The following is a 115,343-nucleotide window of genomic DNA, read 5'->3' as shown; positions in this document are numbered from 1 at the left end:
TTCTTCAAGCAGGTCGGGTTGGCGTTGCGACAAGGTTAAGTCGACATTCACCTGAGGGTATAGCTCGGCATACTTGGCGACTAAGGGGGCCAACAACTGGATCCCAATACCTGTGGTGGATTGCACCCGCAAATGGCCACGTGGAATCAGGTGAGCACCTCCAGCTTCAGCATTGGCGTCCTCGACTTCTCCGAGAATCAGGCGGCAGCGCTCTAGATAGCGCATGCCGACTTCGGTTAAGGCCAGTCTGCGAGTACTGCGTTGCAACAAACGGGCTTGTAAAGAAGACTCCAGCTCTGACAACAAGCGCGAGGTTTGTGCGGTGGAATAGCCCAGCGCCTGAGCTGCCGCAGTAAAACTGCCAGTCTCGACCACGCGCACGAAAACCCGCATCGCCTGCAAAATGTCCATGCTGATGACTTCCTCACACGTAAGCGTGTTTTTTGGGGTGGCAATCATTACATAGACTGCTGAAAGATACCCTGCTGACGTGCGTACATGCTTTTAGTGTAGGATTATTCCTTTTTTGCCGTAATAAATACCTGCAAAATAAGCGGCTATGGGTTGCACGGCACAAGTGCGCGCCACGTGGGTTTGCATTTCTTGGTTTTTTTATCGTATGTGCCTGATTCTTAAAAATTGGGATCTTTTCATACAAGGGTCTGTCAGACATTTACTTTATGTTGGTCGGCATTTGAAGCCTCTGCTTGACGGGGCAGGCTGATCAAGATGTACCACTCACAAGGCGGCTATTTTTGAAAAACACCGAACATCCTCAGGCTAAAGCCTCCAGTACAGATATTGATCTGGTCGACCTGTTCAGCTTTTTTTGGCAGCAAAAGAAGTTTATCGCCGGGACCTCGGTGGTTGTTGGAGCCCTTGCCTTGGGCTATGTATTGGTTGTGACGCCGATTTATCAGGCAAGCACCGTACTGCGCCCCGCAGAGATCAACGAACTCGACGCCTTGAACCGTTCCGAGGTCTACAAACTTCCTCCGCAAGAGGCGCTTCAAAAGGTGGGGGCTGCGCTTGACTCTTATGAGACGCGCCTGAACTTTTTCCGCAGCCATCAGGAGTTGTTCAAGCCGCTTGAAAAGGAAGGGATGTCGCTCGAACAAAGCTTTGAGCTGTTTAATCGTAACTCGATCAACATGACCCAAGTCGGTGTTACAGATCCTACTGCAATGAGTCCATCCATCCGGCTGGAGCTGACGTATCCGAAGTACGTTAATGGTGTCGATATCATCAACGAGTTTGTTAAGTACGCGGTCAACAACCAGCGATCGCAGATCAGTGCAGATCTCAAGACCATCATCAGTAACCGCCAAAAAGAGTTAAGAGAAAAGATCAGTGCCGCGCGCTTGGGTTATCAGTCAGATAAAGAGGCTAAGGTTGCGACACTGGAAGAAAGCGATGAGTTAAAACGCGCAAACCTGAAAGATGAACTGCAAGCTCTGCGCCTGCAGCTCAAAGCTGTGCGTGAAGCACGCATTGATCAACTCAATGAAGCCATTAGCATTGCCAGTTCATTAGGAATCACGCGTCCGACCACTCCTTATGCAATGGGTGAAAGTTCGGGAGGGGGCGCTCGGGTGATTCGTACCGATATCACTTCTCAAGAAACGCCACTTTACTTTTTGGGTACGCAAGCTTTGCAAGCAGAGCGTGCTGTGCTGTTAAAGCGGACGTCTGACGACTTTACGGACAAAAGGGTCTTGGAGATTGATAAGAACCTGAAGTTACTTGAAGTCAACCGCGAGGTCGAACTGCTTGGCAAGCGTGCTAACGAAGATGTTTACCTGAAAAATATCGAGCCTTTGCGCGCAGAAATAGTTCGTCTTGGCAACTTGAACACCGACATGAGCGCGCTCGGTCTGGTCAATATCGACCGCAAAGCGCAGACCCCTGTTAGTGCGCTCAAACCCAAAAAAGCCCTGACTGTTGTGTTGGGCTTGTTTCTAGGTGGTTTGTTGGGGCTGGGTATTTCGACTGTGCGTTACTTCAACGGCCGTCGTCGCGTATAAGCCCAGCGGTCAAGCCAAGACAGCGACTGATTTGATCTGCAGCCACACGATTTGACCAGGCTGCAGTTCAAGTTGGTCACGTGAATAGCGAGTAATACGGGCCAATAAAGCGCTGCCCGCAATATCCAGACGAATCAGCACATGGGCTTGATTGTCGGCGCCAGCCTCGCTAATGACGATGGCTTGTAAGCTGTTAAGGATGCTACTGTTTTCGCTGCGACTCAGGCTCAGGCTAATGTCGCGGGCTTGCACTTTAATACGCAGGGTTTGCCCCATTTCCAGAGGGGCGTGAGCCACCCGCAATCGCTGAGCACTGTTTGGCAATTGCAGTGTCACCAATTGGTACTGCGCATCGTAGCCACAGACATCCCCTTCGATCACCACGCCCGCGTCATCGCCCTGTGATAGCGGCAAATCCAGTCTGGCCAAGGTTTCACCGATAGGGCCGCTGGCCAATACTTTACCTTCGCTGAGCAACACAATGTGATCTGCCAAGCGCGCAACTTCATCTTGCGAATGGCTGACATACAGCACGGGAATGTCCAATTCGCCGTGCAGGCGCTCAAGGTAGGGCAAGATCTCGGCCTTACGTTGGCTATCTAAGGCGGCTAAGGGTTCGTCCATCAGCAATAGCTTCGGGCTGGTTAGCAACGCTCGGGCAATTCCGACGCGTTGACGCTCGCCGCCCGATAAATGATTAGGGGCCCGCTCCAGCAGGTGGGTAATACCCAGTAAATCGGCAGCATGGGCCAACTCCACTCGGCGTTCTTGACGCGGGATGCGCCGCAGTCCGAACTCAAGATTGGCGCGCACCGACAGATGAGGAAACAGGCTCGCTTCTTGGAAGATATAGCCCAATGAGCGCTTGTGAACTGGGACAAAGAGAGTGTTCTGGCTGTCTTGCCAGATCTCATCATTGATCTGCACGAAGGCGTGCTCAGCTCGCTCCAACCCTGCGATGCAGCGCAAGCAGGTGGTCTTGCCGGAGCCAGAATGACCGAAGAGTGCGGTCACCCCTTTGCCGGGCAGGTGTAAGTCCACGTCGAGTGAAAATCCAGAATACTTCAGTTGCAGTCGAACACTGATGTGCGAGCTCATGTTCAACTCCAAGTACTTTGAGATTTACGGCTTGAGTACAGTGCCAACAGCACCAGAAACGAAAACACCACCATTGCGCCTGCTAACCAATGCGCTTGCGCGTATTCGAGCGCCTCAACGTGGTCATAGATTTGAACCGACACCACGCGGGTCTTCTCTGGAATATTGCCGCCGATCATCAGGACCACGCCAAACTCGCCGACTGTATGGGCAAAGCCCAAAATCGCAGCGGTGATAAAACCTGGGCGCGCTAGGGGTAAAACCACCGTAAAAAAGCAATCCCATGGGTTGGCGCGTAAAGTCGCGGCGACTTCGAGCGGCCTTGGTCCGATGGCGGTGAATGCGTTCTGCAACGGTTGTACGACAAAGGGCATGGAATAAATCACCGACCCAATCACCAGCCCAGCAAAGCTGAAGGTTAGCGTCCCAAAGCCCATGGCTTGAGTGAGCTGACCGACATAGCCATGTGGGCCCATCGCCAATAGCAGATAAAAGCCTATAACGGTAGGTGGCAGTACCAGCGGCAAAGCCACGATTGCGCCAATCGGGCCGCGCAGCCGGGATCGGGTATGCGCGAGCCAAAGGGCGATTGGAGTGCCGACCAAAAGCAAAATGACCGTGGTCAATGACGCCAGCTTCAGGGTCAGCCAGATAGCAGCAAAGTCAGCACTCGAGAGCGGCATTTAGAGTTGGTAACCGTAGGATTTGATAATGGCAGCCGCTTTAGGGCCTTTAAGGTAATCAACCAACGCTTTGGCGGCCGGGTTGTTTTCGCCTTTTTTCAGAATCACCGCGTCCTGCTTAATGGAGTCGTGCATATCTTCTGGGACCTGCCAAGCGGAACCTTCTGAGACTTTGCCGTCCTTATAGATCTGCGACAGAGCCACAAAACCCAGTTCGGCATTACCTGTTGAGACAAACTGATAAGCCTGAGTGATGTTTTGGCCTTCAACAATCTTGTCTTTAACCTTGTCTGTCAGCCCCAGTTTCGCCAGCACCTGCGTGGCAGCCAGGCCGTACGGCGCAGCTTTAGGGTTGGCGATTGATAAGTGTTTGAATTGGTTTTGTTTCAGCACCTCATCAGTGCCATTGATGTAGCCCTCTTTTGCTGACCATAAGGCCAACGTGCCGATGGCGTAGGTGAAGCGTGAGCCTGGAACGATATCGCCTTCTTTCTCGAGTTTGATGGGCGTGGTGTCATCTGCGGCAAGGAACACCTCAAAGGGGGCTCCGTTCTTGATCTGAGTGTAAAACTGGCCGGTAGCGCCATACGCTGCGATGACTTTGTGCCCAGTGTCTTTTTCAAAATCTTTAGCGATTGCCTGAATCGGTGCAGTGAAGTTGGCCGCAACGGCCACTTGAACGTCATCTGCTTGAGCTGAAGTAAAAACCAAACATCCAATCACTGCCGCTAGCGCGGAGGGAGCAAAGTAGCGGGCGCGAAGATTCATGGCGTAACTCCATTTTATTAAGAGCGAGAGATGCCCGTGTTAGGGGGCTTTCAGATCGGACGCCAAGAAGATAAACGGTATATATAAAAATATACAGCCCTTTGCTAGCTCAGCCTGCTTTGCGCAGAGTGATGTTGATGCGTTGTTCGCCCAAGATTGGGTGATTCCCCGGTTTTATTGGGAGTACGCCGTGGAACCTCAGGCGATCAACGCCGCCCCACACCACAACATCACCATGAAACAGTGAAATTCGTTGCGTCGGGTCGCTGCGCCCAAAGCCACCAAATTGAAAAACTGCCGGCAGCCCGAGTGAAATCGAGACGATGGGCGACTCGTAACGGCGTTCATTTTTATCTTGGTGCAAGGACATTTTTGCCCCAGGGGAATACGTATTGATCAACCCAGCGTCGGGGACAAAACCGGCAAAACCTGCGGTGCTGGCGGCCGCGTCAGCGATCTCAAAAAACGCCGCAGGCATGTCAGGCCAAGCTGTCGCGTTCAGCGGATCAAGTGGGCTGTAACGGTATCCATATCCGTCAGAGGTCCAGCCCAACGCTCCACAACTGCTTAAGCGAGCTGACATGGTAAAGCCGCCCGGAGTTTGCATTTGCCGGAAGGGGGACTTCAGCAAAATGGCATCAAAGGCTTCTAAAAATGCCTCGACCCATGGCAAAGCAAACCCACGAAGCACAAACGCCTGCGCCCCAATACGCTCGATCCGGGCGGGCTGTTGCAGATCGTCTTCACCAAACAGGTCGAGCGTCATAAGGCTCAGAGCGGCCTGCTGACCTTGATGTCGGTAAAGACCTCGGTATCGCCGTGGATTTTTTTCAGTGCTTCGCGCGCTTCTTCTTCGGAGCCGGTTGCAAGTTGGGCGAAGTCAAAGCGGCGCTCGCCGCTGAGTTTGTACTTGATGACGTATTTAACGGTTTCCACAATATTTCCTGTCTATATAAGGCGTCAGACTTAGCGCAGCTTGGAGGTTGAACGCCGCACGATCTTGATTGTAGGTTTGAACGAAGGCTTGCGAGTCACGCTGATAGCGCGGCTGGTCACGGTATCAATCGTGATATTCCAAAAGCCGGTGCTCGGCGCGGTGATACGGGCCGGAAAATCTTTAAATGCACCGCCGTGGTAGGAGTGGCGCCCGCCATTTTTGAAACTGCGAAAGTGCGCATCGCTCATCAGGCGGATGTTGCATGGCTGAGAGCACTCGATAACCACAATGTCATCTTCGTTGAGGTGCTCGCGCTGGTGAATGAACTTCATGTGGGCTCCAAAAGGGGGCTTTTACTAAAAATCAGCAAGATAGCATGTGCTTTTAGTCCAAGCTTTGGGCTAAAGGCGCTTATTATGCCGTGATGCAGGCGAGTCTGACGTAAAAGGCAGATAATTGGCCACTATTGAAATTAATCCCTGTTGTCAGGGAGAAAAGTTTGAGATCGACTGTCGTAGGATCTTTAACGGAGGAATTGTATGAAGTGGGGCGTTTTGGTGGCATTGCTGGCGTTGGGCGGCTGTGCTTCAGTAACCGATATTGAACACACGATCCCGACCATGAGTGTGATCTCGGGCAAGAAGCCGGATGCCTACGCGCAGTGCTTGGTGCAACAACTGTCTAAAACTCGGAATGCGCCACAGATTGAACCTCATAAAGACGGACTGAGGATCATCGTGCCGCAAAAGCTAACATCTAACCCAACAGCGGTTATTGATGTTGAAGAGCGCTCTGGTGGCAGCAGTATCAAGGTCTACGAAAGCATGTCCAACGTGCCTGTGCGTCCTGGGGATATTCGCAAATCAGCCACACATTGTATTTCGGGTGACTGACGCAGACCTTTTAGTGGCCAGCGCAGCGTGCAAAACCTGACAGCTGATAAAGCCAGCGTCAGGTTTTTTTATGTGTTATTTGCACATCACTGTGAGCGTTCGGGTGTTGTAATTCCCGACATCCACACCTAGGGTTTTATCATCTTCCCTCACGGGGGGAGTACCCTTGGAGGCGATCACGTTGTATCCCTTGACCGGGCAGGATGCTTGAGCTTTCTCATAACACTTATCCCAAGACATCGCTTCGCCAGAACAGTCTATGCTCAATCCCTGCTGGCCATCGGGCAAATGGGTTTGAGTCGCAGTGGCGCAGCCTCCGAGAGCCAGAAGTGCAATAGCTGCCAAGGTTTTATTCATAGGAAGTGTCTTCGCGAAGGAGGAATCAGGATTTACTGTTGCGACTGCGAGTTGAAGGCCCTGCGAGGTCTTCAAACACCTCAGCAACCTCGACAGTGGCCTTTTCGGACGGGAATGGCCCGGCGACTTTTTCACCTGATAGGGCGACCATCCACCATTCGTTGGGGCTGACATTTTTTATCAGGTAATCGTTGACACTTTTTATGGCTGACATTGAAGCTAGTACCTTTAAGAATCGAAATAACGGCGGCGATAATACCGCTAATTAAGGGATTTGGCCTCGTAACAGGGCGGCTGATCGCGATCTATTCAGAAGACAGGTAGGCGAGTTAACAGGTTCATTGTGTTGATGCGTATTTGAAAAATAAGTCATTAATGAACTTGTTGGATAAAAAATAATCTAGGTTGGCATCAGTTTGCTAATCGGGGCATTGTAACGTTGATGCTGCCTGATTAGACTGCGCCGAAATTAGAACGTACAGCCCTTTTAAGGACGCATATGATCAAGAAATGCTTGTTCCCAGCAGCCGGTTACGGCACTCGCTTTTTGCCAGCGACCAAGGCCATGCCAAAAGAAATGCTGCCGGTGGTGAACAAGCCACTGATCCAGTACGGGGTTGAAGAAGCACTGGACGCTGGCTTAAGTGAAATTTCTATCGTGACAGGACGTGGCAAACGCGCACTGGAAGACCACTTTGACATCAGCTATGAGCTGGAAAACCAGATCAAAGGTACTGACAAAGAAAAATACTTGGTAGGCATTCGCCGGCTGCTGGATCAGTGCTCGTTCTCCTACACTCGCCAAACCGAAATGAAAGGCTTGGGCCATGCCATTTTGACTGGCCGCTCACTGATCGGTGACGAGCCATTCGCTGTGGTACTGGCAGACGACCTGTGCGTTAACCTAGAAGGCGACGGCGTTCTGACGCAAATGGTCAAACTGTACAACCAGTACCGTTGCACCATCGTCGCGATTCAAGAAGTCGACCCGCAAGAAACCAACAAGTATGGCGTCATCGCTGGCGATCTGATTGGTGATGATCTGTACCGCGTGCGCAACATGGTAGAGAAACCAGCACCAGAAGACGCCCCGTCGAACCTGGCTATCATTGGCCGTTACATCTTGACGCCGGACATCTTCGATCTGATCAAACAGACCGAGCCGGGCAAAGGTGGCGAGATCCAAATCACTGACGCGCTGATGAAACAGGCGCAGAACGGTTGCGTTATTGCCTACAAATTCAAAGGCAAGCGCTTTGACTGCGGCGGCGCAGAAGGCTACATCGAAGCGACCAACTTCTGCTTCGAAAACTTCTACAAAACCGGTAAGGCTTACTAACAAAGCTCCGTTGTAGACGTTCTAAATGAAAGCCACCTTCGGGTGGCTTTTTTGTTTTATCGCCTTCAGTCCGCCCTCGGTGCTGGTCAATCGCGCCAGAGCGATTATGCTGATGTCCTGCTTAGGAGAGAGAAATGGCCTACGAATTTGATTTGTTTGTGATTGGCGCGGGTTCCGGTGGTGTGCGTGCTGCACGTTTCGCCGCGGGTTTTGGTGCCAAAGTTGCTGTGGCTGAAAGCCGTTATTTGGGTGGCACTTGCGTTAACGTGGGTTGTGTGCCCAAAAAATTACTGGTGTACGGGGCGCATTTCGCTGACGACTTTGAGCAAGCATCCGGTTTTGGCTGGAGTTTGGGGGACGCTGACTTTGATTGGGCGACCTTGATCGCCAATAAAGACCGCGAAATTCATCGTCTGAACGGCATTTACCGTAACTTGCTGGTTAACAGCGGTGTCACGCTACTTGAGGGGCATGCCAAGCTAACCGGGCCTAACGAAGTGGAAGTTAACGGCCAGCGGCATACGGCTAAGCACATCTTGATCGCTACCGGTGGCTGGCCGCAGATCCCGGACATTCCCGGTCGCGAGCATGCGATTAGCTCCAACGAGGCGTTCTTCCTTAAAGCATTGCCCAAGCGCGTGCTGGTCGTAGGTGGGGGCTACATAGCGGTGGAGTTCGCCGGGATCTTCCACGGCTTGGGTGCTAAGACGTCGTTGCTGTATCGCGGTGATATGTTTTTGCGAGGCTTTGATGGCGCGGTGCGCAAGCATCTGCACGAAGAGTTAACCAAACGCGGGATGGACGTGCAGTTCAATGCTGACATAGCGCGAATCGACAAGCAGGCGGATGGCTCTCTGAAGGCCACGCTTAAAGACGGTCGTGAGTTAGAGGCCGATTGCGTGTTTTATGCCACCGGTCGCCGCCCTATGCTCGACAATCTTGGCTTGGAAAACACCCACGTTAAACTCGATAAGCGTGGTTTTGTTGAAGTTGATGATCAATACCAGAGCGCTGAGCCGTCGATTCTGGCGATCGGAGACGTCATTGGCCGCGTGCAGTTGACGCCGGTTGCTTTGGCCGAGGGTATGGCCGTTGCGCGTCGCCTGTTCAAGCCAGAGCAGTATCGCCCAGTGGACTACCGCATGATCCCGACGGCAGTCTTTAGCTTGCCAAACATCGGCACCGTGGGCTTGAGTGAAGAGCAGGCGATTGAAGACGGGCACAAGGTACAGATTTTCGAAAGCAGTTTCCGCCCTATGAAGCTGACACTGACCGAGTGTCAGGAGCGCACGCTGATGAAACTGGTGGTCGATGCCGATACCGACAAAGTTCTCGGCTGCCACATGGTTGGACCGGAGGCGGGAGAAATCGTCCAGGGTTTGGCGATCGCCTTGAAAGCGGGTGCAACTAAACAGCATTTCGACGAAACCATCGGCGTACATCCTACAGCTGCCGAAGAATTCGTCACCATGCGCACACCGGTTAAACGCTAAGCACACACGCACCCTGTAGGAGCTGCCGCAGGCTGCGATCTTTTGATCGTTAAGTGCAACAGATCGCAGCCTCGGCAGCTAGTGGCGCCCCTACAGTGTCTTAGCTCAGTTCTCGTAGCCGAGGTTTGGCGCCAGCCAGCGTTCTGTCACGCTCAGGTCTTGGCCTTTACGGGCGGTGTAACTGTCAATTTGGTCTTTATCGACCTTGCCTACAGCAAAGTACTGCGCCTGCGGATGTGCGAAGTACCAGCCGCTGACCGCTGCTGCCGGGAACATCGCGTAGTGTTCGGTCAGGAATACGCCGCTTTTGCCCGCGCGCATTTCTTGCGCTTGCGGGTCGAGTAATGCGAACAGTGTGGCCTTTTCGGTGTGATCCGGGCATGCCGGGTAGCCTGGGGCAGGGCGGATACCGCTGTACTGCTCTTTGATCAGGTCCTCGTTGTTCAGTTGCTCATTTTGGGCGTAGCCCCAGTGGTGAGTCCGCACTTGCTGGTGCAGCCACTCGGCGCAAGCCTCGGCCAGACGGTCGGCCAGAGCCTTGACCATGATCGAGTTGTAATCGTCTCCAGCCTCTTGATAAGCCTTGGCCACTTCTTCTGCGCCAATTCCCGCTGTCGTGATAAACCCGCCCACATAGTCGGTTACACCGCTGCCTTTAGGCGCAACAAAGTCCGCCAAGGAGAAGTTTGGCTTGCCATCGGTTTTGATGATTTGCTGACGCAGGTGATGCAGCTTGGCCAAAGGCTTGCCGTCATCGCCGTACAACTCCAAGTCATCATCGTTAACTTGGTTCGCTGGCCAGAAGCCGAAGACGGCGCGCGCACTGATCAGTTTTTCGTTAATCAGTTTGTTCAGCATTTCTTGGGCGTCAGCGTATAACGCGGTGGCCGCTTCGCCGACCACTTCGTCGGTCAAAATCCGCGGGAACTTGCCTGCTAGGTCCCAAGAGATAAAGAACGGTGTCCAGTCGATGTATTCAGCCAACACCTTGAGGTCGATGTTGTCCAGCACTTTGGCGCCAGTAAACGTCGGTTGCACAGGTTGGTAGTTGACCCAGTCGAACTGAGGCTTTTTAGCAATGGACGCGGCGTAACTTAAGCGTTCAGTACGGGCGCTGCGGTTTGAGGTGCGCTCGCGGACTTCAACGTAATCCTGACGGGTCTTTTCAACAAAGTCGGGCTTGAGCTCTTTGGATAACAGCTGTGTCGCCACGCCTACCGCGCGCGAGGCGTCGGTCACGTAGATCACGGCATCGTTTTGATACTTAGGCTCAATCTTGACCGCGGTGTGCGCTTTGGACGTCGTGGCACCGCCGATCATCAGGGGCAGGTGGAAATCCTGGCGCTGCATTTCACGGGCAACGTGCACCATCTCATCCAGCGACGGGGTGATTAGGCCGGAAAGACCGATGATGTCGCATTTCTGCTCTTTGGCCACTTGCAGGATTTTTTCGGCGGGGACCATCACGCCGAGGTCGACGATGTCGTAACCGTTACAACCCAACACCACGCCAACGATATTTTTACCGATGTCGTGTACGTCGCCTTTCACCGTCGCCATCAGGATTTTGCCCTTGGCTTGCGGCTTATCGCCTTTTTCCAGTTCGATGAACGGGATCAAGTGCGCCACCGCCTGCTTCATGACGCGGGCAGACTTTACGACTTGCGGCAGGAACATTTTGCCCGCACCAAACAAGTCACCCACGATGTTCATGCCTGACATCAGCGGGCCTTCGATCACTTCGATCGGGCGGTTAAAGGACAGGCGTGACTCTTCAGTGTCTTCGACGATGTGGGTGGTGATGCCTTTGACCAAGGCGTGCTCAAGACGTTTGTTAACCTCCCAATTGCGCCACTCTTCGGTTTCGGCCTCTTTGACGCTGCCATCGCCTTTGTACTTGTCGGCAATCGCCAACAAATTATCGGTGGCGTCCGGGGTACGGTTGAGCACGACATCTTCCACGGCATCACGTAGCTCGGCCGGGATCTGGTCGTAAATTTCTAACTGCCCGGCGTTAACGATCCCCATGCTCAGGCCACTGCGGATGGCGTACAGCAGGAACACCGAGTGAATCGCCTCACGTACCGGGTTATTGCCTCGGAACGAGAACGACACGTTGGACACGCCGCCGGAGGTCAGGGCATACGGCAGTTCGTCGCGTATGTAGGCACAGGCGTTGATGAAGTCCACGGCATAGTTGTTGTGTTCTTCAATGCCGGTGGCCACGGCGAAGATGTTTGGATCGAAAATGATGTCTTGCGGCGGGAAGCCGACTTCATTTACCAAAATGTCATAGGAGCGTTTGCAGATTTCTTTTTTGCGCGCCTCGGTGTCCGCCTGACCCGCTTCGTCAAAGGCCATCACCACGACGGCGGCGCCATAGCGCTTGCACAGCTTGGCGTGATGGATGAACTGCTCGACGCCTTCTTTCATGCTGATCGAGTTGACGATGCCTTTACCTTGAATGCACTTAAGGCCCGCTTCAATCACGTCCCACTTTGAGGAGTCGATCATGATAGGCACACGCGAGATGTCCGGCTCACCTGCAATCAGATTGAGGAAGGTGACCATCGCCTTCTTCGAGTCCAACATGCCTTCGTCCATGTTGATGTCGATGATTTGCGCACCGGCTTCAACTTGTTGCAGTGCGACTTCCAGCGCTTCGGTGTAGTTATCTTCACGGATCAACCGGGCAAAACGGGCAGACCCGGTAATGTTGGTCCGTTCGCCGACGTTCACAAACAGCGATTGGCGGTCGATGGTGAACGGCTCAAGCCCCGATAGGCGACACGCTTTAGGAATGTCCGGAATCTGGCGTGGCGTATAGGGTGCTACGGCCTTGGCGATCGCATGAATGTGGTCTGGGGTTGTACCGCAGCAGCCGCCGACAATGTTAAGAAAGCCACTTTGGGCGAACTCTTCAATCACTTTGGCGGTTTCGCAGGGTAGCTCGTCGTACTCGCCAAATTCGTTTGGCAAACCCGCATTAGGGTGCGCCGAAACAAACGTGTCGGCTTTGTTTGACAGTTCTTCGAGGTACGGGCGCAAATCGCTGGCCCCGAGCGCGCAGTTCAAGCCCACCGAGATCGGCTTGGCATGGCTGACCGAGTTCCAGAACGCTTCGGTGGTTTGGCCTGACAGCGTACGCCCGGAAGCATCCGTGATGGTGCCCGAGATCATAATCGGCAGTTCAGTGCCGAGTTCTTCGAACACGCCTTGGACGGCGAAAATAGCGGCCTTGGCGTTCAACGTGTCGAAAATGGTTTCGATCAGGATCAGATCAGCGCCGCCTTCGATCAGCCCTTTAGTGGCCTCGGTGTAGTTTTCCACCAGTTCATCGAAGGTGACGTTTCGGTAACCGGGGTTGTTGACATCCGGGGACAGTGAACAGGTGCGGCTGGTAGGCCCAAGTACACCGGCTACAAAACGTGGTTTTTCTGGGGTTTCGAGGGTCTTGGCGTCGGCTACCTTGCGAGCCAGACGAGCGCCTTCTACGTTCAACTCGTAGGCCAGTGCCTGCATGCCGTAGTCAGCTTGGGAAACTTGGGTGGCGTTGAAGGTGTTGGTTTCGAGAATGTCCGCTCCCGCGTCCAAGTAGGCTTTCTCAATGGCACCAATCACATCCGGGCGGGTGAGGATCAGAAGGTCGTTATTACCTTTGACGTCGCTGGGCCAGTCGGCAAAACGAGTGCCACGATAGTCGTGTTCCTCAAGGCGGTAACTTTGGATCATAGTACCCATGCCGCCATCGAGAATCAGGATGCGCTCTTTGAGGGCTTGCTGAAGTGCTTGGATACGAGCGCTGCGGTCAGACATAGGACTACCTGTTAAAGCCATGCAAAAGATGGCAAATCATAACAAACCTGCGCCGGATTTGAGCGCTGGAAGATTTGCATGAATTTCGCTCATGTTTGCTGGGCGGCCGCACAGGTAGAATCGCGGCATTCTAATATCAGGACATTGGCACATGTTTTTACGCCTACTCACCAGCGCCGTGACGCTGGTGCTGTGCAGCACAGCGCTGGGCCAAACCCCGCTGGCCAGTCCGGCTGTTCCCCCGACTATTTCTTATGTTCGGGATATACAGCCGATCCTTACTGAAAAATGCGTGGCTTGCCATGCTTGCAACGACGCCGCCTGCCAGCTCAACTTGGGAAGTGCTGAGGGCGCCACCCGTGGCGCCAGCAAAGTGCCTGTCTATAAGGGCGACAGAACGACGGCTATTGAACCCACCCGAATTTTCTACGATGCCAGTGGCCCGGATCAGTGGCACCGTAAAGGCTTCTATTCTGTGTTGGATGCGCAAGGTTCGCAGGCTGCATTGATGACGCGCATGCTTGAGTTGGGTCACAGCACGCCACTCACGCCGAATGCCAAGTTACCCAAAGAAATCGTGCTGGGCCTGAACCGCAACAATGTCTGCCCAGCGCCGGGCGAGTTCGATGCCTATGCGAAAAAACACCCTAAAGAAGGTATGCCGCTGGCCGTAACTGGCCTTACCGACAAACAATATCAAACTGTCCAAGCGTGGCTTGCGCAAGGTGCGCCGGTTGACCAAAACGCCATTAAGCCAAGCCCGGTTGAAGCGGCGCAGATTGCTGAGTGGGAGGCATTGCTCAATCGGCCGGGCTCGTCCGAGGCGTTGGTAGGGCGTTGGTTATATGAGCACTTGTTCTTGGCCCACGCTTATTTTGATAACGGTGTGCCAGGGCATTTCTTCCAATGGGTGCGCTCGCGTACACCGAGTGGTCAGCCCATTGACCTGATTGCAACTCGTCGCCCGGATGACGATCCCGGCACCACCTTCTTTTATCGACTGATGCCGGTGCAAGGCGTGATTGTGCATAAAACCCACATCACCTATCCAATGGGCAAGCAAAAGCTTGCGCGGGTCAAAGAGCTTTTTTACAGCGGTAACTGGCGCGCGACCTCACTGCCGGGGTACGGGCCGCGCAGCCGAGCCAACCCGTTTCAAACGTTCGAAGCGATTCCGGCCGTTGCGCGTTATCAGTTCATGCTCGATAACGCCGAATATTTCGTGCGCACCTTTATTCGTGGGCCGGTCTGTCGTGGGCAAATTGCCACAGACGTGATTCGTGACAGCTTCTGGGCGATGTTCCAAGAGCCTGCGCACGACCGCTATATCACTGACGCCGCCTATCGGGGTGAGGCAACCCCTTTGCTGGCGATGCCTGGGCAGATTGATAACGTGGGCAGCATCCTCACGCTGTGGCACAACTATCGCGACAAGCGCAATGAGTACGTGAAGCTGCGTCAAGAGACCTATGCCGACATGCCGCCACCGAGTTGGGCAACCTTGTGGGCAGGCAATGACAACGCGCTACTGACTATCTTCCGACACTTTGACAGCGCCAGCGTCACCAAGGGCTTGATCGGTGAAGTGCCGCAGACAATGTGGTTGTTTGATTTCCCGTTACTGGAGCGGACTTACTACCAGTTGGCGGTCAATTTTGATGTGTACGGAAACGTATCGCATCAGGCCCAAACGCGGTTGTACTTCGACTTGATTCGCAACGGCGCTGAGGTCAACTTTCTACGCCTGATGCCCGATGATGCCCGCGCAAGCATTCTTAGCGACTGGTATCAGAACAGCGGCAAGCTGAAAATGTGGTTGGACTATCAGAAAATCGACACCAGCACGCCGACCGGCATGATCTTGGATCCGGTCGATCCGAAACGTGATTTTGCCCTCAAGCTGATTGAGCGTGCAGGCACTCTGAATGCCAGCCCTGATCCAATCAACCGTTGCACCGGGGCTTACTGCTCAAGGCCCAACATCGCCCAAGAGTTTCAGTTCGCTGAGCAAGCGCTAAGCCGTCTAACTTCGCGCCCGGCGGCGGGGCTGGCGGTCATTAAACAATTGCCAGAAGCCAGCATGCTGCGGATTGAGGGCAGCGACGGCAAGCGTGAGATGTACAGCATGCTGCGTAACCGTTCGCACACCAACGTGGCCTTTATGCTCGGCGAGGCTTACCGGTTGCAACCTGGGTTGGATACGCTAACGATCTACCCTGGGGTTCTCAGCAGTTACCCGAACTTTATGTTCAACATCCCGACGGGCGACGTTGAGGCGTTTGTAGAAGCCATGGAGCACTCTAAGACCCAAGCAAGCTTTGACACTATCGTCGAGCGTTGGGGGGTTCGCCGCAGCAACCCGCAGTTTTGGCAGTACTTTCACGACATCGGTGAGTACATCCATGAAACCAATCCGGTAGAAGCCGGGGTTCTGGACATGAACCGCTACGAAAATCTGTAAGGGGCCCGGTAATTTTTAACTGAGAGAAGGCAGATTGCCTGACAAAAATACTGGGACTTTGTCAGGCGTGCCGATTGGCGTAAACTGCCCCCCAAGTCTGCGAGGAGATTCCATGAGCGCTATAACGATTACCGACGCTGCCCACGATTACTTGGCTGATCTGCTGTCCAAGCAGAACACGCCGGGTATCGGCATCCGCGTCTTTATCACCCAGCCGGGCACTCAGTATGCTGAAACCTGCATAGCTTACTGCAAGCCTAATGAAGTAAAACCTGAAGACACCGCCATCGGCCTAAAGAGCTTTACCGCGTGGATCGATTCTTTCAGCGAAGCGTTCCTTGAGGATGCAGTGGTGGATTACGCCACAGATCGCATGGGTGGACAGTTGACGATCAAGGCGCCCAACGCCAAAGTCCCGATGGTTAATGCAGATAGCCCAATCAACGAGCGAATCAACTACTACTTGCAAACCGAGATTAACCCCGGTTTGGCCAGCCACGGTGGTCAGGTTAGCTTGATTGAAGTGGTTGAAGACGGGATCGCTGTGCTCAAGTTCGGCGGTGGTTGCCAAGGCTGTGGTCAGGCAGACGTGACCTTGCGTGAAGGCATTGAGCGTACCCTGCTTGAGCGAGTACCAGAGCTCAAAGGCGTGCGTGACGTGACCGACCACTCGCAGAAAGAAAACGCCTACTACTGAGTGATCAGTAAAAGGGTGTTCGCTGCGAAGTGAATGAAAAAACGGTGCCCCGTGAGCACCGTTTTTTTTCGCCAGTTAATCGCTACAGGCTATGAGGGGCGATAAACATGCGCGTGTCCGGCTCGATACAGTGACGAATCGGCAAAACCATCACTGTCCAGAACCCGGCCAACCAAAATCAACGCTGTGCGTTTGAATCCCTTGGTCTGTACTTTGGCTTCAATGTCTTCAAGTGTGCCTTGCACCCAGTCTTGATCAGGCCAGCTGGCACGATGAATGACTGCAATCGGACAGTCACTGCCGTAATGCGGTATCAATTCGCGAACGATGTTCTCAAGGTGTTTAACCCCAAGATGAATGGCCATGGTTGCGCCGTGCGCCGCCAGGCTTGCCAGCTCCTCGCCTGCGGGCATCACGGTTTTATCCGCATAACGAGTCAGAATGACTGTTTGTGATACGTCAGGTAGTGTCAGTTCGGCCCCTAAAATGGCCGCACACGCTGCCGTAGCAGTTACGCCAGGGATGATTTCATACTCGATGTTCAGTTGGCGCAAGCAGCGGATTTGTTCACCAATAGCGCCATACAAGCTCGGGTCGCCTGAATGTACACGCGCCACGTCTTGGCCTTTGGCGTCAGCGTGTTTAATAAGACCGATAATCTGTTCTAGATGCAGCTCTGCACTGTTAACAATCTGTTCAGCGTGATTGCCTTCCAATACAGCGATGGGCACGAGCGAGCCCGCATAAATAATGACCGGGCATGTTCGAATCAAGCGCTGGCCTTTGACGGTGATCAGCTCTGGATCGCCGGGCCCGGCGCCGATGAAGTAAACAGTCATGGCAATCTCTAAAAAGGTCGAAATAGAGCTGCTCTTGAAGAGCGCTCATAGTGAATCGGGGAATTATGGCGTTTTTTATCCGGCGCAGGCCAATGCAAAGGTTGCCATTGAAGAGGCTTGACGAGGAATTATCAGTTTTGCAGACGTCCCGCTTAGCTGTTCGGCCAACGCCAGCGCCGTGCTTTCCGCGATCCCCCAGCACCCCGTTTGCTGGTAGGCAACCGTCGAGTGCTGGCTCAGCCTTGAAGCAAAGGGTTCAAGCTGCAGCGCACTGAACACCTCAAAAGGCAGGCTCAACCGCGCAGCCAACTGGATCAGGCCAGGCTCATCACGCTTGAGATCAATACTGGCCAGCCCGTGAACGCTGCTTAATGTGATTGCCGCCTGGTCAAGTGCTTGTTGAATCAGCGCTAGCAAGTCGTCGCAACTGCATCCCTGGCGACATCCAAGGCCAATGATCATAGTTGGCGTATGTGTGCCAGGTTGAACCAATGCCGCAACTCCCGGTTGAGGGTAGGGTGATAGTGCAGGGTGTTCAACACGCTAGAGCCCTCAAAGGGCAGAGTGGGCAGTGTTGATGAATGGGGTTTAACGTCTCAGCTTTATCGCGCAACCAGCATGCTTTTAACCTTGTTGCGCAATTGATCAATCGAGAAAGGCTTACCAATCACGCCCATGCCTTCAGGTACCTCAAGGGCTTCAGCATAGCCGCTGGCAAACAGAATCGGCAGTTTCTGGTGCAGCTCTCTAGCTTCGAGTGCCAGTGCCTTACCCGTCATTCCAGGTAGCCCGACATCGGTCATCAGCAGGTCAATCTGATGCTCATTATTCTTTAGTAGTGCCAATGCACTGTTGCCATCTTCTGCTTCAAGCACTTGGAACTCCAGCTCTTGTAGCACGTCAACGATCAGCATTCGAATAATGGCATCGTCTTCAACTACAAGAATGGTGGAGGGTGTTGCGGACATAGGCATGATCTCGCTAAAAATTTGAAACCAGTGCGGGTTTATCCGCGCATGGTGGGTAAGAATAGCGTTGAGTCGCGCCAAAATGCTTATTTTTGTAAGAAAAATCTATGTCTGAAGTAAGAAAGCTGAACTATTACGCCGTAATCCTTCAAACTCCGCTTAATTTATGACGTCCACAGGCTAAAAAATGAACTCACCTGCATCTATTGATGAGCGAAGCTTTCGCAAACTGCTGAGCCGTAACGTAGGTTTGCCTTTAGCGGTCGGCGTGCTGAGTGCTGTGTTGTTTGTGCTGATGATCAGTTATTTGCTATCGGTTCTCAAATGGGTTGAGCACAGCGATCGGGTCATTAGCAACACCAACGAAGCGGTGAAGCTGACCGTCGATTTGGAATCCGGCATGCGCGGTTTCTTGATCACCGGTGATGAGCATTTTCTAGATCCTTACGCGGTGGCCAAGCCGCAAATTTTTGCGCAGATTCAGAGTTTGCAAGCGCTGGTCAGCGATAACCCGCAGCAGGTTGATCGCCTGAAACGAATCGAGGCGCTGCAAAACGAATGGGCGACTTATGCCCAGCAGATGGTGGATTTACGTCGTCTAAATGGCGACTATCGCTCGGCGGTGCAGACCGGCCGTGGCAAAAATCTGACCGACCAAATCCGTCAGCAGTACGACGATTTTATTCAACTGGAGCAACAGCTGCGGGTCGCTCGCAATGACGAAGCGAGCACCACGACGATTGCCTGCGTCGCGCTGTATCTGTTCTTCGTGGTGGGTCTTGGCGGATTTTTAGCTTATGTTGGGCGCAGAGATTTATTAAGTCTTTCAAAGAGTTATCAAGAAAACCTCGCGCTTCAAACCAAAGCAGCGGATCGCTTGGAGCGCCAAGCGTGGTTGCGTAATGGCCAGACCGAGTTGGCTGAACAAGTGCTGGGGCGGCTGACGCTGAATGGGCTGGGGCGCAATATTTTGCAGTTCTGCGCGCAATACTTGGATTCGGTGGTTGCCGCGGTTTATGTCCGTGAAGACCACGGTGGTCTAAGGCGCATCGCGAGCTACGGCTTTTCTCGCGAGCAAGAACAACGTAATGAGGTTATCCATAACGATGAAGGCATTGTCGGGCAAGCCGCGCAACAGGATCAGTTGATTCGTCTGGACAACGTGCCTTCCGATTACTGCTTCAAAGTCAGCTCCGGACTGGGTGAGGGCGCGCCCCGTAGTGTGCTGGTGGTGCCGACCAGTGATGATGATCGAGTGAACGGCGTGATTGAGTTGGGCTTCCTACGGCCGCTTGAAGACCGAGACATCGAACTCTTCGAATTGATCGCTGACAATATTGGCACCTCGATTGAAGCCGCGCGTTATCGCCAACGGTTGCAAGAAGTGCTGGCCGAAACTCAGCAACTCAATGAAGAGTTGCAGGTTCAGCAAGAGGAGCTCAAAACCGCTAACGAAGAGTTAGAAGAACAGTCGCGCATCCTTAAAGAGTCGCAGATCAGCCTTGAGGCGCAACAGGCGGAGCTTGAGCAGACCAACGAAGCCCTGGCAGAACAGCGTGATGCCATGGACCGCAAGAACACCCAGCTCAATCAGGCTCAGGAGCAACTGGAAGAGCGTGCCGATGAGTTGCAGCGCTCCAGCAAGTACAAGTCGGAGTTCTTGGCCAACATGTCCCATGAGCTGCGAACGCCCCTTAACAGCTCACTGATTTTGGCAAAACTGCTCTCGGAGAATCCGCAGCAGAACCTCACCCAGGAACAGGTCAAATTTGCCGAGTCGATTTACTCGGCAGGCAACGACTTACTCAACCTGATCAACGATATTCTGGATATTTCCAAGGTTGAGGCCGGCAAGCTTGAGGTTCGCCCTGAAAACACTAGTGTGGCGAGAATGGTTGACGGGATTCGTGGACTGTTTCAGCCGCTCGCCAATGAGAAGTCGCTGGAGTTCAGAGTAGATCTGCAACCCGGCACGCCAGCCCTGATTTATACCGACAGCCAACGTTTGGAGCAGATCCTCAGAAACCTGCTGTCCAACGCGTTTAAGTTCACCGAAAAAGGCCAGGTTAGCTTGGCAGTTTCGCGTCATCCGGGTAATGCCATTGCATTTGTGGTGACTGACTCTGGCATCGGCATTGCTCAAGAACAGCAAGAGAGCATCTTCGAAGCATTCCGCCAGGCTGATGGCACCACCAACCGTAAATATGGTGGCACCGGGTTGGGCTTGTCTATTTCGCGGGATCTGGCGACATTGCTTGGTGGATCCATTAGCGTCAGCAGCGAATCGGGGCGAGGCAGTACATTTACCCTGATCATGCCCGAACTATTTGTGGAAGATGCCGAGCCACATGCTCCGGTTAACGTTATTGCTGCGCCCGCGCCCCAGCTCGCACTGGGTAGAGCCTTATCTCAGCCAATATTGGATGCTCCGCTAAACATTCCGCGCTTTTTAGATGATCGCGAGCAAGCCCCATTCACCACGCGCTGCATTTTGGTGATTGAGGATGAACCCAACTTTGCCCGCATCCTCTACGATCTGGCGCACGAGTTAGGTTATCGCTGCTTGGTTGCGCACGGTGCTGATGAAGGCTTCAGCCTAGCCGCAGAGTTTATTCCCGACGCCATTTTGCTCGATATGCGATTGCCCGATCACTCCGGGCTCACGGTTTTGCAGCGCTTGAAAGCTTTGGCTGCGACCCGACACATCCCGGTACACGTGATTTCGGTGGAAGACCGTGTTGAAGCCGCCATGCACATGGGGGCCGTAGGCTACGCGGTTAAACCCACTAGCCGTGAAGAGCTTAAAGATGTCTTTGCCCGTCTAGAATCCAAATTGACACAAAAGGTCAAACGCATCCTGCTGGTCGAAGACGATGATCTACAACGCGACAGTATTTCCCGTCTCATTGGCGACGATGACATTGAAATCACCGCGGTTGGCTTTGCTCAAGAAGCGCTCGACCTGCTGCGCAGTACCATCTACGACTGCATGATCATTGATCTCAAACTGCCTGACATGCTGGGTAACGAATTGCTCAAGCGTATGTCTACTGAGGACATTTGCTCATTTCCGCCGGTCATCGTTTACACCGGACGCAATCTGACACGCGATGAAGAAGTTGAACTGCGTAAGTACTCACGCTCGATCATCATCAAAGGTGCGCGCTCACCTGAACGTCTGTTGGACGAGGTCACATTATTTCTGCACAAAGTGGAATCTCAGTTGTCCCATGAGCGCCAAACAATGCTCAAGACGGCTCGCAGTCGCGACAAAGTGTTCGAAGGGCGCAAAATTCTGCTGGTTGACGACGATGTACGAAACATCTTCGCCCTCACCAGCGCGCTAGAGCATAAAGGCGCGATTGTGGTCATTGGCCGCAATGGTCGTGAAGCGATCGAGCGTTTGAATGAAGTCGAAGATATCGACTTGGTGCTGATGGACGTGATGATGCCGGAAATGGACGGCTACGAAGCGACTATTGAAATTCGTAAGAACCCGCGTTGGCGCAAGCTGCCGATCATTGCAGTCACGGCCAAGGCGATGAAAGACGATCAAGAACGCTGCCTGCAAGCCGGCTCGAATGATTATCTGGCTAAACCGATTGATCTTGACCGACTCTTTTCGTTGATTCGAGTTTGGCTACCTAAAATGGAACGACTCTAAGTGCTGCGAAACATCGACATCGAGATAAGGCTGCTGATCGAGGCGATTTACCTCAAGTACAGCTATGATTTTCGCGATTACTCCGGTGCTTCGATCAAGCGCCGGGTTCAGCATGCGTTGCGTCAGTTTGACTGCAATACCATTTCGGCCTTGCAGGAGCGCGTACTGCATGACCCGGCGGCCTTTATGCAACTGCTGCAATTGCTGACGATCCCGGTGAGTGAAATGTTTCGCGACCCCGAACACTTTTTGGCCATTCGCCAAGAAGTTGTACCGATTCTGAAGACGTATCCGTCCCTGAAAATCTGGATCGCAGGGTGCAGCACGGGTGAGGAGGTGTACTCAATGGCCATCTTGCTGCAGGAAGAAGGGTTATTGGACCGCACCATTATTTATGCCACCGACATCAACCCCCGCTCGCTTGAAAAGGCTAAGCAAGGGATTTTTTCGTTGGAAAACATTCGTGCTTATACCCACAACTATCAAAAGTCTGGTGGGCAGCGCTCGTTTGCCGACTACTACACGGCTGCCTATGATTACGCGATTTTCGACAAGCGCCTGCGTGAGAACGTGACCTTTGCCGATCATAGCCTTGCGACGGACAGTGTTTTTTCAGAGACCCATTTAATTTCGTGTCGCAACGTATTGATTTATTTCAATAAAAAGCTACAAAACAGGGCGTTTGGGTTGTTCAGTGAGTCGCTGTGTCATCGTGGTTTTTTGATGCTTGGCAGTAAAGAAACCTTGGATTTCTCGGATTACAGCACTCAATTTACGTCTTTGCTTAAGCAAGAACGGATCTACAGAAAGCTATGAGCGTCAAAAATATTGAAATCGCTGGCTTGCGGCCTGTCAAAGCGATTGTCATTGGGGCATCTGCGGGGGGCGTTGAGGCGCTGCTGAAAATCTTCGCTGATTTGAAGCCCGGTTATGCGTTGCCTATCATCGTTGTTCTGCACATACCCGACGAACGTCGCAGCCAGTTGGCGAGCGTTTTTGAGCAACGTTTATTGATACCGGTCAAGGAAGTGCTCGATAAGCAGCCAATTACGCCGGGCACGCTATATTTTGCAGCGCCGGGTTACCATGTTTCGGTGGAGAACGATTTTAGTTTTTCGTTGAGTCGAGAGGACCGAGTGCATCACTCACGCCCCTCGATTGACTACCTTTTTGAATCCGCAGCCGATGTGTATCAACACGCATTGGCTGCGATATTACTCACCGGCGCTAATCAGGATGGTGCACAGGGGTTAGACACGGTCAAACAACTGGGTGGCTTGACTGTCATTCAAGACCCTGACGAAGCCTGTATATCAACCATGCCGCTAGCGGCATTGGAGCGTTGCCAACCGGACGGCATTCTGCCTTTGAAGGGCATTGCCCGTTTGCTTGTTGAGCTGGAACGAATCGAATGCCACTAAGCGATATTCAAGCCAAGCTGCTGATCGTAGATGATCTGCCAGAAAATTTATTGGCGCTGGAAGCTTTAATCAAGCGTGAAGATCGGGCGGTCTACAAAGCCCTGTCTGCTAACGAAGCTCTTTCATTGTTGCTACAGCACGAATTTGCAATGGCCATTTTGGACGTGCAAATGCCGGGCATGAATGGCTTTGAGTTGGCCGAGTTGATGCGCGGGACTGAGCGCACCAAAAATATCCCGATTGTGTTTGTCAGTGCCGCCGGTCGGGAAATGAATTACGTCTTTAAAGGCTATGAAAGCGGTGCGGTCGACTTTTTGCATAAGCCATTGGACATTCACGCGGTTAAAAGCAAGGTTAATGTTTTTGTCGATCTATGGCTGCAAAGCAAAGCCATGCAGCGTCAGGTCGAAGCGTTGGAGCAAAGTCGTCGTGAGCAAGAAACGTTACTCGCCCAATTGCAAGTGACGCAGGTTGAACTGGAGCATGCTGTGCGCATGCGTGACGACTTTATGTCGATTGTGTCACATGAAGTCCGCACACCGCTCAATGGCCTGATACTGGAGACTCAGCTACGCAGGATGCACCTAGAGCGAGGTAATACGCAGGCCTTCAGCATGGAAAAATTGCAGTCCATGGTTGAGCGCGATGAAAGGCAGATCCAGAGCTTGATTCGCTTGGTTGAAGACATGTTGGATGTGTCACGTATTCGAACTGGCAAGCTGTCAATTCGCCCCTCGGCGTTCGACTTGTCTCAGCTTGTCAGCAATTTGCTGGAGGTGTTTTCGCCCCAAATAAGTGCCTCGCACGCCAGTGTGAGCCTCCACGCACAGCAGTCGATCATCGGGCAGTGGGATGAGTTCAGGATTGAGCAGGTTATTACAAATTTGCTCACCAATGCCCTGCGTTATGGCGCTAATAAGCCTGTTGATGTAGCTGTTTACACCGAGGGGCAATATGCCGTGGTGCAAGTGCGTGACCAGGGTATCGGTATCAGCCAAGAGAATCAGCAGCGAATTTTCCAGCAATTTGAACGGGTATCCAGCACTCAGGTGGTTTCAGGTTTGGGGCTGGGCTTATTTATTTCGGAACAAATTGTTGCGGCCCACAGTGGCAAAATAGAAGTATCTAGTGAGTTGGGCGAAGGTGCCTTGTTTAAGGTGTATTTGCCGTTGGTACAAAAGATCTAAATTGCCCGCAACCTATAGCCACGACTGCGGTCGTAATGGCAGCAATGTTCGGATTAAGGTTTCCCATGAGTGAAGATGCCCAAGATGTTGTTTTGATCGTCGAAGACGATCCCTCGATCCTGATGGTCCTCAGTACTTACCTTTCAGGTGAAGGCTACAGAGTATTGCAGGCTGAAAACGGTGAGCAGGCGTTTGCGATTTTGGCAACCAAGCCGCACCTAGATCTCATGGTGACGGACTTCCGTTTGCCGGGTGGGATTTCAGGGGTCCAAATTGCCGAGCCTGCAGTGAAGTTGCGCCCAGATCTCAAAGTGATTTTTATCAGTGGTTACCCGGCAGAGATTCGCGACACCGGCAGCCCGATTACGCTCACAGCGCCGATCTTGGCCAAACCGTTCGACTTAGACACCTTACAAGGGCAGATTCAAAAGCTGCTGGCCTGAATGCGCAAGCCACAAGCGCCTAGCTTATAGCTCGAAGCTAAAGGTCTACAACCCTTGTTGCAGAGCGGGATCATCAGGATTCTGCTGTTCTAGTTGTGCCAGCAGTACTTGTACATTTTGTATTTGGCCGGTCTCGTTCCAGTACCGAATCAATAACAGTCGCGCCTTACGGTTGGCTGGCTGGCGCTGCAGTAATTCTTCGAGCTGATGCTGCGCCGGTTCCAATTGTTCAAGATCATGTAAGGCAATGGCCAGCTTGTAACGGTAATCGCTGTTCTCAGGCTCCAACTCTACCGCTTTGGCCAGACCCAGCAAGGCGTATTCAGTTTGCCCATGGTTGAGTAACCAGATCCCGAGCGCATGTTGTAGGTAAGCAGAATCTGGGTGTGCCTTGAGTTGCTTTGCCAGTAACGCATTGGCTTGATCGGTTTTACCGCGTTTATCCAACAGCTCAATTTGGGCCACAACCGCCTTGAGATTCTCTGGATCCAGTGCGGAGACTTTTTCCAGTACCGCTTGCGCCTCATTCAGTTGTCCTTCATGCAAATACAAGCGCGCGAGTTGAGCTAGGGCCTGCGGGTCCTCGGGTTGAGTCTTGAGTTCGCGCTCGTACTCATCTATCACGTGTTGCAGTGGGCCGAAATACAGACCTTGCTCGTCGGGGGATAAGCCCAAAAGGGCTCTGGCAGCCGCGAAACGAACGCTTTGTTCAGGATCATCAAGCAGCGGCCCGAGTAATTGAGTGCGCTGAGCATTGGGCACCAAGCCTGCAATGCTTTGGATTGCCGCTTTGCGTACCAACGGGGAGGGGTTTTGCAAATCGCCATCGGCCAGCTTAAGCGCACGCGGGCTTGGGTAGTGGGGCAGTTCGGCATGCAGACTGGCACGGCGGATGTCAGATAGATCTGTTCGAGCCAGTTGTTGATACAACACGCGAGCGGCACCAGGCTGGCCGTTATGGGCTTGTTCCAGAGCGGATGAGTAACTGTAGCTCACGCTGCTCGACGTTACGGTAGTCGGGGCAGGGCGCATCCAATACCAAAGACCGACTGCGATGAGTGCAGACAGAAGGCTAACAACCAAGTAACGGCGAGGCTGAGACATGCAAAATCCAGTAACAGTCGGGCGTATGAAGTGCAAGATTGGGACAGTAGACGGTCTGAGTCAAACCGAGATCTAAAAACCCACGCAAAATACCTAGCTGTCGTCTTAGCGTTTGCGGAGCAAAAAAAACCCCGCGCCAAATAAGCGCGGGGCTAAAAATTGGTTGGATGCGGCCAACCAAAGGAGCTCTTTAGATCAATGCGTACTCGCGAGTGGCTCGGCCTGCCAGCCTCCGCCTAAAGCTTTGTAGATCGCGACTACGCCACGAAACTGATCAACTTCTGCTTGGGCTTGGCTGTCTTCAGCCGCCAAACGTTCACGCTGAGCGTCGAGCAACACTAGAAAATCCACCGTGCCTTCGCGATAGCGAATCGCTGCCAGATCAGCCGCTGTGCGGCTGGCTTCGCTTTGACGAATCAATGACACCAAGCGCTGCTGTCGTTTGCTGTAATCACTAAAGGCGTTTTCAGACTCTTCAAGCGCCAACAAGACTTGCTGCTCATAGTTAGCTAGTGCGCCATCTGCGTCTGCATCTGCACCGCGCAAACGAGCTCGGACGCTGCCCAAGTTGAATGCTGGCCACGTAATACTTGGACCCAAAGCCCACGCATTGGCGGCAGACGAGCCAATTTGTGAGCCTCGCCCGGCTGTAAAGCCCAAGAAACCGCTGAGGCTGACCCGCGGGAATAAATCGGCCTTGGCTACACCGATACGGGCCGTGGCCGCCGCCAATTTACGTTCGGCGCTCGCTATGTCTGGGCGTCGTTGCAGCAAGTCGCCGGGGTTACCGATGTTCAGCGCCTTAGCAATCGCGGGTAACTGAGCGGGGCTCAAATCGACGCTTAGACTTTCAGGTCGTTCGCCCAACAAGGTGGCGATGCGATTGCGCTCACGCACTTGCTCGGCCTGCAGCTGTGGCACGCTGGCCTCAACAGCTGCCAAGCGAGCGTCGGCCCGCACCACGTCGAGTTGGTCGCCAACGCCTGCATCACGCAGGCTGACCGTAATACCTTTTGATTCCTGCTGGTTCTTCAGGTTTTCCAAGGCGATCCGTTCACGCAATTGCGCGCCGCGCAGCTCGCCATAAGCGTCTACCAGTTCGGCAATCATTGTGACTTGCAACTGATACAGATCCGCCGCCGCGGCTTGCTCGTCAGCATCGCTGGCTTCCAGTTCGCGCTGGATACGGCCAAACAGGTCGACCTCCCAAGCCATGTCCAACCCTAGATCGTAACGCTCACTGTTGACGCGCTTCTCGGTGGTTCCCGGAATTTGGCCCTTGCCTAGGTCGCTGCTGGCACGGCTGGTGATAGTCGGCATGGTTTTCGTGTTGACGTCATCGCGAATCGCTCGTGCTGCCCGAAGGCGAGCGAAGGCCACGCGCAACTCGCGGTTACCGGCCAGCGATTGAGTCACCAGTTTGTTCAAGGTTGGATCGTCAAACTGCTGCCACCAGATCCCTTCAAAATGAGCCCGATCAAAGCCTTTTAGGTTCTCAGCGCTGATCAGCGCGGGTGCGTTGCTCGGTGTTTTATAGTCCGGGCCAACGGCGCAGGCACTCAGCGCCAGCACCAACATGCTGGGTAAGAAAAGTTTCAGGCTCATTGCTGCGACTCCAAGTTAAGGTGCTTGGCCGCCTTGCGCGCTTCGCTGCGCTCAACATAGTTGCGGATCAGCACATAAAACACAGGCGTCAACAGCAGACCGAAGAAGGTAACCCCGAGCATCCCGGAGAACACCGCAACACCCATCGCGTGACGCATTTCTGCACCGGCGCCACTGGACAGCACCAAAGGCACCACACCCATGATGAAGGCGATAGAGGTCATCAAGATCGGCCGCAGACGCAGACGGCAGGCTTCCAGAACCGCGGCCAACGGGCTCAGCCCTTCAGCTTGTTTGTCCTTGGCGAACTCAACGATCAGAATCGCGTTTTTACACGCCAGCCCTACCAGAACGATTAAACCGATCTGGGTGAAGATGTTGTTGTCACCCCCCGTAGCAATGACCCCGGTGATCGCCGACAGCAAGGTCATCGGTACGATCAGAATCACGGCTAATGGCAGGCTCCAGCTTTCGTATTGCGCGGCCAATACTAGGAAGGCTAGTAATACGCAGAGCGGAAAGACGAACAGCGCGGTGTTACCGGACAGAATCTGTTGGTAGGTCAGATCGGTCCATTCGTAGGTCATGCCGTTCGGTAGCTCCTCTTTGAGCAGTTTTTCGATGGCTTGCTCGGCTTGTCCGGAGCTATAGCCTGGAGCTGCCGCACCGTTGATTTCAGCGGTAATAAAGCCGTTGTAGTGCATCACACGGTCTGGCCCCGAGGTATTGCTGACCTTGATAAAGGTAGCCAGCGGGATCATCTCGCCTTTGTTGTTGCGCACTTTCAATTGGCCGATCTGATACGGCTCTAGGCGGAACTGCTGTTCGGCCTCAACGTTGACCTGATAGGTGCGACCGAAGCGGTTAAAGTCGTTGGCATACAGCGAACCGAGGTATACCTGCAAGGTGTCGAAGATGTCACTGACGGCCACACCGTGAGTCTTGGCTTTATCACGGTCGATTGCCGCGTCGACCTGCGGCACGTTCACGGTGTAACTGGTGAACAGGCCGGTCAACTCAGGGACGTTATGGCTTTTAGCGATGACGTTCTGAACTTCTTTGTACAGGGCGTCATAACCCAGCCCACCGCGGTCCTCGACTTGTAGGCGGAAGCCGCCGATGGTTCCCAGCCCTTGTACCGGCGGCGGTGGGAAGATTGCGATGTAGGCTTCTTGAATGTCGGCAAACTGCGCGTTCAGAGTGGCGGCAATGGCCGCAGCAGACTGACTTGGGTCTTTACGTTGATCAAAGTCTTTGAGTGCAACGAAGACAATGCCGCTGTTGGGGCTGTTGGTGAAGCCGTTGATTGACAGCCCTGGGAACGCAATAGAGTTAGCCACGCCCGGTTGCTTGAGAGCAAAGTCAGACATGCGTTTGATCACGTCTTCGGTGCGATCAAGGCTTGCGGCATCCGGTAGTTGAGCAAAAGCCACCAAGTACTGCTTGTCTTGCCCCGGAACGAAACCCGTCGGCGTGTGTGAGAAGCCGAAGAAGGTCAGCACCATCAAACCGGCGTATACCAGCAGCGCGATGCCACTGCTACGGATCACTCGCGCTACAGTGCCTACATAGCCATGACTGGCGCGCTCGAAGAAGCGGTTGAACGGACGGAACAGCCAACCCCCGAACAGCTTGTCCAACACTCGCGAGAAGCGGTCTTTGGGTGCGTCGTGGGCTCTGAGCAATACCGCGGCCAGTGCAGGTGACAAGGTCAGCGAGTTGAACGCCGAGATCACCGTCGAAATCGCAATGGTTAAGGCGAACTGTTTATAAAACTGCCCCGTCAGCCCGGAAATAAACGCAGCCGGTACAAACACCGCGCACAGCACCAGCGCCGTTGCAACGATAGGCCCGGTAACCTCTCGCATGGCGCGTTTGGTTGCCTCGACCGGCTCTAGGCCCAGCTCGATGTTTCGCTCAACGTTTTCGACCACCACAATCGCATCGTCGACCACGATCCCGATCGCCAATACCAGCCCGAACAGCGACAGGGCGTTCAGCGAGAAGCCAAACATATGCATGACGGCAAACGTACCGATCAACGAAACCGGTACGGCTGCCAGCGGAATAATCGAAGCGCGCCACGTTTGCAGGAACAGGATGACCACCAGCACCACAAGGATCAGGGCTTCAAACAGCGTGTGAATCACCGCCTCGATAGAACCGCGGACGAAAATCGTCGGGTCATACACGATGCTGTAGTCCATGCCCTGCGGGAAACTCTTCTTCAACTCGTCCATCTTGCCCCGAACCTCGTTCGAGATATCAATGGCGTTCGAGCCTGGACGCTGGAAAATCGGAATCGCGACGGCCGGTTGGTTATTGAGTAAGGAGCGTAAGGCGTATTGGCTTGACCCCAGCTCAATGCGGGCGATGTCTTTTAAACGTGTGATTTCACCGTCGTCGCCAGCACGAATGATGATGTTCTCAAACTCTTCCTCAGTGACTAGACGGCCCTGAGTATTGACCGACAGTTGGAAACTGGTGGCATTGGGAGCAGGCGGCGCACCCAGCGCACCGGCCGCTACTTGGCGGTTTTGCTCGCGAATGGCATTGACCACATCAGTGGCAGTTAAATTACGCGACGCGGTTTTGTTTGGATCAAGCCACACGCGCAGCGAGTAGTCGCCCATGCCGAACAGCTGTACATCACCTACACCGCCCAAACGGGCCAGCTCATCTTTAATGTTGAGAATCGCGTAGTTGGACAAGTACAACATGTCGTAACGCTGATCAGGAGAGGTCAAGTGCACGACCATGGTCAGGTCGGGCGAGGCTTTGTCCACGGTGATGCCGATGCGTGTCACTTCCTCGGGCAACTTGGGCTCGGTACGAGTGACACGGTTTTGCACCTGCACCTGCGCGTTGTCCAGATCAGTGCCCAAGGCGAAGGTGATGGTCAGCGTGAGCTTGCCGTCGGCAGTGGATTGCGAAGACATGTACAGCATGTGTTCCACGCCGGTGATGGCCTGTTCCAGTGGCGCCGCCACCGTTTCGCCAATCACTTTCGGGTTAGCACCTGGGAAGTTGGCACGCACGACCACTGTCGGCGGTACGACTTCCGGGTATTCACTGATCGGCAATTGGAACAGCGAAATGCTGCCCGCAATCAAAATCAATAACGAAAGTACGGCCGCGAAAATCGGCCGTTGAATGAAGAACTGGGAAAAATTCATCGAAGTTGTCGTCCCTTAACCACGAGGAGTCGTAACGCTAGCCAGCTTCGCCGCAGGGGTTGCGGGCGTTGCAGGCGACAGGTTGCTGGCTTCTAGGGCGTGTCTTTGTTGCGCCAGTGCGGCGAGGGTTTGTTCGCTGGCCATCGGAATGACTTCTGGGGTCACTGGCGAGCCAGGCAGTACACGTTGCAAGCCTTTAACGATGATGGTGTCGTCTTTATTCAGGCCGCTGCGGACAATGCGCAGACCCTCGATCTTTGGCCCTAGATCAATGGAGCGGTAGGCGGTGTTGTTATTGCCGTCCATCACCAAGACGAATTTTTTGCCGAGGTCGGTGCCAACGGCTTCATCATTGATCAGCACGGCGTCGTAGGTGCCGCTGCCAACCAGCTTCAAGCGTGCGTACAGACCCGGCGTGAAGCTGCCATCACGGTTGTCGAATACTGCGCGACCCCGAATGGTGCCGGTTTTGGGGTTGACTTGGTTATCGACGAAGTTCATCTGACCCAGATGCGGGTTACCTTCTTCGTTAGACAGCCCCAGATACACCGGGGTGGTCTGGCCACGTTTGCCATCACGAGCCAGTTGGCTGTACTTGAGAAACACACGTTCGTCAGCGTCGAAGTAGGCGTAGACCTTGTCGGTCGACACCACGCTGGTCAGCGGCGTGACATCGGCAGTGACGATGTTACCCGCGGTGATTTCGGCGCGGCTAACACGCCCACTGATAGGTGATGTCACGCGGGTAAAGCTCAGATTGAGTTTTGCCAGATCCAGTTGGGCCTGGATCGCGGCCACAGCAGCGCGGGCAGCTTGGGAAGCGGTGGAGCGAGACTCAGCCAGTTCGGCAGAGATCGCATTGCTTTGGCGCAGACGCTCACCCCGTTGCGCTTCGTTTTCGCTGCGGGTCGCATTAGCACGGGCTTGCTGGAGTTCAGCTTCAAGCTGACGCACGGCCGCTTGGAAAGGGCGCGGGTCGATTTGGAACAACACGTCGCCCTTCTTGACCAAGGCGCCCTCAGTGAAGGCGACTTGATCAATCTGGCCCGACACGCGAGGTCGAATTTCAACGGTTTCCGGTGCCTCAAGGCGACCGGTGAACTCGTCCCATTCATTAACGGGTTGTTCAAGGACTTTAGCCACACTGACTTTTGCAGCAGGCGCTGGAGCAGTCGCTTGTGGAGTTTTGCCGCATGCGCTCATCACTACGATAGCCAAAGCCGCGAGTGGAAAACGCAAATGTTTCAGTGACTGTTCCATGGGGGGAGTCCGCCAATCTATTGAGATGGGCGGGATAATGCTGTCGCGCGCGCTTAGGCACGAATCGAACCCAGCGAAGGTTAATATCATTCAGAATGATACAAAGACCAGCCGAGCCCTCTAGTCTGCGGCTTTTATTAGCAAGCTATCAATTAAATTTGTGTTTACAACCGGTGAAGATCGGATCTTCCAAGGTAAAGATCACTGCGTAATGTGAGCACGCAGTGCATAACGGATAAGCATCAGCACATCCGGCTTGTAGGTCTAAATGCTGTACTTGTTTCGACACAAAAAACATCGCGCTAGACCACCGCTGCACATGACCTGATCACTAGGCTTTTTGAATCATTGTGTAAAACAGGTCGCACTTCATGTCTTCATTACATCAGCACACCCCTTCATTGACGGCCGTTGACCCGAGAGGGTTAGCCCTGCGTACGGTGGCCTATCACCGAGCCCATCCGCAGGATGAGTCACAATCGCGAATACAGAGGCAAACGTTTGGCATCACCGGTCAACTCCAACATCAATGGGACGCGCGTTTGCAACGCTTGCATAACCTAGATACCACTGTGCAGGCCAATCAGAGCCTGCGTCATAGCCTGACTGGCCGGGTTTTAATTACAAAAAGCATAGATGCCGGCTGGCGAATCTCATTAAGCGGCAATGCGGGCCAGTTGTTATGCGTCTGGGATGCTCGTGGCTCGCGGCGACGTTATCTCTTTGATGCTTTTCTGCGACCGGAAGCCGTTTTTGAACAGGCGGCCGATCAAGCGTATGAACATTGTGTCGAGCGTCTGACTTACGCGGCAGTGGATGCTCAGCATGCAGCGCGCAATCAGTGTGGTCGACTGATTCGCCACGATGATCCAGCAGGCACCGTGCTATTGGAGCAATACGCATTGTCAGGTGCCATGGCCCAGCAAATTCGTTCTTTTCTCAAGCCTGACTCGATTGCCGACTGGCCTGAGCCGCTCCACTTGCGAGAGCAACAACTTGAGCGTGAGCGTTATACGAGCGCTTGGCACTACGATGCGCTGGGCGGTCTGCTGGAACAAACAGATGCCAAGGGTAATCGCCAACTATCGCAATACGGGCCAGCTGGGGAACTGATGCAAACTGTGCTGGCGTTTAAAAGCGGAACCCGCAAAGTTTTACTCGACCAGCGCATCTACAACGCGCAAGGGCAGGTCGAGGCAGAGCGAGCTGGGAACAATGTGCTGACCCTAGCCACCTACGCGCCGCAAGATGGGCGCTTGATGAGGCTGAAGGCACACAGCGCCGGCAGCAAAAAGTTTGTTTTGCAAGACCTCACTTATCGCTATGACCGCGTCGGCAATGTGCTGAGTATTAACGACGCCGCGCAGCCGACCACATGGGCCAACAACACTCAAATCGACCCGACCTCTACCTTTCAGTACGACACGCTGTATCAATTGATCAAAGCAACCGGGCGAGAAAGTGCTCAACACACCTATGGCTCAGCGTTACCGGCGCTGGTGTTGTTCGGCTCAACCGATGGCTCTCTGATGCGCAATTACACCCGCCATTATCAATACGACGAGGGCTGCAATCTGGTGCAGATGCAGCATGTTCCGTCTAGCGGGCAAGGTTTCACCCAGCGTATGACGATTGCTGCACGCAGTAACCACAGCATGCTTGGCGCTGTCGATACACCCTTAAACCCTCGCCAAAGCTTTGATCAACAGGGCAATTTGCGGGCACTCACGCGTGGCCAGGCCATGAGCTGGAATGTGCGCAACCAACTGTCTCGGGTTACCCAAGTGGCGCGTGAAGACGGCACTAACGATGATGAAATTTATGGTTATGACGGTTCCGGGCTGAGAGTACTTAAGCGACGCTTGAGCTTGGCTAAAAACCGGCAACAGGTAGAAGAAGTGCGGTATCTAACTGGGCTGGAATTGCACCGTAATTTCGCCACGGGCGAGTGGTTGAATGTGCTCACCATCGAAGCCGGTCATACCCGTGTTAGGGCGTTGATTTGGGAACACAAGCGTCCTGCTGGAATGGATGACGAACAGCTGCGCTTTAGCCTCATCGACGCCACAGCCAGCAGCACCCTTGAACTCGATGAGCAGGCTGCGTTACTGAGTCAGGATGGGTATTACCCGTTTGGCGGCACGGCGTGGTGGGCTGCCAAAAGCCAAGTCGAGGCTAAGTTCAAGGCGGTGCGTTATTCCGGCAAGGAGCGAGATGCAACCGGGCTCTACTATTACGGCTATCGGTATTACGCGCCTTGGCTGATGCGCTGGGTCAGTCCAGATCCGGCGGGTGATGTTGATGCCCTTAACCTGTATGCGATGGTCGCTAATAACCCTGTCGCGCACACTGATACCTTGGGGCTTTCGTTAGCGTTAAACATAGCGGTCAGTATTAGCGCATTGATATTGTTCGTTGGTGTAACGGCTCTTTTAGGTGCGTCTGCAGGCTGGGCATTTGGCCAGCCTGAGGCAGGGGCTGTCGCTGGCGCTTCGTTGGGTGCAGCAAGAACTTTGTGGGTCAATTACCAAAGGTATCAACAAGGAGGATGGCCACCCGTAGATGACGATCAGCTTGAGTACGCAGCATTGATCGCAGAACAAACGATAGGGCTGGCACAGAAAAGCGGGCTGAGTAGAGAAGAGACAAACTCGCTGGTTAATTTCGTTTACAGCCGTCTTCAGCAACACGCAAACGATGGCCTGTTAATGACGAGTGATAATCCTAGTACGGGAGAGATCTATGGACATATTGGCTCAGCGAGCGCGATCTCACGGCAGCAAAGTGGTGATAACCGTCGTTTGCCTACGCATAGGGAGTTGAGACGGTTGGGATTCAGCAGTGTCCTGCTTCGTGGTCCAACTCGCACTATTACCACAGCCTCCGCACAAGCTGGCACTTCATCGACTCAGAGCAGTGCCAGCCAATTTGAAACCCAAGCAGCGACGTCTCTTGCAAAACGGAAAGTGGGTAGAAGAGGACAGCAAGGGCCGGCCGATGAAATGGCTGCTCAAGCTGTTGATATACCTGCTGCGCCTGCGACCCAATTCAATATTGACGAATCAGCCATTGAGCATTTAATGCAACGGCCTGAAGGCACAAGTATTGGAATCACTATTGGTCATGTGCAGGAAGGTCGCTATGGAGCTGTGCACTGGCACAAACACAGTGATGGCCTTTGGTCTGCCGACTTGCATGGTTACCCTGGCACAACCCGGCGAGGCGCTTACCGGCTGATGCTTGAACACACCGGTGGACGCAATTACCGTGTGCTTGGCGTTCGCGATCCTCATCGGCGTTAAAGCCAACTCGAGTGCAAGGTGGTCTCGCGAGCTTTTAAAAGATCAAAAGATCGCGAGTTACCTTTATCCAACGGTTTTTGGTTAATTTAATTCAGGTTCGTATGTATCGTTTTCGTCTTCGCTGATGGTATACCAAGTGCAATAAGTCTGGCGGCTGAAATCGCCGCTGGCATTCACGGTCTTGGTTACGCGGCCCAGTGCGTCGTAGAACAATTGATCGCTGTAGCCACTGGCTCGCAGTGACGCGTCGTTAAGGTAACGGTACTGGTCGGCAAAGTAGGGTCGATACTGACGAATCGCCAACCCTTTGTTGTTGTATTCGACCCGACCGCTTACCCGCCAACGCTGATCGCTGTGCCGGCTCACGGGTTTGCTGTCGCTGTCCAGTGTTAAGGCGCCTTGGCTATCGACTTGATAAGCAACCCCAGGCACGGTCAATTGCTTATTTTGCAGGACTCGCCCGAACCCATCGCTGCACGCCAGGCTGATGCGAATGATCAGATCGGCACTGTCCGCACTGGAAGGGTAGCGGTCTGCCTGTAAGACCGCGACATGGACGGGTTCACGATGTTGCATCCAACTGAAAGGGTGATAGAAGCAGGCACTGGCCGCTTTTTGTAATGCCGCCTGCGGAGCAGCAATGGCGGTCTGCGGGCTCTCATCCTTTGGCCGAATGTAGTTACTCAGCGGCTCAAACCCTACCGACTTACCGTCTTCATGGCCGAAGATGCTGGTCACCAACAATTGGCCAAACGCGTTATAACGCGCTTGCTGAACGTTGCCTTGAGGGTCCGTGATCTGTACTGGCAACAGACAACGATAGTCGTAGGTTGCCTGGGTGGTGCAGCCATCTACTGTTCTGACCGAAAGTGTCTGAAAGTCATAGCGGTCATACTCCACTGTGGTGACACCGTGGTCCTGGGAGGCTCGAAAGTGATTGGCACGGTAAAAATGCCCTACATCGGTATAAGTCGCAAAGTTCTGCTTGAGTGCCCAAAGTGTCTGTTTGATCGGTTGCTCTGCCAAATCCGGAGCTGGGTCTGGTAGAAACAAGGTCATGGGGTGGTAATGGGCCTTGGTTAGCTCTGCGACGAGGTCAAAAGGCTCTGACCCCGGCATGGTAGGCACGTCGTCATAGGCTGATAGCGCGTCTTCATCCAGCTCTGCAATTTCACTGTGATGGGCCAGTGCCTGAATGCTGGCCTGACCTGCAGGTAGCGCATCGGCACTCTGCGCAAGGCAGTAATACTGTACAGATGCGCCTGCCAATACCCTTTCGGCATTGGCGCCTAAAGAGCTGTCGGCTGACTGTTCGGTGAAGTGTTCGTAGCTGATCCGCTCAGGTTCAAGTGTGTGTGGACCTGTACCTTTATTCAGCACCAGTGCATTGCTGCGCTGACGATAAGGCAGACCCAAGCGCCAGCGTTGCGGCGCGTCGAGGTGAATGGCTTGGGCTCGGGTTTCTGTCAGGTAAAAGGCTTGCTGAGCTGGATCGTGGGTATCGCGCCACCATCTCTGCTGATGCGGGTCGCTATAAGGAGCGCTATCGGTTTCGCGCTTTCGTCGCGCGTAATTGACGATCACACCATGCTCCAAGGCGCCATAAGCGTCTACGCGCAAGTTGAGCGTATGACTGCAGGCCGGATCTTCCGGCTCACGCTCGTAGCGATAGGCGATCGACTCGATGGGGAACACCATGCATCCCACAGGCTCAAGTAGGCGCACGCCATAGCGTTGCTGGCTGACCGAGTAAGGAACCGCTGTCGACTGCGGATCGTTGGCGGCGTAGATCTCTTCACGCAGCGGCGATCCGCTAAGTGCTTTGTTCATTTCGCGCCGCGTTACCTCAGTTGGTGTGCTGATTAACGTATCTGGCTGACCGTGTGGGTTCAAACGACTAAGCAATGTTGCGCCCAGCGCTTTAGCGCTCTTATCTTGAGTGTTGTAGTCAGAGCGTGGCATATCAACGTGTTTACCCGTGTGGAACCAGGTTTTACGCATTAAGGGTTCAGTGTGTTCGGCTTCTAAGGCCACACCCTCAGGGCTATGAGTGTCCGTTTCAAGCAGTAAGCCGAAGCCTTGGAACGTACGCTCGCGGTTGTCGTAAAACCCCTCGCGGTACTGGAATTGTTGGGTCATTCGATTACCGCTGATTAAATCGAGTTGTTGCTGCTGGTTAACTAAATGTTGAGGGAATGGCAGGCCGCTCGTTGCTGGTTTATTAGCCTTTCGCCGCTCTGACTTTTCGTCTAGCCACTCTTGGGCGCTGCTGCGATAACTTAGGGTCGCGTTAGAGCCCATGTTGTTGTTGGTTCCAATCAACAGGTAGGGTTTTTGATTGACGAAGTCATAACGCCAGTGTCGCGGCGTGGGGTGAGTCGTGGTCAAAATCAGGCTGGAACAGCCAAGCCCTTGCAGGTCTGCAGTGCTGGCCTGAGAGAAACGGTCGTAACGCACGCCTTCCGGCCACTTCAGGCGGGTAGGTGACGATTGCAAGCCATTGCCAAAACGGTTCAGAAAAATAAGCACTTCATCGGTTTTGAGATAAAGCAGGTCTACCGCGCCAGAACCGTCTAGGTCGGCCAGTAGGACGCATGACGGATTAAAGGTGGAGTAGGCGAAAGGTAGGTTGGCGAACACAAACCCTCTGCCGAAGCGCCCGCGACCCAGGTTCGGCCAACAGGTTATCCGGTCATGACGGATACGGATCAGGTGTTGTTGCCCGCTGCCCAGCACATCACTGAAAGCCACCAGTTCAGTTGCCGAGTTACCGGGTTGCGGCAGCGCATCATCGTCTTGAGCGTGGGTTATCTGTTGACCGCTAGTAAACCCCGCGCTGCCCTGATTGATATACAACCGCACGCTTTGACTGCCGATCAGGGCAAGGTCCTCAATACCGTTGCCCATCAAGTCGGCCAATTGCCCTTCGGGGTGGAAAAACTCTTGGGGCAGGGCTGAGAAGGGCGCAAAGCCAGACCAGCTCCGATCACGGTTGAGGGTAAAAAAGCCACTCATGCCAGGCTGTGCAAGCACCCAATCTAACTGTCCATCGCCGTTCAAATCGGCAAGTGCTTGCAACGTGGGTTGGGACTGGTCTGCAATAGGGATTCTGGCCAGTGCTTGAGCCGGCCCGTAACTCACCGTGTCAGGGGTGAGAGAAGGCTCGGCTCTAAGCGGTTCGCGGTAGTACCAGTTTTTATCGGTGCGACTCAGCACGCCCGGCAAACCGTCGCTGTACAGATCCACCAACTGGTAACCTCGCTCGCTGGCAGGCACCTTTAATGCGTCGAACGGCTGAAATTTTTGAGGTGCTATCACCAGAGCAAAAGGGCTGTAGGTGAGTTCCAACGGCGGCCAGTCTGCGGCGGTATTGGTAGCGTCATACGCTTGATTACAGACGCGTTGTAGCAAGTTGCCACCGGTTTCGGTGCAGTGGTACTGCAACAACAAACGCCGGACCAGTACCGGGTCTGGCCCCATGTCCGGCTCTTCAGGGAAGTAGTGAAACATCAGCATCTGCTGGCACAAACGTTGGCTGCCAATTTCAAAGCCGTAGGTATAACTGAAAAACGGATCCTCGCGCGTCAGCCAAGGTTTGGACTCTAGGTAAGTAGGTTTTTCAGTCAGTGCAGTTGCTCGTTCTCCATAGTCCAGCACCAACTCAAAGTGCCATTGCTTATCGGCCGCAGCCTCAACGTTCCACAGCATTAGATGCTCTAGCGGCTTGAGGTTGCCGTAGCACACGCGAGCTAGATAGCGCTGGGCGCGAAAGTCCCGCAGGGGGCTCGGGTCTGAAGTGAGCGTCTCGTTTTTGTAGTGATAGTAAATATGCTCGCCGTGAGGGCTCAGGCTTTCTTGAAGCAGCCACTGTGCGACATGCTCTGGAGCAGCGGGATCTGAGCAGCGTGCGGCTAAGGTTTTGCCAAACAAGTGGACACTGCCGTCTGCGCTCTGTACCAGCCAAAAACCCGCTGTGTCCTCACTCGAAGACCAATGTTCGATACGGTCAAAGGTGCTTTCAATGCGCGGAAAATAGCGCACCACGGTATGCGGCTTATTAAGCGTTAAACCGTTGTACTGAGTCACCGTAGTGGTGGTAACGCCTTGGCCAGTTTGCTCGGCGAACATTTCTTCACCGCTGGCGCTGATAAACCCATCCTGTTCGGTATATGACGGTACGCCTTTAAGAGTATTGCGTACGATTGCGCCTGCAGAACACCCCCATCCCATACCGAACGGGCCATTGCCCAGCGAGCTGCGGTAACTAAGGCTCAATGACGGAGCGTAAGCGCGACCGGGAGACAGCGGTAGCGCAAGGTCGAAGGACGCCTGCCCGGTCATGCCAACGGCGCCCCAACCGGTACCAATACTCTGAATGGCGCCGCCACCCTTGGGCAGAGACGGTGTCTGCACTTGGGTCTGGTTTGCTGGAGTGGTCATGCACTACCTCCTGCGCGTTTAGCGGTGTAGCGCACGTGCACAATGATGTCAGTCAGAGAGTCCAGCAGGCTGGTCTGATCTGCATGATTTGGGAATGCCAGTTGCCAGCGAGACACGACCCCGGTGTACTCGAAAGGTAAATAACGCTCATCGTTATCGAAGTTGAGGGTGAACAGGCCGTTGTCATTGAGCCCGGTCGACAGCGCAATTTGCTCATTGACGTGTAAGTTCTCAATCTTGTCCTCAGACTTCTCGGAGAATTGAATCATGTTGTAAGTCTGGGTCAGCGTCGCCCTAATGTCCTCATACGGCCCCAATGTTGCCGGTAGTGACACACTGATACTTTTAATCCGCCGTTGGTAATGTCCCGGGTAATCGGCATCAAACAGTGCCTTAGTGAGTTCGAAATCAACTGTGCCTTCGGTTTTGAGCTGACTCTGTAGTTTGGTCCACTCCTTATTCTTCGTCGCTTCCTTAGGTGCATCGGTGCTCTGCGAATTTTGGGCTCGCAAGGTCTCCTTAGTTTTTTGCTCTTTGTCGTATAGCCCTCGCAGTGAAACAGTCTTGCTGATCTCCAGTGCCCGCGAATTGTTTTTCAGGTATGCAGCATTCATTTGTAGCAGATTGAGTTTGAGTGCTTCACCTGCAGCCAACCCCCTGTACTGATAGTTCCACAGGGTGTTTTGAATGAATGTTATGTCCCATTCAGCTCGCTCGTACTGCCAGCAGGCTTGAGCCGCTAAACACAGCGAATGAGTCATGTCATACGCTTGAAAGTAGAAGGTAGAAAACTGGCCATTGAGCCATTGATAGAGTTGAGCGTTGCAAAAGCGTTTGCTCAGTATTTCGTAGGTCGCTTTGGCTTGGGCTAACGCTGTTTGAGTCTGTACGAGTTGCAAACGCGTGACTCTATTTTGTTCCGCATAGGTTTTAAGCTGCACATCAATTTGGCTGAGTTCCAGTTTGGCTTGCTCTAAAGCGAACGACCATTCCTGGTTACGGCGATTGAATTGCTCGGTACGGTCAAGGTGAAACGCACTGGAGCGTTTGATGTGGGCGGCACCTTGGATAGTCGCCTGCACTGCATGCATGACACCTTCCAATCGCATCCCGCCGTTGGAGGTGCCGAAAATATTAGGGGCCATCATGATCAGCCCGGCAGCAGCTTGCGCCGCATAGGCGCCGTTTTCTAAGGCCGCACTCTCCTGATGCTCCTGCGTGGCTCGGCTTTCACCTGGGTTGATACCTTCCTGAAGCTGTTTTTCGAAGTACTTGACTCGGCCTTCCACCATTCGACGTCCGGCGCGTAAGGCAGTCTGGTTATTGTCATCGACGAGCAGCATTTGAGTCTGTTGCCCTACCGCAAGGGTGCTTAGGTCCCATGCATGGGCCTGTTGCAGGGACACGTGTTCTGTTTGCTCTTTACGCTCGAGCAACGACAGCAGGGTATTACCGAATTGGATCAAGTTATCGACAGCGATCATTGCTTGGGCGTGCATCACCTGGAACCGGTAATGCCCGGCCATAGCTTGTTGCGTACTTAAGGCCGCAGTGTTGCCTTTGCCGCCGTCTTGAACGGCCGATGCCAGCAGCAAGTGAGGCGAAAGCGGCGTGGCATACGAAGCAAGTTGCAGCGGCTTGCCTGACAGGTCCAGATGGTGACGTAGATTGTGCAACCGACTATCAACTTTGTCCCAGCGTGTCATCAGGCCAGGGTTTAAAGGTCGCCGTAAATAGGGTGTGTCAGTGGTGAGTGCAGCCAGATTGTCGCTGGTGGGAAAGCGACTCAGAATTGCCAGTGCTGATTGTTTCTGGCTGAGGCGTGCCTCTAAATTGCGCAGTTCGTTGGACGGTGTGGCACTCAGCTTTTCAAGGGTGATCGCAGCCCACGGATCAATCGTTGTGAGGGTTGGCCTTACTCCGAGCAGTCTTTTGACACGCACATACCAGAGCTTGGCTTCGGTTAGGCTATCGGGGGTTAGTTGCCGGTAAGCGGCATCGCCTTGGTTGATCAGAATATCCAGATACAACTGGTATAAGGCCTGACGAAAATGAATAGGGGCGCTTAAGGCTATTTGGTTCGGATCGTAAGGGCTATCAAGGACATAACTCAGTTCTCTGACGGGGGCTGAGAGCGCTTTAAGTTTCCAGTAATCGGAGCCTTCACCATCAGCGTTAGTTTTACCTCCCGGTTCGAACAGGTAATGCAGCCATGTCTGGGCCTCTGCATAGCGCTGCTCCAAGTTCAAGCGATAGGCGACCAGCCAAGGAAGATACAGAAACAGTTCCCAATAGTACTTGCCATGCGCACCGTGGAAATCCAGTGGTTCATCAGGACCCTCTTCCGTCAGAGAAGGTTCTAACCATGCTTCAGACGTTAATGTGAACACCGCGTCGAGGCTGACGCTGGCCGCTTTTGTCAATGTTGCAGCAAAGCAGGTGTTCATACGAATAGGTGCGCGAGCCTTCAGTTGATCTGGAGAATCACTGTATTCAATCATTGATCCGCTAAAATCAATGTACTCGATCGCGCCATGGACCTTTGACGCAATGCGTTTGAGTCTTGGCGCTATTGGAACAATAGTTTTAGCATTTTTATCCAATGTGACGGTTAGCGCCTTGAGTGCATAACCCCGTAAGTAGGACTGCGAATCACTCAAATCAATTTCAAGAATGACCACGCCGTGCATAAAGGTGAGTTGTGCCTGAGCAGAAGACGTGGGCAATGGAGATTTCGACTCTCCGTACGGTCGAAGCGATAAGGGGTCTAAATAAATTTGAGCTGTGATTGACTGTTCCGCTTTCAGCTCAGACGAGGTGTTTGGCAGGTAGCGGCGCGAATCACCGGATTCACCAAGAATCAGTGTATTAGCACGGTAAATATTTCGCGGGTTTGGAGTTTCTCTGTCTAGAGGTATGAGGACGATGTGCTTGTACGCACGCTCCAAAGCGTTAGTTTCTGCATTTTCGAAAGTAAACGAGTTTGGGGCCGCACCTGATTCAACTCCGATATTAATCGAGTACGCCGTGTTGTGAGCGTTGAACAGATGAGTGAATACAGTGAGGTCGATCTGGCATTTCTCTAAAGAGACTGTTGCAAGGTTAGCTTGACAGTCCATCGGTAAATTGAGTGCATGGGTACCGTCAGCGGGTTTGATAAAATCGGACAGCGTCAGGTTGGTTGTTGAATCAGTAAAAGTCAAACTGCGCAACGACAAATTAGTAATGGGCACTATTCTGAGTTCGACGAAGGACCCTTGGGCCAAGTTGATATATTTCGGATGATCGGTGCTAAAGATGACTATTAGCTTTATATGAAGCCCAAAGTTTGGGTCACTGGCTCTAAATGAAAGGGTTTGATGTCTAGGGAAGTCGGCCGTCAGGGTAGACTTTAATTCCAGTGCGCACGTGGTAGTGTTAAACGTTAAGTCGCCAGTGTTGGTGAAGTCTTTGATATGGTTTTGTTTGTTTTCATGGTTCCAGTAACTCAGTGCGGTGTGAGGTGACGTGTTTATAAAGTCTGTGACTTCCGCGGTCTGACTGGCGGGAGCATGAAAATTCAAATTCGAATGGTTGTGATTGCCAAAAATTGAAAAATAGCGTTTGGCAACCTCACGTTGATGTGGCCAAGGAAAGAAGTCTTCAACTGTTCCAACTGAATACAGACGCTCAATACTAAATTGCAGATCGAGCCTAACGGCTTGATAAAAATCTCTTTTAATATCAGTAACGGTGCTGGTTGCAGTCGGCAATTTTTTTTTGATACTTAAACCCAGGAACAGTGACTCAGGCTGAGTCGTTGAGTCTAGCGTGGCAATGGTCGTTGTGGCGTCAATGATTTCTTCGGCCCCCATCGCCAAGGCGCAGTAATCATCGCTGCAAACGCATGGCATGCTCCAGCTGCCATCGTATTTTTTATAGATGTAATGGAGGCTAATTTTGGAGTATTTACTCTTACGTTCGAGTTCTAAACGCGCTTTGTTTTCAAGGCCGTTATCTGTTTTTTCAGCGGAGAAGTACTGAGTACTAGTCGTGAACGAAGGGGTGGGTCTTATGACTTGAGCCCAAATAATAAACACCCGATTGTTGAAGCTCACCGGGCGCACACTTCGGTCCGGGATGATCTGCGAAGCGGGCAGTGGAATTTTCTCCCAGTCAGACCATGCAGACGCTAAGGGCGTATCCTGTTTCGAAGCTTTTTGACCTTCTTGCGGCAGACGTAAAGCCCGTTTGGCCATATCGAGCGAGCGCCAGTAGTAGGTGTTTTCGGCCCTGGATTTCCCCACAAAGTAATAGGTACTCTCGGCCATTTCATTGATGTTGCCATCAATGTAGCCATTGAGCGTGGTCAGGTTGGCGATGTCTTCGAAGCGGCTCAGATAATTCTGTACGGCGGACAAAATAGTGTTTGATTTAATGCGGCACTGATTAATATCGTTTTCAATTTTTTGAAAATTTTCGGTCTTGTTGATACGTAGTTCTGGATTTAAAAATGAGGATGGAAAGTACCGCAGTTGCTGGTTTGCATGCCAGAGTGAGTAGGTACCTAACCTGTCGTGCCAGGTTGCCAGTTGAGCGTGAGACATTCCTTCGGTTTCATAGCCTGGCTCAAGCCCTAATGAGATGCCATTTATATATTGCTGCACACTGGAAATCGCGCAAGCCACGTGAGTGGTCGGGACCGCCTGACTAACTTGAACATCCATTAGCCAATAGCTATAGAGATCGTCAGCCGTTTTGAGTACCTGTACTTGCCCAAGGCTCTGCAACACTGGATCTTCGGGGACGGCATGGGTGAGATAGAAGGCAAGTTGAGCATCTCGCAGTTTTTCATTGAGTTGCTGATTGATTGTGGGAGACATGATCATTCCTTGAACGGTTCGGTAAAAAAACTTTATTGTTTTTGTGCCGCGATGACGGCTTTGCCGACCAAGATCCAATCAGCGCTGGCGATTTGTGCGTGTAAGTCGGTTGCCATGAGTAGGGTTGTGCACGATAGGCCGGTGGCTTTAGCGACTTCATGGCCACGCATCACCCACTCCAACTCCCTCATGGAGCGCACCCTGCGCAAAGGTAAACGATTAGCCAGAGCCTCAATTTCATGGGTGTCCCATGCGAGCATCCCCCCCAGCAAGGTATTGCACTGCGTTGATAAATCGGCGGACTCGCCGACGACAGGGATCGGATTAGAGACGTCGAAATAGCTCAGTAGAGTGTCTTGGGTCAGCCCGTAAGCGTTGATGCAGTGATTAAATTCTTTAAATAGGAAGAGGGTGCTAAACGAGAAGTTAAGCATCGAATTTTGGCTGTTTTCGTTGTCCAGCCAGTGTGGATTAACCAAAAATGCTTGCAGGGTTTGGCGAGTTAACGGCAACTGTAATGTGGTTTCAGCATCGGGGATTGAAAGCAGTAATTTTTTGAATCGCCGGAGTGGAAACGGTTGATCAAGTGTGCGCCCGAGTAAGTAAGTGACATGTTTGAACGTACGCCTTAACGCTTGCTCTGCATCGTTGCCATGTGAAGTGTCTTTGAACAGTTGTTCGATGCGCGCTCTTAGGGGCTGCAAACGCTGGTAGGCCGAGATTAAGACGGGTTCGAGCTGTCGTTTTACTTGGTTTTTTAGTTGTGTGTTAAGTGCGGGTTCTACGCTGAGTTCTACATGGTTATCAACTGCGGCTGAAATCGCTTTTTCAAGCACTTCCAATGAAGCCTGTGGTGGCAATAGTGGCAGTTCTCTTATTATTCCTCTAGCAATCACGCAGCCCCAGAATTCAGCGTGAGGCAGTTTGTTGACCAAGTCTTTAGGAAGTTTTATAGCCTCGATATCTTCTGGAGTTAGACGTCGTGCCTGACACTCCTTGTGCAATTCTTCAAGTAGTTTTAGCTGCTCTTTTACTTTGCTCGTATACGGCGTGCTTTTTTTTAGTAAGAGTTGATAGCGCAGTTGTTGCACGGTGGTGCCGTTGCGTTTTAACCAATTGACTGCCCAGTCCATTTGCATCAAAAGATCAAGAAAGTCAGCAGGGGAATTTTGGCCAGAGGGACGCAAGCTGGGCTTAACCCATTGTTCTTTGGTGCTTGCATCCCCCAACAACTCTGCTAACTGAGCGCACTCCATGACAGAAAGGCCGAAGAGGCTGGCAATACGCGTTTGTCTGTAAAAAGATGAAAGTGTTGTCAGGTCTTTGTTGAGGACACCGTTGTAGTGACGCGCACCTGCGGCCACGACACCGAAAGACTCAGCGGTATGGCTGAGCCCCAGCCCTGCGCAGATCTGAAAGATAGCGGTCTGTGTAGCAATATCTGTCGCATCCGTCTCCAGAGGCAGGCCATCAAGTTCAAAGGGGGTGTTAAGCAATTGCCCACGGTTGAAGACTCGATCAAACAGACTGTCGTTGTTGCCAATCGCATGGGTCGGTAAGCGATAGAGCAGCGCCGAAAACTCATCAGCCTTAAGGCCGTAACAGCGGTTTAAGTGGCGATAGATACCCAGTGCGCGCAAGGTGTTGTCATTGACCTGAAACGTCTCGTCAGGTTGTGTTTCACAGCGCCAAGCACTGAATAGCAGGTTGTCCAGTTGTGCAAACGGTAAGTCTAGCCAACGCTGCAACCGAATCATTCGCTGCAACCGATCGAAGCGCTGTGCAGAGGTGTTCAGCAGTTCAACTTGGCCATCGCGATTAGTCTTTAAGTTTATGCGCGGTGTTGATTCGCCCGAGGTATTGATGAAGCGAGCGCCATCTAGATTGGTGTGATCAGTGCCCAGCAGCGCGGGCCGTATATTTAATGAGGGTTGTGGCCGGTATTTACCCCGTGCCAGCAGTTCATCTACTTGGTCGGTGCTTAGCCCGGTCTGTAGCATGAAGTGAGCCAGTTGTGTGAGCGCTCTTTCATCGCTGCCATAGTGGTTTTTGAATGCTGATTTCTGCTCTGTCCACAACGGCTCAATTAACAAGGTTATTTGTTCAGGGCTTAAACCGGATAACAACAGTTGAGCCTCATAGGCTGGGTGTTGGATGACTCCATATCTGTTTTCGGACGAGTTTCCGGTCGGTAGTTTCAGACTCAACCGATAGTTCAACTCACCCAAACTGGGCTTATTAGCGCTCAAGCCGAGTAGGCATTGCTGGTGCGCCAGATCAAAGGGTAACTCGAAGGGGTAGCGAGTCATTGCTAGCACTTCATTGACTGATTTGTTGCTGTAAAGGTGTGTGTTTCTGTCCAGGTGGGGTTGCAAATGCTTGTTTAAGGTCTCATTGACGATGGTCAGCATGGGGAGTTGCTTGGTGAGGCTCGTGCTGTCTATCACCATGTCTTTGAGCGTGGGCCGGCGCGCTTCCAAGACAATGCGCTTGCCGGTCCCTTTTCCGGTTTTCTCTACTTGCAGCGCAAACAGGTATAAAGCCCGCAAGTAAGCTGCTGGTGAGTCAAGCGCGGCGATGGAAGATGTTTCACAGAGGTTGCTCCAATCTTCTTTGAACAACGCTGCATAAGTGGGGCCGGTCGGTGCTTCGCTATTAAGGCTGCGTTTATTGCGAGTGTTGCTTTCATCGGACAATGCGCGTTCGCGGTGCAGGAACTCCAACTGTGCAGCATATCCACAGGCGTTGTCGTAGGCCTGCCCAGCATCGTCATCACAGTATTGAGCTACCTGTTGGATAAATTCAGTTTTGGCTAAGCGAATGATGTCGAAGACCGATTGCAGATGTAGCAATCCCATTGTTGTGTTGAAGTCAAACCTGCCTGGAGCCGGGGGTTGTCCGGAGTCGATAAGTGTAAACAACAGAGAAGATGAGTCGGGCATTGCGAGCAAGCTCCTGAGCGCCAAGTGGACAATCCACTGGATGCTTTGAAGCTACCAAGGGCCGACGCCCTTAAAAGCCAGACGTAGCCCAATATGTGCGAGGAGATGTCGCTGCTTGTTACAGATAAGGCATTTTGATTCGCCCGACAAGCTGTGGTGCAACGGATACCGCGTACTGGGGCTGTGCCAGCGTCGCGTTACCGCCAAAAAAGCAGTGCCCCTTGGCGGCTACAAACAGACGAACCTTGATTTAGACGGCTCAAATGCGTTATAGCTAAAAAGGTATTCACGAGTATTACAGGAAATTACAACCCCATATGGACGGAAGCACACGTATCAATCGCCAGTTCGGCTCACATTTCGCCTCCCTGAATGCGCAATGTGGGCCTCACCTTAAAGGGAGCGCTCGCGCAACCACAGGGTTTACAACTTGCTTCATTGCACATCACGCTTTACCCCGCATCAAACCCTGGTTCTCGACTAGTTATTCAGCTAGCAGCGCTAACTGGCGCCATTGTTACATCCCTCCGCCTAATTTTTTCTGACCACTCGCCCCACCGGAGCGTCCACCGTGCGTTTTTAGCGACGTGTGCTGCTGTCCGGCTTTATATCTGAATTTCTCAATGTGGGCGCTATGCCTGACAAACGTCAGCATCAAGCCAACACATGTGCTTTGTCATGTACCCGTATCTGGACGGCGAAGCACTCGCAGTACAAGGAATAACACCTCCATGATCTATTTCCAGGGCAAGAGAATTTTTAGCGCCATCTTTGATATGGATGGCACCATGTTTGACACCGAACGCCTGCGTTTTAAAACCCTTAAGCAAGCAGCCACGGAGATTTACGGTACGCCACTGAGCGAAGAAACCTTGGTTGGCTCGCTAGGATTGAGCGCCAAAAAAGCCGAGGCACTGGCCAAAGCTAATCACGGCGAAGACTTTCCCTACGCCGAAGTCCGTAAGCGTGCTGATGAACTAGAGCTGGCGTATGTGCGGGACCACGGCGTACCAATTAAAGACGGTTTGCTCGAAGTCTTAGAGCGCCTGCGCAAGTACGGCTTGACCATGGCGGTTGCCACGTCCAGCCGTCGTGCGATTGCTGAGGAGTACTTGATCAACGCCAATGTGTTGAAGTATTTCGATGTCACCGTATGCGGTGATGAAGTGACACAGGGTAAGCCTCATCCTGAGATTTTTCTGGCGGCGGCCAGCGCGCTTAATTGCCTGGCGCAGCATTGCCTGATGCTTGAAGACTCTGAAAACGGCATGCTCTCGGCGATTCGCGCCGAGGGGCAACCGATTTTGATTGAAGACATCAAACCGCCTGCGCCAGAGGTTAAGGCTGGGGCCTTAAAGGCTTACCAGAGCATGCACGGATTTTTAGGCGACTTGAATGATTGCATGCCCGATCTCGGAACACCTGAGCTGACTGAGAGCTTCCCGCAGGCCCTTAACCAATTCAGCGTCGGTATTCATGGGTTTGGCGCCATGGGCGGCGGTTACCTAACGCAGATCTTTTCTCACTGGGATGGCTACACCCGACCTTGCGAAATTATTGCCGCGACCCGCTCGCGGATGTTACGAGAAACCATTCATGCATTCGGCCGATTCAGCGTGCGATATGGCGCCACGTCATTTGATCAGACCATCGACAATCTCAAGATGATTGATATGGACGACGCTGAAGCGGTGATCCGTATGTACGACGCCGCCGAAATTGTTGGCCTTAGCCTGCCGGAGCCGGCCATTCGCAATCAGGCGCTTGTGATTGCTAAAGGGCTGATTCGCCGCTATGAGCGACGTGGGCGCGAACTGACCATTTTGATTGTGTTGAATAAAGTGGGCGGGGCGCAGTTTGTACGCAGCCAAGTGCAAGCGCAGTTGGCCTTGCTGGTTTCACCGCAGATGGCTCAGAAGATTCTGGATAACACCCACTTCGCTGAGACGGTCGTGAGTCGCATAGTTTCTAAGCTCTCCAATGAGGCATTGGTGCGGCAGTTGCGGATCAAGTCGAAGATTTTCCAGAACAGCCTGACCGAGTCATCTGGGGTGCGCAAAGCCTCACCCAAGACGCCGGTGCCGGAGTATGAACGTTTGATCGCGCGCTTTCGGCCGTTCGCCCAGTCGAGCAACGCCCTCAGCCAACTGCATTTGATTTTGTTTAACAGCGAGTCGGACATGCCGCTGTATGCCGAGCGTTGCAGCAACCTGTTGGAGCGTCTGCGGCAAGTCAAAACCGTGGATGACATCACCCAAACGCAGGTCATGAAAAACCTGCTGTGGAATGGTCCGCACGCGATTATTGCTTGGTACGCCAAGGTGTTGGGTTACTCATGGTTGGGGCAGGGCATGGGTGATGCGCGGGTCAGCGCTTTGGCTGAGCGCTTGATTCATCAGGAAGTGGGGCCGGCGCTGGTGGCCGAATACCCGCAGATGGCAGAGGCGGTTGCGGATTTTTCTAAAACCTTTCTTGAGCGATGCAACACCTCGTTCAAAGACCCGTGTGCCCGCGTGGGTCGTGATCCGTTACGCAAACTACAGCGTAACGAGCGGATTTTCCGCAGCATAGATCTGGCTAAAAAACATGGAATTGAGAGTAGCGCTTTAGAGTTTGGCAGTGCTTTGGCCTTGCACTACGCACTGTATTGCGCTGATAGCAAAGATCAAGAAAGTCAGTTGATCCGTAACGTGTTCAAAGCATCGGGGAACATTGAAGCGGTCTTGACCTACAACGGCAACTACAACGGTCGTCCTTATCCTGGGCTGGACCCTGTAGCTGACGCTGAGCTGATTACGGCCATTAGCGAGCAATTTATGCGTCTGCAAGCGCTTGGCCCGCAAGATGCCAAGTTAGTCTTGCCGGCTGCCTGAGTGTGTAATCACAGCCCACTCTGTCGTCGCTGAAGAGCGCTCTTCAGCGACTACGACCCCAGCGATGCTAAGGTCAGGACCGCATCCAGCCCGCCTTGTGGACGGTTGTTCAGCACTAGCGTCCCGCCATGCGCGGTTGCCACGGTATGGGCAATGCTCAAACCCAGCCCGTAACCGCCAGTGTCGCTGTTACGTGAGACTTCTAAGCGGTAAAAGGGCTCCAGCACTTGAGTCAGTTGCTGTGGGGCAATACCGGGGCCGCTGTCTCTGACGGTAATCACCACCTGCTCAGGCAGCTCCTCGACAATCACTTGGACATCGCGGGCGTAACGTACGGCATTTTCCAACAGATTTTGCACGCAGCGTTTGAGGCTTCGAGCGTAGCCAGATACCGGGCGTGTGGCGCGTCCGACCAAGCTGATGTGTTCACCGATGTCCTGCATATCCGCCTGCAAGCTTTGTAACAGTGCGTTGAGGTCGATGTTCTGCCGAGCCTCGTTGATTTCGCCGCTGCTGACAAACTCGAGCGTGGTCGAAACCAATCCTTCCATATCAGCCAGGTCTTTGCGAAAGCGCTGCTTTTGCTGCTCGTCATCGAGCATTTCTGTGCGCAGACACAGGCGGGTAATAGGCGAGCGCAGATCATGAGACACCGCCGCCAGAAACCGAGTGCGCTCTGCCAGGCTGTGCTGTAGGCGTTGTTGCATGGCATTAAACGCCTCGGCAGCGCGCCGCACTTCGACCGGCCCTTTGACTTCCAGTGGCTTGCGGCGAATATCGTTGCCCAGCGCTTGTGCGGCCTGTGCTAGTTCATTCAGCGGTCGGATGGCTAGGCGCACCGCGAACAGAGCAATGATCACCAACACGATGATGCGCAGCAGATAGATACGCCAAAAGTAATCGAGCATCACGTCAGCCGGGGACAGGCTGGTCCAACCTTGATCTTCACGGGCTTGAACGTGCAACCAGCGGCCATCGGGCAAGCGCAGCTCAAGACTGAACTGACCGGTCACTGGGCTTGAGCCAAACAGGGTGTCGACGCCCGCCTTTTTGCCTTGTTGATCGAGCAGCGTCAGGCTGAGTAACCTCAGAGGTATCTGGTTGCCAGACTTTTGGTTAATCAAGTTTTTTAGCAGGTCTTCAGTCGCTTGGCCCTGTGGTGTGAGTTTCTGGGGGGCAGACAGAGGTTCGTTCAGTTCACTTAGCTGAAAGTCTGCGGTGTTTAAGTGGCTGAGCAGCAGGGTAATGTTTTGCGGATCGCAAGCAGACACACGCACGATATCGGCCAAGCGAGCGGCAATCAGCCGAGTTGGGATCTCCAGTACCTGGCTGTGACGCACGTCATACCAAATACTACTGGTTGCAACTTGGGCAGCCAGCATACCGACGACCAGGATGATCACTAATCGCCCATAGAGCGTGCGCGGTATCAGCTTCATGGTTCGCTTGTCACCTCGATTGAGGTGAGCATGTAGCCTTCGTTGCGCACCGTTTTGATCAGTTCGGGTGTCAGTTGCTGACGCAAGCGACTGACGCATACATCAATCGAACGGTCAAAAGGCGTGCTGTCTTTGTCGAACACGTGGTTGAGCAGGAAATCACGGCTCAGCGGGCGGTTAGGGTGCTGCAACAATAAGCGCAGCACGCGATAGTCTGAGTTGCCCAAGCTGATCACCACGCCGTCGGGGGACAGCACCTGGCGGGCACGGGTGTCGAGTCGCCAGCCATCGAAGCTCACATGAGGCGCTTCATCGACTCGTGCTCGTTCTGGAAAGCTCTGTGCCCGGCGCAGCACCACTTTGATCCGCACCAACAGTTCGCGTGGGTCAAACGGTTTGGGCAAGTAGTCATCGGCACCGATCTCTAGCCCAACAATGCGATCAATCAGGCTTCCGCGAGCGGTGAGCATAATGACCGGTATGTTCGAAGACACGCGAAGCGTTCGGCACAGGCTCAAACCGTCCTCGCCGGGCAGCATCACATCGAGCACGATCAGGTCGATGACATTCATTTCCAAGCGCCGGTGCATCTCTTTGCCATCGCAGGCGGTTGAGGTCTGGTAACCGGCATCGCGCAGGTACTCGCCCAGCAATTGGCGGATTTCGGGGTCGTCATCGACGATTAACACGTGATCTTGCTTGGACATGGATGCTCGACTCGGCCTTGGAAAAGGTTCTGCAATAGCGGATTTTTCCGCAGTGGATTAGGCGAAATGTAATGAAATGTTGTGAGTTCCATTTTTATGCATCAGCAATACAAAGTCCGGCGATGGCTTTGGGTGACGCTCTTTAGAATGGCGAATCTAAATGCGAGTCATTGTAATTAAGGAAAGTCCGATGTCATCGTCACCTGATGCGGCGTTAGTACGCAATACCCCTTATGCGTTGAACACGACATTAGCGCCCTTTATCGGCGTGATGGCGCTCGGCGTTTTCAGCACCGGCGCCCGTGCAGACGAGCAACCTGAGGCGGGGCTGACCCTGCCAGCATTGAGTGTTGAGGGTAGCTACGATTCACCGTTTAAGGTTGACGAAGTGTCATCGCGCAAAGTCATGACGCCGCTGCTTGATGCCCCGCAAAGTATCACCATCGTGCCGCAACAAGTGCTTAAAGAGCAGAACGCGCAGACCTTACAAGAGATTCTGCGCAATGTGCCGGGTATCACCTTTATGTCCGGGGAGGGCAATCTGGGCTGGGGTGATCTGTTCTCGATTCGTGGGTTTTCGTCTGAGCAAAGCCTGACCGTTGATGGTGTGCGTGATGCCGGCATGTCGAGCCGCAATGACACGTTCAACGTACAGCAAGCTGAAGTTTTTAAAGGCACCGGGGCGATTGAATCCGGTATTTCGGCCGTCGGGGGCAGCGTCAACTTGGTGACCAAAGAAGCCCATTTAGACGATGTGAATCGGGTCTCGGCGGGTATTGGCACCGATGGCTATCGTCGTTTGGCCGCGGATATCAACCATCAGCTAAACGACACCAGTGCCGTGCGCATCAACCTGATGAAACATGAAAATCAGGTGGCCGAACGCGACACGGTGGACTACGACCGCTGGGGCATTGCCACCTCGCTGGCTGTGGGGCTGTCTACACCTACTCGGGCTTACCTGGACTTCTACTATCAGAAGGACGACAACACCCCTGATGGCGGGTTGCCGATTTTGCGCGGCAACGATGGCAAGCGCATGCCCGGCGTGAAGCGTAATAATTGGTACGGCGACGCTAGTCTGTACACCCAGCAGACCGAAACCACCTCGTTGACCGGGCGACTGGAACATGATTTTGACAACGGTGCGCTGTTGACTAACCAGCTGCGCTGGCAACGTACCGATAACTTTGCCGTACTGTCACCGGCACGCTTTTTTTCTGCCAACGCTGATGGCTCCAAAACCTGTGCTGGCACCCGCTGTGCCACATTGGGTTACGTGGGAGTCGGCCCCGTATCGACGGTCAACGGAGTCAAGGTTTACACCGACTACACCAACAATGGCAGCACTGCGAATGGGGTGCTGCGTGGCAGCGATTATGGTTTGTCCAAACGCTACACCATTGTCGATAACCAGACCGACTTAAGCGTTGCGTTTGACACCGGCTCAATCAGCCATAAAGCGGTCACCGGGCTAGATGTTTACCACGAAACCTACGGCGGTCTGGATCGCAATGCCAAGGTTCCGGCACCCGACATGGCGTTTGATATGGGCGACCCGCAGCACCACTTTGAGACGGTCTACACCACCAAAGGAGTCGGCGAGCCACGCTCAAGTATCGACAATGCTGGGCTGTACGTTGCCGACACACTGACGCTTAATCAGTGGTGGCAAGTAATGGGCTCGCTGCGGTACGACCATTGGACGGCCGAGACGACACAGCGTGGTCAGTCACACATCAAAGACACCTCTGGCGCCTGGAGCGGGCGAGCCGGTGTGGTCTTTAAACCGCAGCCAAACGGCACGATTTACGCGTCATACAGTGAGTCGGCGCAGCCCTCGGCGATTGGCGCCTCGACCAATAACCAAATCTACGGCGCGGCAAGTACCGGTAATTACAAACCGGCTAAATCCAAAACCTATGAACTCGGCACCAAGTGGGACCTGTTCAATAAAGACATCAGCGTGACGGCGGCGATTTTCCGCACCGAGCTGGAGAACTCTTGGGAATACACCGAAGGCGAAGCTTCACCAGTTCGTGCGCTGCCCGCTAAACGCGTCGATGGTATCGAGTTGGGGCTGCAAGGCAACCTGACTGATCGCTGGACCGCCTACAGCGGGTTCTCGGCCCTCAAAAGCGATCAAACTAAAGGCATCAACAAAGGCCAAGAAGCGAAAAACGTGCCTGACCTGACGGCCAATCTGTGGACGACCTATGCCTTTACCGACGATTTAAGTGTGAGTTACGGCGCCAACTACGTCGGGCGTCGGCGTTACACCGATAACAAATACGTGGGCGGCCTGAACAACAACAGCAGTAACGCTGATGGCCCGTCCGGTGTGTTGCCGATCTACACCCGCGACAAAGAGAAAGCCCCTGGTTACTGGGTGCATTACTTGGCCGCGCAATACAAGGTCAATCGCCAAACCACGGTCAACCTTAACGTCGACAACCTGTTGAACACGTTCTACTTCAGCCGCATCGGCGCTTCCCTTGACGGTTTCCAGCTGTATGGCGTGCCAGGCGCTGGGCGCACCTTAACCGCCAGCATCGACTATGACTTTTAAGTCGGCCGGGGTCGGGGGCCTCCCATGCTGATTGAAATTGCCGACGTGTTCAGCCCCGAAGAAGTCAGCGAGATGCGCCGGCGGCTGTTGAACGAACCATGGGTGGATGGCAAAGCCACGGCCGGGCAGCGCTCGGCCCGTGACAAGTTCAATCGGCAACTGGCCGAGGACTCGGGGTTGGGCAGTGCGCTTGGCCAACAGATTCTTGCGCGGTTGTCCGACAATGGGTTGTTCATGTCGGCGGCGCTGCCCAAGCGTATTTACCCGCCGCTGTTCAACCGTTACAGCGCTGGCGAAGGGTTTGGTTTTCACATTGACAACGCCATTCGCGGGATTAAGGGCGTTCGCGAACGGGTACGAACGGACGTGTCCGCGACCTTGTTTCTGACCGATCCCGACCGTTACGACGGTGGCGAACTGGTGATTCGTGACACGTTTGGCGAGCGCAGCGTCAAGTTGCCCGCCGGGCATTTAGTGCTGTACCCCGGCACCAGCGTACACAAAGTCAACCCGGTGACTCGTGGTGAGCGAATGGCGGCTTTTTTCTGGGTTGAAAGCCTAGTCCGCGAAGACAGCCAGCGCAGCCTTTTGTTGGACATGGATGTGGCCCTTGCGCGCTTAACTGCGCAACAGGCCGATGATGAGTCGTTGCTGCAATTGAGCGGCGTGTATCACAACCTCTTGCGCCGCTGGAGCGACGTATGAGCCTTTCATTAATTGGGAGATTTATCGTGTCCAAAACGCTTTCACGTATAGGTTCGTTGCTGATTGTTTTGATAGTCGGCGGGTTCGGCATGGTGTCGTCGGCTTGGGCCAAAGAAGTGACTGATGTGCTCGGGCGTGTGGTCGAAGTTCCTGATCATGTACAGCGCGTTGTGTTAGGCGAGGGCAGGTTGATATCGACGTTGGCCATTCTTGACCGTGACCAGCCGTTTAAACGTGTTGTGGGCTGGCAAAACGATCTGCACAAATTGGACCCTAATACCTATGCCGCCTACGTGAAAAAATTTCCCGAGGTCAAAGACATTCCGCTGATTGGCCAAGCCTCGGAGCAGAGCGTCAGTGCCGAACAGATTCTGGCGTTGAAGCCGGATTTGGCGGTATTCAGTATTTCCGGGCATGGTCCGACTGAACACAGCCCAGTGGCGGATATTCTGGAAAAAGCCGGTATCGCGGTGTTGTTTGTCGACTTTCGCGTCAATCCGGTCAAGGGCACCCATGACAGCATGACCGCACTGGGCAAAGCCCTTGGGCGAGAAACGCAAGCGCAAGATTTTCTGCGCTTCTACCAAGAACATGTCGACCACATCACTGACACGCTTGGGGTGATCGACGATAACCAGCGCCCCAGCGTCTTTCTTGAATTGCTGGCCGGAGTCTGGGCTAACCCAGGGCATACCACCGGTAAGGGCGGCATGGGTGAGCTGATCAAGCTGGTCGGCGGGCGCAATATTGCCGCGGGTGTGGTGCCGGGTGCGCTGGGCGACGTCAGCGTTGAATATGCGCTCAAGGCTGATCCGGACATCTACATCATTACCGGTAATCAAAAGCCCGGTGTGGTGCTGGGCGCTGGAGTTGACCAGGCCACCGCGCAGGACACCCTCAAGCACGTGCTGACCCGCCCGGAGTTCGCACAACTGCGCGCGGTACGCGAAGGTAATGTGCACGGTTTGTGGCATGACTTTTACAACTCGCCGTACAACATTTTGGCGATAGAGGCCATGGCCAAGTGGATTCACCCTGAAAAGTTTACCTCCCTTGATCCGCAGCACACGCTGCAAGTGATCAACCAACAGTTTCTCGGTACGCCATTGGCAGGCCAATACTGGGTCAGTGAACAAAAATGACCGCCCACTTGAACCCCGCCGTGGTGGCTGCCAGCCACGGCTATCGGCGCCTATTGGCGCGGCGCGTGAGCTTATTGGTCGGGATCGGCATTGCGTTGGTCGCGGCGGTGCTGTTGGACCTGTCTACCGGTTCTTCGGGGATGAGTTTAGGGGCCTTAATCGACGGCTTGCTGCACCCGCAAAACTTAGCCGTGACAGACCGGGTGATCATCTGGAACGTGCGTTTGCCCTATGCGCTGATGGCGGTACTGGTCGGGGCGGCCTTGTCATTGGCCGGGGCTGAGATGCAGGCCATTCTCAATAACCCGCTGGCCAGCCCCTTTACCTTAGGGGTGTCTTCAGCGGCAGCGCTGGGCGCTTCGCTGATCATCGTATTTCCGGTCAGCAGCGCTTTGTTGAGCCGGGATTCGTTGGTCGCGCTATCAGCCTTTGTGTTTGCCTGCGGTTCGATGTTCTTACTGCATGGCATGTCTAGATTAAGGGGTGCTGGAGTCGAAACACTGGTGTTATTTGGCATTGCGCTGGTCTTCAGTTGTAACGCCTTAGTGGCGCTTTTGCAGCTGCTGGCCACCGAAGATGTACTGCAACAACTGGTGTTCTGGAGCTTGGGCAGCGTGGCACGGGCCAACTGGGACAAACTGAGCATTCTGGCCATAGTGATGGCGCTGATCATGCCGTTTTCGTTGCAGGCGTCTTCACGCATGACCTTGCTGCGCATGGGCGAAGACCGTGCGCAAAGCTTTGGCGTTGACGTGCGGCGATTGCGGTTTTTCTCACTGCTGCGCATCAGTTTGTTGTCTGCGACGGCGGTGGCATTTGTCGGCACCATTGGCTTTATCGGCTTGGTCGGCCCGCACATTGCGCGGATCCTGATTGGCGAAGACCAACGATTTTTGTTCCCCGCGAGCGCGCTGGTGGGGGCGTTGCTGCTGTCATTATCGTCGGTGGTCAGCAAAATCATCATGCCCGGCGTGATCGTGCCGGTGGGTATCGTCACTGCACTGGTGGGCGTGCCGATTTTCGTGGCGCTGGTGTTCAAACGAGGCAGGCAACTATGAGCGCCCAAGGTTTAGTCGTCAGCCACGCTCAAGTGACTTATGGTCGTCGCGCAGTGATCCATGATGCCTCGTTACCCGAGTTGCAGCCTGGCACGCTGACTGCGTTGATTGGGCCCAACGGTGCTGGCAAGTCGACCTTGCTGCGCGGCTTGGCGGGGCTTGAGCGCCTCACGGGGTCGGTGAGTTTGCAGGGCCTGCAACTGACGGCGATGTCTGTGCCCGAGCGCGCGCGGCTCATCACCTACATGCCCCAACACCTGCCGCCTGGGCTGGGCTTGAGTGTGATTGAAAGCGTGATGGCGGCTTTGCGCGTCGGTGGCAGCGGTGGCGATTACCTCGAGCAGGCGTATGCCGCTTTGCAGCGCATTGGCATCGAGCACTTGGCTGATCGCATGCTCAATGCGCTGTCCGGTGGCCAGCGGCAATTGGTCAGCCTTGCGCAACTGATTGCCCGTCGCCCCAACGTGATGCTGTTGGATGAACCCACCAGCGCACTGGACTTGAGATATCAATTGCGGGTCATGGAGTGTGTGCGCGGCATGGTTCGTCAGCACCAATTAATCGCGGTCATCGTGATGCATGACATCAGTTTGGCAGCGCGTTACGCCGACAACATTGCAGTGCTGCGTGAGGGCCAAGTGATGGGCTTTGGTGCCGCACACGAAGTACTGACCCCGCAGTTGTTTGCCGACGTCTATGGGGTTCAGGCGCGAGTAGAGCGTTGCTCGCAACAGACCTTGCAGATCTTGGTGGATTGCCCGATTGGGGGCTAGGCCGCAGCCCGTGTGCCGACGCCGTGAATGGCGTCGGCTGTCACTTCTCCTACTGAAAATCTTTGACAGGGTCTTGCGCCGCGTCTGATACCCACTCCTTGAGCAAAACCAGTGCACCGACGATCAGTGCGTGCATGCCATGAGCCAGTTCGGCCTCCATCTCGGCTTCCTCAGCGGCGCTATCTGCGTCCAACACCGGCTCACGACCAGTGACCGAATACACGGTGTCGGCCACGGCGATACCGTGAAAGGCCACCGTCGCCAGCAGCCAGCGTACGTGATCCTTTGATAGACCATAGACCTCGGCGATATGGCTTTGATGCTCGTCGATTTTGGCCAGCATCGGTTGGGTCGCTGCCAGCCTGCGGATGACATACGGCGTCAGCCCAGGGTGGGCTTTGACGAACACCTGCACTGAGGCGGCGAACACCACCATGTAGTCCTTCAACTCGCTACGCGGCGCAGCGTCGGCCTTGGGTATCTGCCAGCGAGTGAAGATTTCTTCAGCGACCATGCTCTTAAGCGCTTCGAGGTTCGCTACGTGCTTGTAGAGCGCCATGTGGCTGACACCCAGTGCAGCGGCAACCCCGACAAAGGTGATGCTCGGCAGCCCTATCTTAATGCCGGCTTCGACAATGCGTTCACGTGTGATGGTGCGAGGACGCCCTCGGGTGGCGGGCGGTTGTGGCGCGGTCATAACAGATCCTTAAACAGTGATGACTGTGTTGTAGCCGTCTTGTCAGCATTTCGCAAATTAGTTTATAGTCATGCAACTAATTAAGATTAGCGTTTGCCCGGCCGTTTTGCCTGCCTCGAAAGCCTGTGTATTACGCATAGGAAGGCGAGTGCCTTGCAACCCTCCTAACACTCTGGACGCTTTATTGTGATGGACTCTCCTGACCTGGCCTCGGCCGAACCAAAAGTGCGCGGCCCACTCAGCCAACTGCTGAAGCCTGTGCGTGGGCGACTGATCATGGCCGCTCTGCTCGCAGCAGCCGGTGCCATGCTGACAATGGTGCCGCTGGCTGCTATCGCGCACATTGCCAAGCTCGCCCTGAGTGAACAGACGAGTGCCATGAGCGGGGTGTGGTGGTCGGTACTGATTGGCGTAGCGAGCCTGTGCGTGGGTGTGTTGCTGATATCTGCCGCAGAGCTGCTTGCGCACTTGGCGGACAACCGTCTGACCCATCAACTACGCATAGCCATTGCTCAGCGGCTTAGCCGCGTGCCGTTGGGTTGGTTCACCAGCCGGGCCTCGGGTGAGGTCAAGCGGGCGATGCAGGACGATATCAATACGCTGCACAGCCTGACCGCGCATTTCTATACGACGCTGGGGCGCGCAGTGGGGGCGATTTTAATCTCACTCATCTACCTGTTCGCCATGGACTGGCGCTTGGCACTCGTTTCGATTCTGCCATTTCCTGGCTTCTTCCTATTCTTCGCCAAGGCCATGAAGGCCAGTGAAGCGAACATGCAGGCGTTCGCAGCCGGGATGGGGCGCATTGACCACGCAGTGGTTGAGTTCGTCAACGGCATTGCGGTGGTCAAGTCGTTCAGTACCAACGCCAAGGCACACAGCCGTTATCGCGAAGCGGTGGATGCCTTCGCTCAGGCCTTTGTCGGCTTCACGCGGCCCTTGGTGGCACCGATGGCCAATGCCAATGCGCTGGTTGCGCCGGTCACGGTGTTAGGCGTGGTGTTGGTCTTTGGCAGCCTTTTTGTGGGCTTGGGCTGGATGGGGGCGATCGATGTGTTGCCGTTTGCCCTCGTCACGCCGGGGCTGTGTGGGCCGTTGCTGTTGCTGCACTACATCACCCATGACCTCAATCACGCGACCGGCGCTGCGCAGCGTGTGCAGACTTTGTTGAACACCCCGGTGCTGGAGCAACCGGCGTCGGATGTGCAAGCAACGCCCAAGGGCAATGAAGTGTGTTTTGAGGGGGTGGGCTACGGTTATGACGCCGAGCGCCGCGTGGTTTCAGGCGTCAGCTTTACCCTCAAGCCTGGCACCACGACAGCCATCGTGGGCTATTCCGGCTCAGGCAAGTCGACCTTGGCGCGGCTGCTGTTGCGCTTCTTTGATCCGACCGAGGGACGTATCACCTTGGGCGGCGTGGATCTGCGCCACATTGAATCTTCCAGCCTGTACCGACACTTAGGTTTTGTCTTGCAAGAGGTTCGGCTGATCCATGCCAGTGTGCGCGACAACATTGCACTGGGGCGGCCTTCAGCCAGCCAACAGCAGATCGAGGAGGCCGCCCGCACCGCGAATATCCATGAGCGAATTTTGGCGTTACCCCGCGGTTATGACTCGGTAGTCGGCGAGGATGCGCAGTTCTCAGGCGGCGAGCAGCAGCGTGTCAGCATCGCCCGCGCTGTGTTGCTTGATCCGCCGGTGTTGGTACTCGACGAAGCCACGGCTGCAGCAGACGCCGAAAGCGAAGTGGCGATCCAAGATGCGCTGTCACGCTTTGCCCAAGGTCGCACCTTGTTGGTCATCGCACATCGGCTGGACACCGTGATGCACGCTGACCAGATCATCGTGCTCGATAACGCCACGGTTCATGAGCAAGGGACGCACCCGCAACTCCTCGCCCATAAAGGGCTTTACGCCCGCTTGTGGGCGCAGGGTGGTTACTCGCAGGCACAAGAACAGGCGGTGCAACCATGCTGAAATCCCTGATTCAATTATTGGGCGATGATGCGCCGATCTTGCGGCGTTATCTGGGCATGGCCGTGTCGTATGCCTTGCTCGGCGGGTTCACCCTCACCACGTTGGTGCCGGTGATGCGGCGCTTGTTGGCGGGCGATGTGCGCGGTGCTGCGCTGTGGCTCAGCCTGACAGTGGTCGGTGTGGTCGCCTGCTGGGCTTGGCGGCGTCAAGTCGACAGGGCTGGGGTGGCGGTGGGCGTGGCGATTTTACAGGGGGCGCGGCAGCGTCTTGGCGACCATGTTGCCAGCCTGCCGCTGGGCTGGTTCACGGCGCACAATACCCGCCGACTTTCGCATGTCATTACCCACGGCATGATGGCTGTTGCGCAGTTGCCAGCGCATGTCTTTACCCCCGTTATCACGGGTGCCGTAACTCCATTGGTGATCGTGGCGGCACTGTGTGTGCTGCACTGGCCATTGGGTCTGATCGCTCTGTTGGGCCTACCGATGTTGCTGGCTGCACTGTGGCTGACGGCACGTTTGGGGCGGCGCGCTGAGCAGACCTACCAACGCCATTTCGCCGATACCAGCCAGCGCATGGTTGAGTTTGCCCAGGCTCAGTCGGTGCTGCGTGCTTTTAACGGTGAAGGCGGTGGTGCGCAGTGGCTGGAGCAGGCCATCGACCGGCAACGCCAGTCCGGTATGCGCCTGATCTACCAGTCAACACTCTCTGTGGTGCTCAATGCTTGGGTGGTGCAAGCCCTGTTCGCGGTATTGCTGATAGCCGCTGTGTTCTGGCTGAACGCACAATTGGGCATGGCACAGGATGCGGGCTCAGTGATCGCCGTGGTGGTTGCGCTGGTATTGACCAGTCGCTACATCGACCCATTGCTCGACGTGGCCAGTTATGCCGAGATACTGCGCGGTGCAGACAGCCAGCTTGAAGAAGTGCAGCGTATTTTGGCGGTCGCGCCGCTGCCTGAACCCGAGCGGCCACACGCCCCGGCATCGGGCTCGATTGAGTTGCGCGGGGTGAGCTTGCGCTATGCGCCCGATCAGCCAGAGGTGCTGCGCGATGTCAGCTTGAGCATTGCGCCCGGCAGCATGACGGCATTGATTGGAGCTTCCGGCTCGGGCAAAACCTCGTTGCTGCGCCTGATTGCGCGGTTTTTCGATGCCAGCCAAGGCTGCGTGCTGATTGGCGGCGTGGACGTGCGCCAGATGTCCAGTTCGCAGTTGGCCAGTCATATCAGCCAGATCCATCAAGACACGTATCTGTTTCAAGGCAGCATTGCCGACAACATTCGCGTCGGCAGACCTGCCGCCAGCCTTGTCGATATTCTGGATGCGGCCGCTCAGGCCGGGGTCACAGAGCTGATTGAGCGCTTGCCACAAGGCATTGACACGCCGGTGGGAGAGGGCGGTGCGCGCCTGTCGGGGGGTGAGCGGCAACGCATCGCCATTGCCCGTGCGTTGATCAAAAACGCGCCGATTTTGCTGGTGGATGAAGCCACTGCCGCGCTGGATGCCGAGAACCAACACGTCATTGCCCAGACCCTGTCCAGATTGCGCGGTGGTCACACGCTGTTGGTGATTGCGCATCAGCTGTCCACCGTGTCGATGGCCGATCAGATTTTAGTGCTCGATCAAGGGCAACTCGTTGAGCAAGGCTCGCCCTCGCTGTTGCGCGCCAGTCACGGCCGTTATGCGCACTTTTTGGCGCAACGTCGAGCCGCCAAAGGCTGGCGGATTGCAGCGCCTTCTAACGGCGAGCAAGCCTGATGCGTGCACGTTGGTGTGGGCTGTTTGTTTTGCTCTGCGCAGCGTCGCTGATGATAGGGGCCAGGCAATTGGCATGGTCGGACCTGCTTTCGACCTCTGGCGATGCGTGGTTGACCCTGACGGCCAGCCGCTTGCCGCGTCTGGCTGCGTTAGTGCTAACCGGGGTTGGCCTCGCGGTGTGCGGGGTGATCCTGCAGCACATTGTGGGTAACAAGTTCGTTGAGCCAGGCACAACCGGTGGGCTGGACGCGGCCAAGCTCGGCATTTTGCTGTCGCTGGTGTTGGCACCTGCCGCTGGGGCACCGGCTCGAATGCTGTTCGCGTTGGTGTTTTGCTTTGCGGCAGGGTTGCTGTTTGTGCTGGTGATCCGTCGCATCCAGTTCAAGAGCACGGTGTTGGTTGCGGTCATTGGCTTGATGTATGGCGGCGTGTTGAGCGCGATTGCCGAGTTCTATGCCTATCGCAACAACATGCTGCAAAGCATGCAGGGCTGGCTCTTGGGCGACTTCTCGCGGGTGGTGCAGGGCAGTTACGAAATTATCTACTTGATCTTGCCGGTTGTGGCGCTGACCTACCTGTACGCACACCGGTTTACCGTGCTCGGCATGGGCGAGGGTATGGCCACCAGCTTGGGCCTCAACTACACGGCAACCGTGGTGCTGGGTTTGCTGTTGGTCGCGGTCACTGTCTCTGCAACGGTGATTACGGTGGGCTCAATTCCCTTTGTCGGGCTGGTGATCCCTAACCTTGTAGCGCTGCGCTATGGCGATCACTTGGGGCGTACGTTGCCCATTGTTGCGCTGGGGGGGGCATGCCTGTTGCTGGTGTGCGACATCCTTGGGCGGCTGATTATCTACCCATTTGAGGTGCCGATCGGTCTGACGGCAGGCAGCGTGGGTGGCGTGTTGTTCCTTGGGTTGATCATCTGGAGGCACCGATGATCCGCCAGCATCCGCGGCTTGCCGCCTGGCTTGTGGTCAGCGTTTTGGCACTGGTTTTTGTGTTCCTGGGGTCAGGGCTGGACGTTGATTATGTGATCCCCAAGCGGATTGCCCGGCTAACAGCCATGCTGATCGGCGGTGTAGCCATTGCTTGGTCGTCCATCACCTTTCAGACCCTGACCGGCAACCGAATACTGACCCCCGCAATCATGGGCTACGAGGCGGTTTATCTGCTGTTGCAAGCCTTGCTGGTTTTGTTTTTGGGGACGTACAGCACAGTGCTGCTCGGCAGTACCGGTAATTTCCTGCTGTCGGTGCTGCTGATGCTCGCCTATTCGTGGTGCATCCATCGCGGGTTGCTGCGCGACGGTAAAAGCGACGTGTACTTCCTGTTATTGATTGGCTTGGTGCTGACCATGGTCATCAGCACGTTGACTCAGTTCGTCCAGCTCAAGGTCAGTCCTGGCGAATTCTCTGTGTTACTGGGGTTTAGTCAGGCTTCGTTCAACCGGGCACAGCCTCAAGAATTGATCTTTTCGGGGCTGCTGGTGACGGCCGTTTGCCTTGTTGGCCTGAAAACCTTGCCAACCCTGGATGTGCTCTCACTGGGGCGTGATCAGGCGATGTCTTTGGGGGTCGATTATCGGCGCAGCGTGCGCCTGCACCTGGGGTTGATTGCCGCGTTAGTGGCCATTTCGACCAGCCTGTTAGGCCCCACCGCGTTCATGGGCGTGTTTGTCGCGAACATCACCTATGCACTTGCCCGAACCTTCAGGCACCGGGTCACGTTGGCGCTCGGCAGCGCGATTGCGGTGGCTCTGTTTATCGCCGCCCAACTGCTGGTTGAGCATGTTTTTAACTACAAGACCACGGTCGGCATCCTTATTAATCTGGTGTGCGGCGGGTACTTCCTGATGTTGATGGTCCGTTCACGAGGAGCCCCATGATCACTGTCCATGACCTTCACAAGGCGTATGGCACCAAGACCGTTCTTGATGGCGTTAGCGCGTGTTTTCCGTCTAAGTCGCTGACCTCACTGATAGGCCCCAATGGTGCGGGCAAGACCACATTGTTAATGATGATTGCGCGGTTGATGGAGCCCAGTCGTGGCGAGGTGCGTATAGACGGCCGCCCGGTCGCGGGTCTTGCTGTGCGCGAGTACGCCAAGCGGGTTGCAACGTTGCGTCAATCGCCAGACTTCAATCTGCGCTTGACCGTTGAAGAGTTGGTTGCCTTTGGCCGGTTTCCGTTTAGTCGCGGTGTATTGACTGCTGAGGACCAGCGGCTGATTGGCGAGGCGATCGCATTTTTGTCGTTGGAACCGCTGCGCCATGCCTACCTCGATGAACTCAGTGGCGGGCAGCGGCAGATGGCCTTTTTGGCGATGACGATTGCCCAGCAAACCGACTATCTACTGCTGGACGAGCCGCTGAACAACCTCGATATCAAGCATGCGGTGCAGATCATGCGGGCGCTGCGCCGACTCTGCGACGAGTTTGGGCGCACGGTGATTCTGGTGGTGCATGACCTCAATTTCGCCGCCAGTTATTCCGACCACATCGTAGCGATGAAGGCCGGCGCGGTGCACTGCGCCGGTGGCGTGGAGCACGTGATTACCGAGGCACAGCTCAGCAAGCTCTATGGGTTGGATTTTGAAATCACCCAAGGGCAGCGCGGTCGTCTGTGCAACTACTTCAACCCCTAAAGAGAACCCTCCTCATGGCGCATCACACACACCGCTTGTGGCCACTGGCCCTGCTGATAACCGCAGCGCTTGCCGTGCAAGGCTGCAATGACAAGCCGGCAGCGTCGACACAGGCCGTCACAAACGCTCAGCCGGAGCAGGGCGCTTTTGCCACAGTGACTGTGCAGCATCAACTGGGCACTACAGTCATCGAGCGTGCCCCGAAACGGGTGGTTGCACTGGACATGAATGAGGTCGACTTTCTCGACCAGCTAGGGATACCGGTGGTAGGCATGCCGAAGGATTTTGTTCCGCACTTTCTGGCCCGCTACAAGGAGGATCAAGGTGTCGAAGACGTGGGGGCGATTGTGCAGCCCAATCTGGAGCGAGTTCATGGCACCAAGCCTGACTTGATCTTGATGACATCGTTGCAGGCTAACCACTATCAGGCATTGAGCGAGATGGCCCCGACGGTGCATTTCGACGTTGACTACCGCGACAGTGAGGCGCGCCATATAGAGGTCATCAAAGATCATTTGTTGACCCTTGGGACGCTATTCGACAAGCAGGCGCTCGCCCGGCAGCAGGTTGAAGAACTGGATGCCAAGGTTCAAGAGGTCAGGGATCTCACCGCCGGGCGCCCGGAAAAAGCGCTGGTCGTGCTGCACAACAACGGCGCCTTTAGCTCATTCGGTGAGCACTCGCGCTACGGCTTTATCTTTAATGCATTGGGTGTGAAACCGGCCAGTACGGCAGTCGATAGCGGTTTGCATGGCCAGCCGATTTCCAGTGAGTTCATTCAACACGCTAACCCCGACATCATTTATGTGGTCGACCGCACCGCCGTGATGGAGCGCCGCCCGGTCATGGACGCCCAGAGCATGGGCAACCCGTTATTGCGTCAGACCAATGCCTGGAAAAACGGCCGGGTGATTTTTGCCGATGCCCAGGCGTGGTACGTGACCGGCGCCAGCCCGACTTCTTTGAAGTTGATGATCGAAGACGTCGAAAAGGGCTATCAACGCTGAGGCGTGCAAGGCTTTGCCCAAGCACATATTTAACGTCTAGTGATTCTCATTAAAAACACCCTTTGCATTCAGATTAACAACCAGCAACTACCCAGTTGAACGGAGCCTTAGCGTGCGTAAACGCCACTTTCCAACCTGCAATGCGCAACCCCGCGCAGATTTTGCCTTGAACCGCACCGCCAACGCCGTACACAGAGTGCTGCTCGGCATGGCGCTGACCGTGAGCGGTTTGCCAGCCTATGCCCAGAGCATGGACACCGAAGAAAAGACCGTCTCGACCCTCCCCGAAACTAGAGTGGAAGGCGAAATGGATCTACCGTCCGAGCTGCCTCCCAGTTATGCAGGTGGGCAAGTTGCTTACGGCAGCCGCGTCGGTTTGCTGGGCAATATGGACTTCATGGACACACCGTTCAGCACCGTCAGTTACACGGAAAAATACATCGCCGACTTGCAGGCACAAAATATTACCCAAGTCATCGCGGCAACCGACCCTTCGGTGTTCAGCAACGGCCTAACCGGTACGTTTAGCGAGAACTATTCCATTCGTGGCTTCGCCAGCAACATCAGCGACGTGACCATTGGCGGGTTATATGGCGTAGCGCCGTACTACCGAATTTCGCCAGAAATGTACGAGCGCATTGAGGTGCTAAAAGGCCCCTCGGCTTTGCTCAATGGCATGCCGCCGGGTGGTTCAGTTGGAGGGACTGTCAACCTGGTGCCCAAGCGGGCGGGTGATCAGCCACTCACGCGCTTTACCGGAACTTACATGTCCGATGCGCAGTTCGGTGGGCACGTGGACGTGGGTCGACGTTTTGGTGAGGATCAGCAATTCGGTGTTCGTTTTAACGGCGTTTACCGGGATGGCGACGGCGCCGTCAATGATCAAAAGCAGAAGGCCGAACTGACATCGCTCGGTCTTGACTGGCGCGGTGAGCGTGCTCGTCTGTCGGCCGATCTGTATGAAAGTGATGACCGTGTTCGCGGACAAAACCGCGGTATCAACTTGGCTTCCGGCGTATCAGTGCCCAAGCCACCGAAATCCGACACGCTGTTAAACCCGGACTGGGCCTATGTGCAAACCAAGGACCGAGGGGCGATTGTGCGCGGTGAGTACGACCTCAATGACAACCTCATGGCGTATGCCGCCTATGGCAGCAGCCGGACCCGCTACGTCTACAGCGGCACCATGTTGGCCACCGTGTTCAACGAAGCTGGCGACTTCAAGACCACGATGGGCCAATTGAAGATGGAGTTGGAGAAAACCTCGGGCGAAGCGGGCTTGAAGGGTCATTTCCAGACCGCTGGGATCAAGCATCAGTGGTCGGTCAATGCCACGCACTATGGGGATACCCAGAAGGACTTCGGACGCCGGCAAGTTCCGGGTGCAGATTGGACCACCAATATCTACCACCCGGTGTGGGGCCCGACAGCGGACAAGAGCTTCCCGTACATTGCCCACTCCGAAACCCGCCTGACCAGTTATGGCGTAGCGGACACCTTATCGGTGTTTGAGGATCGAGTGCAGTTGACCCTTGGCGTGCGTCGTCAGCAAGTGCTGACCGACACGTTTAGCGTTAGCACCGGCGCGCGAACTGGCCGCTATGACGAAGCGGCGACAACACCCGCTGCGGCATTACTGGTCAAAGTCACCGACAACGTTTCGTTGTACGCCAACTACATCGAAGGCTTGAGCAAAGGGGCTACCGCGCCGATGACCGCAGCGAATGCGGGGGATGTGTTTGCACCTTATAAATCCAAGCAGAAAGAGCTCGGTATGAAGGTCGACCTGGGTGACTTCTCCCACACCCTCAGCCTGTATGAAATCAAACGTCCGAGCAGCTACACCGATCCCGACACCAACGTCTTTTCTTTTGGTGGGGAGCAGCGTAACCGTGGAATCGAGTGGGCTTTTTTCGGCTCGCCGTTGGACAACGTGCGGCTCATGGGCGGCGTAGCGCATGTTGACCCGAAGCTGACGAAGACCGCAGGCGGGGTCAACCAAGGCAAAACCGCCACCGGCTTGCCCAAGTTGCAGGGCAAGCTGGGTATGGAATGGGACACGCCCATCCTCGACGGTTTGACCTTAACCGGCAATGCAACCTCCGTGTCCCAGCAGTACATCAGCGCCGATAACGCGCAGTCGATACCTGGGCACACGATTTATGACGTGGGCGCACGCTATGCCACCCATTTCGCCAGTCGCCCGGTTACCTTGCGCGGTAATATCACCAACGTGACCAACAAGGCTTATTGGGGCACACCGCTGCTGTCCAGCTTGGGCTTGGGAGCGCCCCGTACCGTTGAGCTTTCTGCGTCGGTGGACTTTTAACCTTACACCGGTGTGAACGTCTGGCGGAGCGCTCCGCCAGACCTCAACGGCTAGCCAGTACCGCGTTTTTAAGCGCGGCTGACGGCCTCATTCAGTGCCCAAGCCAAGGCTTGGCACCCACTTCGGCACGTGCTGCCTTGACCTGTTCAGCCGTTACTTTTGCAGCGCTGTTACCCCAGCTATTGCGAATGTAGGTCTGCACCGCAGCAATGTCTTCATCGGCCAGCTTCCAATCGAAACGCGGCATGCCTGCGCCGGTTGGGTTACCTGCCGTGAGCGGCGCATCGGCTCCCATCAGCACCACGTTGAGCAGGCTGGCCGGATCCTTGGCGTTAACCTGCGCATTGCCGCGTAACTCGGGAATCATGCGTCGCACACCCGCACCACTGGACACGTGGCACGCCTCGCACTGGCTCTCGAACACGCGCTTGCCTTGAATCATCTGCGGGTCGCTGGCAGCCACCGCAACCGGCACTTCGGCCTTGCCCGATGGCAGGGTTTTCAAGTACGCGGTGATCGCTTGCAAGTCTTGATCATTCATATGCTGGGTGGAGTTCTCCACCGCCTCAAGCATTGGGCCGGAAGCGACCGACTGACGACTGCTGCCGGTCTTGAGGTAGCTTATGACGTCCTCGTCACTCCACTTGCCAAGCCCGGTATGCGGGTTGGAGGTGAGATCGGGAGCGTGCCAGCCCTGTAATGTACCGCCTTGCAACGCCTCGGCAACGTCACCGCCCAGTAGGTTTTTCGCGGTATGGCAGGCTGCGCAGTGCCCAGGGCCGTTGACCAGATAGTCACCGCGTGCGACCTGTGGCGGGGTGCCCGATGTGGCAATGAACGGTTCATCTTTGAAAAACAACAGATTCCAGCCCGCCAGCAGCATGCGCTGGTTGAACGGGAATGGCAGTTCGTTCTCCACGACCTTGTGTTTAACCGGAGCAAGGGTGCTGATGTAGGCATATAAATCAGCCACATCTTGGTCGCTCATCTTGGTGTAAGCGGTATAAGGCATGGCGGGGTATAGATAGCCGTGAGTACCGATGCCATGGCGTACCGCCTTGTCAAATTGATCCAGGCTCCAGCCGCCAATTCCCGTCTCGGTGTCTTGGGTGATGTTGGACGCTTTGATCGTGCCAAAAGGCGTTTGCAGCGCGTAGCCCCCGGCATACGGTTGACCGCCAGGCACGGTATGGCACGCGACACAATCGCTGGTGATCGCAACGTACTGGCCGCGCTTGACTTGGGCCGGGTCGGCGCTATCCACCTTGGCGCTGATCGACGCAAAGTTTTTGTGCTGGCCGTACTCGGCAAAGGCAATAAAGCCCACGCCACCCACTACCGCGCAGGCAATGACGGCAGCCGCAACTGTCTTTAACGTGCTCATTGCGATCTCCTTATCGTGTCAGCAAGCCAGGCTGGCGGATGTAGTCATTGATGATGGCTTTGGCCGTCCACAGCGTTAGGGCGCTGAGTGTGCCGGTAGGGTTGTAGCCACCGTTGTTGGGGTATGACGAGGCACCGCAGACGAACAGATTGTGGACGTCCCAGCATTGCTGGTAGCGGTTGAGTACCGAGGTGGCGGGATCAAGGCCCATCACCGCACCGCCAATGGTGTGCGAGCTGTCGTAGCCGCGCATGGGCGAGTTAGCTTGGTCTGGGAAGGACACTGTTTCCCAGGATTTCGCGCCGCTCTGTTGGCAGATGTCTTCGATTTTGCCTTTGACGAAGGTCGACATACGCCGGTCGTTGTCGTTGTAGTCGAACGTCATGCGCAGTAAGGGCTGACCGTTACTGTCCTTGTAAGTCGGATCGAGTGAGAGGTACGCGTCAACGTGCGAGTAGGAGGTGCCTTGACCTTGGATCTTGGCGTAGTTTTGGTAGCTCTGCTGGAAGGCTTTTTTCCACTGCGAGCCCCAGAGTTTGGTTCCGGTTGGCACGCGGTCGGTCATGCTGATGGGCGTGCCTTGGTCGGAGAGCGCCTGAATACCCGCGCCACCAATAAAACCAAGCCCGGTGTGATCGAAATTGTCGCCGTTGAAGTCATCGATCTGAGTTGATAGCGCACCGGTGGAAATGAACGGGTTCATCTGCTCATTTTGGTAATACAGGAACCCGTAGGACATGGTCTGGTAGTTGTAACCGCGGCCAACGGTGCCGGTACGCGTTGCCGGGTCATACGGCGTGCCGATTTGCGAGAGCAACAGCAGGCGCACGTTGTCCAGTTGATAAGCAGAGAAGACCACGATGTCAGCAGGCTGGAAGCCCACATTACCGTCTGAGTCCTTGAACGTGACCCCGGTCACTGTCTTACCGTCCGGTGCTTTCTCTGCTTTGAGGACGGTGCATTCTGTGAGCAGGGTAAAGTTTTTGCGCATCACCAAGGCTGGGATCACGCAGGCATTGGGCGAGGATTTAGACCAGTTGCCGCAGCCGTAGAACCCACAGAATCCGCAGTAAGTACACGGCGCCAAGTTGATGCCCAACGGGTTGGTATAAGGCGCACCAAGGGTACCTGCCGGAATAGGGAAGGGGTGCAGGCCCATCTTTTCGGTGGTCTCGCGGAATTTTTCATTCCAATGCGAGCGTGCCATGGCCGGTGTCGGGTATTCATCGGTGCGCGAGCCTTCGAAGGGGTTGCCACCTGCTTGTGCTTGACCGTTGATGACCCCAGCCTTGCCTGCGATCCCGGCAATTTTTTCCCAGCGGTCGTAATGCGCCTCTAGATCGTCATAGGTCACGCCCCAATCCTGAACGATCAGACCATCAGCGAGCGGCATGTTGTGATAACGCTCTTTGACCCGTGTGGCCATGATGAAATCTGAGGGGTTGAAGCGCCAAGCATTGGCCGCCCAGTGTTTGCCTGCGCCACCCACACTGAAGCCCATCTGCCAGATATTAAAATCTCGGCCCGGCAATGCGGTCTGGCGAGGGTTGTTGCGAAAAGTCAGGGTTTCTACGCTAGGTGGCTTTAGCGCTTCGCGGCGGGCCCCGTAACGCAGTTCGTCGGCAGCAATGCTGGGCGGGTAGTTTTTATTGGCTTCTTCCCAGACGCCACGCTCTATGGCTACCGTATTGAGCCCTGCGCGGGTGAGTTCCTCGGCCATTAAAGAGCCAGCCCACCCTAGGCCGACGATGACGACATCGGCTTTTGGTCGTGTATAGGTCATGTTTACTTCCAAATCAGGCTACGCCTTGGCGGCGTTTAGTTTTTTTAGTGACAGGTTAAAAGCGACCGATGATGCTCACCGGTGTGATCTCAAGCTTTTGCCCGCGCTGCTCGACGTAGTCGCGGTAGTCATAACGCGAGCCGGGGAAGCCGATCATTTTCCAGCCGACCATGTCTTTATTGCCGCCGTAGAGCGGGTCTGCGAAGAAGCCTTCTTGAACGTTGGCAAGCATTTGCTTGAACAGCACTTGTGAGGGCACGGAGGCTAATGCCACATGGCCAGCTTCCATGTGTTCGAGCAGGGTGTCTTGTTGATCGGCGCTCAATGCTTCGAACGGAGCGTTCAACTCACGCTGGCAGTAGTCGTCCAACTCCGCCAAGCCTTTGCGGTACAGATCGGCTGGGCCGTCGAGTGACTGATCGCCTTGCGACACAGTGCCTTTTTGTTCCGGGCCGGTTAGGTAGCGCCACGTGCCTTTGCCATAGTCACCGGCCAATTGGTGGTCGACGAACACCACACAGCCCGCCTCGGAGGCGCTCATGCTCAAGTCATCGGCGGGGATCAAGCGATCAAAGATGGCCTTGATCTGGGCAAATTCCTTGTCGGTGAGAAACATCCGTTGGCTGGCGTCTACCGGTACAGGCGGCAGGGTTTCCTTGGCATGCCAGCGGTTGCCTCCGTTGAATACGCGCAACGCGGCCCCAGCCGGTCGATACACCGCGGCCAAGGCGCTGGTTGCCACCAGCACCAAGCCCGCTTTAAGAACACTCCGCCTTTTCATCTCAATTTCCTTGGTCCAATTGATCCAGCCTGTGCCAAAAGTGGCGCTGAAATGTGCAATGGAAGCGCTTCCATTGGTGTTGCAAAAAAAACAGCTCGCTCAAACGTCCAGGGGAGAGGAGCCGCTGAGGTCACTGACGGGGCGGATGGTAGATGTGGCGTTTTGCCGCGTCAAATGAATACGTATGTTGTAAGCCCAGTGGTTAATCGGCGCTGCGCTTGGGGGCCGCCGATGAGCGCCTGAGGATTAGCTCCACTGGCATCACCTTGCGCGTCGACTCGGTGTTAGGGTTGTTGATCAACGTCACTAGGGCTGCCACGGCGGTCCGCGCTTGTTGATCGGTGTCTTGACGCAAGGTGGACAAGGAAAACACTTCACTGGCCGCGGCGGGGACATCGTCGAAGCCAACCACCGATACGTCTTCAGGCACCGACAGGCCCATGCCCTTGAGCCTGTCCATAACCCCCAGCGCAATAAAGTCGTTGGAGGCGAAGATTGCGGTGGGTGCCGGGCCTTCGGCAAACAACAGGTCGACCCCGCGTCGACCTGATGCTGCATCGTGGCTGCCCCTAAAGAAGCGCGGTTTAAGACCGGCCTCACGCATGGTTTTGCAATACACCTGAGTGCGCTGGCGTGCCGAGGCTTCGCTGCCGCCGCCCAAATGCGCGATGTGTCGATGCCCAAGGTTGATCAGATGCGTGATGGCCATGCGCACGGCAGTCTCGTCGTCCACGGCAATCGTCGTCACTCGCGGGTGGTTGATACGTTTGCTGCCGATGTACACGGCCCGCAATGACACCACTGGGTCGAAGCCCGCCGCGCTCAAATGCTGATCGACTGCTTGCGCCAACTGAATATGAAAAGGGTTATTGGGGTCGCCAATGACCAGCCCGACAATCGAGGAGCGTGCGGACACCAAGCTGCGTGCGGCCAAGTTGGGCTTGTAATCCAACTGCGCGGCCACAGCTTGTATGCGCTCTAAGGTTTGAGGCAACACCCCAGGCTTACCACTTAACGCTCGTGACACTTGGGCGCGGGACAGTCCTGCGGCCTTGGCCACATCGTCGAGAGTTGCATAGCGTTTGGTCATGGTGAGGAGTCTTTTCGGCCGGAGCGGGTCACTCATGCAAAGCGTTCAAAGCAGGTAGACGTCATGCGACTCTGCATCAAAGGGTTTTGCGATTACGGAGCCCGCATTGTCGCTGGGTCGGCAGCGCTATACAACGGCAAAGGGGGCTGCGGTAATACGCAGCCCCCGCAGGGTCAGTGTCGGCAGGATCGTTCAGACGTTATTTTTGCGCCAGTAATGCCTTCCTTTGTGCCTTTTCGTGCTTCATGGCAGCGATTTCCCGTTCGCACGCTTGAACATCGAATGAGTTGTCCCACTTGGCAATGGCGATGGTGCCTATACCATTGCCAATCAGGTTTGTCACGGCCCGCGCTTCGTTGAGAAAACGGTCGATGCCCAACAGCAATACCAGACCCACCAGCGGTATTGAGTGGATGGTGGTCAACGTCGCCGCCAGCGTTACAAACCCCGCACCCGCTACGCCAGCCGAGCCCTTGGAGGTCAGCAGGAATACGCCCAACAGAATCATTTGATCCATAAAGGTCAGCGGTGTATTGGTCGCTTGGGCGATAAAAATAGCCGCCATGGTGAGGTAGATGCAGGTGCCGTCTGCATTAAAGGTGTACCCCGTGGGCAAGACCATGCCCACCACCGATTTTTTGCAGCCGAGCTTTTCAAGCTTCACCATCATGCGTGGCAACACCGCTTCGGTCGAGCAAGTGCCCAGGGTGATTAAAATTTCATCCTTGAAGTAGCGTAGAAAATGCATCAGTGGCATGCCCGACCAACGCGCCACGGCCCCCAGCACCACCACAATGAAAATCAAGGTGGTGATATAGAGCGCAATCAGCAACTGGCCGAGTGACAGTAAGGTGCCGATCCCGTATTTGCCGATGGTAAAGGCCATGCCAGCACCAGCACCAATCGGAGCCAAGCGCATCACCATTGCCACGATCTTGAACAGACCCTGAAGGAACAAGTCGATGGTGTTGATCAGTGGTTTGCTGGTTTCGCCCATTTGAACCAGTGCAACACCCATCAGCACCGACAGCAGAATGACCTGGAGCATGACGCCATTGGAAAAGGCACCAACGAAGGTGTGAGGGATGATGTTAAGAAAGAAATCAATGGTGCCGCCTTGTTCCGTGGCTGCTTGGCTGTACTTGTTGATAGCACTGGCATCCAGCGCGCTGGGGTTAATATTCATACCCTCGCCAGGCTTGACGACATTGACCACGATCAGGCCGACAACCAGGGCGATGGTTGAGAGAATCTCAAAGTAAATCAGCGCTTTTACACCAATGCGTCCGACCTCTTTAATGCTGCCCATTTTCGCGATACCGACCACCACCGTCCCGAAAATAATGGGTGCCAAGAGCATCTTGATCAGCTTGATAAAGCCATCGGCGAAAGGTTGGAGCTTAGCGCCTATATCCGGCATGAAATAACCGATGGCGGCACCCATCACGATGCCGATCAGCACTTGCACATACAGCTGGCTATACCAGCGGGACTTCGAAATTTCCACGGGAGCACCTCATATTATTGTTGTGATGGGCATGTGGGAGGCGTCAGTGGTGCACGCCTGTATCTGCGGCCCCATTGATAGCGGCCGCAGATCGAAGCTGATCAGCCTTCGCCCAGCTCACGCATAACGGCGTACAAAGCGGACTTGGCTTCAAAGCCCACCCCAGGAATGTTCGGCAGACCGACATAGCCATTTTCGACGTGGATACCGTCCGCAAAGCCGCCAAACGGCTGGAACACATCGGGGTACGATTCGTTGCCGCCCAAGTGCAGACCCGCCGCGATATTCAGGGACATCTGGTGGCCGCCGTGCGGCACGACGCGGCGTGAGGACCAGCCCATTTCTTCCATCACCTTGAGCGTGCGCATGTACTCCACCAGTCCGTAAGACAGTGCGCAATCAAACTGAAGGTAGTCACGATCAGGACGCATGCCGCCGTGGCGCAGAAGGTTGCGCGCGTCCTGATGCGAGAACAGGTTTTCTCCGGTCGCCATGGGCAGTTCATAGTGGTTGGCAAGTTCGGCTTGCAGCGCGTAGTCCAGCGGGTCGCCCACTTCTTCGTACCAGAAGAGGTTGTACTTTTTAATAGCTTCGGCGTAAGCAATACCGGTCTTGAGATCGAAACGACCATTGGCGTCCACCGCCAACCGACGACCATCACCGACCACCTCAAGCACGGCTTCGATACGGCGAATGTCTTCGTCCAGAGGTACCGCGCCAATCTTCATCTTGACCACGTCGTAGCCACGGTCCAAATAGCTCTGCATTTCGGCTTTAAGTTTGGTTTGATCTTTGCCGGGGTAGTAATAGCCGCCTGCTGCGTAGACCCAGACTTTGTCATCCGCCACGCCGCCGCGATAGCGATCGGCCAGCAGACGATACAGCGGTTTGCCTTCGATCTTGGCCACGGCGTCCCACACCGCCATGTCGAGGGTACCGACGGCGACCGAGCGCTCACCGTGCCCGCCTGGCTTTTCGTTGGTCATCAGGGTTTTCCAGATGGCGAACGGGTCTAAGTTGTTGTTCTCATGGTCGATGAGAGTGTCGGGATCCGCTTCGCTGACACGCGCCAAAAAGCGATCACGCATCAGCGCGCCTTGGCCGTAACGGCCGTTTGAATTGAAGCCATAACCAATCACTGGCTTGCCATCACGAATTACATCGGTGACGACCGCCACCACCGAGCAGGTCATTTTCGAGAAGTCGATGTAGGCGTTGGCAATCGGGGAGGCAATGGAAACGGTTTTTTCACGGATATCGACGATGCGCATGACGGGTCCCTCTTGTTGTGTGTGAGGGCACGTTATGCTTTGCCCGATGACTCGCCCAATGCTATTAATGCCGCACCCTATGCACAGGAGGCATGGCCTTTGGAACTGGTTTGGTTAGAAGACCTGTCGGCGCTTGCCGAATACGGCAGTTTTGTACGGGCGGCAGAGGCGCGACATGTGACGCAGCCAGCCTTTAGCCGCAGAGTCCGTTCACTGGAAAATTGGATGGGAGTCGAGTTATTTGTGCGCACCCCTCAAGGCGCCACGCTGACTGAGGCAGGCCGGCAGATATTACCCAGCGCCCAAGAGGCTGCCAGGCAGCTCTACAGAATGCGCAATGAAGCCCAAGAAGTCGCCGGAATCGCTGCCAGATCGCTGCAATTTGCCGCCACTCACTCGCTGTCGTTTACCTTTTTCCCTAAGTGGCTGCGTAGCTCGGAAAACGGTGCGCCTATTGAATCTGTGCAACTGCACTCAGGCAGCATGGCGGTCTGTGAGCAGATGCTGATTCATGGCCAAATTCAATTTTTGCTGTGTCACCGTCATCCCGATGTGCCGCCGCTATTGGCACCCGATCAGTTCATTAGCAAGCCGGTGGGCGAAGATGTGTTGGTGCCGCTTGCCAGTGCTCACACACCGTTCGGCACCTCGGCTGCGGCATTGCCTTACTTGGCGTATACCCATGAATCAGGGTTGGGTCGCATCGTCGCCCATAGGTTGCGCGGCAAGGAGGATTACCTTCACCTCAAACCCTTGTTTAGCAGCCACCTTGCAGCGGTGCTGATGTCCATGGCGCTGGAGAGCAAAGGCGTGGCGTGGTTGCCCAAAAGCCTGACCGAGCAAGAAATCCTCGACGGGCGCTTAGTCAGAGCCCTCGATGAAAGCTGGGATATCCCGCTGGAAATTCACCTAACCCGCCCTAAAACAACACTGAGTCAATCAGCCGAAGCGTTTTGGAGTCGGGCGTGAAGCGCGATTACCAACGCCAAGACGTGCCCGCGCACTGAGTACAGCACGCCACTTTTACTGGAGATATTCATGTCAATGCAGCCAACGAGCGCCCCGTACCTTCTAACCTTAGACCGGTGTGAACATCTGGCGGAGCGCTCTGCCAGGCCTTTGCTTTTCACGCACGGATCTTGTGAGCTGCGGGACTCAGGCCAATGTTGGAAGCCAAAGTGCGATCTGGGGAAACACGATCAAGAGAGCGATCAACAGCAGTAATACTGCGCAAAAAGGCAACGCTCCGTAGACCACATCGAGGAAATTACCTTTGTTGCGGATGCTCTGCACCACGAACAGGTTCATCCCAAATGGTGGGGTGATTTGGCCCATTTCGCACAAGACGATAAGGATCACGCCAAACCACAAAGGATCAAAGCCCAGTGCGACGATGACCGGTACTACCAATGGCGCGGTGGTGATTAACATGGCCAAGGTGTCCATAAAGCAGCCCAGAACGATGTAGAACACAATGATTGCCAGCAACGTGCCCATGGGCGACATGTTGAGTTCGGTGACAAAACTCACAAGGGTTGAGGTCAATCCGATGGACGACAACACGAAATTCAGAAAGAACGCCGACAAGGTAATAAACAGAATCATCCCGGTGGTGCGCAGGGTCGATTCAAACGCTTGGCCCAAGCTTTGCCAAGTAAATGCACGACGCCACAGGCCCAAGCCGAATGCAGCTATCACGCCTAATGCCGCCGACTCACTGGCCGTCGCGAAGCCGCTGTAAATCGCCCCGACTACCAAGGTAAAAATCGCCAAGGGCGGCAACAGGTCGGGAAGACTGGCCCGTCGCTCAGCCCACGTGCAATGCTCCTTTTTGCCGCCCAGTTCGGGACGGATCAAGCAGGTGAGGACAATCATTGCCACGAACATGAAACTCAGCAGAATCCCAGGAATGGTCGCCGCCAAGTACAGCTTAGGGACGGACAGGTTGGCGATCAGGGCGAATAGAATCATATTGATCGACGGTGGAATCAAAATGCCCAACGTGCCACCCGCGGCTATCGAACCGAGAAACATCGGGGCCGGGTAGCCCTTGCGTTCCTGCTCCGGCAGGGCAAGGGTCGAGATGGTGGCGGCGGTCGCGACACTGGAACCGCTGGTGGCCGAAAACAACGCGCTGGCGCCAACATTGGCGTTCATCAAGCCTCCGGGTAGCCACGACAACCACTTCGCGACGGCACCATACATGCGCCCGGCCACGCCTGAACAGACCAGCAGTTCACCCATCAGGATGTACAGCGGAATAGCGACCAACAGAAATTCGGCGCTTGTGCTCCAGGCGATTTCGCCCATGGCGCTGCTCAGGGGCAGCGTCGAAAAAAACGCTGACAGTGACATACCCAGTAACCCGACGCTGACTGCAGCAGCAACGCTCAGACCCAGCAGAGCCAACAAAGTAAAAAGAGTAAAGGCCAGCATCTAGCGCTCTCCAGTGTCTGACGAAGTCTTGAAGCCCGGTGCTGGGCGGTAGGTTTCCTCTTGAATGTCCTCTTCGACGGAGTTGATCCCGATGAGCGCGCTGATCGACGCCCACTGCCGCTGACGCAAACGGCTCAAGCTGGTGCAGGTCAACACCACAAGGGTCACGGCAAAAAAAACATAGCCTGCAAACCACAAAGACTGTGGCAGCCACTGCGGGATCTGTAGTGGCGACGTTGAAACTGATCGGTACTCGATGGAGTTCCACAGCACGCCGCCCGTGTGGAACAGCAAGGTGAAGACGAATATGGCCATACAGGCCAAGGCCAGCAAGTCCAGCGCGATCCGTCTTTTGGGCGACAGGCGCGAGTAGAGAATATCCACCCGAATGTGTGAGCGCTTTAACAAGGCGATGGGAAATGCCCAGGCACTGACGATGGCGAGGACATAACCGGCGATCTCATCGGCACCGCCCATGGATACGCCGAGCGTCTTGCGCAGGATCAAGTCAATGCTAATCATCAATGCGCTGCCCATTAGCGCAATACCGCCTAACCAGGCACTGAGCCGGGCAACCGTGTTTACAAGCCTGATAGCAGAAGATTCAGCCGATTTCATTGAAGCGTTCTCCGCGAGCGGTATGAGTTCAACATGCAATGCGTTCGGTTCGACGAAACCTGTCAGGGGGTTTGCAGGTTTACACCCAAAGCCGCGCCAGCGGTGGCGTTCCAACGCTCGACGCAGTGCGCACCGCAACGTTCTCCCCAGCGGTTGGCGATGCTGAGCACAGCCTGCTGTAGCGCTTGTCGCTCGGCGGTTGTCGGGGTGTGAACTTGCATCTGTGCGGGGTGATGAATCTGGCAGTCAGGAGTCCCAATATTGCAGGCTAGGGCAAAGCGATTTTCTTTCGCAGTTTCTTCCCAAGCTCGGTCTTCCAGTACACGCGAGTGCTCTTCGAGTAGCCGTTGAACCGGCTCCGGGAAGGCCTGCCAACGTTTGAGGCCGATGGCATAAAAACCGATCGACCAGTCAACTGGCAGGTTGTAGAGATGGTTGGCGACGTCGTACCACCGCGCTGCATTGCCTGAGCCAATGCCGGTGACGGCGCAGTCAATCACGCCAGTTTGCATGGCGGTGATGACTTCGGCGAACGGCAACGTCATGGGCGAGCCACCCAGTGCCTTGACCATGTCCGACATATTGCGCCCACGTACGCGAATCTTGCGGCCTTTCAGGTCTTCTAGCGACGACACTGGCGAGCGACAAAAGAACACCTGTGCGGTATAGGGGATGGTCGCTAAAAGCTTTATGCCATGGTGCTCAGCCATGCGTTGCGACAGCACCGGTTTGAATGCGCTCGAGACACGATGGGCAGTGTCGATATCTGCCGCCATGCCGGGTAGATCGATACCTTCGAAGAAGGGGTCGTCACCAGCGACAAAAGCGAACACTCCCATACCTATTTCCACTGCCCCAGAGCGTATCAAACGCACCATCTCGGGGCCTTTTAGGCCACTCTCTGAAAGACCTCTGACACGGGCAGTCAGCATTCCACCCGAACTGTCAGGCAGTGTGCTGTTCCAGAACGGCAGTTCTACCGAACGGTAGGTGTAGTTATGGCTGCCACCGCCAATCACATTGAAGTGCATGGGGGGCACGCTCTCTGCCAAGGCAACGCAGGTGAGCAGGCCACTGAGCGTGGCAAGGGTCCAGCGTCCAAACTGATGAGGTTTCATGGTAGTCCTTTAGTTTTTTTATGAGGGGCTACATGGCAGAAACGAAAGAGCGTGATGATCGGGTAGTTTTGTGGTCAAGTGCGGTCTTGAATGGCCGCGTCAATGATGGATCTGGAGCCTACGACATCGGGGAATTTCTCGCCGTTTGCCAAGCGCGCCAAGGTGATTTTTTCATTTTCCTGATATTCGATTGCGCGTTGAGCCAAAGCGAGCAGTTGCTCGGATGGCAAGATCACAATGCCGTTTTCATCGGCGACCACGGCATCACCGGGGTGAACCACCACACCGCCGCAATTGATCGTCGTACAAAACTCGCCTTCTTCACCCTTGACCCTAGTGGTAATCGCGCTGGCGCCCCAGGACCAGATAGGTACTGCATGCTCTCGCAACTCGCCCAAGTCAGTGACAAAACCATCAATGATGATCCCGGCGATGCCTGCCTGCTTGGCCGCGTAGGCCATTGCGCCGCCCATGGCCGCGGTGACCTGTTCTGCGCAGCGGTCCACTACTAGGAAATCCCCGGGCCTGGCGCAACCCATGGCGTAGTGCAGGATGCCGCCGTCAGCACCGGGCATTCTTACGGTAATGGCAGTACCCACCGCCCGAACATCTTGGAAGTGGGCTTTAATTCGCGTACTTAAAATACCCTTAGTGATGAAATGTCCAAGGGTTGCTGGCTCGGCAGCAATAAGCACTGAAAGTGCTTCGTTGGCGACTTGCTGCGGTAACGCTTCAATAATATACATGCTTGGCTTTTCTTGTTTTGGATGAATGTCTGATAGATTGAGCGCATCCTAACAAGCAGGATTATGGCGCGATAATAAAAATCAACGAGACCAGCCCGGGACAATTTTTATCATGCGAATTACTCTAATGCAGATTGAGGCATTCTATTGGACTGCCCGATTAGGGGGCGTGCACGCCGCGTCTCGACATCTTCATCTAACCCAACCTGCCATCTCTTCACGTATTCGAGAGATGGAGTCTTTATTAAGCGTGAAACTGTTTGATCGCAGCAAACAGAGGATGGTCATTACCGCCGATGGTTTGATCGCTCTGCAACATGCAGAGTTGGCGCTTAATAACAGCGTTAAGCTGGAGCAGTTTGCGGCCAAGCAAAAACACAATCGCAGGCTGCGCCTTGGCGCTGATGAGTGTTCGGCGATGGTCGGGTTGACGGCGGTCATTGCCGAGTTCAAAGCGCACTTTCCGGAAATCATCCTTGAAATCACTATTGATGTCGGAGCAGTGCTGAATCAGAAACTCAACGATCACGAGCTGGACTTGGCGCTTCTAACCAATCCAACCACTAAAGATGAAGTGACTGATATCTTTCTAGGGTGGATGACTTTCCAATGGGTGGCCGCTGCGCACTTAGACATTGAAAGCGACGCTTTCCTACCGGAACATGCTTACGCTCATCCGATCGTGACTCATTCCGCGCCTTCGACGTTGTATTCGGTAGTAGAGCGCTGGTTGAAAGAGGGGGGGAATGTGTCGGCGGCATTTCATTCCAGTAACTCCCTAGCGTTTATCGCCAAGATGATAGCTTCCGGTTACGCGATCGGTATTCTGCCGGTGCCACTGATTCGGGATATGTTGGCGGTGGATTTACTGAAAATATTACCCTGTACGCCTCCCATTGAATCGGCGAAGTTTTGTTTGTGTTATGTAACGGAGCGGCCTGATGTGCAACTTGATGAGTTAGTGGCACTCACCCGCGCAACTTTGTTGCGTCAGAACTTTTTAGTGAACTAACGGCTGACAGACAGTGCACTAAAGGCCGAAGAAATACTTCGGCCTTTAGTCGCGTGTGGGTACTTATAGACTTACGGCAAGGGTTGTCAGGTCTGTACTAACTTTTGAATCTCGGCTATTTGTTGTCCGGCCCTGTTCAGCCATGAGAGATCGCTGCCCATCAACAACATGTCGCCGCCTAGTTTCAAAAGTGTATCGCACGTTTCGGCGTCTGCCGGAAAGCAGGGCACCATGACCTGAATTGATCGCTGATGACATTTTTCAATCAATAACGCGAGACGATCCTGAACTTCCGGATTACTCAGTCGATAGTCCACCGGCAAATGCCGTGACAGCGAGTAATCGGCTGGCCCGAAATGCACAGCATCAATGCCTTCGACATCGAGAATTTCATCAATGTTGTCGAAGAACTCAAAGCTTTCAGCCATGGGCACTATCACGCTACGGGCATTTTCTGTCTGGGTGTACTGGGTCCAGTCAAATCCCGGACCTGCGAAGTTCGCTGAGCGAACCGAGCTGTCACCGCCGCGGCGCCCCAACGGTGGGAATTTGCTACAGCGGATGATCTCGCGCATCTGCGCGGCGTTATGCACTTGCGGCACGATGACCCCCGAGGCCCCCATTTCCAGGGCTTTACGAATATCCCATTCAAGGGTCCCACGCACGCGCACTAAGCTATGGATGCCAGCGTGATTGGCCGCCAGTATCAACTTCTCCATATCTCTATCGACGCCCAGCGCAGTGTGTTCTGCGTCGATAAAAACAAAGTCCAGCCCCCAGTTGCCCGCGACTTCAATGGCCATACACGAGGTGCTGTAGATGTTCATCCCGAATGTCGGTCCAGCGGCCATTGAGTGTTTCAGTGAGGCGTTTTTTGTGTGCATTGCAATTACCTGACCCTGCGTTATCTGTGATGGGGGCTTCAGAGGCGATACGTTTCTGGTAGCCGGTCGCGGAAGGGGTGAATCTCGAACACGCCGGGATCGCGGATCAACGACTTGTCACGTGCTTTAGCCAGGTCGATATCGACGCTGAAAATGCCGTCGTCCTCGCCAGCGCGGATCAGGGTCTTGCCCGAGGGTTCGATGATGTGGCTCATGCCGATAAACTGCATGCCACCGTCCATGTCATTACGGTTTGGCGCGACGAAGTAGACGATATTTTCAGCCGCACGTACGGTGCTGAAAATATCCGGGAGCATGCGCGCCTGTTCAGGCCAAGCGGCAGGCAGGATTACAATATCGGCCCCCTCCAGCGCCAAGGAACGAATGACTTCAGGGAAGCGGATTTCGTAGCAGATTGCCAAGCCGATTCGGCCGATATCGGTATCGAAGACTGGCGGCGCCCATTCCTCAGGACGGTCGGTGAAGCGGTCACCGATCATAAAGGGCAAGTGACGTTTGCGATGCAGCCCAATAATGCCTTTTGGGCCGATAAGCGCGGCCGTGTTGAAGATCGACTTGGCGTGCTTCTCGTAGAAACCAACGACCAGGTGGATCCCGGTTTCCGCACTCACCTCCAGCAAGGGAGCGAGGGCGTCTAGCGTGATTGCGCCTTTTTCCAGCTCCTCACGGCTGTCGAAAGCACCGCCGGTTAACAGGCACTCGGCAAAGGCGATCAGGCGCGATCCTTTCTCTGCAGCCTGGCGGGACAAGGCCGCGACGTTCTCAATAGTTTGTACAGGATTACCTGCAACCGGATGTATTTGTGCGACGGAAATTTTCATGGATGTGCTTCCTTGTGATTGATAGACAGACGACGCTCAGCTCAGGGCCGAGCGTGTGGCGACTGTCGTTACTCCTGGCGGTAACCCACGGCCTCGTAGACTTTTTTCACCAGTTCGGGATTGATTTGTGCCGCGTATTTGTCAACCACGGGGCTAACCTTTTGCTGAATGCGCACAAGCTCTTCTGCGGGGATTTCGTTGACTTTCATGCCTGAGCTTTCAAGATCGGCAATCGCCTTAGAGTCAGCGGCTCGTGAAATCTGCCGCTGTTCAATCCGCACTTCCTGCGCGACTTCAGTCAACAGTGCTTTCTCGTCTTCGTTCAACGTGTCCCAGAACGACTTACCGATCAGGACAATCTGCGGGTTGTAGTTGTGACGAGTAAGGCTCAGGTATTTCTGCACTTCATTGAACTTTGACGCGAGGATCAGGGCCGCAGGGTTTTCCTGGCCGTCCACAGTGTGGGTTTCGAGTGCGGTGTGTACTTCAGTAAACGGTAGAGGTGTTGGGTTAGCTCCAAGTGCTGACCACACTTCGAGGAACAGGGGCGATTGTTGGGCTCGAATCTTTAAACCGGCAAAGTCTTCCAGCGTCTGTACTGGGCGCACGTTGTTAGTCAAGTTACGTTCGCCCAGCTCCCAGAACGCCAGACCGACCAGTTTCTTCTCAGGTAACTGGTCGGTCAGCATCTTGCCGACGTCACCATCGAGCATGGCGTCGACCTTGGCGGTGTCGGTATAGATGAAGGGGAAATCAAGAATGCCGAAGTCAGTCACGTGATTGAGCATCAGACCCGCGTTCCAGGTCATCATTTCCACCACACCACCCTGCAACGAGGAGAGCACTTGCACGTCGCCACCCAGCACTCCGTTGGGGAAGGTGCGAACTTTAATTTTGCCACCGCTGCGTTCGTTAACCTTTTTAGCGAACAGCTCCATGCCGATTGCGGGGGGTGTGCCTTTGGGGCTGGTTGCCGCGAACTTGATAGTGCGGGCATTGTAGTCAGCGGCGAAGCTCATGCTGCTGGCCAGCAGCAGTGCAATCATCGCGCTCAGGTGTTTGTTCATGGTTATTCCTTTTTTTGTTTGTTGTTTTAGTGGGCGAACCATTGCGCCGGTACGGTGACCAGTTCGGGAAATATCACCAGTAGGAAAAGCACAATAATTTCGGCGATCAGGAACGGAAAGGTACCTTTGAGCAAGGCTTCGTAACGCATCTTGCCGATACCACACACCACGTTCAGCACCGTGCCCACGGGCGGCGTTATCAAGCCGATGGAGCAATTGATCATGAACAGCACGCCGAAGTAGATCGGGTCGATATTAGCCGCGGTGACCACAGGGACTAGGATCGGTGCCAGCAGCAATACCGTGGGTGTCAGGTCCATGACCATGGAGATCACTAAAATCAGCAGCATCAACACGACGATCAGTAATTTCGGGTTGTCCATCACTGGCTGAATCAGGTCGATGATTTGTCCCGGAATGTCAGCAATGGTGATCATCCAGGCCGGGATCGACGCCGCTGCCACCAGAAACATGACGGCAGCGGTAGTTTTACCTGCGCGCAGTAGCAGCTCACCGAGTGATTTGAGGCTGAGTTCGCGGTAGATCAGCGCTGATACCAGTAGCGCATACACGCTCGCCACTGCTCCGGCTTCGGTGGGCGTCACCACGCCAAAGCGCAGGCCCGCGACGATAATGACCGGCAGCAATAGTGCCCAGATGCTGTCGACGAATGCCTTCCAGCGAACCTTGGCAGAAACCTTTGGACTGAGTTGCACATCATTATCGCGGCGTGACACCAACCACCAAGCGATGACTAGGGCCATGGCAATCATCAACCCGGGGGCGATGCCGGCCATGAACAATTTGGTAATCGATAGGCCCGAAGCAACCCCTAGAACCACAAACCCAATACTGGGAGGAATGATCGAGCCCAGAACCGATACCGAGGCGATCAGGCCGCCGGATCGATCACGGTTGTAGCCTGCGATGACCATCATCGGCAGCAGCAGTGCCGTTAGCGATGCGGCGTCAGCCAAGGCTGAACCTGACAGGCTGGAAAGCAATACGCCAGCGACGATGGTGACGTAGCCCAAGCCGCCGCGCAGATGACCGACCAAGGAAATGGCTAGGTTAATGATGCGCTTGGAGAGGCCGCCGCTGTTCATGACCTCCCCAGCGATGATGAACAGGGGAATAGCAAGCAGCGGAAAGCTACCTGCCGAGTTAATGATGTTTTGCGCGATGATCTGACCATCGAACAGGCCGAGTAACCACATCAGGGCTACGCCGCACAGAATCAACGCGTAGGCGATAGGCACGCCCACCAAAATGGCGGCCATCAACACGCCGACAAATACGCTCAGGGCCATTATTTAAGTACCCCGTGTGCGCTGGAAGACAGCGTTACACCCGCCGGTGTGACCAAGTGTTTAAACAGTTGAGCGCACAATAAAACGCTGCTCGAAATCGAAAACACTAAGCCGGCGCCATAGAAAAAGCCCATTGATATACCGGTGGAAGGTGCCCCGACATGCAGGTTGATCAATGTCTGTTTCCAACTCCCCTGAAGAAGCAACCCGGTGGCGAACAACATGAGCAGGTAGGTGAGGGTCAAGAGGTGTTTGGCGAGTTTGGGCGATGCGCGACTGGTCAGAATATCTACACCGATATGACCGTGCTCATGGAGCATGAGCTGAGACCCGGAGAAGACCAGCCAGACAAATGCCAGTCTGGAGATCTCCTCACTGAAGAACAGGCCCGAATTAAAGCCGTAGCGCAACACCACGTTAGTGAATATCAGCACCGTGATGCACACCAAGCATGCAACGATCAGTATTTTGAGTGTCAGAAAATATAGTCTGAGGAGTTCTTTCATGATGTATGCACCCGATGCAGATAAGCGAGAGGGGATACGTGAGGTTTTGCCGCAAGAACGCGGTTGATCCGATAGGAGCGCGCTGCAAGAAGATGCAAACGGAGCATAGGTAAGACCACCTTTTTATTATTAGTTATACGTCGTCGTATAACCTGAATAGAGTCTTAATTCTTGCCCGCCCGATGTCAACGATATTAGCGCTGCAACCTGAGTCAATCTTCTTATCAATCAGATAAGAGTTAGTAATCAACTCACGTGAGTTGAATTTATAAGTCTAAAGTTACAGCTGTTAAAGTCTGTTAAAAGAGTCTTTTTTATATGTTGTCGTACGACATGAGCTTGTTCTCAACGACATTAATAGGAGGCAATACAGTAGCTCTTATGGGCATTAAGCATTTATTCTGCCGAACCTATTCTATGCAGGTAACTGAGCCAAAGAACCTGCACGTGCGTTAAAGCGGCTCGGCGGTGTTAATGTGCGCGCACATGGCAACTCATATCGACGCCCTCAATCACTTTGGCCTCGACGCCAGTACCTGGAACGGCTGTCATTGGCTTGGTGAATTTAGAATTTTGTCCCAAAAGCGTTGCCCGTCCACTGAATACAGGACGCTACATTTACAGGAGATTTTCATGTCAAAGCACCCGACCACGCTGACCTTGTCTAACCCTGCGGGGCTTTACGATCCTAGCCCCAACGGTTACTCCCATGTAGCACAGGTCGCCGCTGGAGCACGGCTGGTATTTATTGCCGGTCAAGGCGGGGAAACTGCCGATGGCCAGCTGTCTGCGGACTTTGCCGAGCAGGTTCGCCAAGCGCTGTCCAATTTGCAGGTGGCCCTGCATTCAGTCGGCGCCGAGGTCAGCCAAGTGGCCAAACTGACGGTATTGATCGTTGATCACAGCCAAGCGCGGCTTGGGATTTTTGGGGCGCAACTGCAAGCGCTATGGGGTGACTCACCGACACCGGCCTGTACCCTAATACCCGTGCCGCGTTTGGCCCTGGATGGCATGTTGTTTGAAATCGAGGCCATCGCTGCGTTGCCTGCTTAATGCAAAACGACCCGCGTTATTAAGTCTCGGCTATGACCCCTTCAGGCTGTCGCACGCGACTCAGGCCGGTGAGCTTGAGTTGCACTGCGACCTGCTAACAAAGCGAGTGCAGCCCCCGCAACCAACACGGCTGCGCTCAGTTCGAAGGTCGCTTTATAGCCGCTCAAGTCAAATGCCAAGCCGCCAACGATTGCCCCGCCTGCGATGGCCAGTTGGACAATGGCCACCAGTAAACCGCCACCGGCTTCAGCATCATCGGGCAGGGTTTTTGCCATCCACGTCCACCACCCCACCGGAGCCGCCGTCGCAACCAGCCCCCACAGCCCAAGCAGTACGGCGGTTAACAGCGTCGATGAGCCGAAGTTGACCAGAGCCAGCGCGATGGCCGCCATTATCAAAGGGATAACGGTTAGCGTGAGGTAGAGGCCATTTTTGATAAACCGTTCGATCAGAAACGTCCCGACAAAACCTGCAAGCCCCAAGCCCAGCAGCATCAGTGACAGGGTTGAAACGCTGACACCAGTAACGGCTTCAAGAAATGGGCGCAGGTAAGTGAATAGCATGAACTGCCCCATAAAAAAGGCGCTGACAGCGATCATTCCTAGCGCGACAGGCAAGCGCTTGATGAGCTGTAAAGCGTTGCCACTGCCAGAAGAGCGTTCATCTTTAAAGGACGGCATGCTGATCAGCAGCCATACCGCCGCAAGCGCTGCGACGGGCACTACGCACATAAATGCCCCACGCCAGCCAATCAGCGAGCCCAGAAAACTGCCAGCTGGGGCTGCGATAACAGTTGCCAGCGCGTTACCGCCATTGACGATGGCCAGCGCTCTGGAAACTTGATGAGGCGGCACCAGGCGCATGGCGGTCGCTGCGGACAATGACCAGAAACCACCGATAGCGATACCGATCAAGGCACGCCCAAACATGAAGGAAGGGTAGCCTGGGGCGAGGGCGACGACGGTGCCTGACACGATCATCAGCGCAGTTAAAGACAGCAGCAGCTTTTTGCGCTCCACGCGAACGGCGATCTTTGCAATCAATAGGCTGGTGATCAGCGCGAAGGCACCGGACACGGAAATGCCTTGGCCTGCCTGACCTTCGGTGATGTGCAGTTCGGCTGCGATGGGGGTCAGTAAACTGACCGGCATGAATTCTGATGCGACCAAAGCGAATGCGGCCAACGACATGGCCAGTACGGCGCTCCAGCCATTTTTTTGAGTTGAACGAGAGGTCATAGACACTACCTGTCTTGCGTAAACGTAAGGATGGGACACCCGGCAAGAGAGCCGCAGGGCTTAACAAGGTTGTGGCTTTTTGGGCGACCTGAACTAAGCCGTGGCTTTAGGTTCTCTTGTTACAGTTCGACACATTCTGCGGGTCGGTCTGCCTCTGCTCTAGTTCATTGCGCTGGAATACTTGCCTATTCCTATGAACCTGCAGGGAGGTGGATAGAAAACCCCTGCTCAACGGACTAAAGTCCGATGAGCACGTGCGCGCTGCGCGACAGCGCCGTCAGCTAAGCCACACAACACGCTTCGCCGGTGATTCGCCTCGCTGCGTCCCACTGTTAATAACAATGCACATCGACCGATGATTTAGCAGGTGAACCATGGAACTAAGAATTAACCAGAAGACCTATCAGGTCGATGCCGACGCTGATACGCCCTTGCTGTGGGTCATCCGCGATGACTTGGGCATGACCGGCACCAAGTACGGCTGCGGGCTGGCGCAATGTGGCGCCTGCTCAGTGCTGGTGGACGGCCATGTGGTGCGCGCGTGCGTGACCCCAGTGGCAGGTGTCGTCGGTCGAGAGGTCACTACCATCGAGGCCATTGAGGCCGATGACGTGGGTAAACGGGTCGTAGCCGCGTGGATCGACAAGCAAGTTGCCCAGTGTGGTTATTGCCAGTCTGGGCAGGTCATGGCTGCCACCGCGCTGCTTAAGCACAACCCGACACCCAGTGATGCACAGATCGAGGCCGCGATGATCAATCTGTGTCGCTGCGGCACTTACAATGCGATCCATGCCGCCGTTCATGAGCTGGCTGGCAAGGGAGACGCGTGATGAAAGTGCGTATTGATCCTGCCTCTGAGGCCTCTGCGTTTACGCTGAGTGACCCGATTAATGTCTCCCGTCGGCGTTTTCTAACCGGCACCGCTGTGGGTGCCTTGGTACTCGGTTTCGGGCTCCCGCTTGGGTCTACCCGGGTGCAGGCGGCAACGGCCTCTGGCCCAGCCGAACTCGGCACCCAAGTACCCGCGTTTCTTGAGATCCGCCCTGACAACCGCGTGCGCTTGTTGTGCCCATTTATGGAAGGTGGGCAGGGCACCTTCACTGCCATGGCGCAGATTGTCGGTGAAGAACTGGACGCCGACCCAGACACCTTCTTGGTCGAAGCCGCGCCGCCGGGTGAAGCTTATGTGGTGTTGCCCAATGGGATGCGCATCACCGGTGGCAGTATGTCGGTGCGCATGGGGTATCCGGTGATGCGCCGCCTTGGCGCCCTTGCCCGCGCCATGCTGCTGCAAGCAGGCGCGCAAAAGCTTGGGGTGCCGGTGAGCGAATTGACCACCGAACCCGGCCGGGTGGTGCATGCCGCGTCGGGCCGTTCGGTAGCCTATGGTGAGTTGGCCGAGCATGCACTAGATCTGCCGGTACCCGATCCAGCCAGCGTTAAGCTCCGGGACCCGAGCCAGTTCCGTTGGATCGGCAAGCCGGTTAAACGCTTGGACGCCTATGACAAATCCACTGGCAAGGCGCTCTACTGCATTGATCTGAAGGTCGATGACATGCTGCACGCCGCCGTCCAGCATGCCCCGCGCTTGGGCATGACCGTGGGCAATCTGCGCAACGAAGATCAGGTGAAGGCCATGAAGGGCGTGCATTCTGTGCATCGCCTTCCCGGCGCAGTTGCTGTCGTCGCAGAACGCTGGTGGCACGCAAAACGTGCGGTCGAGGCGATTCAAGTTGACTGGCAAGAGCCTGGCCCGGAGAGCAACGTGCGGATAATGCCCGCAGATTTTTCCAGCGATGCCTATTTCAAGCGACTGGCCGCTGAAAAAGGACCGGTGCGCGATGATGAAAATGAGGGCGACGTCGCCGCGAGTCTGGCTGATGCCAAAAACCGTGTCGACGCCACGTATCACAACCAGTACCTGAACCACGGTCAACTGGAGCCGCCATCCGCATTGGCGCGTTTCAACCCGGACGGTTCTCTTGATATCTGGCTACCTAATCAGGCGCCTGATATGTACCGTGCTGATATTGCCAAACGTACGGGCCTTGACCCGTCGCAAATTAACCTGCACTCGCCATTGCTGGGTGGGTTCTTTGGTCGGCACTTTCTCTATGACTCCGCCAGCCCTTATCCGCAGGCCATCACGCTGGCCAAAGCGGTTGGGCGCCCGGTCAAAATGATCTGGAGCCGTGAAGAGGAGTTTCTGCGGGATGTGCTTCGCCCTGTGGCGTCGGTTAACTTTCGCGGTGCGCTGGATAATGACGGCTGGCCTGTGGCAATCGAGGCGATCAGTGCTACTGAAGGCCCCACTGAGGCCATCGCGGGCAAACAGGGTGAAAAGCTCGACCCTACTGCACTTGAGGGGCTGACCGGCAAGGCTTACGCTTTCCCTAATAAACGGATCGCCCAGATTTATGTGAAAGGCCCAGCCATGCTGGGGTATTGGCGTTCAGTGGGTAACTCGCTTAACGATTTTTTCTATGAGTCATTCCTTGACGAGTTGGCTGACAAGGGCGGCAAGGATCCGTTCGAGCTGCGCCTACACATGCTGCGAGATAACAAGCGTCTTACAACATTGTTGCAAGCAGTAGGTGACTTATCGGGAGGCTGGAAGCGTGGGCCGTTTACCGCAGAGGACGGAACGAAGCGGGCACGCGGCGTGGCGATGGCGTCGCCATTCGGCACGCAGACTGCGGTGATCGCCGAGGTGTCAATTGAGAACGGGCAGGTCAAGGTGCATGACATTTGGCAAGCCATTGACCCTGGCAGCATCGTCAACCCGGCGATTGTCGACGCTCAGGTCAATGGCGCGGTGGCGTTGGGTCTGTCTCAGACCTTGGTGGAGGAAGCGGTGTGGATAGATGGCAAACCCCGCGCCCGTAATTACGACTTGTACCCGATTCTGCCGCCTGCGCGGATGGCGAGGGTGCACGTGCGGATCGTCGAGAGCGGGGAAAAAATGGGCGGTATCGGTGAACCACCGCTGCCAGCTGTTGCGCCTGCCGTGGCGAATGCGGTGGCGGCGTTGACAGGCCAGCGGATTCGCAGCTTGCCCATGAGCCGTCATACCTTCACTTAATCAGCGCCGGAGCCTCCATGAATAACAGCCGATTCGTAAGAGCCGCTGGCTGGCTGGCCGTGCCGTGCTTAGTCGCGGCAGGTCTACTGGCCTGGTATGTCACTCGCGAGCCTGACTCGCGCCTTGAAAACGATCCAATCGCCGTGGCTGATATCGCCCCGGCGCTGGTTACTCGCGGCGAATACGTCGCCAGGCTCAGCGATTGCGTGGCTTGTCACAGCGTGCCTGGCGGTGCCCCCTTTGCTGGCGGTCTGGAAATGGCCACGCCGTTGGGTGCAATTCATGCCACAAACATCACCCCCGACCCTGACACCGGCATTGGTCGCTACAGCTTGGCGGACTTCGATCGCGCCGTGCGCCATGGTGTGGCGCCTGAGGGCCGTCGTTTGTACCCGGCTATGCCTTATCCCTCGTACGCCAAGCTCAGTGACGACGACGTACGTGCGCTGTATGCGTTCTTTATGAAGGGTGTAGCGCCGGTCAATCAGGCGAACATCCCGAGTTCAATTCCTTGGCCGCTGAACCTGCGCTGGCCGATTGCGGTGTGGAATGGCGTGTTTGTAGACGACCAGCCTTATGTGGCCAATACCAATCAAGACCCCGTGTGGAACCGCGGCGCTTACTTGGTTCAAGGGGCAGGGCACTGCGGCAGTTGCCACACCCCGCGCGGTTTGGCGTTCAATGAGAAAGCACTGGATGAGTCGGGTAAACCATTCCTCGCCGGAGCCTTGCTAGACGGCTGGTATGCACCAAGCCTGCGAGATGATCACAACACGGGGTTGGGCCGCTGGAGCGAACCGCAAATTGTGCAGTTCCTCAAAACCGGTCGCAACAGCCATGCGGTGGTCTACGGCTCTATGACCGAAGCGTTCAATAACTCCACACAGTTCATGAGTGATGAGGATTTGGCCGCCATCGCGCGTTATCTGAAGTCGTTGCCGGGTGATCGGCAGCGCGACGGAGCACCTTGGCAGTATCAAGAGGCCAGTGCTGTGACGCAACTGGACACACCGGGTGCTCACACCTACGTGACCCACTGCGCCTCGTGTCATGGCCAAGACGGCAAGGGGCAACCTGATTGGATGCCTCCATTGGCAGGGGCAACTTCCTCGTTGGCCAAAGAGAGCGCTTCGGCGATCAACATAACCCTGAATGGTTCGCAACGTATCGTGGCCGCGGGAGTCCCCGACGCCTATCGGATGCCCGCCTTCCGTGAGCATTTGTCGGATCAACAGATCGCTGACGTGCTGACGTTCGTGCGTAGCACGTGGGGCAATCACGCGGATCCTGTTGAGGCGAAAGCAGTGAGCGAGCTACGAGACAAAACCGATCCGGCCAGCAGCAGCCCGATCATTCTGCACATGCGCTAGAGGAGAGCTTAATGGAAAGCATCGACCTGCTGGTCCTGCGCACTGCGCGGGACTGGCTCGCCGCTGGAGAGTGCGTGCTGCTCGCCACTGTGGCGCGTACATGGGGGTCTTCACCGCGTCCGGTCGGTTCGATGATGGCCTTGCGCAATGACGGCCGAGTAGTGGGCAGCGTGTCTGGTGGTTGCATCGAGGACGACTTGATTCATCGCTACACGACTGTTCATGGTGGGAACGGGTTAACAGACGGCGCTCCCGAAGTGGTGCGCTATGGCGTCAGTGCTGATGAAGCTCATCGTTTTGGCTTGCCCTGTGGCGGCACGCTTGAGTTGATTCTGGAGTTCAGTCCGTCTTGGCAGTCGCTTGAGGACGTGTTGGTGCAGTTAGATGCTGGGCGCTTGATGCGTCGTTGCTTAGCGTTGCAGTCCAACACGGTTACGCTCGAAGCCACGGCAGCGCCGGAGCAATTCAGTTTCGACGGCCAATACATGATCAACACGCTGGGGCCGGGGTATCGGATGTTGATGATAGGTGCAGGTGCACTGGCCGAGTATTTGGCCTGCATGGCCCTGTTCAACGGCTTTAAAGTGGCTGTGTGCGACCCACGCCCTGAGTACATCGAGACGTGGGCGGTGAGCGGCGTGGAGTGCATTGTTGGTATGCCCGATGACGTCGTCCGCGATTTTGCGGTCGATCTGCGAACCTGCATTGTCGCCCTGAGCCATGACCCTAAACTTGACGACCTTGCACTGCTCGAAGCCCTTCACAGCCCGGCGTTTTACATCGGCGCTATCGGTTCTAGGCGCAACAGCCAGTTACGCCGCGAACGTCTGATCGAACATTTTGGTGAAACCCAGGCGTCACTTGAGCGTCTGCACGGGCCGATTGGCATTTACATTGGCAGCAAAACACCGGCGGAGATCGCCGTCAGCGTCATGGCCGAGATCCTTGCCGCCAAAAATGGCGCCAGACTGCCCAGGGAACTCTCAATTGCCAGCTCCAAGGCACACGCAGGTTTGCCAGAAACCCATTGAACTGGAGCCAACCGGGCGCATGTCAGTGCGCTCTAGGCGCACAGCATTGGCGTCAGTCTATTTAAGGCTTGTACTCGGTTAGCTTTCTCAACACTTCAGCGTGTGAGCCGTTTGCTTCTGCAAACCGCAATGGCTTGGTGCGTTCGACCACCAGTTCGCTTGGGGTTGGAGTGGTGTTGAGCAATTCGAAAATCTCATCCAAAAAGGCCTCCAACGGCATGGCCTGCTCGTCGGTTTCCTGCCCCAGCAACGTGGTGCGGACCGCCGGTGGAGCAAGCTCGACAACCTCGATCGAGGTGTCTTCTAGCTGAACGCGAAGGCTCTGAGTAAACGAATGTACGGCCGCTTTGGACGCGCAATAAGTGGGGGTGGCTGGCAGCGGAACAAATGCCAGTGAAGAGCTGACATTGATGATTGTTGCGTTGGGCTGCTTGATCAGATGGGGAGTAAAGGCATACACCATGCGAATCGTGCCCAGTAAGTTGGTGGTAACGATAGCTTCGGCGGTAGCCAAACTGTCCGGATTCGTCAGATCCTCCCAGTCTATGACCCCAGCGTTGTTAATCAACACGTTCAGATTAGGATGGCTGACCGAGAGCGCTTCACTGCTGCGCTGGATGGCCTGCGGATCGCTGACGTCCAGCAATACGGATTCAATACCTGGATGCTCGGTCGTAATCTTATCGAGCAGCGCTTGGCGACGCCCGGCAACAATGACTTTATTGCCCGCCTTATGCAGCCTAAGCGCTAGACCGAGGCCAATCCCTGAGGTGGCGCCCGTAACCAGAATCGTGTTGCCAGTGCTGTCCATCGTTAACTCCCTAAACGCTGCGTAAGCCGACAAGTGCCATACCACTGTCGAGCTATTGTTAAAGGCCAATGATAAGGCCGCAAAGGTTCGTAGTGGGATGACCAATGACGACTTCCCCTTGTCCATTGCTGGAATATGGCAAATGAATGCACTGAGTCAGTCGCCAAAGGGTGTTTCCTGGCTGATGAACTGGGTGATGGATAGTGCGCGCGAGGATCGCCGCGAAAGCCCTAAGGCACATGTTCATCCATCAGCCGTTGCTATGCATGTGTCATGTCGGCGGGCTCAGATACGCTCTACAGGTGTCAATCAATAACGAGCGTAGCCAACGGAGTGCTGGGTCATGATGCGTACGTTCATGCCAAGCCAGGGTCTTGCTAAAGCCTTGGATCGCCAAGGGTGGCTCGCGCACTGCGAGGCCGTCACCATTTAATACCAGGCGCCTCGGCACTACGGCGATTAGATCGCTGACTCGCAAGATTTCGGGCAACACCAGAAAACTAGTGACTGAAACGGTCACCCTTCGAGCGCGGCCCACGCTAGCCAACGCATCGTCGGTGACACCTCGAAACGCCCCCCCAGATGAGGACACAAGAACCTGATCGAGCGCGCAAAACTGGTCCAGCGTTAATGCGCGGGCTTGGGCCGCTGGGTGGTCGGCGCGCATGACGCAGACATAGTGTTCATCGAACAATCCTTTTTTTCAGAACCCTTGGGGCCTGCTGACCGAGCCGCCGCGCTTTGTCTTAAGGTCAATTCAAATGGCAGGATCACATGCCGCTGTGGGTTGGGCTTTTTCTCGATCAAGTTGATCAGCATCTCAACAGCCGTTTGACCAAAGGCTTCAGCGGGCTGCGCGATGGTGGTCAGTGGCGGGTCGCAGTAATGCGCCAAGGGAATGTCATCGAAGCCCACCACAGAGATGTCTTCTGGCACGCAGAGGCCAGACTCTTTGATGCGTTTGAGCGCGCCAATAGCCATTTCATCGTTCTCGCAAAACAGCGCTGTGGGGCGATCGGGCATCGCTATTAGGGTTGCAGCGCCCTCATAGCCCGCGCGCAGGCTGAAGTCGCCGTGGCAAATAATCGCCGGGTCCACCGTGATGCCTGCTTGATCCAACGCTGCCAAGTAACCCGCTACTCGATCTTGGGTCAGCGGGCTGGTCTGTGGCCCCTTGATCAGGCCAATGCGCCGATGGCCTAAATTGATCAGGTGCTCGGTCATTGCTTTGGCGGCCGCGTGGTTGTCTAGGCTGATGGTGAGGTGGCGCCCACCCTTGATCACTTCGCAGGCATTGACGATGGGCGGGGTGTCCTCACGATCTGTGGGGAAGGGGTCGAATGCGCGTAACTGGATCACCCCGTCAGCCTGATGGGCATACACCAGCTCGGCAAACTCACGCTCAATCTCTTCGCGGCCTTGGGTATCGCACAGTAACAGTCGATAACCGGCGGCTTGAGCGGCCTGTTGTGCGCCGCTGATCACTCGCGCAAAAAAGCTATTGGCAATTTTCGGGACCAAAATGACCAAGTTAGCAGTGCGCCGTGATCGGAATTGCACGGCCATCAAGTTGGGGCGGTAGCCTGCTTGCTCGACGGCTGCATTGACCTTGTCCCGTGTGGCTTGGCGCACGCAGTCGGGTGACTTTAGGGTGCGCGATACAGTGGCCACCGAAACTCCGGCTAACCGGGCGACTTCACGAATATTGGACAAAACCACCTCATCTTTGAACGCTACGTCGGGCGAGCTTACAGCAGGTCTGACGGCGCTGAAATCATTGCAGTCGCCAATTCTAGATTTGACAGCCCCGTGACGAAGCCCTAAATTCGCTCAAATGTAACCGGTTACATTTTATTCTCAAAACGCTCTAGCGGCCGTGAAGGGACAATCCGCGATGAATGCAGCACACCCTAAAATACGAATGGGCTTTGTTGGTGGGGGCGAAGGCTCTTTTATCGCCCAAGCACATCGTCAGGCAGCAGGGCTTGATGGGCGCTTTGAACTGGTCTGTGGCGCGTTCAGCCGTGACGCGCAAAACAACCAGCGCACGGGCAACCAGCTGGGCGTGGCAGCTACGCGCTGTTACAGCACGTGGCAGTTGATGCTTGAGGCTGAGCAGGCACTTGCGGTTGAGCAGCGTATGGAACTGGTGGTCATAGTGACGCCCAATCATCTGCATGCGCCGGTGGCCAGCGCAGCTTTAGCGGCGGGTTTTCACGTGTTCAGCGAAAAGCCTGCCGCACTGAGCTTGGCTGAGCTACAGGCCCTAAAAGTCCGCCTGCACAGTAGCGCCGGGCTGTATGGCCTTGCCCATGCCTACCTAGGCTACCCGATGGTCTGGCAAGCACGGGAGATGGTGCGCAGCGGCGTAATCGGTTCTGTGCGCAAGGTACTGGTGCAATACCCTCAAGGCTGGCTTAGCCAAGATGTGGCTGGGCAGGGCAACAAGCAAGCCGAGTGGCGGGGGCGGCCAGAGTTATCCGGCTTGGGCGGTTGCATCGCAGACATTGGTACCCATGCGTTTTCATTGGCCGAGTTTGTCGCCGACCAAAAGGTCACTCACCTGTGCGCCACCTTGGGCGTACACATCGAAGGTCGTCAGTTGGACGATGATGCCGCGATGCTGTTCAAGATGGAGAAAGGCGCCAACGGCGTGCTGGTCGCCAGCCAAGTCTGCGCGGGTGAAGAAAACCCGCTGAGCATTCGCGTCTACGGGGATAAGGGCGGTTTAGAGTGGCGCCAAGAACAACCTGCCAGCCTGATTCATCGCGCATTAGACCAACCCCTGCGTATCTTGCGCTCTGGCACCGGGCAGCCGTGGTTGTGTGAAGCCGCGAGCCAACGTATGCGCTTACCCGCTGGGCACCCAGAAGGTTACTTGGAAGCCATGGCCAATTTGTATGGCGACTTTGCTAAGGCCATTCGCGCGCAGGTTGAGGGCAATACCGCGCCGGGCGTACCGGGGATTGAGGTGGGTTTGCGGGGCATGGCGTTTATCGAGACAGCCATTGCCAGCCATCACAGCGATGCTAAGTGGACCCCTCTGGAGTGCAACGTATGAAACAACCAACACCGGACATGAGGCCTCAAACCTTGCGCGGGCCGGGGATCTTTTTGGCGCAGTTCATTGCCGATGAAGCACCGTTTGACACGTTGGCCAATATCGCCCAATGGGCGGCGTCCCTAGGTTACAAAGCGATCCAACTACCGACTTTAGGCACGCGCTATATCGACCTCGAACGCGCGGCTGAAAGCCAGAGCTATTGCGATGAACTGAAGGCTGTATGCGCTAACGCCGGGGTGGAAATCAGCGAGCTGTCCACTCATTTACAAGGGCAGTTGGTAGCTGTACACCCGGCCTTTGATGCGCTGTTCGATGATTTCGCCCCGATGCATCTACGCGGTCAACCTCAGGCGCGCACGGAGTGGGCAATTGAGCAATTGAAATTGGCGGCGCGGGCCAGTCAACGTTTGGGGCTCAAGGCCCATGCAACCTTTTCCGGCGCATTACTCTGGCCTTATGTGTACCCGTGGCCGCAGCGCCCAGCCGGGCTGGTGGAGTTAGGTTTTGCAGAATTGGCGAAGCGTTGGTTGCCAATCCTGGACTGTTTTGAGGAGGCGGGTGTCGACCTGTGTTACGAAATTCACCCTGGTGAAGACCTGCACGACGGCGCCTCATTTGAGCGTTTTCTTGAGGCAGTCGACCATCATCCTCGCGCGGCCATTCTGTATGACCCCAGCCATTTGTTGCTTCAGCAAATGGATTACCTAGGGTTTATTGATCGTTATTACTCGCGTATCCGTATGTTCCACGTCAAGGATGCCGAGTTTCGTCCGGACGCGCGCTCAGGTGTATACGGCGGTTATCAAGGCTGGGTTGAGCGCCCCGGCCGTTTTCGTTCATTGGGTGATGGCCAAATCGACTTCAAGTCGATTTTCAGCAAGCTGACCCAATACGGCTTTAACGGCTGGGCCGTGTTGGAGTGGGAATGCTGCTTAAAAGACTCCACCCAAGGCGCTGCCGAAGGTGCAGCGTTCATCCAAGAACACATGATCACCCGAAGCCAAAAGGACTTTGACGATTTTGTCAGCGTGGCCAGCGACGCAGCTTCCAACAGGCGGTTGTTGGGTTTGCCTGACGCCTGAGTTTCACCTGTTTCTTTCAATAACAATAAAACGGTGATTGGTATGACGTGGATGACTGCGCGCTTGAGCGCCATGATGTTTTTGCAGTTTTTTATCTGGGGTGGCTGGTTCGTTACTCTGGGTACTTTCCTTTCCAGCCAATTGAGCGCCACTGGCGGCCAGATTGGCATGGCATTTTCGACCCAGTCTTGGGGTGCGATCATCGCGCCATTCGTGATCGGGCTGATTGCTGACCGTTTTTTCAACGCCGAACGAATTCTTGCAGTCCTGCATTTGGTGGGCTCTGTATTGCTGTATCAGCTTTACCTGGCGCCAGACTTCAACACCTTTTACCCCTACGTTCTGGCCTACATGATGGTCTACATGCCGACTTTGGCATTGGTGAACTCGGTGGCCTTCCGGCAAATGCGCGACCCGGCATTGGAGTTTGCGCGGATTCGGGTATGGGGCACGGTGGGCTGGATCGTCGCGGGAGTGGTGATCAGTTTTGTCTTCGCTTGGGACTCGAAGGCCGCGATCACGTCCGGTGGCCTGCGCAACACCTTCTTGATGGCGGCACTGGCGTCACTGGTGTTGGGCATGTACAGCTTTACGTTGCCGCGCACGACGCCGCTCAATGCCCGCGAAACAACCCGAACCGGCCTGAAGCAGATCCTCGGGCTGGATGCGTTGGGCTTGCTCAAAGACCGTAGCTACTTGGTGTTTTTCATTGCCTCGATCCTGATCTGCATCCCGCTGGCGTTCTATTACCAAAATGCGAATCCGTTTCTCGCGCAAATCGGCATGACCAACCCCACGGCGAAAATGGCTATCGGCCAGGTATCCGAAGTGCTGTTCATGCTTGTGCTGCCCCTGTTCATTCACCGCCTCGGTATCAAACTGGCCTTACTGATGGGCATGCTGGCGTGGGCCTTGCGCTACGTGCTGTTTGCCTACGGTAATAACGCTGACTTGGCCTTTATGCTGTTCACTGGCATTGCGTTGCACGGTATTTGCTACGACTTTTTCTTCGTGTCCGGGCAGATCTACACCGATGCTAAAGCCCCAGAGCGCTTTAGAAGCTCGGCCCAAGGTTTGATCACGTTGGCTACTTATGGCTTTGGCATGCTGATCGGTTTCTGGATCGCGGGCCATGTTTCGGACTACTACACAACCCCTACTGGCCATCAGTGGCAGAGCATCTGGCTGTTTCCAGCGTTCTTTTCTCTGGGCGTGGTGTTGGTGTTCATGGTGGCTTTTCGCGATGCGCGCAAGGGGGAAGTGGCAGCAGCCAAGGTTTGAAAGGGCTTAACGATGGGCCATGCGAGTCTTCTAAAAAGACACCGTATGGCCCTCATTGCCAGAGTGAGTCGGGTGCGTCTAGGACTCAGCGGAAGGCGGGAACCACGTGTTTGATAAATAGCTCTAGGGACTTTTTCTTTTCCGCATGGGGCAGGCTGTTATCGCACCAAAAGCTGAACTCATCGACGCCTAGCGTTTGGTAGTACTGGATACGCGGGATGATTTCTTCTGGGGTACCGATCATGGCCGTTTTGTGCAGGCTTTCTAACGTGAACTCTGGACGTTCGGCGAACTTCTCTTCCGGGCTCGGCTCAAGAAACCCGTTGACCGGCACTTGCTTATTGCCAAACCAGGCATCAAAGGTGCGATAGAACTTGGCGATAGCCTTAGCCCCAACTTTCCAACCATCGGGGTCGTCCGACGCGTGAACGTGGGTGTGGCGCAGAACCATCAGTTGCGGACGTGCTACGCCCGGATTGTTGTCCAACGCAGCCTGGAATTTGTTCTTTAAGTCGAGGACCTCTTCGTCGCCCTTCATCAGCGGCGTGACCATGACGTTGCAGCCGTTGGCCACGGCAAAATTGTGCGAGTCTGGGTCGCGGGCAGCGATCCACATCGGTGGATTGGGTTTTTGGATTGGCTTCGGCACGCTGGTGGAAGTAGGAAATTTCCAAATATCGCCATCATGAGCGTAGTCGCCTTGCCACAAAGCACGCACCACTGGAATCATTTCGCGCAGTGCCTGACCGCCAGAAGAGGCGGGCATGCCGCCCGCCATGCGGTCGAACTCCACTTGATACGCGCCACGTGCTAACCCGACCTCCATACGACCGTTGCTGATCACATCCAGCAGTGCGCATTCACCGGCGACCCGTATTGGGTGCCAGAACGGGGCAATGATGGTGCCTGCGCCGAGATGGATGGTGGTGGTCTTGCCGGCCAGATACGCCAGCAGCGGCATCGGACTTGGCGAGATGGTGTATTCCATGGCGTGGTGTTCGCCGATCCAGACCGTACTGAACCCACCGGCTTCGGCCATCAGGGTCAGTTCAGTCAAGTCTTCGAACAGCTGACGGTGGCTGATACTTTCGTCCCAACGTTCCATGTGCACGAACAGGGAAAACTTCATGACGCTTACCTCTAATTTTTATTGATGACCCGCCGATCGGGCGTCGGAAGGCTGGCTAGGTGTGTATCAAAATTCGCGTTGTGTTCCAAATCTTCTCGGATTTAGGCCGGCACTGGCAGAGCGCCCATTTTGCCGTGGCAGTACACCATTGGACCTGGCTTGTTCTGGGGCACGATCAGGTTCTTTACCGCGCCGACCATAATCGCGTGATCCCCCCCTTCATATTCACGCCATAGCTCGCATTCAATCACCGCGGTGGCGTTCGCTAAAATGGGGTTGCCCAAATCACTTAAGGTCCATTCGATACCTTGGGCCTTGTCTTTGCCTTTGCGCGCGAACGCATAGGCTTCGCTTTGCTGGCCGCCGGAGAGAACGTGGATAGCAAAGCGCTTATTCTTTATCAGCACCGGATAAGAGTCGGAGCTGTAGTTGGGGCAGAACAGCACCAGAGCCGGATCCATGGACAGTGAGCTGAAAGCGCTGGCGGTGAGGCCGACAATTTGGCCGTCGTCATCCAGCGTGGTAATCACCGTCACGCCGGAAGGAAACGAACCCATCACTTGTTTGTAGATGGCGGCATCAATCATGGGGCGGTCCTCTAGCGATGTGGTACGGGTTTTATATATTTGTAGGTCTGATGGTATACCGTAATACATAGTTTGCAAGGGCTTTTTTTTTGACCCGATAAACGTACTGGTTAATAACTCTACTCAATGTTTACGGGGGGTTTAGCCTTAAAAAGGTCGGGTTAACTTCGATATATGGCAGCACAGGCGGGGATTAAAAGACCGGATCAGTCTTGTTTAAAAGTTGGAATACCATAATATGGTCTGCATCTGAGGGGTGGCCAAAATGCCTCCCCGGTTTGGCTTCGTACAACTATAAGATTAGACAAACTAGAGTGCCTGCTCATGTCCCAGACGTCCCGGCAAGACCCCTTGATCGAGAATCACACGGTCGATTACGTTCCACTCGCGGAACGCCATGGTAAGGCCCGCGATCTATTCACTTTATGGTTCAGCACCAACATTGCACCGCTGCCCATCGTGACCGGTGCCATGGTGGTTCAAGTGTTTCACTTGGACCTGCTCTGGGGGCTACTGGCTATTGTGCTTGGGCACATGATCGGCGGTTTGGTGATTGCCCTCGCATCGGCTCAAGGGCCGCGTATGGGGATACCGCAGATGGTGCAGAGTCGCGGCCAGTTCGGTCGTTATGGTGCGCTGCTGATCGTGTTTTTCGCGGCGATCATCTACATCGGTTTTTTCATCTCCAATATCGTCTTAGCTGGCAAATCCATTGTGGGCATCGCGCCTTCAGTTCCGGTGTCGGCGAGCATCCTCATCGGTGCGTTAAGTGCTACGGCGATTGGGGTCATCGGCTACCGATTCATTCACACCCTTAACCGTATCGGCACTTGGGTGATGGGCAGCGCGTTGCTGGCGGGCTTCCTTTATATCTTCGCCCACGATCTGCCCGCTGACTTCTTAACACGGGGTAGTTTCAACCTCTCGGGATGGTTGGCAACGGTGTCCTTGGGGATCATCTGGCAGATCAGTTTCTCGCCTTATGTATCGGACTATTCGCGTTATCTGCCAGCCGACATCGGGATCGCCAAACCTTTTATCGCCACGTATCTGGGTGCAACCCTGGGGACTATTTTGTCGTTTTCTTTTGGCGCGGTGGCGGTCTTGGCCACTCCAGAAGGCACCGAAGCGATGGCTGCTGTAAAGCAATCCACCGGCTGGCTAGGGCCGATACTAATGGTGCTATTTTTGCTCAACATCATTAGCCATAACGCGTTGAATCTGTATGGCGCGGTGCTGTCGATCATTACCTCGATCCAAACCTTCGCCAGCCAATGGACACCGAGCATAAGAGTGCGCGTGGTGTTGTCGAGTGTGGTCTTGGCCGGTTGCTGCCTTGTCGCATTGAGTGCTTCTGCGGACTTTATCTCGCAGTTCATCGGGTTAATTTTGGCGTTGTTGCTGGTGCTTGTGCCGTGGGCGTCAATCAACTTGATCGACTTCTATCTGATCAAGCGTGGGCACTATGATATTGCTTCGATCTTTCGTGCCGATGGCGGGATTTATGGGCGTTTCAATTGGCATGCGATCGTTGCGTATTTCATTGGGATTATTGTGCAACTGCCGTTTGCTAACACCTCGTTGTATGTCGGGCCGTACGCCAACTTGGTCGAAGGGGCGGATCTGTCATGGTTGGTGGGGTTGGTGGTGACCTGTCCGTTGTATTACTGCCTCGCCACGCGCGGCCAGGCGCAACAACAGAAGGCGGCGAAACTGGGCTACACCCACTAGTTACCCATTAAGTTGTACGTTTGAAATGCCCAGCGATTGCTGGGCATTTTTGTTGGGTGTGTCTGCGACGAGTGCGGATGCTTGCTCGCGACCCTGAGCTTTCATAGATCACAAGATCCCGAGCAATCGAGCGTTGACCGACTGCTACAACCCATCTTTATGATCTGTTTTGTGTCATCTGCGTTGCTGCGACCACAACCGGCGCTGCTTCTGCTTTTGGTAGGAACTGCCGAAGGCTGCGATCTTTTGATCCTTAAAACAAAAGATTGCGAGCAAGCTCGCTCCTGCAAGTGTGTGCAACAGCCAAAGCAAAAAGGGCCGCCACAACCCGACGTTGTGGCGGCCCAAGGGTGACAAATCATTCACGGCCTACTGGCATAGGGCGACGCTAGATCAATGAGCTCCAGCCGCTTTATTCAAATCACTTTCAGCCCATTCGGTATACACGCACGCATCGGCGGTCGCCCAGCGTACCCTGACGGGGTCGCCGGTCTTCATTGACAGACCAGCAGCAGAGAGGGCTTTGACGGTCATTGAGGTGCCGCCTACCGTGGTGACTGTGCAGGTCTGGCTTTCACCTAGGAACAGCACCTCGCCGACAACCGCTGATACTTCATTCCAACCTGCCGCCAGCGGTTCCTGACGGGCCTGCTCAGCGGTTAATGCCAACGCCTTCTCAGGCCGAACCATCAGCAATACGTCCTGATCGGTTTGCAGACCTGCGGTCAGTCGAATAGACAATGAATGCCCTTCAAACGTAGCGACCGCATTGCCTTGTGCCTTGAGTTTGAGGAAGTTCGAGTTACCAAGGAAAGACGCAACAAAAGCATTCGGTGGGTTCTGATAAAGGTCATAGCCGCTGCCCAATCCGACAATTTTGCCGTGACTGAAAATCGCAATGCGCTGAGACAGGCGCATGGCCTCTTCTTGGTCATGGGTCACGTAGACAATGGTAATGCCCAGACGCCGATGGAGCTGGCGCAGTTCGTCCTGTAAATCCTCACGCAGCTTTTTGTCTAAGGCACCCAGCGGTTCGTCCATCAGCAGAATGCGCGGTTCGTAGACCAGCGACCGAGCAATCGCCACACGTTGCTGCTGACCGCCAGAAAGCTGCGATGGGCGGCGATGGGCGAAAGGTTCCAACTGGACCAGTTTGAGCATGGCATCGACTCGGCGCTCGCGCTCAGCGCTGGCCAGTTTGCGAATAGCCAGCGGGAAGGCGATGTTGTCGCGGACCGACAGGTGCGGAAACAGCGAGTACCGCTGGAACACCATGCCAATATCACGCTTGTGGGGCGGTACTTTTACCATCGACTGGTTGTTGACCAAGATCTCGCCGCTGGTAGGGGTTTCGAAGCCCGCGAGCATCGACAGGGTCGTACTCTTACCTGAGCCGCTGGAGCCTAAAAAGGTGAGGAACTCACCGTCCTTGATGTCCAGCGAGATATTGTCCACGGCCGCAAAGTCGCCGTAGTGCTTGTTTAAATTGCGCAGACTTACCAACGGTTGATTGTTTTGCTGAGCTTTAGTCACTGCACTCATGTCGTACTCCTGTGCGCTCAGGCGCTAATTGGGTTGCGCCGGCGAAGGGCGGCGGCGATCACCATGACCAATACCGAAAGGCCGATCAGCAGCGTTGAAGCCACGGCGATTACGGGCGTCAGGTCCTGGCGCAGGGTGGTCCACATCTTCACGGGAAGGGTTTGCAGGGTCGGGCTGGCCATCATCACGCTCAGCACCACTTCATCCCATGACACTAAGAAGGCAAACAGCGCCCCGGCGACAATGCCCGGACGGATGCCCGCAAAGGTCACCTTGAACACCGCTTGCAAGCGTGAGGCCCCGCAGATCACTGCCGCATCTTCAATCGACTGATCGAACAGCTTCAGTGAGTTGATGATCGAAATGATGGTGAACGGCAACGCGACAATGACGTGGCTGACCACAAAAGCGAACATCGTCCCGGTGTACCCCAGCTTCAAAAACAGCGCGTACACCGCCACCGCGATGATCACCAGTGGCACGATCATTGGCAGGGTGAACAGGCCGTATAGCATTTCACGGCCTGGGAAGCGACCGCGCACCAGTGCAAAGGCGGTAGGAAGGCCCAGCGCTACGGCAAATATCGTGGTCAGCACTGCGACTTTAAGACTGGCCACGGCCGCGTTCATCCAGTCGGGGTTGGAAAAGAACTGGCTGTACCACTTTAACGTCCAGCCCGGCGGAGGGAACACCAGCCACTGGGAGGAGCCGAATGACAGCAGCACGATAAAAACGATCGGAAGTAACAGGAACAGCGCGATCATTCCAGTCGTGAGGTACAGGCCGAAGCGCATGCGTCGGCTCATGGCATTGGGGGTTAGGAGCATGGCAACTTACCTCGCGTTGCTGGCGCCAACCGGAGATTCCGGCTGAAGCTTCAGGTAGAAGTAGAACAACACCAGCGTAATCACGATCAGCAGTGCGGCGCCGGCGCTGGCCAAGCCCCAGTTTAGGAATGACTGCACCTGCTGGATGATGAACTCGGGCAGCATCATGTTCTGCGCACCTCCTAGCAACGCCGGGGTCACGTAGTAACCGAGTGACATCACGAACACCATGAGCCCACCCGAGAACAACCCCGGCCGACAGAGCGGCAAGAACACTCGAAAGAAGTTGGTCCAAGGGCTGGCGCCGCAGATCGAACCCGCTTGCAGGATCATCGGGTCGATAGCCTGCATGGTTGCCTGCAGCGGCAGCACGATGAACGGGATCATGATGTAGCTCATGCCGATCACTACGCCGGTCAGGTTGTGCACCATCTCCAGCGGCTGGTCGATGATGCCCATCGCCATCAATGCTTTGTTGATGACACCTGACGCTTGCAACAGCACCAACCAGGAATAGGTCCGGGCGAGGAGGCTGGTCCACATCGACAATAAGACGATATTGAGGATCCAGCGGCCCCAACCGCGCGGTACCAAGGTGATGGCCCAGGCAAGTGGGAAGCCGAGCAGCAAGCTGAACACAGTCACCAGCCCGGCCACCGAGAAGGTGTTAAGCAAGACCCGGGCATAGGCCGAGTTGGCGAACAATTGTTCGTAGTTTCCTAGCCCTGGTACAGGCTCCAGCACGCCTCGCAGTAATAGCCCGATCAGTGGCGCCAGAAAGAACAGCCCCAAGAACAGTAGGGCGGGGATCAGTTTACTTGCGCCACGCCAGCGCTGCGCAAGTGAAGAGGGTGGAGTCACTGCCAAGCTGGCAGCGCCAGTGGCGCTCCCAGCGTGGATGGATTGACGGGGGGCGGATGCCGCCATTTTTATTTGACCAGCCATTCGTTCCACCGTGTCGCAATCGCCGGACCGTTTTTAGCCCAGTACGCGAAATCAAGAGTGATCTGATCATTGGCGTAAGCTGTTGGTAGGTTAGGTGCTAGCACCGAATCCAGACGCTCGACGCTGTCGATATTGACCGGTGCATAGGCGGTCAAGTTAGAAAAGTCGGCTTGCCCTTTAGCGCTGCTCGCATTGGCCAAAAACTTCATGGCAGCGGCCTTGTTTTTTGCCCCTTTGGGCACGACCAGAATGTCAGCCATCACCAAGTTTTGCTTCCAGCTCACGCCCACTGGGGCGCCGTCTTCTTGCAGGGCATGAACCCGGCCGTTCCAAAACTGCCCCATGCTCACTTCGCCAGAAGCCAGCAATTGCTGCGACTGAGCGCCGCCGCCCCACCAGACAATATCTTTCTTGAGGGTGTCGAGTTTGTTGAAGGCGCGATCCAAATCTAGCGGATAGAGCTTGTCGGCGGGTACACCGTCGGCCAGCAAGGCTAGCTCAAGCACGCCAGGGCTTGGCCATTTGTAGAGGGCGCGTTTGCCGGGATACGTCTTGGTGTCGAACAGTGCGGCCCAATCTTGAGGTTTTTTGCCGCCAAGTTTGTTTTCGTTGTAACCAAGGACAAAGGAGAAAAAGAACGAACCCACCCCATGATCAGAGACAAATCGAGGGTCGATTTTGTCGCGCTGAATAACTGTGAAATCGAGGGGTTCGAGCAGACCTTCGGCAGCGGCACGCAGAGCGAAATCGGCTTCGACATCGACAACGTCCCACTGCACATTGCCACTTTCGACCATGGCTTTGAGTTTGCCGTAGTCGGTAGGACCATCTTGGACAACCGTGATACCAGTGGCTTTGCTGAACGGATCGGCCCATGCCTGCTTTTGTGCATCTTGGGTGCTTCCGCCCCAACTGACGAAGTTGACGCTTTCGGCCGCCATTAATGCTTGGCTGGTTACGCTCAGCAGTCCTGCAAAAAGTATTGCGGTTGCACGTGTCTTCAACACCATTTTTACGCCCTCATTGTTGTGATTATGAGCGGGGCTTTTTTTGTGCCCGCCTATCGGGAGCAGTCAGTCCATTTGGCCTTTAGAGGTCATCCGGTCTATGGAATATCATATTATGGTATTCCAAACTTTGTGCAAGCATTTTGCCTTACCGGCTATCAGCGAAAAGTGTTTTTTTAACGTCGGGTCAACCGGCCGTGACCCGCCTATTTATTGAACGAACTTATGCATTAATCGGTGAAAGGGATGCTCTCGACCACCTCTAGGTTATAACCGGTCAAGCCCGCATATTTCAGAGGAGGGCCCAGATGACGCAGCTTGCCCACGCCAAGGTCCTGCAAAATCTGCGCACCGGTGCCGACTTCAGAATAGATACGCGATTGAGAGCGGCTGAATTGCTTGGGAGACTGAGTGAGTTGTGGCACGCGTTCTAGCAGCGCTTGTGAAGACTCATGGTTGGCCAGTACCACCACCACGCCACGGCCTTCCTCGGCCACTCGCTGCAACGCGGCCCACAACGTCCAGTTAGAGGGGCCGCTGTACTCAGCGCCCACCAAGTCGCGCAGCGGATCAATCACATGCACGCGCACCAGTGTGGGTTCGTCCCGGTGTAATTGACCCATGACCATTGCCATGTGGACGCCCCCTTCGATACGGTCTTCGAACGTGAACAGTCTGAACGTGCCATGCACCGTGGGCAGTTCACGCTCGCCAATGCGTACCACCGTGTGTTCAGTGCTGAGGCGGTAATGGATCAGGTCAGCGATGGTGCCGATCTTGATCCCATGCTTGCGCGCGAACACCTCCAGATCTGGACGGCGAGCCATGGTGCCATCATCGTTCATCACTTCGACGATCACTGAGGCCGGGGTGAAGCCCGCTAGGCGTGCAAGGTCGCACCCGGCCTCGGTATGGCCAGCGCGCGTCAGTACGCCGCCTTCCTTGGCGCGTAACGGGAAGATGTGACCCGGCTGGACAAGGTCGGTGGGGCCGGCATCTGCGGCTACGGCAGCGGCTACAGTGCGCGCACGGTCGGCGGCAGAGATGCCGGTGGTGACGCCGATGGCAGCTTCAATGGACACAGTGAAGGCAGTGCTGAATACGCTGCCATTACTCGGCACCATCTGTTCCAGTCCGAGGCGTTGGCAGTGATCCTCGGTGAGGGTCAGGCAAATTAGGCCACGGGCTTCGCGAGCCATAAAGCTGATCGCCTCTGCCGTGCAGCGATCGGCGGCGAGCAGCAAATCGCCTTCGTTTTCCCGATCTTCGTCATCGACCAAGAGCACCATCTTGCCTTGACGGTAATCTTCAATAATTTCTTCAATACTGTTAAAGGCCATATGGGAGTTCTCAGTGTGTGATAGAAATATTATGTGGTATACCATAATACAAATTAAACCGAGAGGTCATTATGAAGGCGTACTGGATTGCTCATGTCGATGTCAGCGAAGCCGATCAATACAGCCAATACACTCAGCGCGCGCCAGCGGCCTTCGCCTTATATGGCGGGCGGATATTGGCTCGGGGTGGGCGCAGTGAAGCGCTGGAAGGCGGTCCCACTCCACAGCGCAATGTGGTAATTGAGTTTGACTCGTACGAGCAGGCGCTGGCTTGCTACCAGTCCGAGGAGTATCAGGAGGCGAAGCGGCACCGCGAGGACGTGGCCCAAGCCCAGATTATTATTGTCGAGGGGGTTTAGCGCTGAGTATGGTCATTGATCGCTCCTGTGCGCTGCGCAGGGGCGATCGCATTCTCAATGAGCGAGTCGGCTAGCGAATGAAGTGGATTTTGCCTGTGTCATCGTTGCCTATGTAAATACCGTAAACCCCGGCTAGGCGTTCCTCTATATAACGCTCAAGGATCTGCCGGATTGCCGGGTAGTAGATGCTGTCCCAAGGAATATCTTCGGGAGCAAAGAACTTGTAGTCGAGGGTTTCCGGGCCGTACTGGCCAGTAATCTCCAGCGCGATAGCGCGGAAGATGATGTACACCTCGCTGATTTTCGGCACGCTAAAGATCGAGTAGGGCGAGAGAATTTCAGCGCGTACACCGGTTTCTTCCCACACTTCGCGTAACGCTGCTTGTTCGGTAGTCTCGCCACCTTCCATAAAGCCTGCGGGCAGCGTCCAAGTGCCAGGACGCGGCGGGATAGCGCGCTGAGACAGCAAATACTTGCCTTCCTGCTCAATGATGCAGCCAGCAATTATTTTCGGATTAATGTAGTGGATGTAACCGCAGCCGCGGCACATCAGGCGCTCGTGCGTATCGCCCGGCGGTAGCTGATGACCGAGGTCATGGCCGCCGCACTTTGGACAAAAGCTCGGGCTGAACATGTTTAGCGACCTATGCGCGGTTCTTTAAGCGCGATTGGCAGGGTGATTGCCGGGATCGCCCCGGTTTCTTCCTGCTTGCGCTTGAGGTAATCGAGAGCGACCGCGGCGGCGGCGCGAACGTGATCGACACAGGCTTGGTGAGCGGCAAGAGGGTCGCCACTTTTAATAGCCTCGACCATGCGTACCATTTCAAGATTACTCGCACCGCGGCGGTTTTCTTGGGACACAGACGTCGCCCGAAGGTAGCTGATACGTGCCTGCAACTGACGCAACTGGGTCGCCGCGATATGGTTGCCCGAGCCTTCGAGCAATACATCGTAAAAGCCCTGAACCGAGTCGATGACCTGTTGCAGCTCGCCGTCTTTGAGGGCGTTGCGGTTTTCCTCAAGGGCTTTTTCCAGAGCCTTAATGTCTTTGGCTTTGGCGCGCAGAGTAAATAACTGGACGATTAGACCTTCGAGGACACAACGCAGCTCGTAGATATCCCCGGCATCGGAAAGGGTAATGATCGCCACCCGTGGGCCCTTGGCATCGGCGAACTCCACCAGACCTTCGGATTCTAGGTGACGCAAGGCTTCGCGAACGGACGTGCGGCTGACGCCCAGACGATCGCACAGATCGCGCTCGACCAGACGGTCACCCGGCAGGAGCTGGAAGTTCATAATGGCGCTTCGCAGTTTATCCAGCACGATTTCGCGCAGGGTAACGGGGTTGCGATTGACCTTAAAGCTGTCGTCGAGTGGCAGGCGTTTCATGGGGTCCGCTCTGTGTGTGGCTGTCCATGCAAAAAGAGCACGTGGATCATAAAGATCTTCGTGCTCGGTCAGATCGAACAGCCAAGGGTTAACTGGAGGCCTCTGCATCGGCTTCTGCGAACGCTTCGCGGGCGAGCCGGAAACTGTCTACGGCAGCGGGAACACCGCAATAAATACCGACTTGAAGCAGAATTTCGCGTATTTGCTCACGTGTCAGTCCATTACGCAACGCGCCACGCACATGTAATTTGAGTTCGTGAGGCCGATTGAGCGCCGAAATCATTGCCAAGTTTATCATGCTGCGCTCTTTAAGCGACAAGCCCTCACGGCCCCAGACGTGGCCCCAGCAGTACTCGGTGACCATCTCTTGAAGTGGCCGGGTAAAGTCGTCAGCGTTTTCGATGGAACGCTTAACGTAAGATTCGCCCAACACTTGAGTACGAATTTTCAGGCCCTGTTCAAATTTTTCGTTGCTCATCGTTGCATGCTCCCGAAGTCTTCCAAGCCACCCATGAGGGTGTATTTGAGTTCCAGATAATCTTCGATGCCGTACTTAGATCCTTCACGGCCCAGCCCGGACGACTTAATCCCGCCAAACGGCGCAACCTCAGTAGAAATCAGCCCTTCGTTGATCCCCACCATGCCGTACTCCAGCGCTTCGCTCATGCGCCAAGCGCGGCCCAGATCTCGGGTGTAGCAATAAGCAGCTAGGCCGAACTCAGTGTCGTTCGCCATATTCACTGCTTGTGCTTCATTATCGAAACGGAACACGGCGGCCAAGGGGCCGAAGGTTTCCTCTTGCGCGACTTTCATCGAAGCGCTCACGCCAGTTAGAACCGTAGATTGGAAGAATCCGTGGCCCAAGTCATGACGTTGACCACCGCAGTGTAGTTGGGCGCCCTGAGCAAGCGCATCTTGAACGTGCTCTTCGACCTTGGCCACGGCACGCTCGTTGATTAGCGGGCCTTGAGTCACGCCGACGTCGAAACCGCTGCCGGTCTTCAGTTGCCTGACTCGTTCGGCGAGGCGGGCCACGAATGCATCATGGATACCGCTCTGCACCAAGAAGCGATTGACGCACACACAGGTCTGTCCGGCGTTACGGAATTTGGCGATCAGCGCGCCTTCTACCGCGCGCTCTAGATCGGCGTCATCAAAAACAATAAACGGCGCATTGCCTCCTAATTCCAGCGAGACTTTTTTCAGTGTGGGTGCGCACTGAGCCATCAACAATTTGCCGATGGCGGTCGAACCGGTGAACGACAACTTACGGACCAACGCACTGGCCGTCAGTTCGGCACCAATCGCCACGGCGTCACCGGTAATCACGTTAAAAATACCCCGTGGAATACCCGCTTGTTCAGCCAGAGCGGCCATGGCCAAAGCTGAGAACGGGGTTTCGGGTGCTGGTTTAACAATGCATGGGCAGCCCGCGGCCAGCGCAGGTCCGGCCTTGCGGGTGATCATTGCGGCGGGGAAGTTCCACGGTGTGATGGCCGCGACGACACCGATGGGTTCCTTGCTAACCACTATCCGCGCATCGCCTTTGTGGCTCGGAATGGTGTCGCCGTAAATGCGTTTGGCTTCTTCTGCGAACCACTCGATGAAGCTCGCAGCATAGAGAATTTCGCCTTTGGCTTCAGCCAACGGCTTGCCCTGCTCAAGGGTGATGATTTCGGCGAGTGCGTCAGCATGCTCGAGCATCAACGCATGCCAGCGCTTCAGGATCTGGCTACGCTCTTTAGCCGTCAATGCACGCCATGCTGGCCACGCGTTGTTGGCGGCAGCAATGACTTGGCGCGCTTGCTCGGCACCCATATTTGGCACCCGGCCGAGCAATTCGCTGGTGGCCGGGTTAAAGACCTCCTGAAAGCTGCCGTCCGGTGCGTCGAGCCATTGGCCGTCGATATAGGCTTGCTGGCGGAAAAGTTTCAAAGCTGCTGGGCTCATGCCGAATCCTGAGAACAAAGGGTTACGTGAGGGCGCTGTGGCGTGCTCGCACATGGAAAATGACGCGCAGATTCAGGTCAGGGCGGGCAGAGCACCCAGCTTGCCCTTGTGGTAGATCATTGGCGTAACAGGCTGATCAGGCAAAATCAGGTTCGTGACTGCACCGACGATAATCGCGTGATCACCGCCGTCGTATTCGCGCCACAGCTCGCACTCAATAATGGCCGTGGCGTTGCTCAGCAGCGGGTTACCCAACGCGCTCATCTGCCAATCAATACCACTGGCCTTGTCTTTACCTTTACCGGCAAACGCATAGGCTTCGGCAGTCTGCTCGGCAGCCAACAGATGAATTGCGAACCGCTGACTGTTGCGCAAGATCGGGTACGTGTCAGAGGCGTAGTTAGGGCAGAACAGCACCAGTGCCGGGTCCATCGAGAGTGCACTGAAAGCACTGGCGGTAATGCCGACGATGCCGCCGTCCGGGCCTAAGGTGGTAACCACCGTGACTCCGGAAGGGAAGGAACTCATGACGTCTTTGTATATGCCGGGTTCGATCATCTCGGTGGGCTCCTAACGCATCACAAATGGGTCAGGCATCGGCGCCTGGGAGAGGTTGATCCATACCGTTTTCAGTTCGGTATAGGCCAGCACCGAGTCGATGCCGCTTTCGCGTCCATAGCCACTATTTTTGAAGCCGCCGATCGGCGCC

The 115,343-nt window shown here is 55.1% G+C and carries 92 protein-coding genes (1 of these 92 running past the window's edge); 37 read left to right on the top strand and 55 right to left on the bottom strand.

Annotated features, from left to right (window positions below):
* Window positions 1-411, bottom strand: partial view of a LysR family transcriptional regulator gene (locus tag AQS70_RS12010; RefSeq protein WP_055103030.1) — the beginning only. 525 nt of this gene lie to the left of the window's left edge; the window shows 411 of its 936 coding nt (coding positions 1-411); its start codon is at window positions 409-411; its stop codon lies off the left edge, out of view.
* 344 nt (window positions 412-755) lie between these two features.
* Between AQS70_RS12010 and AQS70_RS12005 the strand changes: the two genes are divergently transcribed.
* The gene (locus AQS70_RS12005) at window positions 756-2,024 is read left to right on the top strand and encodes a Wzz/FepE/Etk N-terminal domain-containing protein (RefSeq protein WP_055102992.1); all 1,269 of its coding nucleotides are present in this window, start codon (window positions 756-758) and stop codon (window positions 2,022-2,024) included.
* Window positions 2,025-2,033: 9 nt separating this feature from the next.
* Here AQS70_RS12005 and modC read toward each other — a convergent pair whose 3' ends face one another.
* The 6 genes from modC to AQS70_RS11980 form a co-directional block, all read right to left on the bottom strand.
* The gene (gene modC, locus AQS70_RS12000; protein ID WP_055102991.1) at window positions 2,034-3,122 is read right to left on the bottom strand and encodes a molybdenum ABC transporter ATP-binding protein; all 1,089 of its coding nucleotides are present in this window, start codon (window positions 3,120-3,122) and stop codon (window positions 2,034-2,036) included.
* 2 nt (window positions 3,123-3,124) lie between these two features.
* The gene (gene modB, locus AQS70_RS11995) at window positions 3,125-3,805 is read right to left on the bottom strand and encodes a molybdate ABC transporter permease subunit (RefSeq protein WP_055102990.1); all 681 of its coding nucleotides are present in this window, start codon (window positions 3,803-3,805) and stop codon (window positions 3,125-3,127) included.
* Window positions 3,806-4,573, bottom strand: a complete 768-nt coding sequence (modA, locus tag AQS70_RS11990; protein ID WP_055102989.1) for a molybdate ABC transporter substrate-binding protein — start codon at window positions 4,571-4,573, stop codon at window positions 3,806-3,808. It lies immediately after the preceding gene.
* A gap of 109 nt (window positions 4,574-4,682) precedes the next feature.
* Window positions 4,683-5,339, bottom strand: a complete 657-nt coding sequence (gene alkB / locus AQS70_RS11985; RefSeq protein WP_055102988.1) for a DNA oxidative demethylase AlkB — start codon at window positions 5,337-5,339, stop codon at window positions 4,683-4,685.
* A 5-nt stretch (window positions 5,340-5,344) separates the two neighbouring features.
* Window positions 5,345-5,509 carry a hypothetical protein gene (locus AQS70_RS23855; RefSeq protein ID WP_164488185.1) on the bottom strand — a complete coding sequence of 55 codons (165 nt, stop codon included), beginning with the start codon at window positions 5,507-5,509 and terminating at the stop codon, window positions 5,345-5,347.
* Window positions 5,510-5,539: 30 nt separating this feature from the next.
* A complete protein-coding gene (locus AQS70_RS11980; RefSeq protein WP_055102987.1) occupies window positions 5,540-5,842 on the bottom strand; it encodes a DUF1883 domain-containing protein in 303 nt (100 codons plus the stop codon).
* A 207-nt stretch (window positions 5,843-6,049) separates the two neighbouring features.
* Here AQS70_RS11980 and AQS70_RS11975 point away from each other — a divergent pair, with 207 nt between their 5' ends.
* Window positions 6,050-6,403, top strand: coding sequence for a hypothetical protein (locus AQS70_RS11975; RefSeq protein WP_055102986.1), 354 nt, complete (start codon window positions 6,050-6,052; stop codon window positions 6,401-6,403).
* A 75-nt stretch (window positions 6,404-6,478) separates the two neighbouring features.
* Here AQS70_RS11975 and AQS70_RS11970 read toward each other — a convergent pair whose 3' ends face one another.
* Together AQS70_RS11970 and AQS70_RS11965 are read right to left on the bottom strand one after the other, a co-directional pair.
* Window positions 6,479-6,760 (bottom strand): hypothetical protein, encoded by a 282-nt coding sequence (locus AQS70_RS11970; RefSeq protein ID WP_055102985.1) that lies wholly within the window; start codon window positions 6,758-6,760, stop codon window positions 6,479-6,481.
* A 25-nt stretch (window positions 6,761-6,785) separates the two neighbouring features.
* Window positions 6,786-6,974: a hypothetical protein gene (locus AQS70_RS11965; protein ID WP_055102984.1), complete on the bottom strand. Its 189-nt coding sequence runs from the start codon at window positions 6,972-6,974 to the stop codon at window positions 6,786-6,788.
* A 285-nt stretch (window positions 6,975-7,259) separates the two neighbouring features.
* Between AQS70_RS11965 and galU the strand changes: the two genes are divergently transcribed.
* Complete coding sequence (gene galU, locus AQS70_RS11960) at window positions 7,260-8,099, top strand: UTP--glucose-1-phosphate uridylyltransferase GalU (protein WP_055102983.1); 840 nt, start codon at window positions 7,260-7,262, stop codon at window positions 8,097-8,099.
* 134 nt (window positions 8,100-8,233) lie between these two features.
* Window positions 8,234-9,592 carry a glutathione-disulfide reductase gene (gorA, locus tag AQS70_RS11955; RefSeq protein WP_055102982.1) on the top strand — a complete coding sequence of 453 codons (1,359 nt, stop codon included), beginning with the start codon at window positions 8,234-8,236 and terminating at the stop codon, window positions 9,590-9,592.
* A gap of 105 nt (window positions 9,593-9,697) precedes the next feature.
* Here the strand turns inward: gorA and metH are convergent, their stop codons facing one another.
* Window positions 9,698-13,408, bottom strand: a complete 3,711-nt coding sequence (metH, locus tag AQS70_RS11950) for a methionine synthase (RefSeq protein ID WP_055102981.1) — start codon at window positions 13,406-13,408, stop codon at window positions 9,698-9,700.
* Between the two features lie 151 nt (window positions 13,409-13,559).
* On the opposite strand from metH, the gene AQS70_RS11945 reads away from it, so the two are divergent.
* Window positions 13,560-15,869 carry a fatty acid cis/trans isomerase gene (locus AQS70_RS11945; RefSeq protein ID WP_055102980.1) on the top strand — a complete coding sequence of 770 codons (2,310 nt, stop codon included), beginning with the start codon at window positions 13,560-13,562 and terminating at the stop codon, window positions 15,867-15,869.
* A gap of 112 nt (window positions 15,870-15,981) precedes the next feature.
* Window positions 15,982-16,566, top strand: a complete 585-nt coding sequence (nfuA, locus tag AQS70_RS11940) for a Fe-S biogenesis protein NfuA (RefSeq protein WP_019409695.1) — start codon at window positions 15,982-15,984, stop codon at window positions 16,564-16,566.
* A gap of 89 nt (window positions 16,567-16,655) precedes the next feature.
* Here the strand turns inward: nfuA and cobM are convergent, their stop codons facing one another.
* The 3 genes from cobM to AQS70_RS11925 all read right to left on the bottom strand — a co-directional run bounded on the left by cobM (window position 16,656) and on the right by AQS70_RS11925 (window position 18,373).
* Window positions 16,656-17,405 (bottom strand): precorrin-4 C(11)-methyltransferase, encoded by a 750-nt coding sequence (cobM, locus tag AQS70_RS11935; RefSeq protein WP_055102979.1) that lies wholly within the window; start codon window positions 17,403-17,405, stop codon window positions 16,656-16,658.
* 75 nt (window positions 17,406-17,480) lie between these two features.
* Window positions 17,481-17,867, bottom strand: a complete 387-nt coding sequence (locus AQS70_RS11930) for a cobalamin biosynthesis protein (protein ID WP_187331812.1) — start codon at window positions 17,865-17,867, stop codon at window positions 17,481-17,483.
* Between the two features lie 140 nt (window positions 17,868-18,007).
* On the bottom strand, window positions 18,008-18,373 hold the full coding sequence (locus AQS70_RS11925) for a response regulator (protein WP_055102977.1): 366 nt from the start codon (window positions 18,371-18,373) through the stop codon (window positions 18,008-18,010).
* A gap of 187 nt (window positions 18,374-18,560) precedes the next feature.
* Here AQS70_RS11925 and AQS70_RS11920 point away from each other — a divergent pair, with 187 nt between their 5' ends.
* The 5 genes from AQS70_RS11920 to AQS70_RS11900 all read left to right on the top strand — a co-directional run bounded on the left by AQS70_RS11920 (window position 18,561) and on the right by AQS70_RS11900 (window position 25,088).
* Window positions 18,561-22,037 carry a response regulator gene (locus AQS70_RS11920; protein ID WP_055102976.1) on the top strand — a complete coding sequence of 1,159 codons (3,477 nt, stop codon included), beginning with the start codon at window positions 18,561-18,563 and terminating at the stop codon, window positions 22,035-22,037.
* Window positions 22,038-22,853 (top strand): CheR family methyltransferase, encoded by an 816-nt coding sequence (locus AQS70_RS11915; RefSeq protein ID WP_055102975.1) that lies wholly within the window; start codon window positions 22,038-22,040, stop codon window positions 22,851-22,853.
* Window positions 22,850-23,458, top strand: a complete 609-nt coding sequence (locus tag AQS70_RS11910; protein ID WP_055102974.1) for a chemotaxis protein CheB — start codon at window positions 22,850-22,852, stop codon at window positions 23,456-23,458. The genes AQS70_RS11915 and AQS70_RS11910 overlap by 4 nt, the downstream gene beginning before the upstream one ends.
* Complete coding sequence (locus tag AQS70_RS11905; RefSeq protein ID WP_055102973.1) at window positions 23,449-24,645, top strand: hybrid sensor histidine kinase/response regulator; 1,197 nt, start codon at window positions 23,449-23,451, stop codon at window positions 24,643-24,645. Before AQS70_RS11910 ends, AQS70_RS11905 begins: the two co-directional genes overlap by 10 nt.
* A 65-nt stretch (window positions 24,646-24,710) precedes the next feature.
* Entirely contained in the window at window positions 24,711-25,088 is a 378-nt protein-coding gene (locus AQS70_RS11900) for a response regulator (protein WP_055102972.1), read from the top strand.
* 45 nt (window positions 25,089-25,133) lie between these two features.
* On the opposite strand, the gene AQS70_RS11895 is transcribed toward AQS70_RS11900, so the two are convergent.
* The 4 genes from AQS70_RS11895 to mexE all read right to left on the bottom strand — a co-directional run bounded on the left by AQS70_RS11895 (window position 25,134) and on the right by mexE (window position 32,233).
* Window positions 25,134-26,192, bottom strand: a complete 1,059-nt coding sequence (locus AQS70_RS11895; protein WP_055102971.1) for a HEAT repeat domain-containing protein — start codon at window positions 26,190-26,192, stop codon at window positions 25,134-25,136.
* 195 nt (window positions 26,193-26,387) lie between these two features.
* Window positions 26,388-27,797, bottom strand: coding sequence for an efflux transporter outer membrane subunit (locus tag AQS70_RS11890; RefSeq protein ID WP_055102970.1), 1,410 nt, complete (start codon window positions 27,795-27,797; stop codon window positions 26,388-26,390).
* Window positions 27,794-30,973, bottom strand: a complete 3,180-nt coding sequence (locus AQS70_RS11885; RefSeq protein WP_055102969.1) for an efflux RND transporter permease subunit — start codon at window positions 30,971-30,973, stop codon at window positions 27,794-27,796. Before AQS70_RS11885 ends, AQS70_RS11890 begins: the two co-directional genes overlap by 4 nt.
* Before the next feature lie 15 nt (window positions 30,974-30,988).
* On the bottom strand, window positions 30,989-32,233 hold the full coding sequence (gene mexE / locus AQS70_RS11880) for a multidrug efflux RND transporter periplasmic adaptor subunit MexE (RefSeq protein ID WP_055102968.1): 1,245 nt from the start codon (window positions 32,231-32,233) through the stop codon (window positions 30,989-30,991).
* A 371-nt stretch (window positions 32,234-32,604) separates the two neighbouring features.
* Between mexE and AQS70_RS11875 the strand changes: the two genes are divergently transcribed.
* Complete coding sequence (locus AQS70_RS11875; protein ID WP_082428094.1) at window positions 32,605-35,535, top strand: RHS repeat-associated core domain-containing protein; 2,931 nt, start codon at window positions 32,605-32,607, stop codon at window positions 35,533-35,535.
* An 81-nt stretch (window positions 35,536-35,616) separates the two neighbouring features.
* Here AQS70_RS11875 and AQS70_RS11870 read toward each other — a convergent pair whose 3' ends face one another.
* The 3 genes from AQS70_RS11870 to AQS70_RS11860 are packed head-to-tail and all read right to left on the bottom strand — an operon-like array spanning window position 35,617 to window position 47,779.
* A complete protein-coding gene (locus AQS70_RS11870; protein ID WP_055102967.1) occupies window positions 35,617-39,975 on the bottom strand; it encodes a SpvB/TcaC N-terminal domain-containing protein in 4,359 nt (1,452 codons plus the stop codon).
* Window positions 39,972-44,837, bottom strand: a complete 4,866-nt coding sequence (locus AQS70_RS11865) for a Tc toxin subunit A-related protein (RefSeq protein ID WP_055102966.1) — start codon at window positions 44,835-44,837, stop codon at window positions 39,972-39,974. The genes AQS70_RS11870 and AQS70_RS11865 overlap by 4 nt, the downstream gene beginning before the upstream one ends.
* Before the next feature lie 32 nt (window positions 44,838-44,869).
* On the bottom strand, window positions 44,870-47,779 hold the full coding sequence (locus tag AQS70_RS11860) for a Tc toxin subunit A (RefSeq protein ID WP_082428093.1): 2,910 nt from the start codon (window positions 47,777-47,779) through the stop codon (window positions 44,870-44,872).
* Between the two features lie 731 nt (window positions 47,780-48,510).
* Between AQS70_RS11860 and mtlD the strand changes: the two genes are divergently transcribed.
* Window positions 48,511-50,652 (top strand): bifunctional mannitol-1-phosphate dehydrogenase/phosphatase, encoded by a 2,142-nt coding sequence (mtlD, locus tag AQS70_RS11855; protein ID WP_055102964.1) that lies wholly within the window; start codon window positions 48,511-48,513, stop codon window positions 50,650-50,652.
* A 50-nt stretch (window positions 50,653-50,702) separates the two neighbouring features.
* Here mtlD and AQS70_RS11850 read toward each other — a convergent pair whose 3' ends face one another.
* Both AQS70_RS11850 and AQS70_RS11845 read right to left on the bottom strand, forming a co-directional pair.
* Window positions 50,703-52,091: an ATP-binding protein gene (locus AQS70_RS11850; protein WP_055102963.1), complete on the bottom strand. Its 1,389-nt coding sequence runs from the start codon at window positions 52,089-52,091 to the stop codon at window positions 50,703-50,705.
* On the bottom strand, window positions 52,088-52,798 hold the full coding sequence (locus tag AQS70_RS11845) for a response regulator (RefSeq protein WP_055102962.1): 711 nt from the start codon (window positions 52,796-52,798) through the stop codon (window positions 52,088-52,090). Before AQS70_RS11845 ends, AQS70_RS11850 begins: the two co-directional genes overlap by 4 nt.
* Before the next feature lie 190 nt (window positions 52,799-52,988).
* On the opposite strand from AQS70_RS11845, the gene AQS70_RS11840 reads away from it, so the two are divergent.
* The 5 genes from AQS70_RS11840 to AQS70_RS11820 are packed head-to-tail and all read left to right on the top strand — an operon-like array spanning window position 52,989 to window position 59,045.
* Entirely contained in the window at window positions 52,989-55,367 is a 2,379-nt protein-coding gene (locus AQS70_RS11840) for a TonB-dependent receptor (RefSeq protein WP_055102961.1), read from the top strand.
* A gap of 24 nt (window positions 55,368-55,391) precedes the next feature.
* Complete coding sequence (locus AQS70_RS11835) at window positions 55,392-56,072, top strand: Fe2+-dependent dioxygenase (RefSeq protein ID WP_055102960.1); 681 nt, start codon at window positions 55,392-55,394, stop codon at window positions 56,070-56,072.
* Entirely contained in the window at window positions 56,069-57,214 is a 1,146-nt protein-coding gene (locus AQS70_RS11830; RefSeq protein WP_055102959.1) for an ABC transporter substrate-binding protein, read from the top strand. Before AQS70_RS11835 ends, AQS70_RS11830 begins: the two co-directional genes overlap by 4 nt.
* On the top strand, window positions 57,211-58,272 hold the full coding sequence (locus tag AQS70_RS11825; RefSeq protein WP_055102958.1) for a FecCD family ABC transporter permease: 1,062 nt from the start codon (window positions 57,211-57,213) through the stop codon (window positions 58,270-58,272). Before AQS70_RS11830 ends, AQS70_RS11825 begins: the two co-directional genes overlap by 4 nt.
* Complete coding sequence (locus tag AQS70_RS11820; protein WP_055102957.1) at window positions 58,269-59,045, top strand: ABC transporter ATP-binding protein; 777 nt, start codon at window positions 58,269-58,271, stop codon at window positions 59,043-59,045. The genes AQS70_RS11825 and AQS70_RS11820 overlap by 4 nt, the downstream gene beginning before the upstream one ends.
* Window positions 59,046-59,094: 49 nt before the next feature.
* On the opposite strand, the gene AQS70_RS11815 is transcribed toward AQS70_RS11820, so the two are convergent.
* Window positions 59,095-59,742: a TetR/AcrR family transcriptional regulator gene (locus AQS70_RS11815; protein WP_055102956.1), complete on the bottom strand. Its 648-nt coding sequence runs from the start codon at window positions 59,740-59,742 to the stop codon at window positions 59,095-59,097.
* A 189-nt stretch (window positions 59,743-59,931) separates the two neighbouring features.
* On the opposite strand from AQS70_RS11815, the gene AQS70_RS11810 reads away from it, so the two are divergent.
* The 7 genes from AQS70_RS11810 to AQS70_RS11780 all read left to right on the top strand — a co-directional run bounded on the left by AQS70_RS11810 (window position 59,932) and on the right by AQS70_RS11780 (window position 69,461).
* On the top strand, window positions 59,932-61,719 hold the full coding sequence (locus tag AQS70_RS11810) for an ABC transporter ATP-binding protein (RefSeq protein WP_055102955.1): 1,788 nt from the start codon (window positions 59,932-59,934) through the stop codon (window positions 61,717-61,719).
* Window positions 61,713-63,479 carry an ABC transporter ATP-binding protein gene (locus AQS70_RS11805; protein WP_055102954.1) on the top strand — a complete coding sequence of 589 codons (1,767 nt, stop codon included), beginning with the start codon at window positions 61,713-61,715 and terminating at the stop codon, window positions 63,477-63,479. The genes AQS70_RS11810 and AQS70_RS11805 overlap by 7 nt, the downstream gene beginning before the upstream one ends.
* Complete coding sequence (locus AQS70_RS11800; RefSeq protein ID WP_055102953.1) at window positions 63,479-64,420, top strand: ABC transporter permease; 942 nt, start codon at window positions 63,479-63,481, stop codon at window positions 64,418-64,420. The genes AQS70_RS11805 and AQS70_RS11800 overlap by 1 nt, the downstream gene beginning before the upstream one ends.
* The gene (locus tag AQS70_RS11795; RefSeq protein WP_055102952.1) at window positions 64,417-65,367 is read left to right on the top strand and encodes an iron chelate uptake ABC transporter family permease subunit; all 951 of its coding nucleotides are present in this window, start codon (window positions 64,417-64,419) and stop codon (window positions 65,365-65,367) included. Before AQS70_RS11800 ends, AQS70_RS11795 begins: the two co-directional genes overlap by 4 nt.
* Window positions 65,364-66,125: an iron ABC transporter ATP-binding protein gene (locus AQS70_RS11790; RefSeq protein ID WP_055102951.1), complete on the top strand. Its 762-nt coding sequence runs from the start codon at window positions 65,364-65,366 to the stop codon at window positions 66,123-66,125. The genes AQS70_RS11795 and AQS70_RS11790 overlap by 4 nt, the downstream gene beginning before the upstream one ends.
* 14 nt (window positions 66,126-66,139) lie before the next feature.
* A complete protein-coding gene (locus tag AQS70_RS11785; RefSeq protein ID WP_055102950.1) occupies window positions 66,140-67,132 on the top strand; it encodes a siderophore ABC transporter substrate-binding protein in 993 nt (330 codons plus the stop codon).
* Between the two features lie 112 nt (window positions 67,133-67,244).
* Window positions 67,245-69,461 carry a TonB-dependent receptor gene (locus tag AQS70_RS11780; RefSeq protein WP_055102949.1) on the top strand — a complete coding sequence of 739 codons (2,217 nt, stop codon included), beginning with the start codon at window positions 67,245-67,247 and terminating at the stop codon, window positions 69,459-69,461.
* 91 nt (window positions 69,462-69,552) lie between these two features.
* Here the strand turns inward: AQS70_RS11780 and AQS70_RS11775 are convergent, their stop codons facing one another.
* The 6 genes from AQS70_RS11775 to AQS70_RS11750 form a co-directional block, all read right to left on the bottom strand.
* Window positions 69,553-70,845, bottom strand: a complete 1,293-nt coding sequence (locus AQS70_RS11775) for a c-type cytochrome (RefSeq protein ID WP_055102948.1) — start codon at window positions 70,843-70,845, stop codon at window positions 69,553-69,555.
* Window positions 70,846-70,855: 10 nt separating this feature from the next.
* Window positions 70,856-72,628, bottom strand: a complete 1,773-nt coding sequence (locus AQS70_RS11770) for a GMC family oxidoreductase (RefSeq protein ID WP_055102947.1) — start codon at window positions 72,626-72,628, stop codon at window positions 70,856-70,858.
* A 55-nt stretch (window positions 72,629-72,683) separates the two neighbouring features.
* On the bottom strand, window positions 72,684-73,409 hold the full coding sequence (locus AQS70_RS11765) for a gluconate 2-dehydrogenase subunit 3 family protein (protein ID WP_055102946.1): 726 nt from the start codon (window positions 73,407-73,409) through the stop codon (window positions 72,684-72,686).
* A 202-nt stretch (window positions 73,410-73,611) separates the two neighbouring features.
* Window positions 73,612-74,499, bottom strand: coding sequence for a LacI family DNA-binding transcriptional regulator (locus AQS70_RS11760; RefSeq protein WP_055102945.1), 888 nt, complete (start codon window positions 74,497-74,499; stop codon window positions 73,612-73,614).
* A 199-nt stretch (window positions 74,500-74,698) separates the two neighbouring features.
* Window positions 74,699-76,006: a C4-dicarboxylate transporter DctA gene (gene dctA, locus AQS70_RS11755; RefSeq protein WP_055102944.1), complete on the bottom strand. Its 1,308-nt coding sequence runs from the start codon at window positions 76,004-76,006 to the stop codon at window positions 74,699-74,701.
* 101 nt (window positions 76,007-76,107) lie between these two features.
* Window positions 76,108-77,277: a mandelate racemase/muconate lactonizing enzyme family protein gene (locus tag AQS70_RS11750; RefSeq protein WP_055102943.1), complete on the bottom strand. Its 1,170-nt coding sequence runs from the start codon at window positions 77,275-77,277 to the stop codon at window positions 76,108-76,110.
* A gap of 99 nt (window positions 77,278-77,376) precedes the next feature.
* Between AQS70_RS11750 and AQS70_RS11745 the strand changes: the two genes are divergently transcribed.
* Window positions 77,377-78,246: a LysR family transcriptional regulator gene (locus AQS70_RS11745; RefSeq protein ID WP_055102942.1), complete on the top strand. Its 870-nt coding sequence runs from the start codon at window positions 77,377-77,379 to the stop codon at window positions 78,244-78,246.
* A 186-nt stretch (window positions 78,247-78,432) separates the two neighbouring features.
* On the opposite strand, the gene AQS70_RS11740 is transcribed toward AQS70_RS11745, so the two are convergent.
* The 4 genes from AQS70_RS11740 to AQS70_RS11725 form a co-directional block, all read right to left on the bottom strand.
* A complete protein-coding gene (locus AQS70_RS11740; protein ID WP_055102941.1) occupies window positions 78,433-79,713 on the bottom strand; it encodes a TRAP transporter large permease in 1,281 nt (426 codons plus the stop codon).
* Complete coding sequence (locus AQS70_RS11735) at window positions 79,714-80,331, bottom strand: TRAP transporter small permease subunit (protein WP_055102940.1); 618 nt, start codon at window positions 80,329-80,331, stop codon at window positions 79,714-79,716.
* A 62-nt stretch (window positions 80,332-80,393) separates the two neighbouring features.
* On the bottom strand, window positions 80,394-81,449 hold the full coding sequence (locus tag AQS70_RS11730; RefSeq protein ID WP_082428092.1) for a TRAP transporter substrate-binding protein: 1,056 nt from the start codon (window positions 81,447-81,449) through the stop codon (window positions 80,394-80,396).
* A gap of 74 nt (window positions 81,450-81,523) precedes the next feature.
* On the bottom strand, window positions 81,524-82,195 hold the full coding sequence (locus AQS70_RS11725; RefSeq protein WP_055102939.1) for an RraA family protein: 672 nt from the start codon (window positions 82,193-82,195) through the stop codon (window positions 81,524-81,526).
* A gap of 112 nt (window positions 82,196-82,307) precedes the next feature.
* Between AQS70_RS11725 and AQS70_RS11720 the strand changes: the two genes are divergently transcribed.
* Window positions 82,308-83,207: a LysR family transcriptional regulator gene (locus AQS70_RS11720; RefSeq protein ID WP_055102938.1), complete on the top strand. Its 900-nt coding sequence runs from the start codon at window positions 82,308-82,310 to the stop codon at window positions 83,205-83,207.
* A gap of 86 nt (window positions 83,208-83,293) precedes the next feature.
* Here the strand turns inward: AQS70_RS11720 and AQS70_RS11715 are convergent, their stop codons facing one another.
* The 5 genes from AQS70_RS11715 to AQS70_RS11695 all read right to left on the bottom strand — a co-directional run bounded on the left by AQS70_RS11715 (window position 83,294) and on the right by AQS70_RS11695 (window position 87,816).
* Window positions 83,294-84,091 (bottom strand): HpcH/HpaI aldolase family protein, encoded by a 798-nt coding sequence (locus AQS70_RS11715; protein ID WP_055102937.1) that lies wholly within the window; start codon window positions 84,089-84,091, stop codon window positions 83,294-83,296.
* Between the two features lie 38 nt (window positions 84,092-84,129).
* A complete protein-coding gene (locus AQS70_RS11710) occupies window positions 84,130-84,933 on the bottom strand; it encodes a carbon-nitrogen hydrolase family protein (protein WP_055102936.1) in 804 nt (267 codons plus the stop codon).
* 68 nt (window positions 84,934-85,001) lie between these two features.
* Window positions 85,002-86,000, bottom strand: coding sequence for a TRAP transporter substrate-binding protein (locus AQS70_RS11705; RefSeq protein ID WP_055102935.1), 999 nt, complete (start codon window positions 85,998-86,000; stop codon window positions 85,002-85,004).
* Window positions 86,001-86,026: 26 nt separating this feature from the next.
* Window positions 86,027-87,310, bottom strand: a complete 1,284-nt coding sequence (locus AQS70_RS11700; protein ID WP_055102934.1) for a TRAP transporter large permease subunit — start codon at window positions 87,308-87,310, stop codon at window positions 86,027-86,029.
* A complete protein-coding gene (locus tag AQS70_RS11695) occupies window positions 87,310-87,816 on the bottom strand; it encodes a TRAP transporter small permease (RefSeq protein WP_055102933.1) in 507 nt (168 codons plus the stop codon). The genes AQS70_RS11700 and AQS70_RS11695 overlap by 1 nt, the downstream gene beginning before the upstream one ends.
* 633 nt (window positions 87,817-88,449) lie before the next feature.
* On the opposite strand from AQS70_RS11695, the gene AQS70_RS11690 reads away from it, so the two are divergent.
* Window positions 88,450-88,869, top strand: a complete 420-nt coding sequence (locus tag AQS70_RS11690) for a RidA family protein (protein WP_055102932.1) — start codon at window positions 88,450-88,452, stop codon at window positions 88,867-88,869.
* Window positions 88,870-88,910: 41 nt separating this feature from the next.
* On the opposite strand, the gene AQS70_RS11685 is transcribed toward AQS70_RS11690, so the two are convergent.
* Window positions 88,911-90,107 (bottom strand): MFS transporter, encoded by a 1,197-nt coding sequence (locus AQS70_RS11685; protein WP_055102931.1) that lies wholly within the window; start codon window positions 90,105-90,107, stop codon window positions 88,911-88,913.
* A 374-nt stretch (window positions 90,108-90,481) separates the two neighbouring features.
* On the opposite strand from AQS70_RS11685, the gene AQS70_RS11680 reads away from it, so the two are divergent.
* From AQS70_RS11680 to AQS70_RS11665, 4 genes are read left to right on the top strand one after another with little or no spacing between them, the layout of a single operon-like run.
* Window positions 90,482-90,937 carry a (2Fe-2S)-binding protein gene (locus tag AQS70_RS11680; RefSeq protein ID WP_055102930.1) on the top strand — a complete coding sequence of 152 codons (456 nt, stop codon included), beginning with the start codon at window positions 90,482-90,484 and terminating at the stop codon, window positions 90,935-90,937.
* Window positions 90,937-93,189, top strand: coding sequence for a xanthine dehydrogenase family protein molybdopterin-binding subunit (locus tag AQS70_RS11675; protein WP_055102929.1), 2,253 nt, complete (start codon window positions 90,937-90,939; stop codon window positions 93,187-93,189). The genes AQS70_RS11680 and AQS70_RS11675 overlap by 1 nt, the downstream gene beginning before the upstream one ends.
* Window positions 93,190-93,206: 17 nt before the next feature.
* The gene (locus AQS70_RS11670) at window positions 93,207-94,559 is read left to right on the top strand and encodes a c-type cytochrome (protein ID WP_055102928.1); all 1,353 of its coding nucleotides are present in this window, start codon (window positions 93,207-93,209) and stop codon (window positions 94,557-94,559) included.
* Between the two features lie 11 nt (window positions 94,560-94,570).
* Entirely contained in the window at window positions 94,571-95,590 is a 1,020-nt protein-coding gene (locus AQS70_RS11665; protein ID WP_055102927.1) for an XdhC family protein, read from the top strand.
* Window positions 95,591-95,651: 61 nt separating this feature from the next.
* Here AQS70_RS11665 and AQS70_RS11660 read toward each other — a convergent pair whose 3' ends face one another.
* The 3 genes from AQS70_RS11660 to AQS70_RS11650 form a co-directional block, all read right to left on the bottom strand.
* Window positions 95,652-96,401: an SDR family oxidoreductase gene (locus tag AQS70_RS11660; protein ID WP_055102926.1), complete on the bottom strand. Its 750-nt coding sequence runs from the start codon at window positions 96,399-96,401 to the stop codon at window positions 95,652-95,654.
* A gap of 271 nt (window positions 96,402-96,672) precedes the next feature.
* Window positions 96,673-97,068 (bottom strand): LysR substrate-binding domain-containing protein, encoded by a 396-nt coding sequence (locus AQS70_RS11655; protein WP_055102925.1) that lies wholly within the window; start codon window positions 97,066-97,068, stop codon window positions 96,673-96,675.
* Complete coding sequence (locus AQS70_RS11650; protein ID WP_082428091.1) at window positions 97,029-98,114, bottom strand: LacI family DNA-binding transcriptional regulator; 1,086 nt, start codon at window positions 98,112-98,114, stop codon at window positions 97,029-97,031. The genes AQS70_RS11655 and AQS70_RS11650 overlap by 40 nt, the downstream gene beginning before the upstream one ends.
* Before the next feature lie 181 nt (window positions 98,115-98,295).
* On the opposite strand from AQS70_RS11650, the gene AQS70_RS11645 reads away from it, so the two are divergent.
* From AQS70_RS11645 to AQS70_RS11635, 3 genes are read left to right on the top strand one after another with little or no spacing between them, the layout of a single operon-like run.
* On the top strand, window positions 98,296-99,462 hold the full coding sequence (locus AQS70_RS11645) for a Gfo/Idh/MocA family protein (RefSeq protein WP_055102924.1): 1,167 nt from the start codon (window positions 98,296-98,298) through the stop codon (window positions 99,460-99,462).
* Window positions 99,459-100,547 carry a sugar phosphate isomerase/epimerase family protein gene (locus AQS70_RS11640; RefSeq protein ID WP_241492833.1) on the top strand — a complete coding sequence of 363 codons (1,089 nt, stop codon included), beginning with the start codon at window positions 99,459-99,461 and terminating at the stop codon, window positions 100,545-100,547. Before AQS70_RS11645 ends, AQS70_RS11640 begins: the two co-directional genes overlap by 4 nt.
* A gap of 42 nt (window positions 100,548-100,589) precedes the next feature.
* Window positions 100,590-101,828: a nucleoside permease gene (locus tag AQS70_RS11635; RefSeq protein WP_055102923.1), complete on the top strand. Its 1,239-nt coding sequence runs from the start codon at window positions 100,590-100,592 to the stop codon at window positions 101,826-101,828.
* An 85-nt stretch (window positions 101,829-101,913) separates the two neighbouring features.
* Here AQS70_RS11635 and AQS70_RS11630 read toward each other — a convergent pair whose 3' ends face one another.
* A complete protein-coding gene (locus tag AQS70_RS11630) occupies window positions 101,914-102,957 on the bottom strand; it encodes an LLM class flavin-dependent oxidoreductase (protein ID WP_055102922.1) in 1,044 nt (347 codons plus the stop codon).
* Window positions 102,958-103,058: 101 nt separating this feature from the next.
* Window positions 103,059-103,544: a flavin reductase family protein gene (locus AQS70_RS11625; protein ID WP_055102921.1), complete on the bottom strand. Its 486-nt coding sequence runs from the start codon at window positions 103,542-103,544 to the stop codon at window positions 103,059-103,061.
* A gap of 324 nt (window positions 103,545-103,868) precedes the next feature.
* Here AQS70_RS11625 and AQS70_RS11620 point away from each other — a divergent pair, with 324 nt between their 5' ends.
* Window positions 103,869-105,275, top strand: coding sequence for a purine-cytosine permease family protein (locus tag AQS70_RS11620; RefSeq protein ID WP_055102920.1), 1,407 nt, complete (start codon window positions 103,869-103,871; stop codon window positions 105,273-105,275).
* Window positions 105,276-105,668: 393 nt separating this feature from the next.
* Here the strand turns inward: AQS70_RS11620 and AQS70_RS11610 are convergent, their stop codons facing one another.
* From AQS70_RS11610 to ribBA, 5 genes are all read right to left on the bottom strand, one after another.
* Window positions 105,669-106,817, bottom strand: a complete 1,149-nt coding sequence (locus tag AQS70_RS11610; RefSeq protein WP_055102918.1) for an ABC transporter ATP-binding protein — start codon at window positions 106,815-106,817, stop codon at window positions 105,669-105,671.
* Window positions 106,818-106,834: 17 nt separating this feature from the next.
* Window positions 106,835-107,644 carry an ABC transporter permease gene (locus tag AQS70_RS11605; protein WP_055102917.1) on the bottom strand — a complete coding sequence of 270 codons (810 nt, stop codon included), beginning with the start codon at window positions 107,642-107,644 and terminating at the stop codon, window positions 106,835-106,837.
* Between the two features lie 6 nt (window positions 107,645-107,650).
* Entirely contained in the window at window positions 107,651-108,589 is a 939-nt protein-coding gene (locus AQS70_RS11600) for an ABC transporter permease (RefSeq protein ID WP_156355145.1), read from the bottom strand.
* Complete coding sequence (locus tag AQS70_RS11595; protein ID WP_055102916.1) at window positions 108,574-109,599, bottom strand: ABC transporter substrate-binding protein; 1,026 nt, start codon at window positions 109,597-109,599, stop codon at window positions 108,574-108,576. The genes AQS70_RS11600 and AQS70_RS11595 overlap by 16 nt, the downstream gene beginning before the upstream one ends.
* A gap of 227 nt (window positions 109,600-109,826) precedes the next feature.
* Entirely contained in the window at window positions 109,827-110,936 is a 1,110-nt protein-coding gene (ribBA, locus tag AQS70_RS11590) for a bifunctional 3,4-dihydroxy-2-butanone-4-phosphate synthase/GTP cyclohydrolase II (RefSeq protein WP_055102915.1), read from the bottom strand.
* A gap of 71 nt (window positions 110,937-111,007) precedes the next feature.
* Here ribBA and AQS70_RS11585 point away from each other — a divergent pair, with 71 nt between their 5' ends.
* The gene (locus AQS70_RS11585) at window positions 111,008-111,295 is read left to right on the top strand and encodes a DUF1330 domain-containing protein (protein WP_055102914.1); all 288 of its coding nucleotides are present in this window, start codon (window positions 111,008-111,010) and stop codon (window positions 111,293-111,295) included.
* Between the two features lie 70 nt (window positions 111,296-111,365).
* Here AQS70_RS11585 and AQS70_RS11580 read toward each other — a convergent pair whose 3' ends face one another.
* The 6 genes from AQS70_RS11580 to AQS70_RS23635 form a co-directional block, all read right to left on the bottom strand.
* Entirely contained in the window at window positions 111,366-111,929 is a 564-nt protein-coding gene (locus tag AQS70_RS11580; RefSeq protein ID WP_055102913.1) for an NUDIX hydrolase, read from the bottom strand.
* A 2-nt stretch (window positions 111,930-111,931) separates the two neighbouring features.
* Window positions 111,932-112,684 (bottom strand): GntR family transcriptional regulator, encoded by a 753-nt coding sequence (locus tag AQS70_RS11575; RefSeq protein WP_055102912.1) that lies wholly within the window; start codon window positions 112,682-112,684, stop codon window positions 111,932-111,934.
* Window positions 112,685-112,772: 88 nt separating this feature from the next.
* The gene (locus tag AQS70_RS11570; RefSeq protein ID WP_055102911.1) at window positions 112,773-113,162 is read right to left on the bottom strand and encodes a carboxymuconolactone decarboxylase family protein; all 390 of its coding nucleotides are present in this window, start codon (window positions 113,160-113,162) and stop codon (window positions 112,773-112,775) included.
* Window positions 113,159-114,634, bottom strand: a complete 1,476-nt coding sequence (locus AQS70_RS11565) for an NAD-dependent succinate-semialdehyde dehydrogenase (RefSeq protein WP_055102910.1) — start codon at window positions 114,632-114,634, stop codon at window positions 113,159-113,161. The genes AQS70_RS11570 and AQS70_RS11565 overlap by 4 nt, the downstream gene beginning before the upstream one ends.
* Window positions 114,635-114,706: 72 nt before the next feature.
* Window positions 114,707-115,192, bottom strand: a complete 486-nt coding sequence (locus AQS70_RS11560; protein ID WP_055102909.1) for a flavin reductase family protein — start codon at window positions 115,190-115,192, stop codon at window positions 114,707-114,709.
* A gap of 12 nt (window positions 115,193-115,204) precedes the next feature.
* A partial coding sequence (locus tag AQS70_RS23635) for an aldehyde dehydrogenase family protein (protein WP_156355144.1) occupies window positions 115,205-115,343 on the bottom strand: 139 nt, incomplete at its 5' end.

Source organism: Pseudomonas endophytica, from assembly GCF_001411475.1.
In the GTDB taxonomy this organism is placed as follows: domain Bacteria; phylum Pseudomonadota; class Gammaproteobacteria; order Pseudomonadales; family Pseudomonadaceae; genus Aquipseudomonas; species Aquipseudomonas endophytica.
Note: the sequence above shows the minus strand (reverse complement) of the source record. Positions and strands in the feature narration are given on the sequence as shown.

Excerpts from the sequence above, each read along its gene's own strand:
- AQS70_RS11575 (WP_055102912.1), bottom strand. The coding sequence starts at position 112,684 with ATGAAACGCCTGCCACTCGACGACAGCTTTAAGGTCAATCGCAACCCC.
- AQS70_RS11740 (WP_055102941.1), bottom strand. The coding sequence starts at position 79,713 with ATGCTGGCCTTTACTCTTTTTACTTTGTTGGCTCTGCTGGGTCTGAGC.
- AQS70_RS11635 (WP_055102923.1), top strand. The coding sequence starts at position 100,590 with ATGACGTGGATGACTGCGCGCTTGAGCGCCATGATGTTTTTGCAGTTT.
- AQS70_RS11765 (WP_055102946.1), bottom strand. The coding sequence starts at position 73,409 with ATGAAAAGGCGGAGTGTTCTTAAAGCGGGCTTGGTGCTGGTGGCAACC.
- AQS70_RS11725 (WP_055102939.1), bottom strand. The coding sequence starts at position 82,195 with ATGTATATTATTGAAGCGTTACCGCAGCAAGTCGCCAACGAAGCACTT.
- alkB (WP_055102988.1), bottom strand. The coding sequence starts at position 5,339 with ATGACGCTCGACCTGTTTGGTGAAGACGATCTGCAACAGCCCGCCCGG.
- AQS70_RS11920 (WP_055102976.1), top strand. The coding sequence starts at position 18,561 with ATGAACTCACCTGCATCTATTGATGAGCGAAGCTTTCGCAAACTGCTG.
- AQS70_RS11720 (WP_055102938.1), top strand. The coding sequence starts at position 82,308 with ATGCGAATTACTCTAATGCAGATTGAGGCATTCTATTGGACTGCCCGA.
- AQS70_RS11865 (WP_055102966.1), bottom strand. The coding sequence starts at position 44,837 with ATGTCTCCCACAATCAATCAGCAACTCAATGAAAAACTGCGAGATGCT.
- AQS70_RS11570 (WP_055102911.1), bottom strand. The coding sequence starts at position 113,162 with ATGAGCAACGAAAAATTTGAACAGGGCCTGAAAATTCGTACTCAAGTG.
- AQS70_RS11785 (WP_055102950.1), top strand. The coding sequence starts at position 66,140 with ATGGCGCATCACACACACCGCTTGTGGCCACTGGCCCTGCTGATAACC.
- AQS70_RS11750 (WP_055102943.1), bottom strand. The coding sequence starts at position 77,277 with ATGCGCATCGTCGATATCCGTGAAAAAACCGTTTCCATTGCCTCCCCG.
- AQS70_RS11760 (WP_055102945.1), bottom strand. The coding sequence starts at position 74,499 with ATGACCAAACGCTATGCAACTCTCGACGATGTGGCCAAGGCCGCAGGA.
- AQS70_RS11705 (WP_055102935.1), bottom strand. The coding sequence starts at position 86,000 with ATGAACAAACACCTGAGCGCGATGATTGCACTGCTGCTGGCCAGCAGC.
- gorA (WP_055102982.1), top strand. The coding sequence starts at position 8,234 with ATGGCCTACGAATTTGATTTGTTTGTGATTGGCGCGGGTTCCGGTGGT.
- AQS70_RS11585 (WP_055102914.1), top strand. The coding sequence starts at position 111,008 with ATGAAGGCGTACTGGATTGCTCATGTCGATGTCAGCGAAGCCGATCAA.
- AQS70_RS11660 (WP_055102926.1), bottom strand. The coding sequence starts at position 96,401 with ATGGACAGCACTGGCAACACGATTCTGGTTACGGGCGCCACCTCAGGG.
- AQS70_RS11620 (WP_055102920.1), top strand. The coding sequence starts at position 103,869 with ATGTCCCAGACGTCCCGGCAAGACCCCTTGATCGAGAATCACACGGTC.
- AQS70_RS11710 (WP_055102936.1), bottom strand. The coding sequence starts at position 84,933 with ATGAAAATTTCCGTCGCACAAATACATCCGGTTGCAGGTAATCCTGTA.
- AQS70_RS11630 (WP_055102922.1), bottom strand. The coding sequence starts at position 102,957 with ATGAAGTTTTCCCTGTTCGTGCACATGGAACGTTGGGACGAAAGTATC.
- AQS70_RS11805 (WP_055102954.1), top strand. The coding sequence starts at position 61,713 with ATGCTGAAATCCCTGATTCAATTATTGGGCGATGATGCGCCGATCTTG.
- AQS70_RS11980 (WP_055102987.1), bottom strand. The coding sequence starts at position 5,842 with ATGAAGTTCATTCACCAGCGCGAGCACCTCAACGAAGATGACATTGTG.
- AQS70_RS11640 (WP_241492833.1), top strand. The coding sequence starts at position 99,459 with ATGAAACAACCAACACCGGACATGAGGCCTCAAACCTTGCGCGGGCCG.
- AQS70_RS11815 (WP_055102956.1), bottom strand. The coding sequence starts at position 59,742 with ATGACCGCGCCACAACCGCCCGCCACCCGAGGGCGTCCTCGCACCATC.
- ribBA (WP_055102915.1), bottom strand. The coding sequence starts at position 110,936 with ATGGCCTTTAACAGTATTGAAGAAATTATTGAAGATTACCGTCAAGGC.
- AQS70_RS11885 (WP_055102969.1), bottom strand. The coding sequence starts at position 30,973 with ATGAATTTTTCCCAGTTCTTCATTCAACGGCCGATTTTCGCGGCCGTA.
- AQS70_RS11850 (WP_055102963.1), bottom strand. The coding sequence starts at position 52,091 with ATGAAGCTGATACCGCGCACGCTCTATGGGCGATTAGTGATCATCCTG.
- AQS70_RS11565 (WP_055102910.1), bottom strand. The coding sequence starts at position 114,634 with ATGAGCCCAGCAGCTTTGAAACTTTTCCGCCAGCAAGCCTATATCGAC.
- AQS70_RS11685 (WP_055102931.1), bottom strand. The coding sequence starts at position 90,107 with ATGACCTCTCGTTCAACTCAAAAAAATGGCTGGAGCGCCGTACTGGCC.
- AQS70_RS11670 (WP_055102928.1), top strand. The coding sequence starts at position 93,207 with ATGAATAACAGCCGATTCGTAAGAGCCGCTGGCTGGCTGGCCGTGCCG.
- AQS70_RS11625 (WP_055102921.1), bottom strand. The coding sequence starts at position 103,544 with ATGATTGATGCCGCCATCTACAAACAAGTGATGGGTTCGTTTCCTTCC.
- AQS70_RS11970 (WP_055102985.1), bottom strand. The coding sequence starts at position 6,760 with ATGAATAAAACCTTGGCAGCTATTGCACTTCTGGCTCTCGGAGGCTGC.
- AQS70_RS11890 (WP_055102970.1), bottom strand. The coding sequence starts at position 27,797 with ATGAGCCTGAAACTTTTCTTACCCAGCATGTTGGTGCTGGCGCTGAGT.
- AQS70_RS11595 (WP_055102916.1), bottom strand. The coding sequence starts at position 109,599 with ATGGTGTTGAAGACACGTGCAACCGCAATACTTTTTGCAGGACTGCTG.
- AQS70_RS11655 (WP_055102925.1), bottom strand. The coding sequence starts at position 97,068 with ATGCGCGCCGACCACCCAGCGGCCCAAGCCCGCGCATTAACGCTGGAC.
- cobM (WP_055102979.1), bottom strand. The coding sequence starts at position 17,405 with ATGACTGTTTACTTCATCGGCGCCGGGCCCGGCGATCCAGAGCTGATC.
- AQS70_RS11665 (WP_055102927.1), top strand. The coding sequence starts at position 94,571 with ATGGAAAGCATCGACCTGCTGGTCCTGCGCACTGCGCGGGACTGGCTC.
- AQS70_RS11695 (WP_055102933.1), bottom strand. The coding sequence starts at position 87,816 with ATGAAAGAACTCCTCAGACTATATTTTCTGACACTCAAAATACTGATC.
- AQS70_RS11835 (WP_055102960.1), top strand. The coding sequence starts at position 55,392 with ATGCTGATTGAAATTGCCGACGTGTTCAGCCCCGAAGAAGTCAGCGAG.
- AQS70_RS11860 (WP_082428093.1), bottom strand. The coding sequence starts at position 47,779 with ATGCCCGACTCATCTTCTCTGTTGTTTACACTTATCGACTCCGGACAA.
- metH (WP_055102981.1), bottom strand. The coding sequence starts at position 13,408 with ATGTCTGACCGCAGCGCTCGTATCCAAGCACTTCAGCAAGCCCTCAAA.
- AQS70_RS11930 (WP_187331812.1), bottom strand. The coding sequence starts at position 17,867 with ATGATCATTGGCCTTGGATGTCGCCAGGGATGCAGTTGCGACGACTTG.
- modC (WP_055102991.1), bottom strand. The coding sequence starts at position 3,122 with ATGAGCTCGCACATCAGTGTTCGACTGCAACTGAAGTATTCTGGATTT.
- AQS70_RS11800 (WP_055102953.1), top strand. The coding sequence starts at position 63,479 with ATGCGTGCACGTTGGTGTGGGCTGTTTGTTTTGCTCTGCGCAGCGTCG.
- AQS70_RS11605 (WP_055102917.1), bottom strand. The coding sequence starts at position 107,644 with ATGCTCCTAACCCCCAATGCCATGAGCCGACGCATGCGCTTCGGCCTG.
- AQS70_RS11895 (WP_055102971.1), bottom strand. The coding sequence starts at position 26,192 with ATGTCTCAGCCTCGCCGTTACTTGGTTGTTAGCCTTCTGTCTGCACTC.
- AQS70_RS11845 (WP_055102962.1), bottom strand. The coding sequence starts at position 52,798 with ATGTCCAAGCAAGATCACGTGTTAATCGTCGATGACGACCCCGAAATC.
- AQS70_RS11825 (WP_055102958.1), top strand. The coding sequence starts at position 57,211 with ATGACCGCCCACTTGAACCCCGCCGTGGTGGCTGCCAGCCACGGCTAT.
- AQS70_RS11910 (WP_055102974.1), top strand. The coding sequence starts at position 22,850 with ATGAGCGTCAAAAATATTGAAATCGCTGGCTTGCGGCCTGTCAAAGCG.
- AQS70_RS11795 (WP_055102952.1), top strand. The coding sequence starts at position 64,417 with ATGATCCGCCAGCATCCGCGGCTTGCCGCCTGGCTTGTGGTCAGCGTT.
- AQS70_RS11560 (WP_055102909.1), bottom strand. The coding sequence starts at position 115,192 with ATGATCGAACCCGGCATATACAAAGACGTCATGAGTTCCTTCCCTTCC.
- AQS70_RS11675 (WP_055102929.1), top strand. The coding sequence starts at position 90,937 with ATGAAAGTGCGTATTGATCCTGCCTCTGAGGCCTCTGCGTTTACGCTG.
- AQS70_RS11945 (WP_055102980.1), top strand. The coding sequence starts at position 13,560 with ATGTTTTTACGCCTACTCACCAGCGCCGTGACGCTGGTGCTGTGCAGC.
- AQS70_RS11875 (WP_082428094.1), top strand. The coding sequence starts at position 32,605 with ATGTCTTCATTACATCAGCACACCCCTTCATTGACGGCCGTTGACCCG.
- AQS70_RS11680 (WP_055102930.1), top strand. The coding sequence starts at position 90,482 with ATGGAACTAAGAATTAACCAGAAGACCTATCAGGTCGATGCCGACGCT.
- mtlD (WP_055102964.1), top strand. The coding sequence starts at position 48,511 with ATGATCTATTTCCAGGGCAAGAGAATTTTTAGCGCCATCTTTGATATG.
- AQS70_RS11610 (WP_055102918.1), bottom strand. The coding sequence starts at position 106,817 with ATGAGTGCAGTGACTAAAGCTCAGCAAAACAATCAACCGTTGGTAAGT.
- AQS70_RS11735 (WP_055102940.1), bottom strand. The coding sequence starts at position 80,331 with ATGAAATCGGCTGAATCTTCTGCTATCAGGCTTGTAAACACGGTTGCC.
- AQS70_RS11905 (WP_055102973.1), top strand. The coding sequence starts at position 23,449 with ATGCCACTAAGCGATATTCAAGCCAAGCTGCTGATCGTAGATGATCTG.
- galU (WP_055102983.1), top strand. The coding sequence starts at position 7,260 with ATGATCAAGAAATGCTTGTTCCCAGCAGCCGGTTACGGCACTCGCTTT.
- AQS70_RS11730 (WP_082428092.1), bottom strand. The coding sequence starts at position 81,449 with ATGAAACCTCATCAGTTTGGACGCTGGACCCTTGCCACGCTCAGTGGC.
- AQS70_RS11820 (WP_055102957.1), top strand. The coding sequence starts at position 58,269 with ATGAGCGCCCAAGGTTTAGTCGTCAGCCACGCTCAAGTGACTTATGGT.
- AQS70_RS11810 (WP_055102955.1), top strand. The coding sequence starts at position 59,932 with ATGGACTCTCCTGACCTGGCCTCGGCCGAACCAAAAGTGCGCGGCCCA.
- AQS70_RS11790 (WP_055102951.1), top strand. The coding sequence starts at position 65,364 with ATGATCACTGTCCATGACCTTCACAAGGCGTATGGCACCAAGACCGTT.
- AQS70_RS11690 (WP_055102932.1), top strand. The coding sequence starts at position 88,450 with ATGTCAAAGCACCCGACCACGCTGACCTTGTCTAACCCTGCGGGGCTT.
- AQS70_RS11870 (WP_055102967.1), bottom strand. The coding sequence starts at position 39,975 with ATGACCACTCCAGCAAACCAGACCCAAGTGCAGACACCGTCTCTGCCC.
- AQS70_RS11830 (WP_055102959.1), top strand. The coding sequence starts at position 56,069 with ATGAGCCTTTCATTAATTGGGAGATTTATCGTGTCCAAAACGCTTTCA.
- nfuA (WP_019409695.1), top strand. The coding sequence starts at position 15,982 with ATGAGCGCTATAACGATTACCGACGCTGCCCACGATTACTTGGCTGAT.
- AQS70_RS11900 (WP_055102972.1), top strand. The coding sequence starts at position 24,711 with ATGAGTGAAGATGCCCAAGATGTTGTTTTGATCGTCGAAGACGATCCC.
- AQS70_RS11840 (WP_055102961.1), top strand. The coding sequence starts at position 52,989 with ATGTCATCGTCACCTGATGCGGCGTTAGTACGCAATACCCCTTATGCG.
- AQS70_RS11580 (WP_055102913.1), bottom strand. The coding sequence starts at position 111,929 with ATGTTCAGCCCGAGCTTTTGTCCAAAGTGCGGCGGCCATGACCTCGGT.
- mexE (WP_055102968.1), bottom strand. The coding sequence starts at position 32,233 with ATGGAACAGTCACTGAAACATTTGCGTTTTCCACTCGCGGCTTTGGCT.
- AQS70_RS11715 (WP_055102937.1), bottom strand. The coding sequence starts at position 84,091 with ATGCACACAAAAAACGCCTCACTGAAACACTCAATGGCCGCTGGACCG.
- AQS70_RS11925 (WP_055102977.1), bottom strand. The coding sequence starts at position 18,373 with ATGTCCGCAACACCCTCCACCATTCTTGTAGTTGAAGACGATGCCATT.
- AQS70_RS11975 (WP_055102986.1), top strand. The coding sequence starts at position 6,050 with ATGAAGTGGGGCGTTTTGGTGGCATTGCTGGCGTTGGGCGGCTGTGCT.
- AQS70_RS11645 (WP_055102924.1), top strand. The coding sequence starts at position 98,296 with ATGAATGCAGCACACCCTAAAATACGAATGGGCTTTGTTGGTGGGGGC.
- AQS70_RS11775 (WP_055102948.1), bottom strand. The coding sequence starts at position 70,845 with ATGAGCACGTTAAAGACAGTTGCGGCTGCCGTCATTGCCTGCGCGGTA.
- AQS70_RS11700 (WP_055102934.1), bottom strand. The coding sequence starts at position 87,310 with ATGGCCCTGAGCGTATTTGTCGGCGTGTTGATGGCCGCCATTTTGGTG.
- modA (WP_055102989.1), bottom strand. The coding sequence starts at position 4,573 with ATGAATCTTCGCGCCCGCTACTTTGCTCCCTCCGCGCTAGCGGCAGTG.
- modB (WP_055102990.1), bottom strand. The coding sequence starts at position 3,805 with ATGCCGCTCTCGAGTGCTGACTTTGCTGCTATCTGGCTGACCCTGAAG.
- AQS70_RS11770 (WP_055102947.1), bottom strand. The coding sequence starts at position 72,628 with ATGACCTATACACGACCAAAAGCCGATGTCGTCATCGTCGGCCTAGGG.
- AQS70_RS11965 (WP_055102984.1), bottom strand. The coding sequence starts at position 6,974 with ATGTCAGCCATAAAAAGTGTCAACGATTACCTGATAAAAAATGTCAGC.
- AQS70_RS11600 (WP_156355145.1), bottom strand. The coding sequence starts at position 108,589 with ATGGCTGGTCAAATAAAAATGGCGGCATCCGCCCCCCGTCAATCCATC.